Origin of the sequence: Saccharopolyspora erythraea (genome assembly GCF_018141105.1) — a bacterium.
GTDB classification, from domain to species: Bacteria; Actinomycetota; Actinomycetes; order Mycobacteriales; family Pseudonocardiaceae; genus Saccharopolyspora_D; species Saccharopolyspora_D erythraea_A.
This window is the reverse complement of record NZ_CP054839.1, coordinates 4,225,089-4,340,431: the sequence shown is the minus strand read 5'-3', so window position 1 is coordinate 4,340,431 and position 115,343 is coordinate 4,225,089. Positions and strand designations below refer to the sequence as shown.

The window sequence follows — 115,343 nt, the reverse complement described above, 5'->3', positions numbered from 1 at the left end:
GGTCAACCAGATCGCGCTGCTCGCGCTCGGGCTCGGCCTGCTGTGCGTGATCTTCTGGGGCTACCGCATGTGGTGGTTGCGCAGGCCGGCCGCCGGGTTCGGCAGGCTGCCGGCGCGCGGCGCGTGGCGGCTGGTGCCAGGCCGGGTGATGGCGCCGATCATCCTCGTCGCGGCCTTCGTCGCCTACTTCGTGCCCCTGCTCGGCGTCTCCCTGCTGGCGTTCCTGGTCCTGGACGCAGTTCTCGGAGCCGTCGCCCGCCGCCGCACCTCCGACTCGAACGCGGGAGCCTGACATGGTCGAAGCACTGCTGCTGCGCTGGATCCTCACCATTCTGTTCACCGGCACCGCGCTGTGGTCGCTGCGCCGACTGCTCGCCCCGGCGTGCGGAGTGGCCGACCGGATCAGCTCGGCGGCTCACCTGCTGATGAGCGCGCTGATGGTGGCCATGGCGTGGCCGTGGGGCATGGCGATCCCGGCGGCGCCCCAGATCGTGCTGTTCGGACTGGCCGCGCTGTGGTTCGCCTTCCTGGCCGGCAACCGGCGCCGCACCGGCGATCACCACGGCCACGGCTCCCCCGTGCTCGCGCACGTGCACCACGCGCTGATGATGGCGGCGATGGTGTGGATGGTGGCGACCATGCCGCTGCTGATGACGGGCCACTCCCCCGACTCCGGTCACGGCGGGCACCACCACTCGCTAGGCGCGTCAGCGGCGGGGATAGCCGCCGCTGGGCCGGTCCCGGCGGGTCCGCCCGGACCCGTCGTCGCCGTCTCGGTGCTGCTCGGCGCCGCGTTCGTGGTCACCGCGCTGCCCTGGACGGCACGCGCCCTGGACATCGGACGCGGCGCGCTGCGACCAACCGGCGGGGCGGCACCTCGGATCGTGGCGGCCGAGTCGACCTGCCACGCGGCGATGAGCTTCGGCATGGGCGTCATGCTGCTGACCGCGCTGTAGCCGCCCGGACGCGAAAACCGCCGCGCCCGATCCGGAGAATCGGGCGCGGCGGTGTCCAACCCGCCGGCGTCAGGCCGCCTTGAGCACCCCGCCGTCGAGGCCGAGGTTGCCCAGGACCTCCCGGGTCGCCTGGGCGCGGTTCAGGCTGTAGAAGTGCAGCGCCGGGACGCCCTCGGCGATGAGCTTCTCGCACAGCTTGGTCGTGATCTCGATCCCGGCGGCGCGGAAGCCCGAGGGGTCGCCTGCCAGCGGGTCGAGCACCGACGACACCGCGGACGGGATCGTCATGTTGCTCAGCTGCGTCGTCATGCCCAGCACCTTCGGCGTGGTGATCGGCATGATCCCCGGCAGCAGCGGCTGGTCGCAGCCCCGCTGGACCAGCCGGTCGCGCAGCCGCAGGAAGTACTCCGGCTCCAGGAACATCTGCGCCACCGAGAAGTCCGCCCCCGCACGCAGCTTGGCGACCATGTGCCGGGTGTCGGAGTCCAGGTCCGCCGAGCGCGGGTGCATGTGCGGGAACGCCGCGACGCCCACGCAGAAGTCACCACACCCGCGCACCAGCCGGACCAGTTCGTCGGCGTAGGTGATGCCCTCCGGGTGCGGTGCCCACTCGCCCATCGGGTCACCCGGCGGGTCGCCCCGGATCGCCAGCACGTTGCGGATGCCCTCGGCGGCGTAGGAGCCGATGACGTGCCGCAGCTCGGCGATCGAGTGGTTCACCCCGGTCAGGTGCGCCACCGGCACCAGCGTGGTCTCGCTCGCGATCCGGCCGGTAGTGCGCACCGTGCGGTCCCGGCTGGACCCGCCCGCCCCGTAGGTGACCGAGACGTAGGCGGGGTCCAGCGCCTCGAACTCCCGGATCGCCTTCCACAGCAGCCGCTCTTCGTCGTCGCTCTTCGGCGGGAAGAACTCCACCGAGAACACCGTCCTGCCCGGCCGCAGCCGGTCGACGACCCGAGTCATGACTTGGCCTCTCCCCTTCCACACGCGGGCTCCGCAGCATAGTGGTCCCGCACTTGGGGTGGCCCGGCGATGTGGGCGGCCTCGCTCCCGGCTCAGCCGCACCACCGGGCTCAGGCCGGGCTCGGCGCCCAGTGCTCCAGCATCGCGGCGAAGGTCTCGAACGCCGGCTCGTTGTAGCCGTAGGGCGCTTCGAGGTGGACGCTCAGCGGGAAGCCGAGGTCGTGCACGCCGTCGACGACCCGCTTGTAGAGGTCGACGACCGCCTGCTTGCGCTGCTCGAAACCGAGCTCGGCGGTGCGGGCCACGAACTCCTGTTCCTTCGCGACGTGTTCGTTGCCCGGGTCCTGGATGAGCCACTGGATGAGCTTCTTCTTGCTCTCCACGCCGGGAATGAACCCGAACGACAGCAGGATCTCGGGGCGGTGCGGCGTGGTTTCCGCGAATTCGCGCAGAAATTCGACGATGGCGTCGGAATGGAGCAGCTGCGTCATTCCGTAGGTGGCGCCGCGCTCGCATTTGAAACCGAACCGGCCCTGCTCGCCTTCACGGGTCGGAATCAGGATGGACCCGCGGTGGGGAACCACGTCCTGGTACTTGGTGAGCGCGTCCGTCGGGGCCACGCCGGGCCCCTCGCCGTCGCTCATGTTGCGGGGCACGCCGACGAACGCGATGCCGTCCATGTCCGCCTTGCGCAGGTCCTGCAGGCGCTCGCCCAGCTTCTGCTCGTCGTGGAAGGCGGTGACCTGCGTGCACAGGGCGCGCATGTCGTCGAGTTCGGGCTTGATGGCCTGCCAGAAGTCGATGGTGTCCATCTTCTGCCGGAAATCGACCGGCCGGTCCCCGTCCTCCTGGATGATTCCGGGGATCATCACGTGCCGGATCCGGCCCGCCAGCCCGCTCTTGCGGCTGAGCTCGGCGATCTTTCGCCCTTCCGCCACGGCCTTCTGCTCACCGCCGTCGAGGTCGGGCGGAACCAGTTCGAGTGCGATGGTGTTCATCTCGTCCTCAGGTTTTCCTTCTGTCGACTTCGGTCACCGCGGAGAGCGGAAGAATCCACACCGCAAACCTGCCCTGTGCGAGCAGGGACCGATACTCCTGCTGGAAAGTCTGTTCGCGAAACGGCGAATCGAGGAACGCGGGAACCGGCAGTGGTCCCCACTGGAGAATAGGAGGGCACGTTGTGGACCGTCATGTCGTCGGCGGCCCGCTTCGGCCTGGGGCCGCACCATCGCGGAGACTCCTCCTCGTGCCCGGGTGCGGTGGTCACCGCCCGCCGCGCGGGCGGTGACCACCGGTCGGCACCGCGGTGCCTGAGCGACGGCTCAGTAGCGGTAGTGGTCGGGCTTGTACGGGCCCTCGACGTCCACACCGATGTAGGCGGCCTGCTCCTTGGTCAGCTTGGTGAGCTTGACGCCCAGGGCGTCCAGGTGCAGGCGGGCGACCTTCTCGTCCAGGTGCTTGGGCAGCACGTAGACCTGCTTGTCGTACTCGCCCGGCTTGGTCCAGAGCTCGATCTGGGCCAGGGTCTGGTTGGTGAACGAGTTCGACATGACGAAGCTCGGGTGACCGGTGGCGTTGCCCAGGTTCAGCAGCCGGCCCTCGGACAGCACGATGATCGCGTGGCCGTCCTCGAAGGTGAACTCGTGGACCTGCGGCTTGATCTCGACCTTCTTGATGCCGGGGACCTTCTCCAGGCCGGCCATGTCGATCTCGTTGTCGAAGTGACCGACGTTGCCGACGATCGCGTTGTGCTTCATCTTCGCCATGTGCTCGGCGGTGATGATGTTGAAGTTGCCGGTCGTGGTGATGAAGATGTCGGCCGTCTCGACGACGTCCTCGATCGTCGCGACCTCGTAGCCCTCCATCGCCGCCTGCAGCGCGCAGATCGGGTCGATCTCGGTGACGATCACGCGAGCGCCCTGGCCGCGCAGCGACTCCGCCGAACCCTTGCCGACATCACCGAAACCGGCGATGACGGCGGTCTTGCCACCGATGAGCACGTCGGTGCCCCGGTTGATGCCGTCGACCAGGGAGTGGCGGCAGCCGTACTTGTTGTCGAACTTGGACTTGGTGACCGAGTCGTTGACGTTGATCGCCGGGAACAGCAGCTCGCCGGTCTTGGCGAACTCGTAGAGGCGGTGCACACCGGTGGTGGTCTCCTCGGTGACGCCCCGGATCTCCTTGGCGATCTTGCTGAAGCGCTGGTTGTCCTGCGACAGGCTGTCGCGCAGGGTCTTGAGGACGACCTTGTACTCGTCCGGGTCGTCGTCGGTGGCCTGCGGCACCGCGCCGGCGGCCTCGAACTCGACGCCCTTGTGCACCAGCAGCGTGGCGTCACCACCGTCGTCCAGGATCATGTTCGGGGACTGGCCGCCCTCGAACTGGAACAGCTGGTCGGTGCACCACCAGTACTCCTCCAGCGTCTCGCCCTTCCAGGCGAACACCGAGGTGCCCTCGGGCTTCTCCGGAGTGCCGTTCGGGCCGACCACGACGGCCGCCGCGGCGGAGTCGTCGGTGGAGAAGATGTTGCAGGACACCCAGCGCACCTCCGCGCCGAGCTCGAGCAGCGTCTCGATGAGAACCGCGGTCTGCACCGTCATGTGCAGCGAACCGGCGATCCGCGCCCCCTTGAGCGGCTTCGACGCCGCGTACTCGCGACGAGTTGCCATCAGGCCGGGCATCTCGTGCTCGGCCAGGCGGAGCTGGTGGCGGCCCGCCTCCGCCAGCGACAGATCCTTCACCGCGAACTCGATGCCGTTGACCTTCTGCAGCTTCGCGCTCATGTTTTCCTTTCTCGTTTCCCTGCGCACTCTCGTGGAGGTTCGGGTCTTGCCGCGTTCGATCAGGTGTTGAAGTACTTCGCCTCGGGGTGGTGGCACACGACCGCGTCCGTGGACTGCTCCGGATGCAGCTGGAACTCCTCGGACAGCACTACGCCGATCCGCTCGCTCTCGAGCAGCTCGACGATCTTGGCACGGTCCTCGATCTCCGGGCACGCGCCGTAGCCGAAGGAGAACCGGGCACCCCGGTAGCCGAGCTTGAAGAACTCCTGCACGTCGGCCGGGTCCTCGTCGGCCGCCGACCCGCCGCCGGCGAACGCCAGCTCCCGGCGGATCCTGCGGTGCCAGTACTCGGCCAGGGCCTCGGTCATCTGCACGCCCATCCCGTGGATCTCCAGGTAGTCCCGGTAGGAGTTCTTGGCGAACAGCTCGTTGGCGTAGTCGGCGATCGGCTGGCCCATGGTCACCAGCTGCATCGGCAGCACGTCGACCTGACCGGTTTCCTCGGCCTTCTCCCGCGAGCGGAAGAAGTCGGCCAGGCACAGCCTGCGGTCCCGCTGCTGACGCGGGAAGGTGAACCGGGTGCGCTCCGGGGCGTCCGGCTCCTCCTTGTCCAGCACGATCAGCGAGTTGCCCTCGGAGACCACCGGGAAGTAGCCGTAGACGACCGCGGCGTGCTGCAGGATCCCGGCCGTGGCCAGCTCGTCGATCCAGTACCGCAGCCGCGGCCTGCCCTCCGACTCCACCAGCTCCTCGTAGCTGGGCCCCTCGCCCTTCTTGGAGCCGCGCAGGCCCCACTGCCCGAAGAACGTCGCGCGCTCGTCGAGCAGGGCGAGGTAGTCGGCGACGGGGACACCCTTGATGACCTTCGAACCCCAGAACGGCGGGGTCGGCACCAGTGCGTCGGCGTCGACGTCGGAGCGGGTCGACTCGTCGTAGAGGTCGGGGATGTCGCCCTCGGCGGCCTTGCGCTTCTCGGCGATGCGCAGCGACCGCTCGCGGCGGGCCTTGCGCTCGGCCTTCTTGGCCGCCTCGGCCTCGTCCTCCTCCGGGGTCTCCCCGCGCTTGACGGCCATCATCCGGTCCATCAGGTGCAGGCCCTCGAAGGCGTCCTTGGCGTAGCGGACGTCGCCCTGGTAGACCTCGTCCAGGTCGTTCTCCACGAAGGACCTGGTCAGCGCCGCGCCACCGAGCATCACCGGGTACTTCTCGGAGATCCCCCGGGAGTTCATCTCCTGGAGGTTCTCCTTCATGATCACCGTCGACTTGACCAGCAGGCCGGACATGCCGATCGCGTCGACCTTGTGCTCCTCGGCGGCGTCGAGGATGGCGTTGATCGGCTGCTTGATGCCGATGTTGACCACCTCGTAGCCGTTGTTGGAGACGATGATGTCGACCAGGTTCTTGCCGATGTCGTGGACGTCGCCCTTGACCGTGGCCAGCAGCAGCCTGCCCTTGCCGCCGGAGTCGTCCTTCTCCATGTGCGGTTCCAGGTGGGCCACCGCGGCCTTCATCACCTCGGCCGACTGCAGGACGAACGGCAGCTGCATCTGGCCGGAACCGAACAGGTCGCCGACGACCTTCATGCCGCCCAGCAGGTGCTGGTTGATGATCTCCAGCGGGGGCTTCTCCTGCATGGCCGCTTCGAGGTCGGCCTCCAGCCCATTGCGCTCGCCGTCGACGATGCGCTTCTCCAGCCGCTCGAACAACGGCAGCTTGGCCAGCTCCTCGGCCCGCGACGCACGGCTGGACGAGGCGGTCTTGCCCTCGAACAGCTGCATCAGCTTCTGCAGTGGGTCGTAGCCCTCGCTGCGGCGGTCGTAGACCAGGTCCAGCGCGACCTGGCGGGGCTCCTCCTCGATCTTGGTCATCGGCAGGATCTTGGAGGAGTTCACGATCGCCGAGTCCAGCCCGGCCTCCCGGCACTCGTTGAGGAACACCGAGTTGAGCACCTGGCGCGCGGCCGGGTTCAGACCGAAGGAGACGTTGGACAGACCCAGCGTCGTCTGCACGTCGGGGTGGCGCTTCTTGAGCTCCTTGATGGCCTCGATCGTCTCGATGCCGTCCTTGCGGACCTCCTCCTGCCCGGTGGTGATCGGGAAGACCAGGCAGTCGATGATGATCGCGGACTTCTCCAGACCCCAGTTGGTGGTGAGGTCCTCGATCATCCGTTCCGCTACGCGCAGCTTCCAGTCCCTGGTCCGGGCCTGGCCCTCCTCGTCGATGCAGGTGACGACGACGGTCGCGCCGTGCTCGCGGACCATCTCCATGACCCGCTCGAACCGGCCGCCCGGCTCGGTGCCGTCCTCGTAGTTGACCGAGTTGACCGCGCACCGGCCGCCGAGGTGCTCCAGGCCGGCCTGGATGACGTCCGGCTCGGTGGAGTCGACCATGATCGGCAGCGTCGAGGCGGTGGCCAGGCGCGAGGCCAGCTCGCGCATGTCCTTGGTGCCGTCCCGGCCCACGTAGTCCACGCACAGGTCGAGCATGTGCGCGCCCTCGCGGGTCTGGGCCTTGGCGATCTCGACGCAGTCCTCGTAGCGCTCCTCGAGCATCGCCTCGCGGAACGCCTTGGAGCCGTTGGCGTTGGTCCGCTCACCGACGTTGAGGATCGAGGCGTCCTGCTCGAAGGGCACCGCCTGGTACATCGACGAGATCGACGGGATGACCTCGGGGGTGCGCTCGACGGGGGTCAGCGACGCCACCGCCTCCGACACCGCCCGGATGTGCTCGCCGGTGGTGCCGCAGCAGCCGCCGACCAGCCGGGCGCCGAAGTCGTTGACGAAGCCGACCAGGGCCTCGGCCAGCTCGTCGGCCTTGAGCGGGTAGACCGCTCCGTTGGGGCCCAGCTCGGGCAGGCCCGCGTTGGGCATGACCGAGATCGGCACCCGCGCGTGCTGGGACAGCACCCGCAGGTGCTCGCTCATCTCGGCCGGGCCGGTGGCGCAGTTCATCCCGATCATGTCGATGCCCAGCGGCTCCAGCGCGGTCAGCGCCGCGCCGATCTCGGAACCGACCAGCATCGTGCCGGTCTGCTCGACGGTGACCTGCGCGATGATCGGCACGAACCGGCCGGTCTGCTGCATCGCCCGCTTCGCGGCGACGATCGCGGCCTTGGTCTGCAGCAGATCCTGCGAGGTCTCCACCAGGACCACGTCGATGCCGCCTTCGAGCATGCCCAGCACGTTCTCGACGTAGGCATCGCGCAGGTCGGCGTAGGGAGCGTGGCCGAGGGTGGGCAGCTTCGTGCCCGGCCCCATCGAGCCGAGCAGGAACCGCGGCTTGTCCGGCGTGGAGAACTCGTCGGCGACCTCACGCGCCAGCCGGGTTCCCTTCTCGGCCAGGTCCCGGATCCGCTCCGGGATGCCGTACTCGCCGAGGTTGGCGAGGTTGGTGCCGAAGGTGTTGGTCTCGATGGCGTCCGAGCCCGCCTCCAGGAACCCCCGGTACACCGAGGACACGACGTCAGGCCGGGTCTCGTTCAGGATCTCGTTGCAGCCCTCGAGGTTCGCGAAGTCGTCCAGCGACAGGTCGTACTCCTGCAACGCCGTCCCCATGCCGCCGTCGGCGACGAGCACGCGTTCACCGAGGGCCTTCAGGAACCCGCTGGGATCGTTCTTCCGGTCTGCCATGACGCCTCTTCTATCCTCGCCCTCTCTCAGCGAACTCTTCCCTCCGCCGCCGTCAGCCCAGCAGCGACCGCACCTCGGCCGCGGCTTCGTCGCCGTAGGCGCTCGCGAACCGCTCGACGAACGAGCCCTGCTCGACGACGTACTCCTGCGGCCCGTCGGTCTCCAGCGAAACCGTCGCCAGCGTGCAGCCCAGCTGCACCGACCGCTCCAGGCTCAGCTCACCGGCCAGCCCGGCCAGGAAGCCCGCGCGCAGCGCGTCGCCGACGCCGGTCGGGTCGCCCTTGCGGGTCTCCTGCGGCGGCGCGACCTCGATGGTCGGCGCCGACTTGGACTCGATCTTGACACCCTTGGGGCCGAGTGAGGTCAGCCACATGCCGACCCGGTCCAGCACCTCGTCGTGGGTCCAGCCGGTGTTCTGCAGCAGCAGGCTGTGCTCGTACTCGTTGGTGAACAGGTACTCGGCGCCCTCGACCAGCTTACGGATGTCGGCCCCGTCCATCCGGGCCAACTGCTGGCCGGGGTCGGCCAGGAACTTGTAACCGCGCTCGCGGCACTCCTGGGTGTGGTTGACCATCGCCTCGGGGTCGTTGGGCGAGATCACCACGATGTCCAGGCCGTCGAGGCGGTCGGCGATCGGCTTGAGCTCGATCTCGCGGGCCTCGGCCATCGCGCCGGGGTAGAACGATGCGATCTGGTTGAGGTCCTGGTCGGTCGTGCACAGGAACCGCGCCGTGTGCTTGGTCTCCGACACGCGGACCGACTTGGTGTCCACGTTGTGGCGCTCCAGCCACGCCCGGTAGTCCTCGAAGTCCTGGCCCACCGAGGCGACGAGCACCGAGGTGGTGCCCAGCTGACCGAGGCCGAAGGTGATGTTGGCCGCGATGCCGCCGCGGCGAACCTGCAGATCGTCCACCAGGAACGACAGCGAGACCTGCTCCAGCTGGTCGGCGATCAACTGCTCGGCGAACCTGCCGGGGTAGGCCATCAGGTGGTCCGTGGCGATCGAACCGGTCACCGCAATCCGCACTGCAATACTCCTTCACCAGGTTTGGGTGGACACGCCTGTCGCGGTCGTCACATCGATCCGGCGCCGGGCGGGCCGCTGCCGCGCACCCCGCCCGCCGCCGGCCTCCGCCCGCTCGGCCGCCCAGCTTGCACGGGTGGCCGACCGGCTCCGGCGTCCGGTCCCCTCCGCACGCCGGGGTGCTCACCTCGTACTCGCGTACTCGGCGAGCACCCCGGTCGCACGTGCGCGGTGAGGTGCCGCGGCACTCCACAGGAACTACAGACGCCATCGGAGGAACATTTGGCAAGCCGTCCCGCCGGAGTCCCACAGTGCGGGAAGCCGTGCTCCCGCGCGCGGGCACTCCGGCCGGGCGGCCCCGATCAGATGCCGGCTGCGCTCTTGAGCGCCTCGGCGCGGTCGGTGCGCTCCCACGGCAGGTCGACGTCGCTGCGGCCGAAGTGGCCGTAGGCGGCGGTCGGCGCGTAGATCGGACGCAGCAGGTCCAGGTCGCGGATGATCGCGGCCGGGCGCAGGTCGAAGACCTCGTTGATGGCGGCCTGGATCTTGACCGGGTCGACGTTCTCGGTGCCGAAGGTCTCCACGAACAGGCCGACCGGGGCCGCCTTGCCGATGGCGTAGGCGACCTGCACCTCGATGCGGCTGGCCAGACCGGCGGCGACCGCGTTCTTGGCCACCCAGCGGGTCGCGTAGGCCGCCGAGCGGTCCACCTTCGACGGGTCCTTGCCCGAGAACGCGCCACCGCCGTGGCGGGCCATGCCGCCGTAGGTGTCGACGATGATCTTGCGGCCGGTCAGGCCCGCGTCGCCCATCGGACCACCGACCACGAACCGGCCGGTCGGGTTCACCAGCAGCCGCAGGTCGGAGGTGTCCAGGCCGACCCGCTCCAGCTCAGGGCTGATCACGTGCTTCTGGATGTCCTTGCTCAGCGTCGCCTCGAGATCGACGTCCTCGGCGTGCTGGGTGGACAGCACCACGGTGTCGAGCCGGACCGGCTGGTCACCGGCGTACTCGATGGTCACCTGGGTCTTGCCGTCGGCGCGCAGGTACGGCAGCGTGCCGTTCTTGCGCACCTCGGTCAGGCGGCGCGACAGGCGGTGCGCCAGCGTGATCGGCAGCGGGGCGAGCTCGTCGGTGTCGGTGCAGGCGTAGCCGAACATCAGGCCCTGGTCGCCGGCACCCTGCTTGGCGATGTCGTCGATGACGCCCTCGACCCGTGACTCGTGCGCGGTGTCGACGCCCTGGCCGATGTCCGGGGACTGCTGGCCGATCGCGACGTTCACACCGCAGGACGAGCCGTCGAAGCCCTTGACCGAGGAGTCGTAGCCGATCTCCAGGATCTTCTCCCGGACGATCGTGGGGATGTCGGCGTAGGCGTCGGTGGTCACCTCACCGGCCACGTGCACCTGACCGGTGGTCACCAGCGTCTCCACCGCGACCCGGCTGCGCGGGTCCTGCCGCAGCAGTTCGTCCAGGATGGAGTCGCTGATCGCGTCGCACATCTTGTCGGGGTGACCCTCGGTCACCGACTCACTCGTGAACAACCTGCGGTTGATCTCACTCACGGCTGATCCTCACCTCACAGCGGTTTCGTCTTCGATCCTTGCGTACGGACGGTCACTGTCAAGACTGCGCATGGAAGATCCCCCACGCCAGGTTGCCCGCGTTGCCCGCTTCGACCCAGTTGCGCAGGCCGGTCTTCATCCGGTTCCGGTAATCCTCACCGATGCGGTCGGACAGCTCCTGCTCGCGGCTCTCCAGCACCTCCAGCACCCGGCCGTAGTGCACCGGCAGGTACTCGCTGAGGTCCTCGAAGTCCACGCTCTGCAGGCCCAGCCTGGCCAGCTCACGCCGGTAGAAGCCCGGCGAGCCCATCGTGTCCAGGTGCAGCCGGTCCAGGATCGGGCCGAGATCGGAGGTCCGGGCGCCGTCGGCCGCCATCGGGTCGGTGAATACGAACGAACCCCCGCCCTTCAGCACGCGGGTCACCTCTTCAAGGACCCGCTCCCGATCACCGCTGTGCAGGATCGCATCCTGCGACCAGACGATGTCGAAGGCGTTGTCCTCGTACGGGATGTCCTCGAACGAGCCGTCCTTGACCTCGATCAGTTCCTCGAGTCCCTCGGCCCGGTTGAACTCGACGTTGCGGGCGTTCTCCACCTCGCTGAGGTTCAGGCAGGCGACCTTGCAGCCGTAGGTGCGGGCCAGGTGGCGGGCCGCACCGCCGTAGCCTGCGCCGATGTCGAGGATGCGGGTCTCGGGCGTGATCCGGACCTTGGCCGCCATCCGCTCGACGGTCCGGCGCGAGGCGCTGTCGATGTCCTCGTCGGGGCTCTGGTAGAGGCCGACGTGAATGTCGTTGCCGCCCCAGACGTGGAAGTAGAAGTTGTCGGCGTCCTCGGAGTTGTAGTAGTCGCGGGCGGTCGAAACCGCACTCGAATAACCGGCGGAGAGCTGCTCCTCGGTGCGGTAGTTCTTCTCGGCGACGTGGATGAAGAAATCGGGTTCCGATTCCTTGTAGGTTTCCTGGAAGTCGCCGTAGGTGTCGATCCGCTGGAATCCGACCTCGCGCATCAGCCGCCGCATGTAGTTCTTCCGCAGCGGATACATGTTCAGGTAGAACTCGGATTTGTCCGGGAACGTGTACTTGAACCGCGCGAGCCCGTCGTCGATGTAGTCGGGCTCGGCCGAGACGTCGTCACCGGCGTAGTAGTAGGTGTGCTTGCTGGAGAATCCGGTGTCCAGGATCGAGTCGTAGTTGCGCTGATCGATGATCAGCACGCCGTCGTGCTTGAGCATGGCGTAGAACTCAGCCAGCGCCTTGCGGCGGTCGCGCTCGGAGAACAGGTGCGTGAACGAGTTCCCGAGGCAGATGATCGCGTCGTACTCGCCGTGCACATCGCGGTTGAGCCACCGCCAGTCGGCGTGCACCACGCGCAGGATGTGCCCGCCGTAGGTCAGGCCGTTGCTGAATGCCTTGGCCAGCATCTGGGGGCTGCCATCAGCGCTGACCGCCTCGAAGCCCTCCTCGAGCAGCCGCACCGAGTGGAATCCGGTGCCGGTTGCCACGTCGAGCACCGAGCGGACACCGCGGGCCTTGAGCTGGTCGATGAAGAAGGTGCCTTCGCTTTCGTAGCGCTTCTTCCAGTCGATGAGCTCGTCCCACTTGTCGACGAACCCGCCGACGTATTCGTGCGTGTAGTGATCGGATTCGCGCACTTCCAACGGATTGTCGCCGAAAACCTGCTCCTCGCGGGCCACCAGATCCGCGGTGCCGTCGATCGAACCGGTGCCTTCACTTCGGGCGAGGTCGTCCACGCTCTTGGCCATACTTCACTCCCACCGTTCGCGTTGGTCATGCGCCACTGCACCACTCGGGGACGCGCGAATTCCATGCCCCGAGCTCGTCTCGCGGTCGTGCCGGGCCGCCACCGAAAAGCGGCACCGCAACCGGTGCGGGCAGCCGAGAAACGCTCAAGGCCGCGCTCGAACACCAGTCATCAACTCGGTCGGCACCCTTGTCGACCGGCCGACGCGAAATCCGTGCGTCGTGTAACCAAACTAGGCGAAGGAGATCGCAAAGCAAGCGTACGAACGTGTGACACTAATCACCGCAATGCGATGTTAGCGTGATTCCGATAGTCACCCTGGGTGAAAAAATGCGCCGCCACCAGCACGTATTCTCCGCCATTTTGCCGCTGGTAACGATCAGGAAGGTGCACGAGTTCACCCGAGTGTGTATACTACGCGCACGCACCACTTACCACAATAACCGCAAATAGCGCAACCGCGTTCGTCCACACAATGTTCGACCGGGCACCGCGGAGAGATCCGCTTTCTCTTTTCACCGATTCAATCGGAATCAGGATCCGGGATGTTACGGTGACAGGACCTGGCGCGCCAGTGTTTTTCGGCGGATCAAGGGGGCGTACCGTCCTCGCCGGTCATGCGCCCGCAAGCCCGGGTCCGCACGCCGCAGTGCGCCGGCCCGGATCCGATCCGCTGCCGCGGAATCCGCCGAGCCGGCGCCGTCGAGAAATTCGTCTCCCTCACGGCAGTGGTCTACCCGGGGGGCCGCCGGTGAAACGCCGCGGCGCTCCCGCTGATCACCCGAAGCCGGAAAGCCGGTACTCCGAGTCACCGCCGTCCTCACCCGAACGGATCAGTAGTGCTCCCGTTCGCGCGGCCCTCCCTCACTCCTTGAGAGTCGGGAAGTCTTCCTCGCGGTACTCATCCCCGATCGTGGCCCCGTCCTGGCGAACCTCCCGGTCGCGCAGTTCGACGCGCCGGATCTTGCCGGAAATCGTCTTGGGCAGGTCCGCGAACTCCAGCCGCCGGACCCGCTTGTAGGGCGCCAGGTGGGTGCGGGCGAACCGCAGGATCGACAGCGCCGTCTCGGCTGTGGGACGGTGCTGCGCGGTCAGCACCACGTACGCTTTCGGCACCGCGAGCCGGAGCGGGTCCGGCGCGGGCACCACGGCCGCCTCGGCCACGGCTTCGTGCTCCAGCAGCACGCTCTCCAGTTCGAATGGCGAGATCCGGTAGTCCGATGCCTTGAACACGTCGTCGGTGCGGCCGACGTAGGTGACGTAGCCCTCGTCGTCGCGGGTCCCGACGTCGCCCGTGTGGTAGTAGCCACCCCGCATGACCTCGGCGTTGCGCTCGGGATCGTCGGCGTAGCCGGTCATCAGCCCGACCGGCCGCGGATGCAGGGCGAGGCAGATCTCACCCTCCCGGCTCGGCTCACCGGTGACCGGGTCGAGCAGCTCGACGTCGAAGCCCGGCAGCGCCCGGCCCATCGATCCCGGCTTGACCGGCTCGCCCGGGGTGTTGGCCACCTGCACGCTGGTCTCGGTCTGGCCGAAGCCGTCGCGGATGGTCACCGACCACGCCCGCCGCACCTGCTCGATGATCTCGGGGTTCAGCGGCTCGCCCGCCCCCACGACCTTCGCCGGCGGCGTCCGCAACGTGCTCAGGTCCGCCTGGATGAGCATCCGCCACACCGTCGGCGGTGCGCAGAAGCTGGTGACCCCGCAGCGCTGCATCTGCTCCAGCAGCCGGCCGGCGTCGAAGCGCGAGTAGTTGTGGATGAACACCGTCGCTTCGGCGTTCCACGGCGCGAAGACGTTGCTCCAGGCGTGCTTGGCCCAGCCCGGCGAGGAGATGTTGAGGTGCACGTCACCGGGCTCGAGACCGATCCAGTACATCGTGGACAGGTGCCCGACCGGGTAGGAGGTGTGGGTGTGCTCGACCAGCTTCGGCTGCGCGGTCGTCCCGGAGGTGAAGTACAGCAGCATCGGGTCGTCGGCCTTGGTCGGGCCGTCGGGCTCGAACTCCTCCCCGGCTCGCTCGCTGTCCGAATAGGACTCCCACCCCGGTACGGCCTCGCCCACCGCGATGCGGGTGTATTCGCCGGCGACCTCGGCGAACTTCTCCGAGTCGGCGGTGGTGGTCACGACGTGGCGGGCGCGTCCGCGGTCGATGCGGTCGCGCAGGTCGGCCGGGGTCAGCAGCGGAGTGGCCGGGATGACGACCGCACCGAGCTTCATGGCCGCCAGGATCGTCTCCCACAGCTCGACCTGGTTGCCGAGCATGAGCACCAGCCGGTCGCCGCGCGCGACGCCGAGGCCGCGCAGCCAGTTGGCGACCTGGTTCGACCGCCGGGTCATGGCGCTGAAGGACATCCGGGTCTCGCCGCCGTCCTCGTCGACGATCCACAGCGCGGTGCGGTCCTGGCGGCGGCCGATGGCGTCGAACCAGTCCAGCGCCCAGTTGAACCGCTCCGGGCGGGGCCAGCGGAAGTCGCGGCGGGCGGTCTCGTAGTCCTCGCGGTGCGCGAGCAGGAAGTCGCGCGCCTGCCGGAACCCGGCCGCGGGCTCTGATGCGCTCAAGACGTGCCTCCGCACCGAGGTGGACGTGGTGATCGCGACTGTACTTTGCGCGATGCGCGAATGCGACGCGCTGAGCGCAACACTTCGGATCCGATGCCCGCACCCTGATGGGTTGCGCCGAATGTGGGCGATGGCTTTACGTGTGAGCATGCTCACGATAAGTATGGATCGGCTCGCCGAAGCGGGGGCAGGATCGGCAGGAGGGCGCCTCGCGGCGGCATGACGTCCGGTGGAGGGCCATCGCATGCGTCCGTACCCGTCCGCATCCCGTCGGCTGACCGTCATCCTCACCGCAGGGCTCGCGCTCACCGGCTTCGCCGCGCCGGCCGGGGCGGACATCGCGTGGGAGCCGGAGGAGGCCCCGTTGACCACTCCCTGGACCGCCGAGGTCGGACCCGGCAACGCGCTGCCGGAGTACCCGCGGCCGCAGCTGGTCCGCCAGCGCTGGCAGAACCTCAACGGCACCTGGGAGTACGCGGGCGGTTCCGAGCCGCCCGGCACCCCGACCGAGCAGATCCTGGTCCCCTACCCGCCCGAGTCGGCGCTCTCGGGCATCCAGCGCCACGACGACCACATGCTCTACCGGCGCACGTTCACCGTGCCGCCGGAGTGGTCGGGCCAGCGCGTCCTGCTGCACTTCGGCGCCGTCGACCAGCGCGCCGAGGTCAGGGTCAACGGCACCTCGGTGGCCATCCACGAGGGCGGCTACACCTCCTTCAGCGCCGACGTCACCGACGCCCTGGTCCCCGGCGGGGAGCAGGAGCTGGTGGTCGTGGCGCAGGACCGCAACGACGCGGCGCCGTATCCGGTGGGCAAGCAGCGCAACAAGCCGGGCGGCATCCTCTACACCGGCGCATCGGGCATCTGGCAGACCGTGTGGATGGAGCCGGTGCCCGAAGTGCACATCGGCAAGCTGGACGTGACTCCCGACGTCGCGACCGCAACGTTCGCGGTGCGGGCCCGCACCGGCAACTCCGACGCGCAGGTCGAGGTGGTGGTCAGCGAGCCGGGTGGCCAGGAGGTCGCCCGGCAGACCGGGGCGGCCGGCGGCGAGCTGCGCGTGGCGGTGCCCAACGCGCGGCTGTGGTCCCCGGCCGACCCGTTCCTCTACGACCTGCGCGTGCGCCTGCTCGACACCGGCGGTCAGGTCCTCGACGAGGTCACCAGCTACGCGGGCATGCGGTCGGTCGGCCTGGTCGCCGACGAGCAGGGCAGGCCAAGGATCGCGCTCAACGGCCGGATCCTGTTCCAGCACGGACCGCTGGACCAGGGCTACTGGCCGGACGGCATCTACACCGCGCCGACCGACGAGGCGCTGCGCTTCGACATCGAGGCGGCCCAGCGTCTCGGGTTCAACATGATCCGCAAGCACGTCAAGGTCGAGCCCGCCCGCTGGTACTACTGGGCCGACCGCCTCGGAATGCTGGTGTGGCAGGACATGCCGTCGCTGCCGATCGACCTCGCCGACCCGCCCGGCAGCAACCCGCCGCCGAGCGAGGAGGCGAAGGCGCACTTCCGTACCGAGCTCGCGGACATGATCGACCAGTTGCACAGCACCACCTCCATCGTGGCGTGGGTGCCGTTCAACGAGGGCTGGGGCGAGTTCGACACCGCCACGGTCGCCGAACAGGTCGCGCAGGCCGACCCGACCCGGCTCGTCGACGCCAGCAGCGGGGTGAACTGCTGCTACTCGCTGCCCGACAGCGGTGCGGGGCACATCTACGACGACCACACCTACGTCGGCCCCGGCAAGCCCGCGGTGGTCGCGCCGCGCGCGTCGGTCGACGGCGAGTACGGCGGGCTCGGCCTGGTCGAGCAGGGCCACCTCTGGCCGGGGCCGCCGCAGGCCTACGAGATGACCGAGAGCCGCGAACACCTGACCCGCCGCTACTCCGAGGTCAGCACCGCGCTGGCCGACGTGGTGCGCGCGAGCGGGTTGTCGGCGGCCGTCTACACCCAGACCACCGACGTCGAGAACGAGGTCAACGGGTTCTTCACCTACGACCGCCGGGTGCTCAAGCCCGACCTGGCGATCGTGCGCGACCACAACCTCGAGGTGATCGACGCGGGCACGCCCTGACCCGCCGGCAGCGGCCGCCGCATCCGGCGTGGCCGCGGTGGAAATCCGGCTCGGTGCGAGGAGGAACCCATGTCACAGCAGCGCAACTGGACGCGGCGGAGCGCGATCACGGCGGCGGCCGGAGTCGCCGCCGCCACGTCGCTCACCCCGACCGCGCACGCCCGGCCCCCGGCGGGCGGCGGGCAGACCGCGGTCGGGCGGCTCTACGAGATCCGCTCGGGCAGGCACCGGGCGGTGGTCGCCGGGGTCGCCGCGACGCTGCTGTCGTGGCAGGTCGACGGCACCGAGATGCTGCTGACCCACGACCCGTCGTGGCTCGGCGAGGGCTACCAGGGCAAGACGATCCTGCCCTGGCCCAACCGGATCGAGAGCGGCCGCTACACCTTCGGCGGTCAGCAGTTGCAGGTCCCGATCAACGAGCCGTCGCGGCAGGCCGCGCTGCACGGGCTGATGAGCTGGGTCGAGTGGCAGCCGGTGCGCCACCGCAGGGACGGGGTCGTCCTGGAGTACCTGCTGCACCCGCACTACGGCTATCCGTTCACCCTGGCGTTCCAGATCGAGTTCACCGTGGACGGACGCGGGGTGAGCAGCAGGCTTTCGGCCAAGAACGTCGGCGACACCGACGCCCCGTTCGGCACCGCGAACCACAGCTACATCGCCGCGAGTGGACCGGCCATCGACACCATGGGCTTCGAGCTGCCCGCGAGCACCTACTACGTCACCGACGACAACCTGATCCCGACCGGGACCGCACCGGTCGCGGGCACCGAGTACGACTTCCGCTCGGCGCGGCGGATCGGCTCGACCAAGATGGACACCGCTTTCACCGACCTGGCAAGGGAGTCCGGCGGGGACGCGGTGGTCCGGTTCGAGCGGCCGGGCGGGGAGAACGTCGAGCTCTGGGTTGACCGGACCCACGGTTACCTGCAGGTCTACACCGACGACTCGCCGTCGGAGGACCGCCCGGCCCGCGCGGGCATCACCGTCGAGCCGATGACGTGCGCTCCCAACGCCTTCGTCACCGGTGACGGCCTGATCACCCTGCGACCCGGCGAGGTGCACGAGGGCCGCTGGGGCTACCGCATCGGTGGGTGAGGCCGGCTTCCGGCGGCGCCGGAAGCCGTGTCTGACACCAACACCGCGAGGTCATAGGGTGAGGGCGTGGCCGACTACATCCAGATCCCCACGCCCGCGGGCAAGTTCGACGCGCTCACCAGCGGCCCGGAAGGCGGCCGTCCGGTGCTGCTGCTGCACGGCTTCCCGGAGGCCGCCGTCCAGTGGAGCGAGCAGCTCTCCGTGCTCGGCGAGGCCGAGTGCCACGCGGTCGCCCCGGACCAGCGCGGCTACTCCCCCGGCGTGCGCCCCGAGCAGGTCGCCGACTACCGGCTCGAGGAACTGGTCGGTGATGTCCTGGCCATCGCCGACCACCTCGGCTGGCAGCGCTTCGACCTGGTCGGCCACGACTGGGGCGCGGCCGTGTCGTGGGCGACGGCGGCGGCGCACCCGGACCGGGTCCGCACGCTGACCGCGGTGTCGGTCCCCCACCTCGACCCGTTCGCGCAGGCGGTGCGCGAGGACGAGGACCAGCAGCAGCGGTCGGCCTACATGCAGGTGTTCCGCGGTTCCGGCGCCGAACGCGCGCTGCTGGAGGAAAACGCGCGCAAGCTGCGGCAGATCTACGGCCACGTCGTCCCCCAGCACCACATCGACGACTACGTGCAGCGGCTGACCGAGCCGGGCGCGCTGACCGCGGCGCTGAACTGGTATCGGGCCAGCCGCTTCAACGGGCCGATCGGGAAGGTGGCGGTGCCGACGCTCTACGTCTGGAGCACCGAGGACGTCGCGATCGGCTCCACCGCTGCTCTGGCCACCGAGCACCACGTCTGCGGTCCGTACCGGTTCGAGATGCTGGAGGACGTCTCGCACTGGATCCCCGAGCAGGCACCGGAGGAGCTGAACCGCTTCATCCTCGAACACCTGCTGGAGCACCAGGACTGACCGCCGCGGTGCCGGTGCACCGTCAGCCGGCGGCCGGGACGTGGTCGGCGAGGAACCGCACCATGTCGGCCCCGACCACGTCGAACACCGACCCGTCGTGGCCGCCCGGCAGCACCGAGGCCACCGGTGTGTTGGTGTGCTCGGCGACCAGCCGCTCGGCCCCGGGCAGGAACGGGTCGGCGTCGCCGACCCACACCCCGACCGGCACGTCACCGAGCTGGTCCAGGTGCGCCAGTGGGTCGGCCTGCCGCCACTGCTCCTCGGAACCGAAGGCGCCCTTCTCACTCATGTGCTCCCAGGTCACCGGGAGCGCGGGGGCGAGCTCGGCGACCGCCGAGACCGGGTTCCCGGCCGCATGGCGCGCGATCGCGTAGTTCAGCGCGCCGAAGCCGCCGGTGGAGATCCCCGCGACCGCGAACGGCCGCCCCTCGTCGTCGCCGAGCCCCCGCTCACGCAACCACCGCGGGAGCTCATCGGTGAGCATGCTCGACAGGTCACCGTTGGCCGAACCGTCGGTCCAGTAGGGGTTGTAGCCGCCGTCGACCACGACGAACGCGAACGCCGGGACCGCGCCGTCGCGGTACTCGCGTTCCAGCGCGGCCAGGGTGTCGTAAGGGATCGGGGTGGGGTCGATGCCGTCGCGCCCGTGCAGGTAGAGCACCGCCGGAAGGCCCTCGGTGCGCTCCAGGCCCGAGGGGTGGGCGGTGTAGAGCCGGACATCGGTCTGGCGGTGCTCGGAGCGCACCTGCTCGTAGGTGATCGCCGGCATCGGGACCTGCGCGGCCGGCGCCTCCTGCTCCGGTGGTTCGGCCCGCGGCGCCGGGACGCAGCCGGACAACACCAGGGTGAACACCAGCACCAGCACCGCCGACACAGACCGGTACCGCCGCCCGAGGGCCACGCCACGCACCGCCGTCATCCCTCCAGCCTCGAGTCCCCCGGACCCGGCCACGGTACCGAAAGGTAGGACCTTGTCTGCTCGCCCGGTTCCGGAGAGCATGTCTGCGGGCTGTCGACGGGAAGGAGCGGTCGTGAAGGGTGCGGAAGGCCTGCTGGCCACGGCGATCGAGGCGGGCGTGCGGGTGTGCTTCGCCAATCCGGGCACGACCGAGATGCCGCTCGTGGAAGCCTTCGACGCGGTGCCGGGCATCCGCACCGTGCTCGGCCTGTCCGAGGGCGTGGTGACCGGTGCCGCCGACGGCTACACGCGGATGGCCGGGGTGCCCGCCATGACGCTGCTGCACCTGGGCCCGGGTTTCGCCAACGGCATCGCCAACCTGCACAACGCGCGCCGCGCCCGCACCCCGGTGATCAACGTCGTCGGGGAGCACGCCACCTGGCACCAGTCCGCCGACGCACCGCTGGCCAGCGACATCGAGTCGCTCGCGGCGCCGGTCTCGGGCTGGGTCGGACGGACCACGTCCGCGCGGTCGGCGGGGGCCGAGTTCGTCGAGGCGCGCCAGGCGGCCCTCCGGGACCGGCTGCCCGCCACGCTGATCGCCGCGGCCGACCACATGTGGAGCGAGGGCGGCACGACCGCCGACGTCCCGCCTGCTCCCGGTCCGGCCGAGGTCGGGCAGGAGCAGGTCGACTCGGTCGCCAAGGTCCTCGCCTCCGGAGAGCGCCCGGCGCTGCTGCTCGGCGGGAACGCGCTGAGCGCCGACGGGATCCGCACGGCCGCGCGCATCGCCGCGGCGGTCGGCGGCGAGGTCCTCGCGGAGCGTTCGCCCGCCCGCATCGAGCGGGGCCCGGACGTGCCGCCGCTGCGCTCGCTGCCCTACTTCCCCGAGGACGTCCTGGGCAGCCTCGAAGGCTTCTCGCACCTGGTGCTGGTGGGCACACCCGCACCGGTGGCGTTCTTCGGCTACGAAGGCATGCCCAGCGTCCTGGTGCCGGAGGGCACGCAGTTGCACACGCTCGCCGAGCCGGGGCAGGACGCCGCGGCGGCGCTCGACGCCCTCGCCGGCGCCACCGGCGGCACCGATGCGCGACTGCCCGCCTCGCAGCGCCCGGAAGTGCGCGCGCCACAAGGAGATCTGACGTCCTCGGCGATCGCGGCGGCGATCGTGCTCACCCAGCCGCAAGGCGCGATCGTGGTCAACGAAGGCGTCTCCTCGTCCGGGGCGTACCCGGGCCTGGCCGCCGCCGCGCCCCGTCACACCGAGATCACGCTCACCGGCGGCGCGATCGGCATGGGCATCCCGGCCGCCACCGGTGCGGCGGTCGCGTGCCCGGATCGGCACGTGATCGACTTCCAGGCCGACGGCAGCGCCCTCTACACGTTGCAGGGGCTGTGGACCCAGGCCAGGCAGCGGCTGGACGTCACCACCGTGATCTGCTCGAACTCCCGCTACCGCATCCTGGAGGCGGAGCTGAGCCGCGCCGGGGTGGACCGGCCGGGGCCGGCCGCCGCGGGCATGACCGCCCTCGGCGACCCCGCACCCGACTGGACCGCGCTCGCCGCGGGCTTCGGCGTCCCGGCGGTCCGGGCCACCACGGGCGTGCAACTGCTGGACGCCCTGCGCCAGGCGAGCCGCGAGCCCGGCCCACACCTGGTGGAGGCCGTCATCTGACGGCCGTGCGTAGCCTGGTCACCTCCGGTTCCGGTGGCTGGTCGAGCAGAGAGTGCCGCAGTGCGAAGGACGCCGCCTCCAGCCGGGAATGCACCCCCAGCTTGGTCAGGATCGACTGCACGTGGGTCCGCACGGTGGTCGAGGACACCCCCAGCCCCCTCGCCATCGCACGGGTCTGCGCACCTTCGACGAGCAGCTCCAGGCACTGCCGCTCGCGCGCGGTGAGGTGCGAGGCCAGCCGTCGCGCGTCGGTCGTGCCGCGCAGCTTCGGCGCCCGGGACGCCGCCAGCTCGACCACCACCTCGCCGTCGACCACCGCGCGGATCGCGGCGGCCAGCACGGACAGACCGCACATCTTGTTCACGTATCCGGTCGCGCCCCGCCCCAGCGCGTCGCGCATGCCCTGCACGTCGCCGTCGGCGGTGAGCACGAGGACCTTCGTGCGCCCCTCGGTGATCCTCTCGACCACCGTCAGCCCGTCGCCGTCGGCGAAGTGCCGGTCCAGCAGGCACACGTCCGGCTGGTGCGAGCGCACCGCGGCCAGCGTGTCCTCGATGCTGCTCGCCGTGCCCACCACGCGGAAATCGTTTTCCGGAAGCGCGCCCACCAGCGCGTCCACGAATATCGCGTGGTCGTCACCGAGCACCAGATCGACCATCGCATCCCCCTTCCCGTCGGCGTCGCCTCCACGACGGGCCCTGCCGGGCGCCGAAGACGACCACGACCCGCGTGCCGCCCTGCGGCGGCGAGTCGATGCGCAGCCGCGCCCCGCACGCGCCGGCCAGGTCATGGACGATCGCAAGTCCCAGCGAGGCCTTGCCGCTGGGGCCCCGGCCGAAGCCGGGACCGTCGTCGGCGACCTCCACCACGACACCGCCCGACTCGCGCCGGGACACCGCGACCTCGACGGTGCCGTCGGCTCCCGCGGCCCGCACGGCGTTCTCGACCAGGTTGGCCAGCATCCGCCACATCGCGGTGCGGTCGCTGCGCAGCATGCACGGCTCACCCGGCCGCAACCCGACCTCGGCCGGCGCCGACAACCGCGTGACCGACACCAGTTCGGCCACCAGCTCGCGGACGTCGAACACCTCGGAGGCGGCGGGCTGGACCTCGACCAGCTCCGCGAGCCTCGCCAGTTCGCGCTCCATGAGCCGCAGCCGGTGCCGCACGCTGCCGGACAGCGACGCCTCGGCGTCCATCCCCTCCCTCAGGTACGACAACGTCGCCAGCCCCCTGCCCAGGTCGTGCAGCAGTCCCTGGACCTCGGGTGGCTCCGCGCGCCCCCACTTCCACGCAGATTCCCGATGCAAAGCCGCTCCTTCGTCCGGCATCCCGTCATCTGGACTGTCGGGATGACGTTGGGCCGCGTTGCGGGACTCGTGCGCGAGGGGTGTTCCGGCTACTCCACGTGCATGACCCGGTCGGCGGCGGGAGTCCGCGAGCCACCGTATGCGTCCCCCAACGCCTCCGCGAGCGCAGCCGAGTCGTGCCTGCCCGCGATCCCCGCGGCTGCCGCCCGCGTCATTCGCAGCGCCTCGCACGGCTCGTCGAGCAGGCGTGCGACGGCCGCCGCCAGCAGCTCGGGCCGCCCGGGAGGAGCCAGCAGTCCGGTCTCGCCCGGCACCACGACGTCTCCGACGGCGTTCACGGCCGTGGCCGCCACCGGGATCCCGCAGCGCATGGCCTCGACGACGGCCAGCGGCAGTCCCTCGTACCTGCTGGACATGGCGAAGACGTCGAACGCGGGCAGCAGGTCCACCGCGTCGGCCCGGTCACCGGTGAAGACCAGGGGCACCCCTGCCCGCACGGCGAGGTCGCGTGCCTCACCCGCGAGCTCTCCCCCTCCGACCCATACGCCGACCACGCCCCGGGGACGCAAGGCGCGCAGGGCTTCGACGAAGTCGTCCGGAGCCTTCTGGTAAGTCAGCCGCGCCACTGTTCCGACGACGGGCACGTCCGGCGGCAGCCGCAGCGCGCGGCGCGCGTCGTGTCGCGACTGCGGGGTGAGCACCGGACCGGGGGCCACGGCTACGCCGATCGTGCGAACGCGTTCCGGAGGTACGAGCCGCCTCCGCAGTGCCTCGACGGCGACTCCGGTGCCTACGCACAGTGACAGGTCGGTGATGCGGCCGAGCGCTCGTTCGACGGCGACATAGGTAGCCCGGCGTGTCACCCGTTGGAACTCGTGGAAGGGGAAGCCGTGGTAGGTGTGCACGACCCGGGGCACGCCCGTGCGGCGCGCCGCGATCCGGCCGAGCGTGCCCGCCTTCGCGCAGTTGGTGTGCACGACGTCGAACCTCCGCCTCGCCAGGAGCCGGACCAGCCCAGCCAGGGCGAGCACGTCGGCGTGCGGTGCGATCGGCGCGCGCAGCCCCGGAACCAGCACGGTCTCGAGCCCGGCGGCGCCGGCCTCGCGCAGCAGCCGGCCACCGCTGCCCGCCACGATCGTCACCTCGTACTCCGCGGGGTCCAGCGCCCGCGCTCCACGCAGGACCATCTCGCCCGCGCCGCCTTCCAGCCGGGTGACGACCGCGGCGACCCGCAGCCTGCGGCTCACCGCATCGGCCTCGAGCCGTGGGGGCGCATCCCCGCCGAGGTGGCCACGCTGACCGCCTCGAGCTGGCTGTGCACGTGCAGCTTGGCCAGGATGCTGCGGGTGTGGGTGCGCACGGTCTCGGTGGAGATCCGCAGCTCCTCGGCGATCCGGCTGCCGCGCTTGCCGGCCACCATGCCCTGCAGCACGTCGCGTTCGCGGTCGCTGAGGCAGTCCAGCGGCCCGGTCCGCTCGGTGGCCCGGACCGCGTCCTCCCGCAGCTCGCGCAGGACGGTGCCGAGCAGTTCGGGCGGATACCAGCCGTGGCCCGCGCACACCCCGCGCAGGACCGCGGTCAGCTCGTCCACACCGGACTCCTTCGACACCCATGCCTGCACGCCGGCCCGGGCCGCCTCCACCGCCTGCTCGGGATCGTGGCGTCCGGTGAGCACGACGACGTGCACCTGCGGACGTTCCTTCCTGAGCAGGCGGACCAGCTCCCCGCCGCGCGTGCCCACCGGTTCGACGTCGACGGTGATGACGTCCGGCCGCAGCCTGCGCACCATCTCCGGCAACCGGGGGTCCTCCAACTCGCACCGGCCCACCAACCACAGGTCCGGCACCGTCGACAACCGGACGCTCAACGCCTCGGTGAGCATGAGGTGGTCGTCCACCATGAGCAGCCGCACGAAGTTCACCGCCCAACGATCCCGCCCCCGACGCGCCACGTCCTCGTGCGAACGCAGGAGTTCCGTCTCATGTACACGGCCGAGTGACCGTGAATCGTCAGCCGGCCCGCAGGTCCGGCTCCGGCTCCTGCACCTGCTGCGGTTGCGGCGTGGCGTCGACCGGCCTGCGCCCGGGGCTGCTCCACCGCCCCGTAGAACGCGCCAGCCAGGCCTGCGGCAGCGCGTACAGCGAGATCGCCGCGTCCAGCACCCGCATGAACAGGAAGACGGGTGCGTAGAGCAGGAACCGCGGCCGGCGCTGGATCAGCGCCACCAGGCACGTCAGCAGCAGGTCGGGCAGCACGATGCCGAACAGCATCACCGGCAGGCTCAGGTGCGCCGCGACCGCGGCGTGGACCTCGCCGATCACCGGCAGATGCGCCACCGAGCCGAACAGATCCGGGATCACCAGCAGTGCCAGCAGCAGCGGCAGGAGCACGATCATGATGCTGCTGCTCAGCAGCTCCAGGAGCAGCAGCCCCAGCATCGCGGTGAACAGGTTCGCCTTCGGCGGGTGCAGCCGGACGGTCTGCCACAGGCCGAGCGACCACCGCTTGCTCTGGCGCACGTAGTCCTTGAACGTGCCCGGTTCCTGGGTCACCGCGACCGCCGACGGCGTGAATCCCACCTTGCCCAGGCCCTTCTGGTAGACCTCGAAAGTCATGTTGAAGTCCTCGATCACCAGACCCGGCGGGTTCACCTCGATCTCGGGCAGCACCGCGGTCCGGTACAGGCTGGCGAACCCGGGCACGATGTGGGTCGCGTTGACCCGGCGCCAGGTCTGGCCGAACTTCAGCAGGTACTGGGTCATGGTGTAGATGCGCTGGCGGTGGTGGGCCACCAGCCTGCCCACCTGCGAGAGCCTCTTGTCATCGGTGGTGGAGCGCACGCACCCGGCGACCGCGACGACGCCCGGATCGGCGAACAGCGGCAGCGCGGCCTGGAAGTACCCGGGCTCGACGTGGGTGTCGGCGTCGAGCAGCATCACGACCTCGAACCTCTCGACGAGCCGGAAACGCCGGATCGCCTGCTGCAGCGCGCCGGCCTTGCCCACGTTGGTGGCCGTGCTGATCACGTTCACCCCGCAGCGCCGGGCCAGCTCCACCGTGCGGTCCGTCGAGCCATCGGAGATCACGTGCACGTTCTGCCTGGGCACCAGCGAGGTGATCGCGTTCAGGCTGTCGACGATGACCTCCTCCTCGTTGTGCGCCGGGATGAGCACCGCCACGTCGCTCACGTCGAGGTCCACCGGCGCGGGTGCCCTGCTCCTGGACCACCAGCCCCACGTCGAGCTGTCGAGCAGCCGCAGGAGCCCGATCACGCCCCACAGCGTGAAGTTGGTCCCGAAGACCACAATGGCCAGCAACCACCACGGAATCATCCGTTCCTCCCCCGTGATTTCGTCACCGGGAGGCTGGCCCTCAGTTCTGGCCAGGTGCCGGTGTCCTCATAGCCGTACATCCACAGGTAGACGCCGCGGATCCCGGCTCCGCGAGCGGCTTCGAACTTCGCCTTGGAACTGGCGGTGTTCTCGAACCACACCTCGTGCCGCCGTCCCTGCGCGTCGGTGTATGCGAACCAGGGCGACTGGGTGCGGGCGTCGTAGAACGTCGGCACCTTGTGCTCGGTCGCGAGTCTGAAGGCCTGCAGCCACGTCACCGAGGTCCCCTGACCGTCGACCCAGTCGTAGCCGTAGAGCGGGACGCCGAGCACGATGCGCTCCTTGGGCACCACGCTGGTGGCGTAGCTCAGCACGTCCCGGATCCAGCCGACCGGAGCGACCGGACCTGGTCGCGAGGTCCCCCAGTGGAAGTCGTATCCCATCAGCCGGACCTGGTCGGCCACTTGGCCGATCGCGACGTAGTCCTGCGCGACGTTGCGCTCGTCGTAGCCGGCGTCGGAGGTCTTGGCGAACACCGCGACCGACAGCGTCTTGCCTTCCGCGTGCAGTGCCCGCCCCAGGTCCGTGACGAACCGGGTGAACTGCTCGCGGTCGCCCGCGCGCAGGTTCTCGTAGTCGATGTCGATGCCGGCGTAGTTCTCGCGCTTGACCAGCTCGACGATCTCGAACACGTGGCGGCGCATCAGATCCGGGTCGTGCAGCATCCGCGCCACCGGTTCGTAGGACCAGTTCCCCTCGGTGATGTTGGCCAGCGACGGCACGATGGGGATCTGCGCCTCGCGCAGCCGCTGGAGGTGCCCGGCGACCTCGGTGGCCTGCGCGGGCGAGTACTGGATGGTCAGCCTGCCGTCGTCGCCGAGGCCGTACATCCACGGCGACACCTCGTTGACCGCGGTGCGGTTCTGCACCACGGTCGCCGTGCCGTTCCCGAGGTTCCAGAACGGCAGCGACGCCACCACCACGGTTCCCGAGGGCACCACGGGCGCGGGTCTTGGCACCGCCATCACCGCGGCCAGCACCATCGCGCACCCGATCAGCGCCAGGAACCACACCGATCCCGCCCTGCGCCGCAGGGCGGCGACCGGTTGCGCGGCCACCGACTTGCGCCGTGGCCTCGTCGTGTTGTTCGCCATCGGCCCGACCTCATTCCGCCGCGACCGCGGGCACCTGCCGGGATCGCGTCTGCTCGGCGATCACGGCGCGGATGATGTCGTCCAGCGTTCTGGACGGCTCGAAACCGATGAGATCCCGGGCCCGGGAACAGTCCGGCACCCGCCGCTGCATGTCCTCGTAGCCGGGTCCGTACGCCTGCTCGTAGGGCACCCGCACGGTGTCGCTGGACGAGCCGGTCATCTCGATGATGCGCCCGGCCAGCTCGGCGATCGAGACCTGCTCGCCGCTGCCCAGGTTCACCGCGCTCCCGCGCGCCTTGTCCAGCTGCACGAGCTCGACCAGCGCGGGCACCACGTCGTCGACGTGGCAGAAGCAGCGGACCTGCCTGCCGGTGCCGAAGATCGTCAGCGGCCTGCCCTGCAGCGCCTGGTTGACCATCCGGGGGATGACCATGCCGTAGCGCCCGGTCTGGCGCGGTCCGACCGTGTTGAACAGCCGCACGATCACCGCGCGCAGTCCCAGCTCGCGCACGTAGGCGTGGGTCAGGCTCTCGTCGATGGCCTTGGCCTCCGAGTAGGTCCAGCGCGACATCAGCGGCGAGCCGATGACGCGGTCGTCGCCCTCGCTCAGCCCGACCTTCGGGTTCTTGCCGTAGATCTCGCTGGTGGAGGCCAGCAGCAGCCGGGCGTTGTAGCGCAGCGCCGCGTCGAGCACGTTCTCGGTGCCGTGGATGTTGGTGAGCAGGCTGCGGATCGTCCGCTCCTGGATGACGAACGCGCCGACCGCCGCCGCGAGGTGGAAGACGACATCCACTTCGGACGTCAGCTCGTCGACCAGGCCGCGGTCCATGACGCTGCCGTTGACCAGTTCGAACTCGCCCGCGTCGGGCAGGTTGTCGAACCGGCCGGTGCTCAGGTCGTCGAGCCCGACGACGCTGTGCCCCTCGGCGAGCAGTTGCTCGGTCAGGTGCGAACCGATGAACCCGGCCGCGCCGGTGACCAGTGCCTTCATCGCTGGGCCTCCCGCAGTCGTGCGTACAGGTCGTCGATGCGACCGGTCACGGCCTCGATGCCGTACCGGCGGCGGATCTCGGGGACGTCGGCGCGAGCCCTGCGTTCGCCGATCTCGCGCGCGATCTCGGCGCGCATGCGCTCGGGGTCCCCGGGCACCTGGCGGGCGCGGTCGGTGTCGATGCCGTCCATGGCCGGGCAGGTGGTGTAGAGCGCGGGCATGCCGTTGGCCAGCGCCTCGAGCACCGACAGCCCGAAGGTCTCCTGCGCGGAGGAAGCCACGAACAGGTCCAGCGACGACAGCATCGCCGCGACGTCGTGCCGCTCACCCGCGAAGATGACGTGATCCTCGATACCGTGCGCCCGCACCAGGTTCTCCAGCCGCTCGCGGTCGGCGCCGTCACCGACGATCAGCAGCTTGGTGTGCTGGTCCACCAGCGGTGCCATCGCGTCGATGACGAGGTTGAACCGCTTGTTCGGGTCGAGCCTGCCCAGCACCCCGACCACGAAGGCGTCCGGCTCGATGCCCTGCTCGGCACGCACCCGCGCTCTGGCCTCCGGGTCGAAGCGCACCCGGCCGAAGTCCACGCCGTTGGGGATCACGGTGATCTTGCGCGGCCGCACGCCCCAGTTCACCAACCGGGTCGCGACGGTGTCCGACACCGCGATCGTCGCGTCCGAGCACAGGTCGGTGCCCAGGTACAGCGCCCGCACGCCCATCGTCATGCGGCGCCGTTCGAGGTGGGTCTCGCCGATGGAGTGCTCGGTGGTCACCACCACCTTCGTGCCGGCCATCCGGGCCGCCAGGCGCCCGTACACGCAAGCCCGGTAGAGGTGGGTGTGCACCACGTCGTAGCGCTCGTCGCGGATCAGCTCGCGCAGCCTGAGGACCGCGCCGAGCTGGGTGTTGCTGGTCATGCCGAGGTCGCGGACCCGCACCCCGTCGGAGCGGATCATGTCGGCGACGTCTCCCGGGTTGTACAGCGCGACCACGTCGGAGTCGTGCCTGGTGTGCTGGAGTACCGACCGGAGCTGGAGCTCGGCTCCGCCGACCCCGAGTCCCGTGATCACGTGCAGAACCTTCACCGTCGTCCTCCCATGGCTCTTGCGACGATCGCGACCGTGCGGGCCACGACCACCAGGTCCGTCCACAGCGACCAGTACTCGATGTACTGGTTGTCGAAACGCGCGCGGTCCGGGATCGAGGTGTCCCCGTGCAGGCCGTGGACCTGCGCCCATCCCGTCATGCCGCCTGGCATCCGGTGCCGGTCGGCGTAGTGCGGGATCTCCCCGGCGAAGCGCTTGGCGTAGCAGGGCCGCTCGGGCCTGGGGCCCACCAGCGACATCTCCCCGCGCAGCACGTTGACCAGCTGCGGCAGCTCGTCGAGATGCGTCGCGCGCAGCCACCGCCCGAGCGCGGTGCACTGGTCGGCGGCGACCGCCCACTTCTCCCCGGTGTCGACCAGCGTCCGCAGCTTGACCACCCGGACCAGCCGCCCTGTCCTGCTGACCCGCCACTGGCAGAAGAACGTCGTGGCCTTGCCGCAGCCGCGCACGATCCCGGCCAGCACCAGCAGCACCGGCGCGAGCAGCACCAGCAGCACCGTGCCCACGACCAGGTCGAAGGCGCGTTTGGCCACCACCGACAACAGGTTCGGCCTGCGCAGCGGCACCAGCACGACGCCCCAGATCTCGTCGAGGCACGCCCGCGGCACCGCCAGCCCCAGCTCGCCGGGCCTGGGCACCAGGCAGAAGTCCACGCCCGCCGACCGGCACGCGCGCACCGCGTTCACCAGTGCCCCGTCGTCTCCTTCCGGTGCGCAGACCAGCACTCGCGCGATGCGGTACCGCGCGATCACCGCGGCCAGGTCGGTGATGCCGCCGAGAACGGGTAGCCCCCTCACCGCCCGGAAACCGTCCACCGCGACCCGGCCCGCCGGGCGCAACCCGTACTCCGGGTGCCCGGCCAGGAGCGCGGCGATCCGGGCGGCCTCTTCCCCGTTCCCGACGACCAGCGCCGGTTCGACCAGCCTGCCGCGCCGGTGGGCCGCGCGCAGCAGCCCGTACACGGCGCCGCGGGCGGCGACCAGCGCGCTCGTGGTGAGCAGTGCGAGCAGCACGGCCGCTCCCGGAGCGGTCCACGGCAGCAGCACCGCCATCGGCAGCAAAGCCGCCACCGCGATGCGGGGGGCCTGGTCGGACACCCGCAGGCAGATCCGCGGCCGGTGCTGGCCCTGACCGGCGAGCACGGCCAGGACCGCCAACCCGTAGGCGGCCCCGGCCGGCGCCGCGACCTGCGCGAGCACCGCGGTCGCCACCACCGCCACCAGATCGGTGACCGGCAGCGCCGACCCCTTCACCACCCGCGTGAACCGCGCGTCGCACGGGTGCTCGCGGGTGAGCGAGGGCAGCGCGGCGGTGAAGCCGCCGTGCTCGGATCGCAGGCCGGGCGCGCTCATCTACCGACGCCTCCCACCGCCATGCGGCGGGAGCGCAGCGCCGAAAGCCGCCCGCTGACCTGCCGCACCGCGTAGTCGGCCCCGTAGACGAAGCGCATGACCGGTCCGTGCTCCGGGGCCACGACGGCACCGACGAAGAACAGGCCGGGGACCGACGACTGGAAGTCGCGGCCCACGCGCGGTGTGCCGGCGAGCGTGCTCAGCCGCGAACGCAGTTGCGGTCCCAGGAACGACAGCCGCGCCAGGCTGGGCGGGTAGCCGGTCGCACCGATGACGTGGTCGGCCTCGAACTCCCGCCGGCCGTGCCCGTTGGCCCGCACCCCGAGCCGGACGCGGTGCCCGTCCTGGACCGCCCAGTCGATGCCGTGGGACAGCCGGACCGGGAACTTGCCCTCGACGCGTTCACGCAGCCACCAGGCACCCGCGGGCCCCAGCGCGGTGCGCGCCCGGTAGACCCTGGTCTGCTTCGGCAGCCGCCGGAACACCCGCGGGTGCTCGGAGTAGAACCAGGTGGAGAGCCCCGAGCCGAGACCGGCTTCGGGTTCCCGCATGCGCTGCAGCAACGGGCGGTCGGGCAGCAGCGGCCGCCCGTTCCACACCAGTTGGCCGGCACGCACGAGCATCTGCGTGCGCGCCCCGTGCTCGTGCAGCAGCGCCGCCGTCTCCAGAGCCGACTGCCCGGCCCCGACGACGATCACCTCCCGGTCCTGGAACACGCTGAGGTCGGTGTGCTCGGAGCTGTGCGTGCACAGCTCGGTCGGCAGGTCGTCCAGCACCTCGGGCAGGCGGGCGAAGTGCTCGACACCGGCTGCCACCACCACGTTGCGGGCGCGGACCTGCTCACCGTCGGCCAGGGTCAGGTCGAAGTGCTCGTCACGCCTGCGCACGTCGGTGACCAGCCGCTCGTCGATCTCCAGCCCCCTGTCGAGCCGGAACCACTCGCCGTAGGAGACGAAGGTGTCCAGCGACACCGGAACCCCGTAGTCGGCGTAGGTCCGGCCGGTGTCGCGGCAGAAGTTGCGCAGCGAGTGCGTCCCGTCCGGATCGGACAGGTTGGAGGCGAACCCCTGCGACTTCAGGTACATGCCGCGTGGCATCGCCGTGCGCCACAGCCCCATCGGGACGCCGAACTGCCGGTAGGACACCCCGTTGGCGCGCAGGTGCGCGGCCAGCGACAGCCCATACGGCCCGGCGCCGACGATGGCGACGTCGACGAGGTCGTTGTCGTTCATACCTTCTTCTCCTTTCCCGGGCGAAATTGCAGCCGCCGCAAAGGGCGAGTCGCCGCGCGTGCGCCCATCCACAGGCACATCAACGCGAACGGTGTGAGGTCGTCGCGCGCGTACCACGCGGTCTCGTCCACCGCGCGGACCGAGTCGGCCCACGAGCGCAGCCCGAGCCGCCCGTCGCGCCAGTAGCGCAGCGCGGCTATCGGGTCGTAGTTCTCGACCAGGAAGCGCCTGCCGGGAACCGCCGTTCCCGCGGGCGCGGCCTGCCCGGTCAGGTCCAGGTAGGCCGCCAGCGCGACGTCCACGCCCGCGCTGTCCTCGAACAACCGGAACTGGGCGCCGAGACGGGGGTTGAAGTCCAGCAGCTTGTACTGGCCGTCCCTTTCGTCCCAGCGGAAATCCAGGTCCACGATGCCGCGGAAGTCCAGCCGGTGCAGCAGATCGGTCGCGTGCCGGTGCAGCTCGTCGTTCTCGGCCCAGCGGCCGAGGCTGGTCAGCCCGGCGTGGGCCGGGTAGGACCGCTCCTTGGTGCCCACGAACGATGCGGTGCACCGCGCTTCGGCGTCGCAGTAGCCGTGGAAGAACCAGTCGTGCCCGGTGCCGCCCGGCAGGTACTCCTGCAGCATCAGCCGCTGGTCGCCGGGCAGCCTGCACAGCTCGGCGAGCTCGGCCCGGTCGTGCACGATGGTCGTGCTGCGCCGCCCGGCCCCGTTTCGCCACGGCGTCGGGAGCTTGACCACCACCGGGAACCCGAAGCGGTCGGCGAACTCCCCCGCCTCGCCGGGACTTCCCACCATGGTCGCCTGCGCGCACGGCACGCCGAGCGCCTGGCACAGCCGGTACATCGTGTACTTGCCCGCGAGCAGGCGCGGCAGGTCGTGCGGCGGCTGCGGGAAGCTGAACCACTCCCGCAGCGAGTTCCCGTGCTCGGCGAGGAAGATCGCACCGGCGTCGTCGGTCGGGAACAGCACCGCGGTGCGCCCGATCCGCTCGGCGATGCCGCGCAGCCCCCGCAGCACCCCATCGACGTCCTGGCCGTCGGGCCGCCACACCCAGTGGCCCCGCACGTAGCGCGAATGCGCGGCCGGCGCGTACCGGTGCTCCTGCACCGCGTACATCGGCACGCCTGCGCGCCCGAGGCTGCGGATCAGTCCGAGCCCACCGTGGTGCATGACGTTGGGGTCGAGCTTGAAGACCACCGCGGGGGTCGAGGTGTCGAGGCCGCTGAGACGGCCGTGGTGCCTGCCCATCTGGTCGATTCCCCCTCACACGACCCGGCGGTGGGCGGCGGCGTCGAACTGGTAGGTCGCGTCCAGCACCAGCGGGCAACGCGTGGCCCACCCGTAGTCGAGTCCGGGGTGGACGGTGTGCATGAGGACCAGGTCGCAGTCCTGGCCCGCCGGGGCGCTCTGCAACCTCGTCCCGTCCTCCAGCACCACTTCGGGGATCAGCGGGTCGTAGTAGGAGACGTGGACCCCCGCACGGCGCAGGCCGGAGATGATCGGCAACGCGGGCGACTCGCGAAGGTCTCGCACACCGGCCTTGTAGCTGACACCGGCGATCAGCACCCGCGCGCCGCGGGGCGGCACGGCCGCGTCGACCAGCTCCTCCAGGACCCGGCGCACGACCTGGTCCGGCCGGTGCTCGATCGAGCGCATCGCCTGCTCGATCAGCGGCACCCGCACGCCGTGCTCGCGCAGCTGCCACAGCAGGTAGTGCGGATCGCACGGGATGCAGTGCCCGCCCACGCCGGGACCGGGGAAGCTGCCGAGGAACCCGTAGGGCTTGGTCCCGGCGGCGATGGTGACCTCGACGGGATCGAGGTCCAGGTCGCGGCAGACGTCGGCGATCTCGTTGGCCAGCGCCAGGTTCACCGCTCGGAAGATGTTCTCGTAGAGCTTGGTCAGCTCCGCCGACTCGGGCGATCCGACCAGGTACACCGAGTCGGTGGTCCGCCCGATGACGCGCGCCGCCCGCTCCGCGCAGGTCCTGGTGACGCCGCCGACGATGCGCGGGGTCTCCCGCTGGGTGTGGTCGAGGTTGCCCGGGTCGATGCGCTCCGGGCTGAAGGCCACGTGCACGTCGGTGCCCACCCGCAGCCCCCGTTCGCGCAGCGGTTCCACCAGCAGCATCCGCGTGGTGCCGACGAACGTGGTGGAGGTCAGGATGATCGTCTGACCCTTGCGCACGTGGGAGACGACGCTCTCGCACGCCGCCCGCAGCGCCGCGAGGTCGGGTGTGCGGTCCTCGTCGACGGGCGTGGGCACGCACACGATGACCGTGTCGGCCTCGGTGAGCACCGCCGTGTTGTCCGAGACCCGCAGCGAACCCGACTCCAGCACCTCGGCCAGTCCGCGCCGTTGGGCTTCCGGCAGGTCGACCTCGCCGGCCCGGATCTCGCTCAGCCGCCGCGCACTGGTGTCCAGACCGGTGACCCGCGCCCCGCACGCCGCGAGCGAGTAGGCCGTGGGCAGTCCGACGTAACCCAGACCGACTACCGCGACGGGTTCGCCGACGTGGCCGTTGCGCTCGATGAACGGGACCAGCCGTTCGAAGAGCTGGTGCTCCCTGCCGTTGACGGCCAGGGCGAGTGGGCTTGCGGTCACGATCCCTCCCAGTTCGTTGCGCGCGTTCACCTGAATCCGGCTACGAGAACCGTCGCACCCGCGGCTGCCGCGGCCCTCCTCCAACGGGGTTAGCGCGACTACCGAAATGACAGGAGTTCGGTTACCCCCATCTCGTGGCGGACCCGCTTGGCCAGCAGCCTGAGGTGGCCGTCGCTGTCGCCGACGTAGGTGCGCGGGAGCGCGTGCCTGCCGGTCAGCGGCGAAGACCAGATCGCGCACCCGTAGTCGTAGCCGCAGTCGCGCACCGCGTCGCGCACCCGCCGGCTCAGGTCCCCGTAGGGGTAGCAGAAACCGCCGACGTCCTGGCCGGACAGGGCGCGCAGCACCTCGCGGCTGCCCGCCACCTCCTCCACCAGCTCGTCGTCGTCCAGTTCGGACAGACGGCGGTGCAGCATGCCGTGCGAGCCGATCTCCATCCCGGCCAGGACGGCCTGCTCGACCTGCTCGGAGGTCATCAACGGCTTGCGGGGCCCGTCCGGGTCCCAGACGTTGCTGCCGCCGAGCCTGCCGGCGATGACGAACACGGTCGCGGTGAAGCCGTGCCGCCGCAGGGCGGGCACGACGTGGTGCATGAAGTCCTGGTAGCCGTCGTCGAAGGTCAGGCCGACCAGACCGCGCGGGTCGCCGGCCGCCATCAGCTCGCCCATCGACACGCCCCGCAGCCCGCGGCGCTCCAGCCACCGCAGCTGCCGCTCGAACCGGGCGGGGTCCACCGTCACCCGGTAGGGGTCCTGTGCGTACTCGGCGACCGAGTGGTACATCAGCACGTATGGCAGAGCGCGCCCCGATGGGGCCGCGATCTGCTCCTGCAAGGTCCAGGCCATGGCTACGCCGTCCCCCCTCGGCTCCGGGTCACGCCGGAACCGTAGGCATGCGAAGGGGACGGGCGGATCGGGTCGACGGGGTAACCCCGCTACCGCATCGGCACGAGAAGGCGTGCGCGCAGCCGATTCAGGGATGCGGCTTCGGGTCTACGAGGCTCTGGGCTACCCCGTCCGCCGGGCTACCAAGACGCGCCAGTAGTGCCGTTCCCGTTCCGTGGACGAGCTGCCCTGATACTGCCGCCGTAGATGATGATCTTCATCTGTTTTGGGCTGTTTGTCGTCGGCAGTGGCCGATGCGGGCAAGGGCTCGATGACGGCGTCGCCAGTGGGACCAGCGAAGCCGGTGGGCTGCGTCGTGGACAGGCTGGATGGCCAGGCTGGTGAACAGGTGCTGAATCTCGTTGCAGGTCAGCGGGATCAGTTCGTCGGGGGTCGGCCGGTGGGCGTGTCAACTCTTTGCGGAAGAGAGGAAACGGACCGAGGTGACCTCTTGTGTGTGGAGGATGGCATCGAACCACTCTGCGAGCGATCCACCGGAAAGGTGGTGAGCGGCGTTGTCATCGGGATCGTGGTGAGGGCCGATCAGGCGCGTCTTGGTCGGCGTGTCGAGCCAGGTCCGCACAGAGGGTGGGCCATCGGCGTGCAGGTCCAGAAGGTAGGCGTCCAGTCCAGTGCCTCCCAAGACCGCGTCAGCGAACTCCACTGGCGGGGGCGGAACAGGGTAGGGAGCCATGCCGTGGTGGAAGGTCAGGCCGATGGATGCATAACCGGCCCCGAAATGCTCGCGGAGGTAACTGCCCGCGTTCCGGTGCGTCATCGGCGGCGACGAGGGAGAGACGGTCCGCGGATTGCCGTTGGCGGTGTGCGCAAGGCCACCCCAGTAGACGATCTTGTCCGCAGTTTGTTCATGCCACCGGATCGTGCTCTCGGCCAGACTCAGTTCGATGCCGGCGAGGCCATCGAGCAGGGAAGCCGAGCCCTGAGGAGAGTGGACGGCCCCGGCGAACCGAACCGGGTCATCGGGGTGCCGATGGTTGAAGGAGCGCATCCAGCGGATGACGTCGAGGATCTCCTCGGTCTGCCAGAAGGACCGGGCCTCAGCCAACAACACCCGCGGGTCCCCCGTCCCAGTTCTGATGTACTCATCGAGTCCGACTCTTGACGGGTCGTCCCCTTCCAGGGCAAGTGAACGGAATCCCAGTTCCTCGACCAGCAACCGGACGATCCTGTGCGAGAGGGCGGACAGTTCGTGGGCCTGACGGGTCGAGGCACCGAGGGCTACGACCTTGGCATCGCGCACGATGTCGGCCAGTGGCAGGAGATCGGTAATCGGGGCTTCGGGATCGAATACGGGGAGGCGATGGGCGTGATGCCTGATCCACTGGGTCACCGTTTCGGTCATGGCCAGACCTCCTTGATCAGAGTGATCGGTTCCGGGACGCTTCCCTGGTCGCGGCCAACGCCGCACAAGCAGCCTCAGACATGAACCAAGGTTGAGGTCAAGCCAACGCAGCCACCGGCCCTAGGGCCAAGCCGCCAACCGGCACACAACAAGCACGCGACGTGACGACTGTCGCGTGTCCGCTCACCTGATCAGCCAGATCGCCATCTACGGCTGGAGTACCAAGCCCGGAAAGCCAGCGGCTCGATGGGTGACACGGCAGAAAATGATCCCGGAGCCAGAGGACGACTGAGGTTCCGCCACCGGAACCGCCACGTAAAACCACCTCTGGAACCACCTCGCGGGCCCCGGGAACGCATCCCGGGGCCCGCGAGGTCAGCGACTCAGATCGTCCAGGTGTCCCGGCCGGTGAGCAGCCCCTGGAGGTTGGGCGGGTGGTTGTGCGCGGCCTCGGCGACCTGCGCCCGCGCCAGGTCGTCGTAGGTCGCGCGCTGGACCGAGCGGAAGACGCCGGTGACCGTCGGGTCGAGGTCCTGAGCGCCCAGGCGCGACAGCGCGAACGCCTGCGACGGGTCCTCCCGCTCGGCGTCGTGCACCACCACATCGGACTCGTCCACTTCGGACAGCTTGGTGACCCGGAAGTCACCGCCGCCGTCGCGGACCACCGCCAGCCGCTCGTCCTGCGGTCCGAAGACGATCGGCTCACCGTGCTCGAGCGGGATGATCCGGCGCTGCTTCTCCTCGTTGTCCTTGAGGACGTCGAACGCGCCGTCGTTGAAGATCGGGCAGTTCTGGTAGATCTCCACCAGCGCGCTGCCCCGGTGCTCGGCCGCCGCGCGCAGCGTCTCGGTCACGTGCGCGCGGTCGGAGTCGACCGTGCGGGCCACGAAGCTCGCCTCCGCGCCCAGCGCCAGCGAGACCGGGTTGAACGGGTGGTCCAGCGAGCCCGCCGGGGTCGACTTGGTGACCTTGCCGACCTCGCTGGTGGGCGAGTACTGGCCCTTGGTCAGCCCGTAGATCCGGTTGTTGAACAGCAGGATCTTGAGGTTGACGTTGCGCCTCAGCGCGTGGATCAGGTGGTTGCCTCCGATGGAGAGCGCGTCGCCGTCACCGGTGACCACCCACACCGACAGGTCCGGCCGCGCGGTCGCGAGCCCGGTGGCGATCGCGGGCGCCCGGCCGTGGATGGAGTGCATCCCGTAGGTGTTCATGTAGTACGGGAACCGGCTGGAGCAGCCGATGCCCGAGACGAACACGATGTTCTCGCGCTTGAGGCCCAGCGTCGGCATGAAGCTCTGCACCGCGTTGAGGACGATGTAGTCGCCGCAACCGGGGCACCACCGGACCTCCTGGTCCGACTTGTAGTCCTTGGCCGACTGCTTCTCGTCGGAGACCGGCACCCCCGCCAGGCCCCCGAGGGCGGGAAAGCCCAGGTCCGTCGTGGTCACGCGGACACCCCCTGAACGACGTCGGTGAGCACGTTCTGCAGCTCCTCGGCTCGGAACGGAAGCCCCGCGACCTTGGTGTGGCTGATGACGTCCACCAGGTAGCGGGAGCGGAGCAGCATGGCGAGCTGCCCGAGGTTCATCTCCGGCACGATGACCCGGTCGTACCGGCGCAGCACCTCCCCGAGGTTACCCGGCATCGGGTTGAGGTGTCGCAGGTGCGCCTGTGCGATCGGCATGCCCTCGGCGCGCACCCGGCGGCACGCGGCCCCGATCGGGCCGTAGGACGAGCCCCAGCCCAGCGCGAGCACGCGGGCCTCGCCGGAGGGGTCGTCGACCTCGATGTCGGGCACCCGCACGCCGTCGACCTTGGCCTGGCGCAGCCGGACCATCTTGTCGTGGTTGTCCGGGTCGTAGGAGATGTTGCCCGGGCCGTCTGCCTTCTCCAGGCCGCCGATGCGGTGCTCGGCGCCCGGCGTGCCGGGCACGGCCCAGTCCCGCGCCAGCGTCTCGGGGTCGCGGACGTAGGGCCAGAACTCCTGGCCGTCCGGCGAGTTCGGGCCGGTCGCGAAGCGCACGGACAGGTCCGGCAGCTCTGCCACGTCGGGCACCAGCCACGGCTCAGAGCCGTTGGCGATGGCGCCGTCGGACAGCAGCAGCACCGGGGTCCGGTAGGTCAGCGCGATGCGGGCCGCCTCCAGTGCGGCGTCGAAGCAGTCCGCGGGCGAGCGGGGCGCGATGACCGGCACCGGCGACTCGCCGTTGCGGCCGTAGAGCGCCTGCAGCAGGTCCGCCTGCTCGGTCTTGGTCGGCAGGCCGGTCGAGGGACCACCGCGCTGGATGTCGCAGATCAGCAGCGGCAGCTCCATCGTCACCGCCAGCCCGATCGTCTCCGACTTCAGCGCCAGGCCCGGGCCGGAGGTCGTGGTCACGCCCAGCGCGCCGCCGAACGAGGCGCCCAGCGCGGCGCCGACGCCTGCGATCTCGTCCTCGGCCTGGAACGTGGTCACGCCGAAGTTCTTGTGCTTGGCCATCTCGTGCAGCACGTCTGAGGCCGGTGTGATCGGGTAGCTGCCCAGGAACACCGGCAGCTCGCTGCGCTGCCCGGCGGCCACCAGGCCGTAGGCCAGCGCGGTGTTGCCGGTGATCTGGCGGTAGGTGCCCTTGGGCAGGGTCGCGGGCGCGACCTCGTAGGTCACCGCGAAGGCCTCGGTCGTCTCGCCGTAGTTCCAGCCCGCGCGGAAGGCCAGCACGTTGGCCTCGGCGATCTGGGGCTTCTTGGCGAACTTCTCCCGCAGGTAGCGCTCGGTGCCCTCGGTCGGCCGGTGGTACATCCACGACAGCAGTCCCAGGGCGAACATGTTCTTCGCCCGTTCGGCGTCCTTGCGCGAGAGCCCGGTCGGCTCGACCGCGCCCCGGGTCAGCTCGGCCATCGGCACCTTGTGCACGGTGTAGGCCGAGAGCGCCTCGGTCTCCAGCGGGTCGGTCTCGTAGCCGACCTTGGTCAGGTTGCGCTTGTTGAACTCGTCGGTGTTGACGATCAGGATCCCGCCGTGCGGGAGGTCGCCGATGTTGGCCTTCAGCGCCGCCGGGTTCATCGCGACCAGCACGTCCGGGCGGTCGCCCGGCGTGAGGATGTCGTAGTCGGCGAAGTGCAGCTGGAAGCTCGACACGCCCGGCAGCGTGCCGGCGGGAGCGCGGATCTCCGCCGGGTAGTTCGGCAGCGTCGCCAGGTCGTTGCCGTAGGCCGCGGCTTCCGAGGTGAAGCGGTCCCCGGTGAGCTGCATGCCGTCACCGGAGTCCCCGGCGAACCGGATCACCACCCGGTTCATCTTCTGCGTCTGGATGTCCCGCCCCCCGGCCGCGGCGGCATCCGGCCCCGGCTGGTCCGAGGGCCGGTGCCCGTTCGTCGTCACCAATTGACCCGTTCCCTTTCACCGTGCCGGCAACGTCCGCGCACGCGGACGATCCCAAGGGCGACGATACAGCCCTTGGCGGCGTTCCTACCGCGAGTAGGGCGGGCCGATCAAGCTGTGCAGCCGGTCCCCGCCCGCCGCACGTAGCGGACGCGGCACGGACCTTGCGGCCATTTCGTGTGGGCTCCGGGAACGGGTTGCGGATTCGGGTCCAGCAGCTCGAACTCGAATTTCCGGAAGAGGTGAACGAGCGCGATGCTCATCTCCAGGTAGGCGAAATGCACGCCGAGGCAGCGGTGCACCCCGCCACCGAAACCGACCAGGTACCTGGTGTCCTTGGGATTCTCCTCGAAACGTTCCGGGCGGAATCGGTCGGGCTCGGAATAGAGCCCGGCCAGCCGGTGGGTCACCGCGGGCGAGATCATCAGCATCGCGCCCTCGGGAATCGTGTACCCGGCGTATTCGAAGGTCTCGGCAGCGGTTCTGGCCATCGTGAATGCCACCGGATGCAGGCGCTCGGTCTCGTGCAGCGCGTGGCCGAGGTACTTGAGCTTCCCGACGTCGGAGAGAGTCAGTTCGCCGAAGGAGCGCGAACCGAGCACGCGGTGCGTCTCCTCCTCCACCTTGCGCAGCGCTTCGGGATTCCGCAGCAGGTCGATCACCGCCCAGCTGATGTGCCCGGTGGTCGTCTCGTGGCCCGCCCAGCTGAACAACAGGATCAGGTTGATCAGCACCCGGTCCGGCACGACCTCGCCGTCGTCGTAGCGGGCCTCGATGAGCGTCTGCAGGAAATCGCCCGGCTCCACGGGACTCCGGCGCCGCTGCCGGATCAGCTCGCCCATCAGGCGGTGCAGCTCGCGCTTGGCGGACCGGCTGCGGACCAGGTGCGGCAGCGGGAGCCAGCCGGGCATGACCGGATCCATCCCGGCGGAGAACCGGCGGAACTTCTCGAAGAACCCGTTCTCCAGCCGCGCGGAGAACTCCCGGCCGAGAAAGGCGCGCGCCGCGATCCGCATCACCAACGGCCCCATCGTGCCCACCAGGTCGAACTCGCCGGAATTCCCGAGAGCGCGGTCGAGGTCGTACACCTCGTCCACCATGGTGGCCACGTAGTTCTCCAGCTGCCTGCCCTGGAAACGGGGCAGAACCAGGGCGCGCTGCCGCCGGTATTCGTCGTTTCCGGCGAAGAAGTAGAACGCGGGGTCGAACATCCGGACGAAGAACGGATAGGCGGTCCTGATCGACAGCCCGCGGTCGGTCTCGGAGAAGAAGAAACGGTTGTGCTCTGACCCGATGAACATGTGGGCGGTCCGCCCCGGAATGCGGATCGAGAATGCCTCACCGCATTCGGCGTAACTGCGTTCGGCCATCGCGACCGGATTCCTGATGAACTCCCCGGCATGGCCGACCAGCGGCCTTGCACCCGACAGCATCGGCGGAGAATCGTCAGGTGTGATGTCCGTCATAGTCGCGAGAGTAACGGGTGTTTACTGAGCGCCGTATACGCCGACCGAGTGACGTGTGCGCTCCCGCAATGTGAGACGTCGGAGCCGGCCGGAGGCGGTTCGGCGGCCGCGGCGCCGGACCGCCGGGAGCCGTCGGTCGCTGGTGCCGGTGGCCAACGGGCAAGGGCGGCAAGAGCAGCCGTGGCGCTGGGGGTTCCTGTGGTTCCTGAGTCGTTCCTGGTGTCCGGCAGCCGTGCAGGAGGGTCACGGGCTGCCCCAGCCCAGCGGGTCGAGCCGCCGAGCAGGGGCGTGCCGCTACGCCGCCGCGGCGCCAGAGCAGCCGTGGCGGCGGGCAGCCGCGCGGAAACACGCCCGCGGTGCCAGGGCGGCCGGGACCCGGCGCCCCGGCACCGGCCTCAACCGGCCAGGCCCGTCGCCACCTGCCGCAGGATGGCGGCGTTGGACAGGAAGGCCAGGTGGCTCACCCCCGGCACCTCGTTGTTCCGCGCGCCCTCCACCGCGGTGCTGGTGTAGGGCACGATGACACCGTCGGCGGGCGAGAACCACGTCGTGTACTCGACGTCGCCGGGCGTCTCGTCGCCGGAGTTGAGCCGCTCGACGAAGGCCGAGCCCGGCAGCATCTCCCGGCACGACGGGAACGCCTGGCACAGGTTCGCCGTGTGGGTGCCGTGGTTGGCGCCGGCCAGCGACGTCCAGTGGCCGACCTCGTCCACCCCGCCCAGCTCCTTGATGTACCAGCGGCTGACCAGCGCGCCCATCGAGTGGTTGACGATGTCGACCTCGTGTGCGCCGGTCTCGGCGAGCACCCGGTCGACGAACGCGGCGAGCTCGGCCGCGCTGCGCTCGTTGGACTGGTTGGAGTCGTACTCGAACGAGAACAGTTCCGCGTCGCCGTAGCCGGCCTGGCGGAACACGTCCCGCGCGGTGTTCCAGTTCCACGCCGCGCCGCTGTAGCCGTGCACGAACACGACCGGTGTGCTCGCCCGGTCGTCCGCCGACGCCACCGGGCCCGCGGTGGCCAGCGCGAGCGCCGCCAGCACCCCGCCGAGTGTCCTGCGCATTGAGCCTCCTTGCTCGGAATGTGGGACACCCGGGAGTCTCGATCAGTCCGGCACTGCTCCACATCGGCGAAATCGCCGGTTCCGGCGGTCGCTTGTCCGGTGCCGGCCACCACGACAGACTGTTGCGATGCCGCAGGACAACGCCGGGATCGCCGGTGCCTCCCGCCGGCTCGCGTTGCGCGGCAGGGACCGCGAACTGCGGACGCTGGGTGAGTTGTTCGAACGGGCGCGTGCGGGCAGCGGCGGCGCACTGGTGCTGGCCGCGGGCACCGGCCTGGGCAAGACCGCGTTGCTGGACACGGGCCGGCAGGACGCCGCCGGCTTCCACGAGTGCGGCGTCCGGGCCGTCGAGCCGGAGTCGGCAGCACCGCTCGCCGGATTGCGGCGGCTTTTCCCGGACTGCGAGCTCGGGCCGGACCGCGCCCACCGCGCACTGGTCGAACTCTCCGGTGACTCGCCGGTTCTGTGCTGGGTGGACGACGCGCACCACCTCGACCGAGCCTCGTTGGAGGCACTGGCGTTCGCCGCCCGCCGGGCCGAGACCGCACCCCTGGTGCTGCTGTTCACCACCGGACTCGGCCCCGGAGCCGTCACCGTCCCGGACGAGCTGGCCGATCTGCCGCTGCTGCGGCTCGAACCCCTCGGCCCGGCCGACAGCCTGCGCCTGCTCGACGACCACGTCCCGTACGGGCTGCCGGAGGGTCTGGCCGACGAGCTCGTGGTGCTCGCGTCCGGGAACCCGCTCGCCCTCATCGAGCTCGCCGGCGACCTGACACCCGAACAGCTCGGCGGCAGCGAACCCTGCCCGACGGCACCACCGGCGGGCAGCCGGATCAGGTCCGCGGTGGACAGGTCCCTGCGAGGGCTGCCCGCGCAAGCGCGCCTGCTGGCCCTGCTCCCGGCGGTCGACGAGGACCTCGACCTGAGCACGCTCATGCGCGCCGCCGCTCGCGTGGCGCCGAGCGCGCTCGACGAGGCCGAGGCGTCGGGCTTGCTCGTCGTGGACGGCGACCGGGTGCGCGCTCCTGACGAACTGACCCGCAGCTCCCTCAGCGCCGAAGCACCACCGTCGCTGCGCCGGGAGGCCCACCGGCTGCTGAGCGAGGTGCTCGACGCACGACAGCACCGCGCCCGGTGGCTGTGGCACCGCGCCACCTTGACGCCGAGGACGCCGGATGGCCTCGCCGACGAACTCGGCGACGCCGCCGAGGAAGCAGGGCAGGCCGGCGACTTCTCGGTGTCGGCACGGACCTACGAGCGCGCCGCGCGGCTGTCCGGCGACGCCGAGACCAGGGCCCTGCGTCTGGTCATGGCGGGACGCGACTCGTGGCTGGCCGGAAGGCGGGGGCACTCGCGCGCTCTGCTGCGGCGGGCCACGCCGCTGATCCGCTCCCGCAGGCTGCGCGGGATGACCCAGCTGCTGCGGGGCGCGATCGAGCTGGCCGAAGGGGTGCCCGCCATCGCCGACCGGAACCTCACCGGCGCGGCGGATGAACTCGCCGGGACCGATCGCCGGCTCGCGCTCACCGCGCTCATGCTCGCCGGTGAGGCCGACTTCGCCGCCGGGGACTTTCGCGCCTACTACGCCAATGCCCGGCGCGCCGAGGAACTGCGCACGCCCGCCGACGGGCCGCAGGTGCGGCTCATGCTCGACCACTTCGCCGGCCTGGCCGCGACTTTCCGCGGTGAGCACGGGACCGCGGTTCCCTCCCTGCGGCGTGTGGTGCGGCTGGCCGAGGCGGTGGACGACACCGCGTCGAGCGTCTGGGCGAGCCAGGCGGCGTTCGTGCTGGGCGACGCGGAGGGCTCGCTGCGGATGGCGACCAGGGCGCTGACCTCGTCACGGGAGCAGCCGGTCGCGCTGCTGGCTTCGTGGGCGGGCGTGTACCAGTCCTTGTCCGCGCTGCTGCTCGACCGGTACGCCGCGGCGGAGGCCAGCGCGCTGGAGGGGCTGCGGACCGCCCGCGCGCTCGGTCAGCGCAACTTCGCGATCAGCCATCTCAGCATCCTCACGCTCGTCGCGGCCCTGCAGGGCGACCGGCACACCGCCCGGATGCGGCTCGATGCGACCTCCGAGGAGATCGCCGTGCGCGGCCTGGGGCGCACCGGTGCGCTGAGCTCGTGGGCCATCGCCTGCGCCGAGCTCGCCCACGGCAGGCACACCGACGCCCTCGCCAGGTTCAGCTCCATGGCGCCGGGTTCCGGCCGCGGCAACGTCGCGATGCGCGCCATGGCTGCTCCGCACTACGTCGAGGCCGCCGCCCGCTGCGGGCGCCGCGAGACGGCCGACCGGACGTTGCGGATGTTCGACGCCTGGGCGCACAGCGCGGGCAGCCTGCCCCGCATCGCGCTCTCCCACCGCTGCCACGCCCTGCTGGCGGAACACGACACCGACGCCGACTGGCACTTCAGGGAGGCCGTCAGGCTGCACCGGGACGCCGGCACGGTGCTGGAGCTGGCCAAGACCGAACTGCTCTACGCGCAGTGGCTGCGCGGCAGGCGCAAGCCCCGTGCCGCCAGGGACCACCTCGCCGAGGCGTTGCGGATCTTCGAGCAGTACCGCGTCCCGCACTGGGTCGAGCACACCAGCGCGCAGTTGCGGTCGGTCGGCGCACCGGTGCGGGCCGCCGCGAGCACGGGCCTGGAGGCGCTCACCCCGAAGCAGGCCGAGATCGCCCGGCTCGTCGCCGAGGGCGCCACGAACCGGGAGATCGCCGCCCGCCTGTTCATCAGCCGGCGCACCGTCGACCACCACCTGCGCAACATCTTCGCCACACTCGGCATAAGGTCGCGGGTGCAGCTCAGCAGGCTGCTGCCCTGACCGTTCGGGCCGGCCACGGCGGACGGGCGATGCATTTCCTTTGTGCCGTTTTTTGAGTTCTTTTACTTTTCCGGCCACATGCCCGAAAATCGCGCCGAAACGTTACTGAGAGGTGACTGCCCGGCCGGGATCGCGGTTCTACCCTGGAAGAATGTATGTGGTATTGCTGCATCACACCGTGCCGGCAGAAGACATCAACCTCATACTCCCCGACCACTTCGAATGGATAAACCGGCATTACCGGGCAGGCGACTTCCTCATCGAGGGCCGCTGCGCGCCGGGGGCCGACTCCGTCATCATCGCCGCGGGCATGAAGCGGGGCAGGCTGGACGCCATCCTGGCCACCGATCCCTTCGTGCTGCGCCACATGGTCAAGCCCGAGGTGATCGAGTTCAGGGCGCTGCACACGGTGCCCGAGCTCGTCCGCTACGCCGACCGGCTCGACAGCGGGGTCAGCGGCGGATAACCGCTTCGCGTTCCGGCGCGCCGGGACCGCCGGAAAAGGCGTTCCCGGCAACGCCAAGCCAAAAGCGGCACTCCGCCCAGACGGCCGGATCCGGACCATTCGGGGCGGTTCGGCCGACAACATCCGCGCGTTTGCAAAAAGGGTCGCGCGGCCGATTTCGGGCATCCATTTCCCCGATTCCGGATCGAGCGCGTTCAGCATTCGCGCGCAATACCGCGGCCCGGTGGCGGCGCCGGACGGCGGTATTGCGCGCCGACCGTCTGCGCCAGCATGCTGACCGGGCTCCCGGAAGGAGACCGTCATGCCCGCCGCGCCGTCGCCTCGTCCGCACTCGCACCCTTCGTGCAGTACCGGCCGGAGCGGGTGCCGGTGGACGAAGGGCTGCGGCGCGGCCAGGCCCTGCACGACCTGCTCGCCCAGCGGCGCAGCGTCCGCTTCTTCAGCTCCGACCCGGTTCCCGCCGAGGCGATCGATCTCGCGGTGCGCACCGCCAACACCGCGCCCAGCGGCGCGCACCAGCAGCCGTGGACGTTCGTGGCGGTGCGGGGCCCGGAGACCAGGCACCGCATCCGCCTCGCCGCCGAAGCCGAGGAACGCGCCTTCTACGGCCGCGACGACCTCCCGGAGTGGCACGGCGCGCTGGCGCGCCTGGAGACCGGTGCCGACAAGGAGTACCTCGGCGTCGTGCCGTGGATCGTGGTGGTGTTCGCGCAGAAGTACTCCACCGACCCGACCGGCCGCAGGCGAAAGCACTACTACGTCAACGAAAGCGTCGGCATCGCCTGCGGGATGTTCATCAGCTCCCTGCACGCGATGGGCCTGGCCACGCTGCCCCACACGCCCAACCCGATGGGCTTCCTCAACGACATCCTCGGCCGTCCCGGCAGCGAACGCCCGTACATCCTGTTCCCGGTCGGCTACCCCGCCGCCGACTGCGAGGTGCCCGACCTGGCGCGCAAGCCACTGGAGCAGGCGCTGGTGCACCACCCGTGACGGGCTTCGCCGTCCCACGCGGCCGGTATCCTCGAACACTGGTCAGGACGGCGGAGAGGGTGGCGCGGTGCCAGTCACGGACGAGGCGATCGAGAAGATCAAATCCATGATCGTCACCGGTGAGCTCGGCCCCGGGGACAAGCTGCCCAAGGAGGCCGACCTCGCCGAACGGCTCGGCCTGTCCCGCAACTCGCTGCGGGAGGCGGTGAAGGCGCTGTCGCTGATCCACGTGCTCGACGTGCGCCAGGGCGACGGCACCTACGTCACGACCCTGGAGCCGAACCTGCTGCTGGACGCCCTGGCGTTCATGGTGGACTTCCACCAGGACGACAGCGTGCTGGAGTTCTTCGAGGTCCGCCGCATCCTCGAACCCGCCGCGACCGCGATGGCGGCCACCGCGATGAGCGACGAGGACATCGCGGGACTGCGCGCCGTGCTGGACGAGCTGGGCGACGACCCCTCGGTGGAGGTGCTGGTCGCCAACGACATGGAGTTCCACCGGCGGATCGCGGCGGGCTCCGGCAACACCGTGCTGTGCTCGCTGATCGAGGGACTCTCGGGGTCGACCGCGCGGGCGCGCATCTGGCGGGGGCTCACCCAGGAGGGCGCGGTTAGCCGCACCCGCGAGCAGCACGCCGCGATCTGCGACGCGATCGAGTCGCGCCAGCCCGACGTCGCGCGCGCGTGGGCAACGGTGCACGTGGCGGGGGTCGAGGAGTGGCTCCGCAGTGCGCTGGGTGTGCCGCAGTCCTCGAGCTGACCAGGCGAATCGTCAGGCAAAGCATCGCGAGGCCAACGAGCAGCCGTGCGGCCGGTTCAGGTGACGGGCGCGGGGATGTCCGGACGCAGCAGTCCGGCGGCCACCAGGTCGGCCCACAGCTGCCGCGGCACCGGCCGGGAGTGGAGCTCGGCGTTGCGCACCACCTCGTCGGCCGACCGGGCCCCCAGCACGACGCTCGCCACCGCGGGGTGGCCGGCCGCGAACGCGATGGCGGCCTGCGGGAGGCTGACGCCGTGTGCGCGGCAGACCTCGCGCATGCGCTCGGCCTTCGCCCGCAGCTCCCGCGACGCGGGCCGGTAGTCGTACATCGCGTCCGCTTCCGGGGCGTCGGTGGCGAGCAGCCCGCCGTTGAAGACGCCGGCCGCGAGCACCGAGACACCGCGCCGCAGGCATGCCGGCAGCATCGTGTCCGATGCGGACTGCTCGAGCAGCGTGTAGCGCCCCGCGAGCATCACGGCGTCGATGTCGGTCTCGGTGACGAAGCGCTCCAGCATCCGCCACTGGTTCATGCCCGCGCCGATCGCACCGACCACGCCCTGGTCCCGCCACTCGTGCAGCGCCGGGTACGCCTCGCCTACGGCCTGTTCCCAGTGGTCGTCGGGATCGTGCAGCAGGACCACGTCGACCCGGTCCACGCCGAGCCTGCGCAGGCTCTCCTCCAGCGAGCGGCGCACGCCGTCGGCGCTGAAGTCCCACTGGCGGACGTGGTCGGCCGGGACGTCGAAACCCGCGGCGTGGTCGCGCAGCCCGCCGTCGTCCGGCCGCGGGACGAGCAACCGCCCGACCTTGGTCGACAGCACGCAGGAGTCCCTGGGCCGGTCCGCCAGCGCCCGGCCCAGCCTGCGTTCGGCCAGGCCGAGCCCGTAGTGCGGCGCGGTGTCGAAGTAGCGGACACCGGCCTCCCACGCCGCGTCGACGGCCGCGAGCGCGGTCTCCTCGGCGACCTCGCGGTAGAGGTTGCCGATCACCGCGCCGCCGAAGCCGAGCCCGCTCACCCGCACCCGCGACCGTCCGAGACGCACCTGCTTCACGACGGGAGCTCCCAGACCAGCGACAGGCCGGTGTCGTCGCCGGAGTAGTCGTCCTCCACCGCAAGCAGCTCGGCCATCCGCGCCTGCCACTCGACGTTGGCCGGGTGGTCGCGAAGCGCGCGGCGCATGGCCTGGTAGTCCTCGACCTCCACGACGTGGAAGAGGTCCAGGCCGTCGCGCCAGATCCGCCAGGTGCGGACCCCGGCCTCCCGCAGAGCCGCGTCCAGCTCCGGCGGGATGACGGCGTGGACCCGCTCGTAGTCGGCTTCCCTGCCGGGATTCAGCCTGGTGTGCAAGGCGATCCGCTGCATCTGCCCTCCCGTGCTCACCTGCGGAGCCTGAGCCCGTGCATCCCGCCGTCGACGGCCAGGACGGTGCCCGTGGTCGCCCCGGCCGACGGGCTCGCCAGGTAGGCCACCGCAGCGGCGACCTCCTCCGCCGACACCAGCCTGCCGGTCGGCTGCCGCTTCTCCAACGCCGAAAGCTCCGCCTCGGGGTCTGCGGCGGCGGCGAGCAACCGGCGCACCCACGGGGTATCCACGGTGCCCGGGTTCACGCAGTTGACCCGGATGCCCTCGGCGACGTGGTCGGCGGCCATCGCCAGCGTCAGCGACTGCACCGCGCCCTTGCTCGCGCTGTAGAGCGCACGCTGCGGCAGTCCCGCGGTCGCGGCGATGGAGCAGGTGTTGACGATCGCGGCCGCCGGGGACCGCCGCAGGTACGGCAGGCAGGCCCGGGTGGTGCGCACCAGTCCGAGCACGTTGACGTCGAAGACCCCCCGCCACTCGTCGTAGGAGTTGGTCTCGACGGTGCCCTGCGCCCCGATCCCGGCGTTGTTGACCAGGACGTCGATCCGCCCAATCTGCCGCGCGGCGGCCGCGACCGCGGTGTTCACAGACTCTTCGTCGGTGACGTCCGCGCGCACGCCCGCACCGGGAGCCTCCGACGGGTCAAGGTCCAGGCACGCCACGGCCGCACCGCGCTCCACGAGCATCCGGGCAACGGCAAGGCCGATCCCCGATCCGCCACCGGTCACGACCGCGCCGAGTCCGTCGAAGTCCTTCACACCGCGCTCCCGTTCTCGCTCGTGGCCCACACCGGTCCGTCCGGGTAGGCGTGGTCGGCCAGCGTCCGCGGCAGCATGGCGGCCCCGAAACCCGGCGCGGTGGGCGCGACGTAGTGGCCGTCGCGGACCACGACCGGGTCGGCGAAGTGCTCGTGCAGGTGGTCGACGTACTCGATCACCCTGTTCTCCTTCGAACCCGACACCGCCACGTAGTCGAACATCGACAGGTGCTGCACCAGCTCGCACAGCCCGACGCCGCCGGCGTGCGGGCACACCGGTACCTCGAACTTGGCCGCAAGCAGCAGGATCGCGACGTTCTCGTTGACCCCGGCCACCCGGGCGGCGTCCAGTTGCAGGTAGGACAGCGATCCGGCCTGCAGCATCTGCTTGAACACCACGCGGTTCTGCACGTGCTCACCGGTGGCGACCCGCACCGGGGCGATCGCCCTCGCGATGGTCGCGTGGCCCAGGACGTCGTCCGGGCTGGTCGGTTCCTCGACCCACCACGGGTCGAACTCGGCCAGCGCGCGCACCCAGTCGATCGCGGTACCGACGTCCCAGCGCTGGTTGGCGTCGACGGCGATCCGGACGCCGGGTCCGACAGCCTCGCGGGCGACGCGCAGCCTGCGGACGTCGTCGTCGAGATCGCCGCCCACCTTCAGCTTGATCTGGCCGAAGCCGTCGGCGACCGCCTGCTCGCACAGCCTGCGCAGCTTGTCGTCGTCGTAGCCGAGCCAGCCGGGCGATGTCGTGTAGGCCGGGTAGCCGTTGGCGCGCAGCTCGGCCTCCCGGTGCGCCCGGCCCGGCTCGGTGCGGCGCAGGATCTCCAGCGCCTCACCCGGCGTCAGCGCGTCGGTGAGGTAGCGGAAGTCGACCAGCTCGACGATCTGCTCCGGAGTCAGGTCCGCGAGCAGCTTCCACACCGGCTTGCCCTCGCGCTTGGCCCGCAGGTCCCACAGCGCGTTGACCACCGCCGAGACCGCCATGTGCATGACGCCCTTCTCCGGGCCGAGCCAGCGCAGCTGGGAGTCGTGCACCATCCGCTTCCACACCCCGCCGAGGTCTGCCAGCGCCTCGTCGAGCGCGAGCCCGGCGACGTAGGGCTCCAGCGCGCGGATCGCCGCGGTCTGCACGTCGTTGCCGCGGCCGATGGTGAAGGCGAACCCGTGGCCCTCCAGCCCGGCGTCGGTGCCGATCACCACGTAGGCGGCCGAGTAGTCGGGGTCGGCGTTCATGGCGTCGGAGCCGTCGAGGTCCCGCGAGGTCGGGAAGCGCACGTCGTGGGTCCGCAGGCTCGTGATCCTCCCGCCCATCAGGCCTGCCCCACCTTCTGGCGCTGGCTGCCGAGCCCGTCGATCTCCAGCTCCACGACGTCTCCCGCCCGCAGGTACGGCTTGGGTTCGGGCATCCCCATCGCGACACCGGCCGGGGTGCCGGTGTTGATCACGTCGCCGGGCTCCAGCACCATGAACCCGCTGAGGTAGCGCACGATCCCGGCCACGCCGAAGATCATGTTCGCGGTGTCGCCGTCCTGCCGGGTGTCCCCGTTGACCCGCAACCGCAGACCCAGCCGCTGCGGGTCGGCGATCTCGTCGGCGGTGACCAGCCAGGGCCCCATGGGGTTGAACGTCTCGCAGGACTTGCCCTTGTCCCACTGGCCGCCGCGTTCGAGCTGGAACTCCCGCTCCGAGACGTCGTTGGAGATCGCATAGCCCGCCACGCACGTCATCGCGGCCTCGTCGTCGGCGAGGTAGCGCGCCGTGCGGCCGATCACGACCGCGAGCTCGACCTCCCAGTCGGTCTTGACGCTGCCGCGCGGCAGCAGGACCTCGTCGTCGGGCCCCACGACGGTGTTGGGCGCCTTCATGAACAGCACCGGCTCGGCCGGTTCCGGGGCGCCGGTCTCAGCGGCGTGGTCGGAGTAGTTCAGCCCGATGCACACGATCTTGCCCGGCCGCGCCACCGGCGGCCCGACCCGGGTCGAGGGGTCGAGCTCGGGCAAGGCGCCCAGGTCGGTTCCTCGGACCCGCTCGACACCGCCACCAGACAGGAACTCGCCGTCGATATCGCCGGTTATCCCGGACAGGTCCCGTACCCGGCCTTCGGCATCCAGCACGGCCGGCCGCTCGGCTCCGGCCGACCCCACGCGCAGCAGTCTCACACGACTCTCCAAACTCCATCCGTGTTCCGCCGAGCGTCCGGCGGAAGCCGTCAACTGGTCAGCGCACCCGGCGCCTCCCAGGTTCGCCAGTGATCTCCAGCACCGACGGAACGCCAGGGAGGAGGCGGCGTTGAGCAGGTACTGGGGGACCCGCACAGCGCGGCGGCGCTCGGCGCGAGCGCGCACCCGACAGAGCCGAGCACGCACGACGCCCCGCACACGATCCGCAGGTGGCGCCGGTCGAAGCGCCGCGCCGCGATGGTCGCGCCGACGATCGCGGCAGCGCGCCGAACAGCAGCATGCTCGTGAACAGCCCCTGCCCGCCCGCACCCAGCCCGAAGTCGCCGGCCGGTGGCTCGGACATCGGACACGGGGTCTCCTCACGGCAGCCGGACGGACCTGCGCTCGCACGGCCGAGAGAGGTCCGGCGGAGCGGCCGCGAGGCGGCTCCTGTGCCGTGCGTCACCGGACACAGAGGCTATACATCCTATGTTTCACCACGCAAGGCCTTAGGCGATGCGTGTAGTGCTCGTACAATCCGGACAGGATCGAGGAATAGATAGGATCTTTCAGCGACGGCGTCCGCGTGGGCGCAGGGCGACGCCGGGCAGCGCCGGGGCGGGCAGCGGCGGCCCGTCGTACCCGCGCACCGCTCCGAAGCGGCTCCGGGGACCGGCCGCCTCCCGATCCGCCTCCCAGTCCAGCCGCGCCCGCGCGATCTCGTCGTGGTCGCGGCCGACGAAGTTCCACCACATCACGATCTGCTCCTCGAACGGCGTTCCGCCGAGCAGCAGCGCGGTTGACGGTCCGCCGAAGGAGATGTCCCGTCGTCCCCGGCCGAGGTAGAGCATGGTGCCGGTGGCCACCGGGCTTCCGTCGACGGTGAGCCCGTCGCGCAGCGCGAGGACCGCGTGCTCGAAGTCCGGTTCGAGCGGCAGCCGGAAGTCGTCCGCGCCGACGACGACCTCGGCGCCGAGCAGGGGGGTGTAGGTCTTCGCAGGCGAGACCTCGCCGTCCAGCCGTCCCATGAGGACGGTGGCAGTGCCGCCCGCGGCGCTCAGCACGGGCAGGTCCACGTGCTGCTCGAAGTGCGCGCCGACCGCGCGCTGGTCTCCGGGCAGCGCGACCCACAGCTGCACGCCGTGCAGCACCGGCGAGTGCTCGGCGGGCGACTCCTCCGAGTGCGAGATGCCGCTGCCAGCGGTCATCAGGTTCAGCTCGCCTGGCCGCACCAGAGCGCGGCTGCCGAGGCTGTCGCGGTGCAGGACCTCGCCTGCGAGCAGCCAGCTCACCGTCTGCAGTCCGATGTGCGGGTGCGGGGGCACCTGCATGCCCGCCTGGCCCGCGATGTCGACGGGGCCGTAGAAGTCCGCGAAGCACCAGGCTCCCACCATGCGCCGGCTCCGGTTGGGCAACGTGCGGCCCACGAGCATGGCGCGGGGTCCGCCGAGCGGGACTTCGCGCGGTTCGAGCAGTTCGACGTCGGGTTCGGCCGCGGTGGCGACCCCGCCGCACACGGTTTCGGCGGGATCCGGCTCCACGTTGCTCACCGCACCAACGCTACGCGGGCACCGGTGCGAGGCATACTGCGCGAGGCGACGACGTTGGAGGGAAAGTGGCAGAAACCGTCGACAATCCCGGCGACTCCCGGTTCGAGATCCGCAGCGACGGCGAGAGGGCCGGTTTCGTCGATTACCGGCTGCGCGGCGGCACGATCTCCTTGCTGCACACCGAGATCGACGACCGCTTCGAAGGCCAGGGGCTCGGCAGCCTGCTCGTCCGGTCGGTGCTGGACAACGCACGCGAACGCGGGCTCGAGGTACTCCCCTACTGCCCGTTCGTACGTTCCTGGATCGCCCGCCACCCGGATTACCTCGAGCTGGTTCCAGAGGGCCGGAGCGCCGAATTCGACCTTTAAGGCCGCCTCGCGGTCTGCCAGGACGGGCCCGGCAGACCGCGAGGCGAGCTGTCAGGCGGGCGTGATCCGGCCGACGACCTCGCCGAAGCCGATGGTGGTCCCGTCAGCACCCGGTGCGGTGGCGCTGATGCTGATCTCGTCACCGTCCTCCAGGAAGGACCGGGTACCGCCACCGGGCAGCTCGATCGGCTCCCGGCCGCCCCAGCTCAGCTCGATCAGCGAACCACGCTGCCCGGGTTCGGGGCCGCTGACGGTGCCCGACGCGTAGAAGTCGCCGGTGCGCAGCGACGCGCCGTTGACCGTCATGTGCGCGAGCTGCTGCGCCGCGGTCCAGTACATGGACGCGAACGGCGGCCGGGAGACCAGGTGGCCGTTGAGCCGGACCTCCATCGCCAGGTCCAGCCCCCAGTCCTGGTCGCCGTCGCGCAGGTACGGCAACGGCTCCGGTGCGCGTGCCGGCGGCGCCACCCTGGCGTCCTCCAGCGCCTCCAGCGGCACGATCCACGGCGAGACCGACGTGGCGAACGACTTGCCCAGGAACGGCCCGAGCGGCACGTACTCCCACGCCTGGATGTCGCGGGCCGACCAGTCGTTTACCAGGCACACGCCGAACACGTGCTCGGCGAAGTCGGCCACACCGACCGACGTGCCCAGCTCCGAGCCGGTGCCGACGACGAATCCGACCTCGGCCTCGATGTCGAGCCGCTGCGACGGTCCGAAGCTCGGCGCGTCGGCCTGCGGGGGCTTGCGCTGACCGCTGGGTCGCACGACCGGGGTGCCCGACACCACGACGGTGCCCGCGCGGCCGTGGTAGCCGATCGGCAGGTGCTTCCAGTTCGGGGTCAGCGGGTCGGAGTCCGGGCGGAACATCCGGCCGATGTTGGCGGCGTGGTGCTCCGAGGAGTAGAAGTCGACGTAGTCGGCGACCTCGAACGGCAGCAGGAGCCGCACGTCCTCGGCTCGGTGCAGCGCGGGCTCGACCTCGGGCCGGTTGGCCTCCACGGTGAGCAGTTCGACGACCCGGGCCCGCACCTCGTGCCAGCGCTCACGCCCCTGGGCCATGAAGGCGTTGAGGCTCGGCCGCGCGAACACCTCGTCGCCGAGGGCGGCCGCCAGGTCGAGAACGTGCTCGCCGATCGCGACGCCGACCCGCGCGGCGCCGTCGCCGGACGGCTCGAACACCCCGTACGGCAGGTTCTGCACCGGGAAGTGCGAGCCCTCCGGTACCGGGACCCAACTCTGCAACGTCAATGTCCGTCCTTTCCTGTCGTCGGAAGCAGTTCGCCCGCCTCCCGGACCGGTGTGCTGGTGCTGCACGAGCCGTAGCTGAGCATCGTGCGGCGGGTCCGGTGCGCGGCCTGCTCGTCGAGCGCGGCGATCCGACCGGCGAGCTCGGCGGGATCGTCGATCTCCAGCGCGGCCCGCACGTCGTGCTCGGCGCCGCCGGCCGTGGCCACCGCGCTGGCCAGCAGCAGGTTGAGGTAGCCGTGGTGCGTGAAGCCGGTGCCCGCGTCGCGGTGGCGAACGGCGTGGTGCAGTCCGGCGGTGGCCTTGAACGGAACACCCGCCGCGACGCACGCCGCGATGAACCTCGCGACCTCGTGCGGCGTGGGGAAAAGCTCCGCCCGCACACCACCGCAACGCAGCTTCGCACCGATCACCCGGCCGCCACCCGCCGTGTGCACCGCGTCGAGTGCCTGGCCGACATCGGCGGCCGAGGGCGGTTCCAGGAACACCGGTACCCCGTCAGGCACCACGTCGAGCAGGTCGCCCGCGGAGGCGACCTTGGCCATCGGGACCTCGAGCAGCGCCAGCGACGCCCTCGGATCCCCGCCGAGCTCGGCGCACGTCTCGGCCAGTCCGGACACGCCCCGGTCGGCGATCAGCCCGACCTCGACGTGGTCGGAGCCGGTCAGGTGCTCGCGCAGCTCGCCGATCCGGCTCGCGGGGCACAGGAACCGGTGGGTGAGCATCGGTTCCGCCGAGGCCAGGTCGGCGCGGTGGCGGACAACCGCCGCGTCCATCTCCAGCGCCGTGGGCGGGAACAGCCCCGCGTCGTCGACCAGGTCTCTCAGCAGCGGTGCGGTCACGCCGGCCCCCTCCCCGACCAGGTCCAGGCGTAGCGCTGGTCGTCGGCGGCCAGTCCGCCCTCGCCCAGCTCCAGCGGCCGGAAGGTGTCGACCATGACGGCCAGCTCGTCGAAGAACTCGACGCCGATGCTGCGTTCGTAGGCCCCGGGCTGCGGGCCGTGGGAGTGGCCGCCGGGGTGCACCGACACCGAACCCTGGCCGATGCCCGAGCCCTTGCGCGCCTCGTAGTCGCCGCCGCAGTAGAACATGATCTCGTCGCTGTCCACGTTGGAGTGGTAGTACGGGACCGGGATCGACAGCGGGTGGTAGTCCACCTTGCGGGGCACGAAGTTGCACACCACGAAGTTGTTGCCCTCGAAGACCTGGTGCACCGGCGGCGGCTGGTGCACGCGCCCGGTGATCGGCTCGAAGTCGGAGATGTTGAAGGTGTGGGGGTACAGGCAGCCGTCCCAGCCGACGACGTCGAACGGGTGCTCCGGGTACACGTAACGGGTTCCGACGACGGAACCGCCGCTGCCCCGGTGCTTGACCAGGACCTCGACGTCGGTCCCTTCGGCCAGCAGCGGCTCGGCGGGCCCGTGCAGGTCCCGCTCGCAGTACGGCGCGTGCTCCAGCAGCTGACCGAACTTCGACAGGTAGCGCCGGGCCGGGGTGATGTGGCTGTTGGCCTCGATGCAGTAGGTGCGCAGCGGCTCCCCGCCCTGCGGGACCCACCGGTGGGTGGTGGCGCGCGGCAGCAGCACGTAGTCGCCCTGCTTCGCCGTCAGCGCGCCGAAAACGGTCTCCACGACCGCCTCACCGGACTCGACGTAGACGCACTCGTCGCCGACGGCGTTGCGGTACAGCGGCGAGGACTCCCCCGCGGCCGCGTACGAGATGCGGACGTCGGCGTTGCCCAGGACCAGCCGCCTGCCGGTCACCACGTCGGCGGCCTTCCACGACTGGCCCGGGAACAGCTCGTGCAGCTTCAGGTGCCGCGGCTTCAGCGGGTGGTTGGGCCGGGTCGACAGGTCGGGCAGCTCCCACTCGGACGCGTCGACGATGGCCGACGGGATCGCCCGGTGGTACAGCAGCGACGAGTCCGCCGAGAAACCCTCCTCGCCCATCAGCTCCTCGAAGTAGAGACCACCGTCGGGAGTGCGGTGCTGGGTGTGCCGCTTCGGCGGCACATCGCCAACGCAGCGGTAGTAAGCCATCTCGCGTTCCTTCCTCGGTTGCGGAGTTCCACCAGGGGCAGATCAGGTGCGCTGCCCGGACGTCTGGACCGGCGCGCCGACGTCGCTCAGCCGCCGGTGCCCGGTCTCGCCCGCCCGCAGGAAGGCGATCACGGTGCACAGCTCGGCCACCGCGAGGAACACGCCGACGGGCAGCGTCGAACCGAAGCGCTTCATCAGGCCCACCCCGATGATGGGCGCGAGCGACCCGCCGAGCACGGTGGCGAGCTGGTAGCCCAGCGAGGCGCCGGTGTAGCGCACCGCGCTCGGGAACAGCTCGGTGAAGAAGGCGACCTGCGCGCCCGTCATCAGCCCGTGCAGGGTCAGCCCCACCACCACGACCAGCGTGATGGTGGCCGGCCTGCCGCCGTCGACCATCGGCAGCCCGGCGAAGCCCCAGACCGCGATGAGCACCGCGAGCCCGATGTTGAGCCCTCGGCGGCCGAAGCGGTCGGAGAGCGCGCCGCCCGCGAGCATCGCGGCCACCTGGAACACCGAGCCGACGGCGACCGCCGTCAGGCCCACGCCCTTGGGCAGGTGCAGCTGCTCGGCCAGGTAGGAGAGCAGGAAGATGCTGAAGACGTAGTAGGTCGTCTTCTCCCCGACGTTGGCCATGGTCGCGAGCACGACCTCGCGCCGGTGGTGGCGCAGCACGACACCGATCGGGGCCTTGCCCTGCTCGGCCGCACCGGACGCGCGCAGCTCGGCGAACAGCGGCGACTCCTGCACCGCGCGCCGCAGCCACAGCCCGACCAGGACCAGCACGGCCGAGACCACGAACGGCAGCCGCCAGCCCCACTCGACGAACGCCTGGTCGGTGACGGCCAGTCCCAGCAGCGCGAGCACACCCGTGGCCAGCAGGTTTCCCAGCGGACCGCCGGTCTGCGGCCAGCTCGCCCAGAAACCGCGGCGGCGGGCGTCGGCGTGCTCGGTCACCAGCAGGATCGCCCCGCCCCACTCCCCGCCCAGTGCCACGCCCTGCACCAGCCGCAGGAGCGTGAGCAGCACCGGCGCGGCCACGCCGATCGTCTCGTAGGAGGGCACGAGGCCGATGGCCACCGTCGCGCCGCCCATCAGCGTCAGGCTCAGCGCCAGCGTCCTGCGGCGCCCGAGCCGGTCGCCGAGGTGTCCGAAGAGGACCCCGCCGACAGGGCGCGCGAGGAAGCCGACCGCGTAGGTGACCAGTGCCAGCAGCACTCCGGTGACCGGGTCTCCTGCCGGGAAGAAGACCTTGTTGAACACCAGCGCGGCGGCCGAGCCGTAGAGGAAGAAGTCGTAGAACTCGATCGTCGTGCCCGCCAGGCTCGCGGCGACGATCTTGCCGAACTCGCGGCGGGGAGCCCGGGCGGGCTCGGCTGGTGCGGTCACGTGGCGGCTCCTGGCGTCGTCGTGGTGCGGCAGGTCAGCACGCGTCGCGCGCTTCGGCGATGAGTCCGGTGAGCTGGTCCGCGTCGAGGTGGTCGAGCGCGGTCAGCAGCACCAGGCGCACGAGGAACGCCTCGCGGTCCTCGACGGCGTCGAGCGCCTCGCTGACCGACCGCCAGACGAACTCGGCGTTCATCGGTGACCTCCCGTGACGATGAGATCGGCGACTTCCCCTGGCCCGCTGAAGTCCGGGAGCCGGCCGAGCAGCAGGCCGTCCGGGCGGATCGCGAAGACCTCCCCGGGGCGCGCTCCGAACTCCGCCGCGAGCGCGCCGTCGGCGTCGTCGAGCGCGCCGACCGCCGGATGCTCCCGTCCCGCTCCGGTGGCCAGCCCTCGCACGCCGACGCCTGTGCGCCCGGCCAGCGCGGACACCGCTTCGCCAAGCTCGGCAGTCGCGACACCGAAGCCGAGCAACGCGAAATCCCTTCCCCGCAACGAGTTCAGGCTCGACGTGCCCGTCGACGTGCGCACGACGCGGTCGGGAACCGGGTCGCCCGGTCGCAGACCTGGCGCGTCGCAGGGCAGCGTCAGCGGCGAGGTCCGGCTGTGGGTCGCGCTCGACTGGCGCGGGTTCACCAGCTCGCGCAACGCGGGGCGGCGGGTGGCCAGGGCCAGCACGGCGTCGCGGGTCAGCTCGTAGCCCCGGGTTCCCGGGGTCATGAACAGCGTGCTCTTCTCCGCCTCGGTCACGTTCTGGCACCACGCGTCGCGCCGCTCGGTCGCGTAGACGTCGAGAAGCGCGGGTGCGGCCTCGCCGTCGACCACCGCGGCGAGCATCCAGGCCAGGACGTCGGCGTCCTCCAGCCCGGAGTTCAGGCCGCGGACCCCGAAGATCGGGACCAGGTGCGCGGCGTCCCCGGCGAACAACACCCGTCCGTGCCGGTAGGAGCCCAGCGACAGCGCGTGCGCGCGGTAGAGGCTGGTCCACTCCAGCGTCCAGGGCCGGTCGTTGCCCAGCCAGTCCAGGTGCCGCGCGATCCGTTCGCGGACGCGCTGCTCATCGGCCTCCAGCTCGGGGTCTGCGCCGGGTTGCAGCTGGTAGTCGACGCGCCAGATGTCGTCGGGCTGGCGGTGCAGGATGATCGTCGAGCCCGGGTTGCTCGGCGGGTCGAACCAGACCCGGCGCTCGGTGGGCAGCGCGGCGGGCCAGTGGATGTCGGCGATGACGTAGCGGCCCTCGTAGCTGGTGCCGTCGAGCCGCAGGCCCAGCGCCTCGCGCACGGCGCTGCGGGCCCCGTCGGCGGCCACCACCCAGTCGGCGCGCACCCGGGCCGGGCCCTGCGGGGTTCCCACCTCGAGCACGGCGTGGTCGTCGTGGCGTGTGCAGTCGAGCACCCGGCACCTCCAGTGCACCTCGCAACCGTCGGTCGCCTCGATCGCGTCGACCAGCACCTGTTCGGCGACCGACTGCGAGATGTTGACCATCGGCGGGTGCACGTCGCCTGCCCCGCTCGGCATGTCGAAGGACAGGACCTCGGTGTCGCGGTAGTAGCTGCGGCCCGAGGTCCACGGCAGGGACAGCTCGGCGAACCGATCCCCCACGCCGAGCCGTTCCAGAACCTCCAGCGAATGGCGGGACAGGCAGATCGCCCTGCTGCCGGCGCAGACCGAGTCCCCGGCCTCCAGCACGGTCACCCGCACGCCTCGCCGGGCCAGGCCGAGGGCGAGCGCGAGCCCCACCGGACCGGCGCCGACGACCACGACCGAGTCGGCCTCCGGGGGCGGGGTGAACGCGTAGCGGCGCGGGGTGAAGTACACAACCATCTCCCGATGTGTTGCAATTATCGAGCACTGCTGTTACAAAGATTGCACCAACTATCTTTCCGGGGTTTCGGCTGTGTCAAGACCTCGGAGCCGAACCGGAGTGCACGTGTCTGCTGAGCGGAAACCGGACGGGTCCCAGACCCTCGAACGCGGACTGCGGGTCCTGCGGATGCTGGCCGAGTCACCCGGCGGGCTCGGCGCCAGCGAGGTAGCGGCCCGGCTCGACGTGCACCGCTCGGTCGCCTACCGACTTTTGATGGCCCTGACCAGGCAGAACTTCGTCTCCAGGGACGAGGAGGGGCGCTACCGGGTCGGCCTGGACTTCTTCACCCTCGCCGAACGGGTGCGACCGCGGCTGCTGGACGTGGCGACGCCGGTGCTGCGTGAGCTGACCGCCGAGCTGAACGCCACCGCGTGCCTGGTGGTGCCGGAGAACGGGTCGGCGGTGGCCGTCGCGGTCATCGAGCCGCCGGGTTCGGGACCGCGCTTCTCCTACGGCATCGGCAACCGGGACCCGCTCGAGCGCGGCGCGGCGGGCATCGCCCTGCTCGCGGCGGGCAGCCCCCGCGACGGCGAGCAGGAACGCGTCGCGACGACGCGTCGCGACGGGCACGTCGTCACGCACGAGGAGGTCGTGCCGGGGTCCACGGGCATCGCTGCGCCGATCCACCCCGCACCGGGCGGAAGCCCCGCGGCCATCAACATCATCACGCACCGCAGAGACCTCGCCGACCGGGCGATCCCGGTCGTCGTGTCAGCGGCCCGGCGCATCAGCGAGGCGTTGGGCGGAGAGCCCACCACGGCGGGCTGAGGTCCCGCACGGCGGGACAAGTGCGAACTGTCAGCGCGAAAACGGCTGGACCGAACACGCATACTTCGGGTGTGGAACTCGACGAACGTCTTGTCGACGCGGCGATCGACCAGATGCGCCGCCGGTGGCCGGTCTCCGAGCACGCCGTGGCCGCGGCGGTCTACCTCGACGACGGCCGGATCCTGACCAGTGTCGCCCTCGACAACCTCAACGCGTCCGCCACGCTGTGCGCGGAGACCGGAGCGATCTGCCAGGCGTACACGCTCGGCAGACGGGTGACGTCCTCGGTGTGCGTTGCCGGAAGTCCCGGGAGTGACGGTGTCGCCGTCCTCGCGCCGTGCGGGATCTGCCAGGAACGGCTCGCCCTGTGGGGGCCGGAGGTCCAGGTCGGTGTCGTCGATCCGACCAGTTCCCGCGGGTGGGCAGCGCGGAAGCTGGTCGAGCTCAACCCGTTCTACTGGGGTGAGGCTTACGCCGACGGAGGCGGGTGGCCGTCCGCGGCCGTTCACGCCTCGTGACGTCCCACCGGGCTCGGGGGCAACCGAGGGAGTCGAACCCTGCGCGGCTTGTGAAGGCGGCGCCCATGACCGGCCCATACCCTTCGGCGGGCGGCGGTTGCCCTTGACTGCAACGCCGCGCGCGGGGTGAACATTCCCCGTACCGGCGCGCGGTCAGCCCACCGACCAGAACACCGCCCGCCCGACCTGCGCGTCAGACCCTCCCGTTCGCGTCCTCGCGTCCCGCGGTGGCCCGCGGCGGCAGACCGGTCTCGGCGTTCAACCGCGCGCCGCCCTCTCCGCGCGTCACCACGCCTTCCGCGCGAGGAAGGCGTCAACCGATGCTCGCCTGCGCCGACAGCTCCGAGTAGGCGAGACCGGCGGACACGAACAAGCCGTCGACTCGCGTGAGGTCGAAACGCGCGTTGAGCACGTCGGTCGAAACCGGCCGCACTTCGAAGCCCATCTCGCGCAGCGCGGCGAGTTCGTCGGGCGAGACGGCGGCGGCGATCACCGGTTTGCGCATCACCGGTCCACCGCCGGTGACCGGTTTGGCAAGCAGGCCCTGACGTCCACTGAGGACGCTCGGTGCCATCAGGGCTTGCGCGCCACGCCTCCGTACATGGCGATGTCGGCCTCGACCACCTCGGTGTCCGGCCGCCAGCGGTTGATGAGCTGCACGCCCGGTTCGACCAGCTCCATCCCCTGGAAGAACTCCTCGACCTTCCGCTTGCTGCGCAGCTGCAGGTCGATGCCCTCCTCCCGCGACAACCGCGCCACCTCGTGCATCTCGGGCGCGGTGTCGGCGGTCGAGGTCGAAAGCGCCAGGTAGCTCCCGGACGGCAATGCCTGCACCAGCCGGTCGACCAGCGGGAAGGCGTCCTCGTCGGCGATCAGGTGCACCATCGCGATCACCGTCAGCGCGATCGGTTCGGACAGGTCCAGCGTGTCGGTGAACGCCGGCGCGGTCAGGATCGTCTCGGGCCTGCGCATGTCGGCCTCGACGTAGGCGGTGCGGCCCTGCGGGGTGCTGGTAAGCAGCGCCCGCGCGTGGGTCAGCACGATCGGGTCGTTGTCGACGTAGACGATCCGCGCGTCCGGCGCGGTCCGCTGCACCAACTCGTGCAGGTTCGGCGAGATGGGGATGCCGGTGCCGATGTCGAGGAACTGCCGGATGCCGGCCTCCCCGGCCAGGAACGTCGCGACGCGGTGCATGAACGCCCGGTTGGCCAGCATCGAGTCCTTCACACCAGGCCAGGCCCGGAGCAGCTTGTGCGCGGCCACGCGGTCGGCGGTGTAGTTGTCCTTGCCGCCCAGGATGTAGTCGTAGAGCCGCGCCGAGTGCGCTTGCTCGGTGTGCAGGATGGCGATCGGCAAGAAGTCGTCACTGCTCGGCCCGCCGTCTGCGTCCGCCACGCTGCCTCCCCAGTACTCCTGTTTTCGCTCCCCCGCCGCCGATGCTAGGGCATCTCGCGACTCAGCGTGATCATGTCGGGTGCGACGGTAGTTCGTCCAGGATCAGCACCGTGTGGGAGGAAACCACGTCGGGGATGGTCTGCAACCGGTTGAGCACCAGCTCCCGCAGGCACTGAGCGTCACGCGTTCGGACCAGCAGCACGAGGTCGTTCTCGCCGGAGACCAGCGCGCCGTGGGCCACCTCGGGGATCTCCAGCACGCGGCGGCGCACCGACTTCCAGGAGTGCTGGCTGACCTTGAGGTAGACGTAGGCCGAGACCCCGTAGCCGTAGCGCTCCGGGTTGATCACCGCGCTGTAGCCGGTGATCACGCCGTCGCGGTGCAGCCGCTCCACGCGCGTGTAGACGTTGGCGCGGGAGATGTGCAGGCGCTCGGCCAGGGCGCGCATGGACACCCGGCCGTCGCGGCGCAGCTCCTCGACGATGCGCCGGTCCAGGTCGTCGAGCTCTGCGGAACGTCCAGCCCGGGCCCCCGGATCGGCCTGCTCTGAAGACACCTGGCACACCATAGCCGCACATACCTGCCATGTGTCCAGAAAAGCGGCGATGATCTGGAAGAACGGCGCGACCGGCTGAACAATCCCTCTCACATCCGGCGGTTCGCGCACTGGAGGACCCCATGACCACCGCTAGGCAACGGAGCCTGCTGCCCTCGGACACCCCGCTCACCCTGCTGGGCACCGACGGCGAACCCACCACCGCCGAGGAGCTGCCCGCCGACGAGGTGCTGCTCGAACTGCACCGGAGGATGGTCGTGGGCAGGCGCTTCGACACCCAGGCGACCGCGCTGACCAAGCAGGGCAGGCTCGCGGTGTACCCGTCCTCACGCGGCCAGGAGGCGTGCCAGGTCGGCGCGGTGCTGGCGCTGGAGGAGCAGGACTGGCTGTTTCCCACCTACCGCGACTCGGTCGCGCTGGTGTCCCGGGGCGTCGACCCGGTGGAGACCCTCACCCTGCTGCAGGGCGGCTGGCACCTGGGCTACGACCCCTACGAGCACCGGGTCGGGCCGCAGTGCACGCCGCTCGCGACCAACACCCTGCACGCCGTGGGCATGGCCCGCGCCGCCCAGCTCAAGGGCGAGGACTCGGTCGCGCTGGTGCTGCTCGGAGACGGCGCGACCAGCGAGGGCGACACCCACGAGGCGCTGAACTTCGCGGGCGTGTGGCAGGCGCCGGTGGTCTTCCTGGTGCAGAACAACGGCTACGCGATCAGCGTCCCGATGAGCAAGCAGAACGCGGCGCCGTCGCTTGCGCACAAGGGCATCGGCTACGGGGTCGCGTCCGAGCTGATCGACGGCAACGACCCGGCCGCGGTCCACACGACCGTGCGGGAGGCCGTCGCCGCCGCCCGGGCCGGGGCGGGACCGACCCTGATCGAGGCGCTGACCTACCGGGTCGAGGCGCACACCAACGCCGACGACGCCAACCGCTACCGCGACGCCGACGAGGTCGCCGCCTGGCTCGGCAAGGACCCGGTCGACCGGCTGGAGCGCCACCTCACCTCCCGCGGGCTGCTCGACGACGCCCGGCGGGCGGCCGTCGCCGAGGAGGCCGAGGCGTTCGCCGCCTCGGTGCGCAACCGGGTGAACGTCGACGTCGAACCGGACCCCGCCGAGTTGTTCACCCACGTCTACGCCGAGCCGACGGCCGCGCTGCGCGAGCAGGCCGGGCTGCTGGCCGAGGAGATCGCCGGAGCGAAGTCATGACCACCGACGAACGGATGTCCATGGCCGCGGCGCTCAACCGCGCGCTGGCCGACGCGCTGGAGGCCGACGACCGCGTGCTGGTCTTCGGCGAGGACGTCGGGCCGCTGGGCGGCGTCTTCCGCGTCACCGACGGGCTGGCGGCCCGCTTCGGCGAGCGGCGGGTGTTCGACACCCCGCTGGCCGAGTCCGGGATCGTCGGCACCGCGATCGGGATGGCGATGAACGGACTGCGCCCGGTGGTGGAGATGCAGTTCGACGCGTTCGCCTACCCCGCGTTCGAACAGATCACCAGCCACCTGGCCAAGTTGCGCAACCGCACCCGCGGGCGCGTCGAGCTGCCGGTGGTCATCCGCATCCCCTACGGCGGCGGCATCGGGGGCGTGGAGCACCACTGCGACTCCTCCGAGGTCTACTACACCCACACCCCCGGCCTGCGCGTCGTGTCGCCCGGCACGCCGGAGGACGCCTACGGACTGCTGCGCGCGGCGATCGACTCGCCGGATCCCGTGGTGTTCCTGGAACCCAAGCGCCGGTACTGGGCGAAGGACGCGGTGTCGCTCGCTCCCGCCGACTCGCTCGACCGCGCGGTCATCCGCCGTCCGGGCCGGGACGTCACGCTCATCGCCTACGGCCCGATGGTGGCCACGGCGCTGGAGACCGCCGAGGCGGCCACCGACGAGGGCTGGGACGTCGAGGTCGTCGACCTGCGCAGCCTCTCGCCCTTCGACGACGCCACCGTGGCCGGGTCGGTGCGCCGCACCGGCCGCGCCGTCGTCGTGCACGAGGCGTCCGGGTTCTGCGGGTACGGCGCCGAGGTCGCCGCGCGCATCACCGAGCGCTGCTTCCACCACCTGCACGCGCCGGTCCTGCGGGTCACCGGCTTCGACATCCCCTACCCGCCGCCCAAGCTCGAGGAGCACCACCTGCCCGGCGTCGACCGGATCCTGGACGCCATCGCGCGGTTGCAGTGGGACGACGAGGTCGTGCCCGCCCGCCCGGCCGGGGAGGTCCAGCATGCGTGAGTTCGCCCTGCCCGACCTCGGCGAGGGCCTGACCGAGGCCGAGATCGTGAACTGGCTGGTCGCCGAGGGCGACCAGGTCCGGGTGGACCAGCCCGTGGTGGAGGTCGAGACCGCCAAGGCCGTCGTGGAGGTGCCGTGCCCGTACGCGGGCGTGGTGGGCAGGCTCCACGGTTCGGCGGGCGAGACCCTGACCGTCGGATCGCCGCTGCTGACCGTCGAGGAATCGGGCGCCGGTTTCACCGAGCCCGGTGTGGTCGTGCCGGACCCCGCACCCGCGGAGGAGGACAGCGGCAACGTCCTCATCGGGTACGGGACCTCCGCCGCCCCGACACGGCGCAACCGGCGACGGCGACGGCCGGTGTCCGGTCACCAGTCCGGTGGCCCCGCTGCCGCGCCCGTTGCGGCGCCGGCCGAACCGGGGCGCGGTGCACGCTCGATCGCGGTCATCTCGCCCCTGGTCCGCCAGCTCGCCCGGGACAACGGCATCGACCTGACACGCGTCAGCGGCAGCGGCCCGCAGGGGGTGATCCGGCGCTGCGACGTGGACGAGGCGATCGCCGCACAGCGGGCACAGGAGGAAACCACCGGCACCACGTGGAAAACGCGCGCGGCGCACCAGGACCACCCTGCCACGACGCGGGAAACCCATGCCGCGTCGGAGGAGTCTCCTGTCGCCGCGGAGGATTCCACCCGCGTCCCGCTGCGCGGGATGCGCCGCGCGGTGGCCGACAAGCTCACGCGGTCCCGCCGCGAGATCCCCGAGGCGACGGTCTGGGTCGACGTCGACGCCACCGGGCTCCTGGAGGCCCGTGCCGCGCTCAACGCCCGCAGCCCCGAGCGACCGGTCAGCGTGCTCGCGCTGGTCTCCCGCTTCGCCGTGCTCGGGCTGCGGAGGTTCCCCGAGCTGAACTCCAGGGTCGAGCAGGACGAAATCGTGCTGCTGAACCGGATCCACCTGGGTTTCGCCGCGCAGACCGACCGCGGACTGGTGGTGCCGGTGGTCCGCGACGCGCAGTCGATGAGCACCCGCGAGCTCTCCGACGCGATGCGCGCGCACACCATCGCCGGACGCGAGGGCTCGCTGGCTCCGTCCGACCTCACCGGCGGCACGTTCACGGTGAACAACTACGGCGTGTTCGGTGTGGACGGTTCGGCGGCGATCATCAACCATCCCGAGGCGGCGATCCTGGGAGTCGGCCGCATCATCGACCGCCCGTGGGCCGTGGACGGCAGGCTCGCCGTGCGCAAGGTGTGCGAGCTGACGCTGGCGTTCGACCACCGCGTCTGCGACGGCGGCACGGCAGGCGGGTTCCTGCGGTTCGTGGCCGACTGCGTGGAGTCCCCGATCACCGCGCTCGGCGAGTTGTAGGGCCTCCTCGCCGCGGGCGGGTCAGATGTCGAGCGCGATCGGCCCGCCCGCGGACTCGATCATCGCCGCCATCACGGGCCCGATCTCGAGCGGGCGGCCGTGGACCTCGGCGTGCGCGACGCGCAGGTTGGCTGCGTGGCGCTCCTGGTCGTGCCAGTCCGGCCAGCGCAGGCGCCCTTCCCGCTCCAGGGCGGCGAAGTCGGGCTGCTCGGTCGCGGTCACGGAGTCGAGCAGCCAGCGCAGGTACTCCGACACCGCGGCGATCGCCTCCGCGGGCGAGGTGATCGGGCCGTGGCCGGGCACGAGGTGCCGTGCCTCGAAGTCCTCCAGCGCGCGCAGGGCCTCCAGCCACCCCGAGATCCGCCCGTGGACGGCCAGCGGCGTGACCCCGGAGAAGACCAGGTCGCCCGAGAACAGCACGCCGTCTCCGGGCACCCAGACGACGAGGTCGCCGCCGGTGTGCGCGGTGGTGGGCACCGGGACGACCTCCGCGGTGCGCCCGCCTGCGTCGAACGTGGTGCGCTCGCTGACGATCTCGACGTCCCGCGGCGGCTGGATGTCACCCCAGCCGGAGTAGACGAACGCGGACGGGAACGTGTGCGGTCCGGAGGAGACCATGCGGTCCGTCTCGGGGGAAACCAGGACCGCGCCGCCGGACTCGGCGACCAGCCGCGCCCCGTTGGCGTGGTCACCGTGCCCGTGGGTCAGCACGACCGACACGGGCTTGCCCGGCGCGGCCCGCTCGACCGCGTCCAGGAGCCACCTGCTGCGGCGCTCCGTGGCGCAGGTGTCGACCAGCAGGACGCGGTCGTCCCCGGCGAACCACCCGGCGTTGTTGCGGAACCACCCGCCCGGTGGTTGCAGGTACGCGGTGGTGTGCGCGCTCAGTGGTGTCACGACGGTTTCCGCCGACATGTGCCGATCCTCCAGTCCGCCGACGACGGGCCAATCGTAACGAGACCGGTTTCGCAACCGGCGAACCCTCCACCTTGCTACGACCGGTGGAGAGGTTCGCCGGTCGGACACGCCAAGTTCGCGCGTAGCTTTCGCGGATCGGTCCGCCGGCGAGTTCGAGGATCTCACCCGCCGCGACCGCGAGGGCGCCGGGCTCGGCGGTCTCGCACAACCGTGCGCCCGACTGGGCTCAGGGAGGTCACGGCCTCACCGCCCCGTGACCCTGCGCCGGCTCAGCAGGCGGCTCCGCCGCCACCGTCGCCGCCGCCACCGAACCCACCGCCGGTGTCGCAGCCACCGCCCCAGCTCGACCCGGCGTCGGCTCCGTAGAAACCACCGGCGACGTGGCCGCCACGCCGCCGGACCGTTCCGCTTTGTCCGTTCTGGCGCCTATTGGCCGCGATCGCCCGCACGAGGATCAACGTGGCGACCACGAGGATTCCGAGAACTGTTACTACACCAGGCATAATGTTCCCCCGGTTCCTCCGCTCGACCCGGCGGCTCGCGCCACCGTGCTGTGTATGAGGATGCGCACAACGAAAGAACGATCTTGATATCGACCCTTTCGGAGGCGACACTCACCCCGATTGGCAAGATAGTGCTTTCGGGTGACGCTTGGGGGCCACTTGGAAGGAACGAAGGAAGGACTCCGGTGAACGCGCAAACCGCACAGGTCGACGACCTTCGACTCCTGGCCGTGCCCAGCGCGGTGAACTGCACTGATCTGTTCGTGCGCTTCGCCCTCGCCGAGTGGTCGCTGCGGCCGCTGGTGCCGGAGGCCGTGGAGGTGGCGAACCAGATCGTGACCGCCGCCGTGGACGTCGCCGACCCGAACAGTCCCGGTTTCATCACGATCCGGTTGCGACTTACCGGCGAATGTCTGGTGATCGAGGTCGAGGACGACCCGCTGGGCGAGGCGCCCCAGCTGGCCTACCAGCGCAGCGGCGTCGAGTACCTGCGCGACGGTCGTCGCATGGTGTGGTGCCAGCTCGGCCTGCCCACCGGCGTGAAGGCCAACGAGGTTCCGCTGCCGCGCCGTGAGAAGAAGCGCTCGTACGTCAGCGAGGACGAGACCGCCGAGGTCGACCCCGAGGTCATCTCGCGGCTGCTGACCGGGCTCAACCGGTCCACCGAGCAGTAGTCCCGGTCGCCGCCGGCGTTGGTACGCCCCGGCAGCGACCGGTAAGGGACACAGCTGGCGGCCGACGTCCTCAGCGGTCGAGTAGTTCGCGCACCACCGGCAGGGCGCGCTGCCGGTCCTCAGCGACCAGGCCGATGCGGGTCCGCCTGTCCAGCACGTCGGACTCGTCGAGCGCGCCTTCGTGGCGCAGCGCGAACCGCAGCTCGGCACGGGTGTGCGCGATGCCGTCGCCGACGGGTTCCAGCATCGAGGGGTCGCCGCAGGCTTCGGCGAGCACTGCCGCCGCCTCGGTCCCGTAGCGCCGCACGAGGCGCTGCGGAGCACGCACCGCCCCGAGTTCGGCCGGGGTGCCCGCGCCCGCCAGCGGTACCCGCCGGGTGCGGCAGGGAGCCGCGGCGCGCCCGCTGCGTTCGAGCGCGGCGTCGAGGGCGTCCTGCGCCATCCGCCGGTAGGTCGTGAGCTTGCCACCGACGATCGTGACCAGTCCGTCCCGCGCGATGACCACCGCGTGCTTGCGGGAGATGTCGGCGGTCCGGCCGGTGCCCGCGTCCAGCAGCGGACGCAGCCCCGAATAGGTGCCGAGAACGTCCTTGCGGGACAACGGTTCGCGCAACGCGGAGCCGACCGTGTCGAGCAGGAAGTCGACCTCGGCCGACGAGGCTTCCGGAACGTCGGGGATGTCGCCGCCGGTGTCCTCATCGGTCAGTCCGATGTAGACCTTGCCCTCCGGGGACGGCAGGACGAGCACGAAGCGGTTGCGCTCACCGGGCACCGGGACCGTGAGACCGGCGTCGAGCCCGCCCAGAACCTCCCGTGACACCACCAGGTGCGTTCCCCGGCTGGGCCGCAGCGTGATGTCCGGGGCGATCCGGCCGGCCCACACCCCTGCGGCGTTGATGACGATGCGGGCGTCGACCTGGTGTGCGGCGCCCGTGAGCGTGTCTCGCAGCACCGCTCCCCCGCCGGTCACCTCCTCTGCGGCGCACCGGGTGAGGATCCGCGCACCGTGCGCGGCCGCGGTGCGCGCGAGGCCGACGACCAGCCGGGCGTCGTCCTGGAGCTGGCCGTCCCAGGACAGCAGTCCGCCGCGCAGCCCCTCGGTGCGCACGGCAGGCGCGTAGCGCTGGACCTCGGCTCGGGCGATGCGCCGGGAGGCGGGCAACGCGTGCCGGGAGGTTCCGGCCGCGGCCCTCAGCAGGTCTCCGGCGGCCAGCCCGGCGCGCACGACCGCGGCATCGCCCCTGCTCACCCCGGGTAGCAGCGGCACGATCTGCGGCATCGGACGGACCAGGTGCGGCGCGGTGCTGCCCAGCAGGATGCCGCGCTCCACCGCGCTCTCGTGCGCGATCGCGACGTTTCCCGAAGCCAGGTAGCGGAGTCCGCCGTGGACCAGCTTGGAGCTCCACCGGCTGGTGCCGAAGGCAAGGTCGTGCTTCTCGGCCAGCACCACCGAAAGTCCCCGCGACGCCGCGTCCAGGGCCACCCCGGCTCCGGTGACCCCGCCGCCGACGACCAGGACGTCGACCGGTGTGCGGCGCTCCAGCTCGTCGAGCTCGCGGGCCCTGCGTTCGGCGTTCAGCGACGCGCCGGCCGCGTTCGTCCCGCTCACGGCCGCAGGTACCGGTCGAGCATGTCGCGCAGCTGCTCGTCGAGCGCGGGGAGCTCGAGCTCGCCGGCCACCACCGGACCGGTCAGCACGAACGACCACGCCGTGAGCAGCAGCGCCCTGGCCTGCATGGTGACGTCGCCGGGGCGGACCGAACCGTCCTGCTGCCCTTCCCGCAACGCCAGCTCCATCATGGCCAGCTGCTGATCGGTGCTGGCCCCTCGCCGTTGCAGCAGGTACGGCAGCAGGAAGTCGGGGTCCAGCTCGATGATCCTGCGCAGCATGGGGTTGGCCCGGATCGTGCCCGCGATGTGCACGATGCCGTCGACGAGCCCCTGCCTGGCCGACGTGCGCGGCGCCTCGAACGCCGCGGTGCCCAGCGCGCCCCATTCGCGGGTCATCAGCGTGCCGACGACCGAGCGGACGTTCGGCCAGCGCCGGTAGAGGGTCGCCCGGGAGACCTCGGCGCGGCGGGCGATGTCGGCCATCGTCATCCGCCGCAACCCGATGGCCAGCAGCAACTCGTACGCGGCGTCGAGGATGCGGTGTTCGGGAATCGCGTTGGCCGACCGGAACTCGCCGGAGGCGGCAAGATCGGATCGAGCGTTGCGATGCTGCGACATCATGTGTAAATGTGTATCACGTTTTCGCCCGGCACCGACATCGCGAGGCTGCGTTGACCGAGTCAGATCTCCCCGTCGTGGAAATGCACCCCTACCTGTGGGGCGACCCCGAGCGCGCGGTCGCGCTGCCCGACGCGGCCGGCGCCGCGCTCGCCCACCTCGGCGCGAGCCCGTCGCCCGAGCCGGTGCGACCGGCCGACAGCCGCCTGCCCGAGGTGGTGCTGAACGAGCAGGCCCGCGCGGCGATCGAGTCGGCGGTCGGCGCCGAGCACGTCAGCCTCGACCCCGGTGTCCGCGTCGGGCACACGCGCGGCTGGTCGACACCGGACCTGCTGCGTCTTCGGTCCGGGGACGCCTCCGACGCCCCCGACGCTGTGGTCTTCCCGGGCACGCACGAGGAGGTCCTGGCGGTTCTGCGGACCTGCGCCGAGCACCGCGTCGCCGTCGTGCCCTACAGCGGCGGGACCTCGGTCGTCGGCGGCCTCAACCCGGCTCGCACCGGCTACGCCGGGGTGGTCGCGCTGGACCTGCGGCGGATGGACGCCCTGCTCGCGCTCGACCCGGTGTCGCGCACCGCGACCCTGCAGGCCGGTGCGCGCGGCCCGCGCGCCGAGCGGCTGCTCGGCGAGCACGGCTTCACCCTCGGCCACTTCCCGCAGTCCTACGAGGGCGCGAGCATCGGCGGCTACGCCGCCGCCCGCTCGGCCGGGCAGTCCTCCGCCGGCTACGGCCGGTTCGACGAGATGGTGGTGGGCGTCGTGCTCGCCACGCCACGCGGCACCGTCGAGCTCGGCAGCGCGCCGAAGTCGGCCGCCGGACCGGACCTGCGGCAGCTCGTGCTGGGCTCGGAAGGCGCGCTCGGCGTGATCACGTCGGTGACCGTGCGGGCGCGCCCCGTGCCGCGCGAGCGGGTCTACGAGGGGTGGCGCTTCGACTCCTTCGACACCGGGACCGCCGCGCTGCGGCAGCTGGCCCAGAACGGCCCCTCGCCCACCGTGCTGCGGCTGTCGGACGAGGCCGAGACCGCGGTCAACCTGACCGACCCGAACGGCGAGCTGGGTGGCGGTTCCGGCGGTTGCCAGGCGATCGTCGGTTTCGAGGGCGCCGACGTCTCCGCCGACCGGGAGGCGGTGGCCCGGGTGCTGCGCGAGGCCGGGGGCGAGCCGCTGGGCACCGGCCCCGGAGAGGCGTGGCGCGAGGGCCGCTACCGCGCGCCCTACCTGCGCGATCCGCTGCTGGCGGCCGGTGCGCTCGTGGAGACGCTGGAGACCGCGACGTTCTGGTCCGGGCTTCCCGCGTTGCGCAACGCCGTCACCGAAGCACTGACCTCGGCCCTGTCGGCGCAGGGGAGCTCCGCGCTGGTGCTCTGCCACATCTCGCACGTCTACGAGACCGGCGCGTCGCTGTACTTCACGGTGGTCTGCGCGCAGGCCGAGGACCCCGTCTCGCAGTGGCGCGAGGCGAAACAGGCGGCGAACCAGGCGATCCGTGCCGCCGGAGCCACGATCAGCCACCACCACGGCGTGGGCACCGACCACCGCGAGACCTACGCCGAGGAGATCGGGCCGCTGGCGGTCGAGGCGCTGCGCGCGGTCAAGAGCACCTTCGATCCGGCCGGGATCCTCAACCCCGGCGTCCTGATCTCCTGACGTGCGCGCCTACACCGCGCTCATCAACCCCATCTCCGGCGGTGGGCGCGCCGCCGAGCGGTGGGAGCCGATCGCCCGGCTGCTGCGCGAGGCCGGGGCCGCGGTGACCGTGTGCCCGACCCGGAGCCGGGAGCACGCCGTGGCACTGGCGTCCTCGGCCGCGCGCCGCGGCGAGATCGTCGTTGCGGTCGGCGGGGACGGCCTGGTGCGCGACGCGGCGTGCGGCGTCGTCGCCGGCAGCGGCACGCTCGGCATCGTGCCCGCCGGACGCGGCAACGACCTCGCCCGCACCCTCGACCTGCCGGAGGGCGACCGCGAGCTCGCCCGGCTGCTGCTGGAGGCGACCACCCGGGCGATCGACGTCCTGGAGGTCGGCGGGGTGGTGGTGCCGGGCAACGTCTACGCGGGCATCGACTCGATGGCCACCGCCGTCATCAACCGCAACCGGTGGCTCCCCGGCGCTCTGCTCTACCGGCTGGCGCCGATCCGGGCGGTGCTCACCTGGCGTCCGGCGACGTATGCGATCACCGCCGACGGGCGCAAGCGCGAGCTCCGCGGTCAGACCGTGGTGGTCGGCAACTCCGGCTCGTACGGGCACGGCCTGCGGATCGTGCCGACCGCCCGGCTCGACGACGGGCTGCTGGACGTCCTGGTGGTCCGGGAGGGACCGCTGCACCGGATCGTGTCCTTCATGCGCGCGGCGAAGACCGGCGCCCACCTCGATCTGCCGGAGGTGGAGGTCAGCACCGCCCGGGAGGTGGCGCTCGCCGCCGACCGGCCGATCCCGCTCTGCGCCGACGGCGACGAGATCGGCACGCTACCAGCCACGATCCGGGTGCTTCCGGCCGCGTTGCGCGTGCTCGCACCCGGGACACCACGACAATCCTCTTAGGACATTCCACAGTAGTCCACGTCTGCATCGCGAACGGACGGCACGGCGTCGGCCTCCCCGCTACGCGAACCACTCCAGAAGCATTCCCTAGCCTGTGGGCAACGCCCGGTTGTTGCTGCCCGCCGCCAGCCACCGGTGCCCGCCCGAATCCTCGGTGCCGTAGTCGATCCCGACGTGGTCGGCGCCGTCGAAGCGGTAGCCGACGCCCCGGATCGTGGTGATGAAGTCCAGTTCCGGACCGCACTTGCCGCGCAGCCTGCGGACGTGCACGTCCACGGTCCTGGTGCTCAGCGCCGACTCGATGCCCCAGACCAGCCGCAGCAGCGAACCGCGCCGGTGCACCCGGCCGGGGTTCTCGGCCAGGAAGAGCAGCAGGTCGAACTCCAGTCGGGTGAGGGTGAGCGGCTCGCCGTCGCGCAGCACGACTCGTGACGGCACCAGAATCCGCAGCCTCGGGCCGTCTGCCGACCGGACGAGCCCACCCGCGGTGCCGGCCTCCGGGACACCGGCGTCCTCCCAGTGGATGCGCACGTTCGGGTTGGCGGGTTTCTCCGCCAGCGCGCGCAGCTCACGGGTGACGTAGGCGCCCACCTCGTCGATGGCGTGGCGCTGCACCACCACGCGGGCGACCACTTCCAGCACCGCGGTGTCCGGCGGGTGCGCGCGGGCGGGGTCGGCACCCCACGGGTCGTCCGGGGAATCGACGCTCATGACACGGTTCTCCGATCTGTCTGCCGCGCCGCGACCGGCACGGCGCACCGGTTCTCGTGGAACTTCCGAAGAGGCCGGGGTTCGGCCGATGACGTCCTGCGGATCGCCTGCGGCGTCAGCGGACAACTGTCCGAAATGGACGCGCGACCGCCGTGGAATGCCGGTCGGACGGTGGAGGTGGCGGGAGCGTCAACAAGCGGAGGAGGCGACCCGCAACAGGTCCACGTGTGCACGGCGCACGAGCCTCGCTCCCGAAGTCATGAACCCGATGTAACCAGCGCGACACGGAACCGTCAAAGCGGCCCACCAAGTGGGACCCGTCGACAGGCCCGCGTTGACCGGTCACCGGACCGGTGCTCTACTGCCGCCATGGCCTCCGGAGCGCTACTCACCCGCCGGCGCCATGTGGACCACGTCCGCGTGGCCGGCGGCCGCTGTCGGTCCTGACCTGGCCGCTCCCGCACCGCGCCGGCCGAGCGGCAGACGCCCCGCTGTGTTTCCAGCACGACCTCCCCGAGCACCCGGTTCGCCGGGCGCCGGCCGGAGGGATCGCCAGTGGAGAAGCCGAACCGCCATGTCCTCTGCCGTCATCGTCTCCAGCAGCCCGGCCGCAGGCTCCCGACTCGAGGCCGTCACCGGTACGCTCCATCGTTGCCTCCTGACGTCCGGGCACCCGGCGGAAGTGCTCAACCTGCGCGACCTCCCGCAGTCCGCGCTGCTCACCGCGTCGTGCGACCACCCGGCAATCCGGCGGAGCCGGCGGCTGGTGAGCACCGCGGACGTGCTCGCGTTCGTGGTTCCCTGCTACCAGCCCGGCGGCAGTCCCGTGTTGCGCGAATGGCTCGGGCTCCTGCCCGACCACGCGTTCTCCCGTGCGACCGTTCAGCTCGTCGGCGTCGGCGCGGTGCGCGGACACGCCGTCGGCCTGGAGCACATCCGGACCAGGATGCTCGTCGAGCAGTCCGCGCGCGACGCGCTCCCGGTCTGCTTCCTCTACGACCACTGGATCGACGGCCGCGAGGAGTTGGCGTCCAGTGCGGCCGAAAGCCTCGCGTCGAGCGTCCGCGCACTCGGCGACGTCCTGGCGCAGCCCACGTCACTCGCCGCCCCCGCGTGAAACACGCTCATACCACTGTGGACGAAGGTCCGTTCATCACGTGGGACGGTGTTTCCGCGGCGTTGACACGTTGTGGGGCCCTTGCAAGCATGCTCGGCATGGGTGCCCGGAACACGCTCGTCCGGCGCAGGCACGTCGACCTGCTCCGCCAGGCCAGCGCCCTCTGTCCGCTCCGCTGAGCAACCCCTGATCGCGCTGCCGCATCGGCAGCAGTCTCATTTTTCGCCGTGTCAAAACGGCTTTTCGCCTGGGCATACCCGTATCTGTCCACGGAAGCACCAGTTCCCGGAGGTTCATCGTGTCCATCACCGCCGCACCCGCCGAGGTGCCCACTCGCGACGACCGGCAGCCCGCGTCCGCGACCGCACCGCCGACACCGCGCCGAAGAAGGCCGAGGCTGCGACGATGGCTCAGCCCCGTCGCACTGGTCGTAATGTGGCAGATCGCCAGCGGCACCGGCCTGCTGCCGCCGGACAAGCTCGCCGCCCCGGACGTCATCCTGCGTTCGGCGTGGGAGCTGGCGGTCACCGGCGAGCTCGGCCCCAACCTGCTGGTGTCGCTGAGCCGCGTGGCCTCCGGGCTGGTCATCGGGATCGCGGTGGGTGTCGCGGCGGGCCTGCTGGCCGGTCTCTCCCGCTGGGGCGACGACCTGCTCGACCCGCCGGTGCAGATGCTGCGCACACTGCCCCACCTCGGGCTCGTACCGCTGTTCATCCTGTGGTTCGGCATCGGCGAGACGCCCAAGATCGCCCTGGTCGCGCTCGGCGTGACCTTCCCGCTGTACCTCAACGTCCACGGCGCCATCCGGGGTGTGGACCCCAAGCTGCTGGAGGCGACCTCCGTGCTTGGCTTCAACCACGCGCAGCGCATCCGCCACGTCGTGCTGCCCGCGACGCTGCCCAGCCTGCTGATCGGACTGCGCCAGGGACTCGGCGTGGCGTGGCTGTCGCTGATCATCGGCGAGCAGGTCAACGCCGACGCCGGCATCGGGTACATGATCAACAACGCCAGGGAGTTCCTGCGCACCGACATCATCGTCGTGGGCCTGGTCATCTACGCCGCGCTGGGTCTGCTGACCGACGCGCTGGTGCGCCTGCTGGAAAGGAGGACCCTGCGGTGGCGGGTCAACACGAAGGCGGCGTGAGCCGCGCGGTCTCGGTGCGCGGCCTGGTCAAGAGCTTCGACGGACGCAGGGTGCTCGACGGCCTCGACCTGGACTTCGCGCCCGGTGAGTTCGTCGCTCTGCTCGGCCGGAGCGGATCGGGCAAGTCGACGCTGCTACGAATCCTGGCCGGGCTCGACCGCGACGTCGAGGGCGAGCTCGACGTCCCGGAGGCGGTGTCGGTGGCCTTCCAGGAGCCGCGGCTGCTGCCGTGGCGCTCGGTCGCCGAGAACGTGTTCCTCGGGCTGCGGGCCGCCGACCGCCGCGAGATCGCGCGTCGTGCCCTGCGCGAGGTGGGTCTCGGTGACCGGGAGGACGCCTGGCCACTGACGCTCTCCGGCGGCGAAGCCCAGCGGGTCTCGCTGGCCCGTGCCCTGGTCCGGGAACCGGACCTGCTGCTGCTGGACGAACCCTTCGGCGCACTCGACGCGCTCACGAGGCTTTCGATGCACGAGCTGGTCGAGCGGCTGTGGCGCGACCACGGTCCGTCGGTGCTGCTGGTGACCCACGACATCGACGAGGCGCTGGCGCTGGCCGACCGCGTCCTCGTGCTCGCCGACGGACGGATCACCGCCGAGCACGTTCCGCCCAGGAACCGGCCACGGGCGCAGAGCGACCTGGCAGCGCTGCGCGGCAACATCATGCGAGATCTGGGAGTGGTGGAACATGGTGCGGCGTAGGGGATTGCGCGGGCTGGTCCGGACGGCCGCGCTGCTCGGCGTGCTCGTCGTGGGTTCCGCCTGCGGCAGCGCGACGACCGCGCCCGCGAAGGCACCGGTGCCGCCACCGGTCAGCGCGGACGCGCTGTCCAAGGTCGTGCTGAAGGTGGGCGACCAGAAGGGCGGCTCGCGGTCGCAGCTCGCGGCCGCCGGACTCCTCGATGACGTCCCCTACCGGATCGAGTGGTCGACTTTCACGTCCGGACCGCCATTGCTGGAGGCGGTGTCGGCAGGGGCGGTCGACGTCGGCAGCGTCGGGAACACCCCGCCGCTGTTCGCCGCGGCCGCCAACGCCCGGCTCTCGCTGGTCTCGGCCAGCAAGGCCGACCCGGCCGGCGATGCCATCCTCGTTCCGCCGGACTCGCCGCTGCGCGCCGTCACCGAGCTGCGCGGCAAGACCATCGGTGTGGCCAAGGGGAGCTCGGCGCACGGCCAGATCCTCTACACGCTGGCCCGCGCCGGGCTCGGGCTCGGCGACGTGCGGTTGTCGTTCCTGCAACCGTCGGAGGCGTACTCGGCGTTCACGCAGAAGCAGATCGACGCGTGGGCGGTGTGGGACCCCTACACGGCGCAGGCGGAGATCGAGGCCGGCGCACGGGTTCTCGCCACCGGTGAGGGCACCGCGAACGGCTACGGGTTCCAGGCCGCGAGCATCGGGGCGCTGGGCGACGCGGGCAAGAACGCCGCGATCGCCGACTTCGTCACCCGGCTGGCGCGGGCGCAGGTCCACAACGACGCCCATCCCGAGGACCGCGCCCGCACGTGGACGGCGGAGACGGGGCTGCCGATCGACGTGACCAGGCGCGCCGCCGACCGCAAGAACCAGCTCCCCGTCCCGATGGACCAGGCGCTGGTGGACTCCGAGCAGCGGCTGGCCGACGCCCTCGCCGACGCCCGGGTGCTGCCGGGGCGCATCCGTTTCGAGGATTTCGTGGACCGGCGCTTCGACGCCCAAGTCGTGGCGGTCCGGTAGCGGCGGCTCGCAGGACGTCGCGGCTCGGCCTTCGCCGGTGCACGAAGGCCGAGCCGCGTTCCCGCGCGTGAGTCAGGCGCACGCCCGGTGCGTCTGCTCCACTTCGGCCAAGGAGCGCAGGATTTCGCGTGCCACGGCGTCGTTCTTCCGGAAGCCCGGCGAGTTCGTGTGCGGACGCGCGAAGGCCGCCATCGCCCGGCCGCTGGTGTAGGTGCCGAGCGCGTAGCGGCGGGGATGCGCCCGGCCCTCGCGGTTCAGCACCCTCGCCGACTCCTGAGTCACCAGCAGTCGTCCTGTCACGTGCCGGAAATCGCCCTCCACCAGCGTTTCCTCCACCGCCGCCCCTCGTTCGAGCAGGCCACGGAGCAACGCGTTGCGGCTGCGCCGCATGGTCGGCGCGGGAAGCTTCGCCTCGACCAGCGCGCGGGCGCGCACCACGTCGCCGGTGCTCGCACCGCCCGCCTCGAACTCCCCGTCGACTGCCCGCACCCACATGCCGGCCCCGACGAACGACACCACCCCCGCTCGCGACAGGGCGAGCAGCTGCCGCAGGCGCGGGCCGGGCGGCCCGCTGGCGAAGTAGTTGAAGAAGCCGTAGAACCAGCCGTCGAGCTGCCGCACGTGCGAGCGCGCTCCGAGCTTGTCGAAGACGGCCGGAAGCTGACCGTAGACCGAGAGCAGCGCCAGGAAGACGCCGAGGTCCGCGCTGTGGCGCGGATCGTCACTGCGAGCCAGGTCGGCGGTGATGTGCTCCCGCACGGCCGCCTGCAACTCCTCCCGGCCGCTGAAGGACCGGCCCGCCAGCGGCCGATCGAGCGCCGGCACGTCGAGCCGGTCCTCCGGCTTGGGCACCGCGTCGGTCACCAGCGCCGCGAGTTCCGGGGACCCCGGCGGGAGCCGCGCGTAGCGCTCGGAGAACTCCTCCCAGCTCGTGGTTGCGCGGTCGGGGTGCGCGGTGAACAGCTCGTGATAGTGGCCCCAGCCGAGCTCCTTCTCGATCAGCGGCCACACGTCGCGACCGAAGTCCGCACCGCGCGGCAGCCGGTCGATCTGCTCGGGCCCGAAGAACCGCGGATAGCGGGGACGCGGCCCCTGCAGGCCGTAGCCGATCTTCGAGCGGTAGGGCACGCCCCGGCGGGAACCGACGTGGATCCTCGGTTCCTGCCCCGACGGCAGGTAGGTCAGCGTGCCGTCCCGCGACCGCCGGTACCGCCCGCCGCGACCTTCGGTGAGCAGCACCATGAGGTCCACGAACGCCAGCCCGAAACCCCGCATGATCACGTCCTCCCCCGGCGGCAACCGGTCGAGGTCGGCATCGGCGGAGTACTCGGGAGCGAGGTAGAACAGGCCGTGGCCGCGGGCGAAGTCGCGAAGCCGCGCGTGTTCGCCGCCGGGTTCGGCGTCCGTGTGCCCCATCGCCAGCACGACGATGTCGGCGACCAGGTCCGCGCCCTCGGCCAGCCGCACCCGCTGTCGCCCGCCGGGCAGGTCTTCCAGGTCCACCACGTCGTCCTCGTGCACCCGCACCGACACGTTGGCCGGCAGCGACGAGACCACGCGGTCGAAGAACCAGGACAGGTAGGCGCTCTGCACCTGACGGCCCGCGAAGGTCCGCCCGGTCATGGCTCGGACCTGTCCGGCGATCCGCTCCGGCAGATCGTCCAGCGGTCCCGGCGATCCCGCCACCTCCAGCTCGACGGCCTCGCGGGCCCACTCGCTCAACGACGGACCGCCGCGGACCGGGCCCTCGCACCGCACCGAGGAATCCAGGAACATCGTGACGTCCTCGGCCATCGAGTTCATCCACAGCAGCTCCGACTGGTCGGCCCGCCACAGCCGCCCGGCGCCCGGCGGATGCGGGTCCACCAGGTGCACGGTCAGCTCCCCGGTCGTGAACAGCTCCGGGGCGCCTGCACCGATGCGCTCCAGCAGGCCCGCACCGCGCGGGCCCGCCCCGACGATCACCAGGCGGGCGCTCACAGCACCCGGTCCAGGAACTCGCGGGTCCGCCGCTCGCGCGGGGCGCCCAGCACCGAGGCAGGCGAGCCCCTCTCGACCACCCGGCCCGCGTCCATGAACACCACCGAGTCGGCGGCTTCCCGCGCGAAACCCATCTCGTGGGTCACCACCAGCATCGTCAGGCCGCCGGCGGCCAGCTCCTCCATCACCGACAGCACCTCCCCCACCAGCTCCGGGTCCAGCGCGCTGGTCGGCTCGTCGAACAGCAGCACCTTCGGCCGCATCGCCAGCGCGCGTGCGATCGCGACGCGCTGCTGCTGGCCGCCCGAGAGCTGCCTCGGGTAGGAGTCCGCGCGGTCGGGCAGCCCCACGAGCCGCAACACGTCGCGAGCGCGCTCGACCGCGTCCTTCCTGGACAGACCGCGCACCCCGATCGGAGCCTCGACCAGGTTCTCCAGCACGGTCATGTGGGCGAACAGGTTGAAGTCCTGGAAGACCATGCCGATCTCGGCGCGCTGCCGGGCTATCGCCCGGTCCGGCAGTTCGTGGAGCCTGCCGCCGGATTCGCGGTAACCGACCAGCGCCCCGTCGACCTCGACGGTGCCTGCGTCGATCTTCTCCAGGTGGTTCACGCACCGCAGCAGGGTGCTCTTGCCGGAACCGGACGGACCGATCACGCAGGTGACCTCCCCCTCGGCCACCTCCAGCGAAACCCCGCGCAGCACCGGTGTCGCGCCGAAGCTCTTGTGCAGGTCGCGCACGCGCACCATCGCCGAAGTCCCCATCAGGCGGTTCCTCCCTGCCTCGCGGCGCGTGCGGCGAGATCCCGCCACGCGGAGCGCAGTCGCCGCACCGGCGTCGGTGGCAGACGGCGTTCGGCGCCGCGCGCGTAGTGCCGCTCGACGTAGTACTGGCCGGTGGTGAGCACCGTCGTGACGACGAGGTACCAGATGCACGCCACCAGCAGCAGCGGGATGACCAGGTAGTTGCGGTTGTAGATGATCTGCACCGAGTAGAGCAGGTCGTGCACCGCGATGACGCTGACGATCGAGGTGCCCTTGAGCGTGCCGACCAGCAGGTTGCCCGACGGCGGGATGATGGCCCGCATGGCCTGCGGGAGCACGATCCGGCGCAGCACGCGCGACTTGCGCATTCCCAGCGCCTGCGCGGCCTCGGTCTGCCCCACGTCGACCGAGAGGATGCCGCCGCGCACGATCTCGGCTGCGTAGGCGGCCTCGTGCAGCACCAGGCCGATGATCGCGGTGGTCGTCCCGCCGATCAGGTTGACGGTGGAGACGGTGAACGGCGCCACGCCCAGAACCGGGTACAGCGCGCCGATGTTGAACCAGAACAGCAACTGCACCAGTAGCGGGATCGATCGGAACAGCCACACGTAGCCCCAGCTCAACCCTGCCAGCACCGGGTTGCCCGACAGCCGCATCACGGCCAGCGCGGTGCCCAGCAGGAAGCCGAGGACCATCGTCACGGCCGTGAGCCACAGGGTCATCAGCAGCCCGTGCAGCACGGCGGGCGTGGTGAAGTACGCGCAGACGACCTGCCACTGGAAGTTCGGGTTCGTCAGCACCGACCGGACCAGCAGCGCCAGGAGCACCAGCACGACGGCGGCGGCCACCCACCGCGCGCGGTGGCGCAGCGGTACGACTTTCGGCGGTGCGGTCACGACGTCGGGAACACCGACATCGTCGACCGCCCGCAGATGGGAACGGGTCATGGTTTCCTACTCGCGGGAAGGGAAAGGGACGGACGGCACCCGCCGCCGTCGACCACGTCCCTCAACGCGGTCGAGCCACCACCGGCCTCGTGATCGACGATAACCCCGCGCACCGCCCGGTCAAGCCGCCGCACGTGGGCCGTCCCAAGGGGTGGCCGCCGTTGACCGCCCCGGCCGCGCGCGGAATCCTCGAACCGTGACGTACCAGCCCCGCTTGGTGACGCGGCCCCACATCGACCTGGGGCTCGTGTGGTCGGCTTCCTGTAGTCGCTGACCGCACCGCTGGCCCCGGCCATCCCTCAGACGCCCGGCGCTGCGCGCCGAGCGCCGGCCGGCCGACGCCCGTTCTGCTCCCTCCCGCCGCACCACCGCATCCTGCCCAGCGGACGCCGTCCGCGACAGGCGACGTCATGCCTGTTTGAGTTCCTGGGAATCGGCGCCACCAAAGATTTCCACCGAAGGCGAGCACCACGACCGGGCACTGTGGACTTCGAGGCGTCATGTCTGCGCCCCTCCGTCACCGCTTCCTGAGCCGTTCCACCGCACAATCGAGGAAGAAACTCCGATGAGGACCTGGCACCGACCAGCAACACTCACCGCCGCGCTCGGCCTGACCGCACTGCTGGCAGGCGCCTGCGGCACGGCGCCGGCGACCGCGCCGGGCCTGGACGTCCACACCGACGTTGTCTCGGCGATCCAGAAGGACGAATCGATCGCGGCGCTGCTGCCCGAGGAGACCCGGCGCAGCGGCGTGATCCGCTTCGGCTCGTCGATCGGCGGCTCGCCGCCGGGGGCGTTCCACGCCGAGGACGACGGCACCGCCGTCGGCCAGGACATCGACATCGCCGATGCCGTCGCAGGGGTCCTGGGCGTGCGGGTCGAACGCGAGGCCGCGGCGTTCGAGGCGGTCCTGCCCGCGCTCGGCAGCGGCAAGTACGAGGTCGGCACCGGCAACTTCGGGGTCACCGAGGAACGCAAGAAGACCATCGACTTCGTCACCTACATCAACGACGGCCAGGGGTTCGCCGTCCGCCGGGACAGCGACCTGCCGCCGGTCACCGACGTGACCCAGCTGTGCGGCCGAACGGTCGGCACGTCGGCGGGAACCACGTTCGAGGCCACGCTCAACGCGCAGCGCGACCGCTGCGCCCGAAGCGGCCGGCCCGAGTACCAGGTGCAGGTGTTCTCTGAGCAGAGCGCGCTGTACTCGGCGCTCAACCAGGGCAAGGTCGACGTGCTGATGAGCACCATCAACGGTCTGCGCTACGGCGTCGCCCAGCAGCCGAACCTGAAGTTCCTCAACGAGTTCCGCCGCCTCGACGTCGGGTTCGCGGTGCGTAAGGCTTCACCGCTGGCCCCTGCGTTGCAGGCGGCGGTGAACAAGCTGATCCAGGACGGCTCCTACAAGCGCATCCTGGACAAGTGGGGCACCGCCTCGTCGGCGATCCCGGAGTCCCGAACCAGTCCACCCGAGATCACGTGAAACGGAGCAGCGGCCGGGGCGAGCGCCCCGGCCGCTGCTCCGATGGTCCGCGGAGTTCAGGCCGAGCGGCCCAGCACGGTCTCGTGCGGCACGCCGTCCAGCGCCTTGCGGAACTGCGCGAGCACGTCCTCCAGCGGCGCCGCGCTGTCGGCGTGCAGGGACAGTTCCTCGTCGAGGCCGAGGATGTGCTTGTCGAGCAGGAAGAAGCTCTGCACGACGTGGCGGGGCCCCAGCGACTGCACCACCGGGCGCAGTCCGTAGTCCAGCGCCAGCACGTGCGCGACGCTGCCGCCGGTGGCCAGCGGCAGCACCGCCTTGCCCGCGAAACCGAACTGCGGCAGCAGGTCCAGGAACACCTTCAGCAGACCCGAGTAGGCCGCCTTGTAGGTCGGTGTGGCCAGGATGATCCCGTCCGCCCGCTCGACCTGCGCCACCGCGGCGGCCACGTCGGGGTCGGCGGCGTCGGCCGACAGCAGCGGCCGGGGCGGGAGCCGGCGCAGGCGCAGGTGTTCGGCGGCGATGCCCCCGCCCGCCAGGCGGCGCGCGAGGTGGTCGCCGACCCGTTCGGTCTTGGACGTCGCGGAAGGGCTCCCCGAGATGATCAGGACGTTGGACACGCGTGCTCCTCTGATTCGCTGAAGTTCGCCGCGGTCCCGCGGACGACCGCGCGATGTCAGCGCACCGGCGAACGCGCGTGGTCGTCGCGGGGACCGCGCCGCCACGTCGCGCGGCGGCCGGGTTCAGGTCAGTCGCGACACGCCTGGCTCGACACGCGGAGCTGGTCCACGTACCTGCGCCTGGTGCAAAGAGCGGAAGTCATCACGCTCCCATCGTCACCAGCGCGGGGAAACGGTGTCAACACGACCGAGGGGCGTCCCACGAGCCGGACGGCACCCGCGGCGTTCGTCCTAACAGGATCATCCGATGTCGTCGTCGGCGACTGACCGCACGGCCACCGTCTTGGTCCGCGTGTAGGCGAGCAGCCCCTCGAAGCCCTTCTCCCGGCCGAATCCGGAGTTCTTGACCCCGCCGAAGGGCAGCTCCACGCCGCCGCCCGCGCCATAGGTGTTGACGAAGACCTGCCCCGCGTCCAGTTCGCGGGAGATCCAGTGCGCCCGGCCGACGTTGCGGGTCCACACCGCGGCAACCAGGCCGAAGTCGGTGCCGTTGGCGATGCGCACCGCCTCGTCGAGGTCGTCGAACGGGGTCACGGCCAGCACCGGACCGAAGATCTCCTCCCGGGCGAGCAGCGAGTCCGGGGCCACGTCGTCGACCAGCGTCGGCTCGAAGAAGTACCCGTCGTCCAGGCCGGGACCCTCCGCCGCCCGGCCGCCGGTGACCAGCCTGCCGTCCCCCGCGCCGTCGCCGACCAGCCCCGCCACGCGCTCCCGCTGGGCGGCCGAGATCAGCGGCCCGAGGTCCGGGTCCTCCAGCGCCGGGCCCAGCCGCAACGCCCGGAAGCGCTCGGCGATCCCGTCGACCACACGCCGGTGCACGTCGCGGTGCACCAGCAGCCGCGAGCCCGCCGAACACGTCTGCCCGCCGTTCTGCACGATCGAGTTGACGATGGTGGGCAGCGCCAGCTCCAGGTCGGCGTCGTCGAAGACGATGTTGGGGCTCTTGCCGCCGAGCTCCATGGTCGTCGGCACCAGGTTGCGGCCCGCCGCGGCCGCCACCAGCCGCCCCACCTCGACCGAGCCGGTGAACGCCAGGTGGTCGACCGGGGCCGCGGCCAGCGCCGCGCCGGCCTCCTCGCCGAGACCGGTCACCACGTTGAAGCAGCCGGCGGGCACTCCGGCCTCCAACGCGATCTCGGCAAGCCGGACGGCTCCGAGCGACGCCTCCTCCGCGGGCTTGATCACGCAGCAGTTCCCGGCGGCCAGCGACGCCGCGGCCGAGCGCGCGGTGATCTGCAGCGGGTAGTTCCAGGGCACGATGTGCCCGGTGACACCGTGCGGTTCGCGGTGCACGAACACCTGGTTGTCGCCGACCTGCGGAACGATCTCGCCGTGCAGGGCCTCCACGACCGAACCGTAGAACTCGAAGTACCTGGCCGCGGCGGCGACGTCGGCCCGGCCCTGGCGCAGCGGCTTGCCGGTCTCGGTGCTCTCCTGGACCGCCAGATCCTCGGCCTCCGCCCGGATTCGGTCGGCCACGGCACGCAAAAGCGAGCCCCGCTCCGACGCCGGCCTGCGGCGCCACTGCCGCCGGAACGTCTCCCGGGCGGTCGCGACCGCGGTGGCGACCTCGGCCGCACCACACCTCGCCAGCCTCGCGACGACCGCACCGCGCGACGGGTCCACGTCGTCGATCCAGCCCTGCCCCGCCAGGCGGTCGGCGCCGATCAGAGCGCTCACCTCGGCCGGACGGGCGGGGGACGGCAGCAGCTCGGTCACGTGGGCACTCCTCACACCAGAAACGTCCCCTGCACGATGTCATCCTGCGGGCCGCGGTTCCAGGGGAGAGCCGATCTTGATCGCCGGACGCGAGGTAGTTCTGTTTGACAAGCCGCCGAGCCGCTTGCGGTGTGGGACGCCAGGCGCCCCACTACGCAAGCCACGTCTGAAACACGTACTAACTCGGTCGGTCTCCCTCTGGCTTGGTCAGGTCGGGCGCGAACTGCGCGAGCGACACCTCGGTCGCGGCGGTGATCTCCTCGGCGGTGGCGGTGCCCGACGAGTCGACAACCGCTGCCCACTCGTGCACGGACCCCCGCGAGAACTCCTGCGTCTCCAGGGAGTTCGCGGCCGCGACCGGGTCCTCGACGACGTGGCCCGCGAGGAACAGCCCCAGGCCCATGACCGCTCCGTCCCAGCCGGGCCCGACGTACAGGGAGCCGGCACCGCTGCCCGCGAGCTCGATGGGCACGGTGTGCGCGAGCTCCAGCACGGTGGCGTCCCCGTCGGCGGCCAGCCGCAACTCGACGATGCTGGTCGCGGAGCCGAAGGTGACCCTGAGCCGGTTGGGCGCCTCGCAGACCAGGATCTCGCCCCCGGCGTTGCCCTCGAGCTGGAACGACCCGCCGGGCCGCAGGTCGCCGCTGACCGGGAGGAACCAGCGCCGCAAGCGCTCCGGGTCCGTCACGGCGTCCCAGACGTCCTCGACCGGCGCCTCGTACTGGCGCCGGACCAGGACTTCGACGACCTCCCCGCTGGTGGTCGACAGCCTGCCGACCTCGCGGTGGATCGCCTTGAGCTGACTGGCGATATCGATCATGCTCGCGGATCTCCCTGCACGCCGGACGCGGACGGGGAGCAGCATCACAGCAAGCACTTATATAAGTCAAGAGTGATGTTGTTATGCCCGGCGGGCGGGCATCCGCCGACAGTCGCTCGGCGGCACTCAGGCCATGTCATTGATCTTCCACAGCCGCTCAGCCGCCGGGCTCCCGGTGGTGGGCGACCACGTCGTGCGCGGCCGACTGCGCGGGGTGGGCGTGCACCAGCACCGCACCCATGCGCGGCAGGGCGTGCAGGAGCCGGTGCTCGGCCTCGTGGGCGATGCGGTGCGCCTGCGCGAGGCTCAGATCCGGGTCCACGTCCAGCTCGGTCTCGGCGTGCAGGCTGTGGCCGACCCAGCGCATCCGCAGCCGGCCGACACCGCGCACCCCCGGGGTGCCGGCCAGCGCCTCCTCCGCGCGCCGGACGTCGGCGGGGTCGACCGCGTCGAGCATGCGGCCCAGGACCTCCTTGGCCGCTCCCCGCAGCACCGACAGAATCGCCACGGTGATGAGCAGTCCGACGACCGGGTCTACCCACCACCAGCCCAGCGCCGCGCCACCGGCCGAGAGCAGCACCGCGAGGCTGGTGAACCCGTCGGTGCGGGCGTGCAGGCCGTCGGCGACGAGCGCGGCCGATCCGATCTGCCTGCCGACCCGGATGCGGTAACGGGCGACCAGCTCGTTGCCCGCGAAACCGAGAACACCGGCGGCGGCGATCCAGCCGACGTGGTCCACCGGCTGCGGCTCGACGAGCCGCCGGACCGCCTCCCAGCCGGCCAGCACGGCCGAGACGGCGATCACCAGCAGGACGAGCAGTCCGGCGAGGTCTTCGGCTCGCCCGAGACCGTAGGTGAAGCGCCTGGTGGCGGGCCGCCGCGCGAGCAGGAAGGCGATCGCCAGCGGCACCGCCGTCATGGCGTCGGCGAAGTTGTGCAGGGTGTCGCCGAGCAGCGCGACCGATCCGGTGAAGGCGACCAGCACCGCCTGTCCGGTCGCGGTGAGCACCAGAACCCCGCAGGACAGCCACAACGCCCGCATCCCCTTGCGACTGGCCCGCATCGCCCCGTCGACCATCTCCGACGAGTCGTGCCCGTGCGGGGTCGCGGCGTGCCGCAGCCTCGCCAGCCAGCCGTGGCCGTGGCCGTGGCCGTGGCCGTGGCGATGACCGTGTCCGCGTCCGTGTTCGTCACCCACTGCACGACCTCCTCGGGCTCGGCACAACGCTACGTCCGGGAACCCGTGCGCGACAACGGCGCAACTACCACCGACGTGCAACAACGACTCAGTCCGATGTGGACGCGATCGGGGCGTGCCCGGCACTTCGCGACTCCAGCGAACGCGGCTCGGACAGCGATCGCGCGAACACCCACGCCAGCACCGGGAACGCGATCAGCACGCCGAGGGCCACCTGCAACGACGCGTGCTCCGCGATGGCGCCGACGGCCGGGGCCGCCACCCCGCCCACGCTGACCGCCAGCCCCAGCGTCACACCGCCCGCCGTGCCGACCCGGTTGGGCAGGTAGTCCTGCCCCAGCGTCACGTGCAGCGAGAAGGGGACGTAGAGCAGGATCGCCGAGGCCGCTACGAAGAAGTACACGGCATGCCCGGGAACGAGCACCACCCCGGCGACCGCGGGAACGGACGCGGCGTAGGCGATCCGCAGCGTGCGGACCCGGCCCCACACCTGGACGAGCCTGCCACCGAGCAGAGTCCCCAGCGCTCCCCCCGCGAACAACACGAACAACGCCACCGCGCCAGCGGTCTCACCGCCGGCCACTCGCTGCTGCACCCAGAGCCCCACGAACGCGCTGAGTCCGATGTAGACGATGGAGCGCAACACAACGATCGCGGTCAGCCGCGCGAAGGCCGGCCAGTCGTCCCTGCCGCTGCGGACCGCCGGCCCGGCCGCGGCCACCGGACGAGCCAGCGAGCGCAGGACTGCCGTGGTCAGCGCCGCGCCCAGCAGCGCCGGGACGAGCAGCCAGGGGGTCGCGCCCAGGCCGCCCGCCGACAGCAGCGGCGCCACGATGGCCGGCGCGAGCGCGAACCCGATGTTGCCGCCCACCGAGAACCAGCTCATGGCCAGGTGGTCGCCACGGGACACCGAACGCACCAACCTCGCCGACTCCGGATGGTAGGCCGCCACGCCGAGCCCGGAGAGCGCGATCGCGAGCCACGTCAGCGGGTAGGACCCGGCGGGTCCGGCCAGCGCGACGCCCAGGCCCGCCGTGGTCATCGCCACCGGGATCAGCCAGCTCAGCCGGTGGCGGTCGGTGAGCGCTCCGAACAGCGGCTGCACCACCGACGACAGCAGCGTCGCGGCCATCACGATCCCGGACACCGCGACGTATCCGTAATCCCGTTCCAGCACCAGGAACGGCACCACGGCGGGCACCGCTCCCTGGTAGAGGTCAACGCAGGCGTGGCCCGCGGCCATCAGCCGCACAGCCCTCTTGTCGTTTTCGAGCACCCCGCGATCCTCGGACCGCGCGGCGCTGTCCCGCTTCCGATAAACTGCCAGGTTGTGTCGCAAGACCGCCACGAGCCCGCGCACGGCAGGCGGGTGCGCCACGCACCGGAGGCGCCCACCGCGCTCAGATACCTGCCCGCGGGCTCGGGCGTGGACGCGCACCGGCACGACGACCACCAGATCGTCTACGCCGGACGCGGTGTGCTGGCGGTGACGACCGAGGCCGGCAGCTGGATCGCACCCGCGACCCGGGCGGTGTGGGTGCCCGCGGGCACGGTGCACGAGCACCGCGCCTACGGTGAAACGGACCTGCACACGGTGGGCCTGCCGACGACCGACAACCCGTTGCGCCTGAGCAGCCCCGCGGTCATCGCGGTCGGCCCGCTGCTGCGGGAGCTGATCCTGGCCTACACCGCGGGCGAGCACCACGACGACGGCGAGCGTTCGCGGATGCGCGCCGTGCTGCTCGACCAGCTCCGGCACGCTCCGCGGCAGCCGATCCGCCTCCCCGCCGCCCGGGACCCGCGGCTGGCGGCGGTCTGCGCGATCCTCGACGACGATCCCGCCGACCCGCGCACCCTCTCCGCGCTGGGAGCCCAGGTCGGGGCGAGCGACCGCACGCTGAGCCGGCTCTTCCGCGCCGAGATGGGCATGACGTTCCCGCAGTGGCGGACGCAGCTGCGCCTGCACCACGCGCTGCGGATGCTCGCCGAGGGCAGCGCGGTCACCGAGGTCGCGCGCCGCAGCGGGTGGGCCACGACCAGTGCCTTCATCGACGTGTTCCGCCGCGCCTTCGGCCACACTCCCGGTTCCCGGCTAACGCTGCGCTGACCCCGCGCTCAGCGCGCCACCCTGCGTGCGGCGGCACCCGCTCCGAGCAGCAGGACGAGTGCGGCCAGGCCCCATCGGCGCTTTTCGGCGGTGTCGTGCGCCTGCTCCTCCGGCTCCTCCTCGCGCTCGGGCCTGAGCGGCCTGTCCGGCGCGGTCGGCGGGTCCGCCGGAGGCGGTTCCGGAGGTGGCGGGGGCGGAGCCGGCGGCGGGTCCGCGGCCGGGGGAACACCGGGAACTGGCGCGGGTACCGGCGGCGGAGGAGGTGCAGGTGGCGGGGGCGGAATCGGCGGCGGAGGTGCAGGTTCCGGCGGCGGTGGCGGAGGCGGCGGCGGGTCGGCCGCCAGACAGCCCGCCGCGTCGGAACTCGCCATGGGCGGCCCCGACTCCAGCAGCCGCGCGGAGCCGTCCCGCTCCACGCGGTACAGCCGGCTTCGCCCGCGCACCGCGTTCGCCGTGACGTACAACGCGTTTCCGGGACCGAAAACCGCCGAGCCGAACTCTCGGGCCGACGCGATCCGGACTTCGGCTACCACGTCCGCGCTGCCGTCTGAGGGATCGATGGCGACCACGAGCGGCCGGCCCACGAGACCCGAGGTGACGCCGTGCAGCAGGCCGGTGGCGGGATCGACGTCGAAGTCGTCCACCCACGACAAGGGGTGCAGCGGGACCGCTCGCACGACTCGCAGGTATGCCGGGCTTTCCGGATCGATGTCCACTGTGTACAGGATGGCGTGGTCGCGGATGTACCAGCGTTTTCCCGAGACCGCTCCGGCACTGGGGGCGACGAAGCGGTGCGGGCCCCGCAACGGCCCCAAGTCGGCGGTGCGGCCGGCGGGGTCGATGGTCACCACGTGACCGCCGTCGGGGTAGGCGCCATCGCGATCCCGGGCCGCCACGCCGTAAACCAGCCCCTGCACGGCGGAGTAGCCGATCGCGTTGACCCGATGGCCGAGCAGGCGCACGCCGTTGCGCGCGCCCGATGGCAGCTCCACCGCCGAGAGCGTCGACATCGCCACCGGCGTTTCGCTGTGCACGCGCAGCATCGTGCACCGGTCAGCGGTACCCGCCACCGGCACCAGCGGCGCGGAGGTCAGCGCGACCACCGCCACCACGACCGCCACCCGGGCTGCGGTTCGGATAACCATCGGTTCAGCCGAGCCTGGCCAGCGCCCACCGGAAGGCGTCCGGCTCGATCCACGACCCACCGCCGAAGGGGTTCTGCAGCTGGTAGATGGCGAACAGCAGCAGCGTCAGCACCCCGGCCAGCGTGGACACGACGATGATGTGGGTGAACATCCTGGTGCCGCCGAAGAGGTTCGGCAGCAGCACACAGATGATGCTGCCCGCGATCAGCACGAACCACACCACCGCCACGACCCCGCTGTCGAACGCGGTGTTGAGCCGCTCCTGACGCTGCTCGTAGAGCTGGTCGAGCCGGGTGGTCGCCTCGGACTTGCGGCCCTCCTGCCAGTCCCCGTCCGCCTCGGCGCGCAGAACCGCGTCGCGCAGCAGGTCGAGCTGCGCCCACCCGGGTCCGGTGACGTCGGCCCCGGTTCGCATCTGCGGCCACTCCTGCCCCACGACGATGTCGGCGTACTGCTTGCCCAGCGCCCGCACCTCCGACCCGGCAGTGCCGGGCAGCGAGTCCACCGCCCAGGAGACCGCCACCAGGCTCTCGGCCTCCTCGTAGGTTCCGTCGCGCGCCGAGCCGACGGTGTCGAACAGAGTGATCAGCACGAACGCGACCACCACCGCATGCAGGCCGCTGACGATGGTGAAGACCTGGCCGGCGGCGTCGTTGTTGCCCGGCCGTCCCTCGTCCTGGCCGAACCGGCGGACCAGGTACGCCACGACGGCGGCCGCCAGCACCGCCCCGGCGACGCAGAGCGAACCGCTCAGGTAGACGCTCACCGGCCGCCTCCCGGTCCGGCGGCGGCCTCCCCGCCTGCCACGGACGGCCTGCCGCGCTCGGCGACCAGCAGATCACCGACCTCGCAGTCCAGCGCCGCGCACATCGCGTCGAGGTCGCCGAGTTTGAGGCTGCTCGGAGTTCCCGACCACAGGTTGGACATCTTTCCGGCCGAAATCACCAATCCGGCCTCGGCGAACTTGCGCTGGAGTTCACCGGCCTTCCATATACCACGATGTGCCGCCACCAACCGCAGATTCCACTTCACGACAGCAGTCCTCCCCCAACCCCGGCCACCACCGGTGACGATGTTCGACTTCGACGACGGCGTATCACGAATCCCGAACGGGAGTCGGTGCGCTGTTGCAGTGCCTACCAGGAACCGGACCCTACATCCAACGAGAACGACGCGTTGATCCCCGAAACGTGGAATGCGAAACGACGGCACATGCCCCGACTGGAGCAGCGCGCACCGCGTTCGTCCACGTACGGTCCCGCGCAATTGGTACATCCGAGTCCGGAGACACAGCAAACGGCTTTTACCCGACTATCCCGATAATAAATCGGAACAAGCGCACGCAAGCGGCGTTCGGGTGACAGTGGGAGCGATCTTCGACACTCAATTCCGACCAGCACATGACGCACTTTCGGGTGACTGTACGAGTCCGAACGGCGGTGCTAGCGTCGCCGTCGTCAACAAAGATCGCCGAGCACCGGCACGATCAGCCCAGCACGGTCGGCTCAATTCGCATAAACCCGACGCACCACAAACCCGGCGCGCGGATCCCGATAATCCCGCGAACAATTCCCTTTCCGCACTCGCGCACTGTTGTCACCACCAAGATTGGCGGTATTCACTGTGACTGCAACGGATCCGCTCACGTCAGGTTCGGACGTGGAAAACGGGCGTTCCCAGCTGAGCCTGGGCACGGCCGCGGCGCGGAACCTGGCCACCACGACCAAGTCCGCGCCGCAGATGCAGGGCATCACCTCGCGCTGGCTCCTGCGCATGCTGCCCTGGGTGCACACCCCCGGCGGGACCTACCGGGTCAACCGCCGGCTGAGCTACGTCATCGGCGACGGCAGGGTCACCTTCACCAACACCGGCGCCGAGATCCGGGTCATCCCCAACGAGCTGTGCGAGCTGCCGCTGCTGCGCGGCTTCGACGACGAGGACGCGCTCACCGCGCTGGCCGACCGGTTCCGCCAGGAGGAGTTCGCGCCCGGTGACGTGATCGCCGAGGCGGGCCGGCGGGCGGACACCGTCTACCTGCTGGCGCACGGGAAGGTCAACAAGATCGGCAGGGGCGAGTACGGCGACCAGACCGTGCTCGACGTGCTGGCCGACGGCGAGTACTTCGGCGCCCAGGTGCTGGGTGACGGCGACTCCGACTGGGAGTACACCATCAAGGCCGTCACGCCGTGCACCGTGCTGAGCCTGCACCGCGACTCCCTGCAGGAGCTCAACGGCCACTCGGAGTCGCTGCGCGAGCACATCCAGCAGGCTCTGGCCGGCCCGAGCCGCCCGCACAACGACGCCGGCGAGGCCGCCATCGAGATCGCCTCCGGCCACAGCGGCGAGCCGCAGATCAGCGGCACCTACGTCGACTACGAGCTCAAGCCCAGGGAGTACGAGCTCAGCGTCGCCCAGACCGTGCTGCGGGTGCACAGCCGGGTCGCCGACCTTTACAACCACCCGATGAACCAGGTCGAGGAACAGCTGCGGCTGACCATCGAGGCCCTGCGCGAACGCCAGGAGAACGAGCTGGTCAACAACCGCGAGTTCGGCCTGCTGCACAACGCCGACCTCAAGCAGCGCATCCACACCCGTACCGGCCCGCCCACCCCCGACGACATGGACGAGCTGCTGGCCCTGGTGTGGAAGAACCCCGGCTTCTTCCTGGCCCACCCGCGCGCGATCGCAGCGTTCGGGCGCGAGTGCAGCAAGCGCGGCGTCTACCCGCAGACGGTCGACATGGGCGGCCACCAGGTACCCGCCTGGCGCGGGGTGCCCATCCTGCCGTGCAACAAGATCGGGGTCAGCGACACCCGCACCAGCTCCATCGTGCTCATGCGCACCGGCGAGCAGGACCAGGGCGTCATCGGCCTGCACCAGACCGGACTGCCCGACGAGTACCGGCCCGGCCTCTCCGTGCGGTTCATGGGCATCGACGACAAGGCGCTCATCTCCTACCTCGTCAGCGCCTACTACTCGGCGGCCATCCTCGTCCCGGACGCGGTGGGCGTGCTCGAACACGTCGAGATCGGCCGGGAAGACTGAGGACATCGGTGATGCCGGCCCCCCAGCAGCGGCAGCCGTACCGGCTGCCCGAGTTCTACCTGCCCCGGCCCGCGCGGCTGAACCCGAACCTCGACGCCGCCCGGGTCCGGTCCCGGCGGTGGGCCGAGGAGATGGGCATGCTCGGCTCCCTGGCGGAGCCGGCGGGTGAGCAGGTCTGGACGGGGGAGGACTTCGACCGGCACGACTACGCGTTGCTGTGCGCCTACGCGCACCCGGACGCGAGTGCTCCCGCGCTGGAGCTGGTCACCGGCTGGTACGTCTGGGCTTTCTTCTTCGACGACCACTTCCTGGTCCGCTACAAGCAGACCGGGGATCTCGACGGAGCGCGGGCCCACCTGCTGGGGCTGGCCGAGCTCATGCCCGTGGGGCCCGCGGACGCCGCCCCCGCCGCGACCGGTCCGGTCGAGCGGGGCCTGGCGGACCTGTGGGCCCGCACGGCACCGGAAATGCCGGCGCGGTGGCTGGTCCGGTTCGCCGCGAGCACCCGGGAGCTCCTGGAGAACCGCCTCCGGGAGCTGACCGGCACCGGACGCTTCGCGGTGCCCAACCCGGTCGACCACATCGCGATGCGCCGCGAGGCAGGCGGCGCGTCGTGGTCGGCCACGCTCGTGGAGTACGCCGTCGGTTCCGAGCTTCCCGACGTGGTGGCGGGCAGCAGGCCGATGCGCGTGCTGCGCGACAGCTTCTGCGACAGCGTGCACCTGCGCAACGACATCTTCTCCTACCAACGCGAAACCAGTGAGGAGGGCGAGCTCTGCAACGGTGTGCTGGTCGTGGAGCGGTCCTTCGACGCCGACCCGCAGGAGGCCGCCGACACCGTCAACGACCTGCTGACCTCGCGGCTGCACCAGTTCGAGAGCGTCACGCTCACCGAGCTGCCCGCGATGTTCGAGGAGCACGGGCTGAGCCCGGTGGAGCGCGCCGACGTGCTGGACTACGTCAAAGGGCTGCAGGACTGGCAGTCCGGCGCTCACGAGTGGCACCTGCGCTCCGGCCGGTACGCCGTCCCCGGCGGAGCGGAGCCGCGGGAGCCACGGCGTTTCCTCAGTGGACCGCACGGACTGGGCAGGTCGTCGTCGCACCTCGGTTCGCTGCTGCGGACCGCGCGGCCGGGGCTGCCGATACCGCACGGCCAGCTCAGGTACGCCCGGATCGCGGTGCCGCCGATGAGCTCGACGCACCCCGTGCGGACCAACCCGGAAGCCGACACCGTTCGCGCCCATGCCAAGGAGTGGGCGCGCCGGATGGGCATGCTCGACGGTTCCGGCGTGTGCTTCGACGCGGCCGACTTCGGCCTGTTCTCCGCGATGGCGCACCCGGACTCGACTGGTCCGGAACTCGAGCTGGTCAACGACTGGCACGTCTGGGGGTGGTTCTTCGACGACTTCTTCACCGAGGTGTTCAAGCGCAGCAGGAACCTGGCCGGGGCGGAGGCGTTCCTGGCTCGGCTGCCCGGATTCATGCCGGCCGACACCAGACGAACGCCGGCAACGGCCAACCCGGTGGAACGCGGCCTCGCCGACCTGTGGGCGCGCAGCACGCCCGTGCTGGCCACACAGCTGCGACGCCGTTTCCCGGGGCATGTGCGGGAGTTCGTCAACAGCTGGCTGTGGGAGCTGGACAACCTGATCCAGAACCGCGTCAGCGACCCGGTGGACTACCTGCGGATGCGGCGCCGGACCGGCGGGGCGGCCTTCCGCGGCGCACTGGCCCGGCACACCCTCGGTACCGGACTGGCTCCCGGGGTGTTCGACACGCCGGAGATGCGCGCGCTCCACGAGAGCTGGGCGGACGTCGGCCCGCTGCGCAACGACCTGTTCTCCTACCACAAGGAGGTCGGCCGGGAAGCCGAGGTCACCAACGGAGTCCTGTCCGTGCAACGGTTCTTCGACTGCGGCCTGCAGCAGGCGGCCGGCGTCGTCGCCGACCTCGCCGAGGTGCGGCTGCGCCGGTTCACCGCCGTCGCCGAGCAGGAGGTGCCCGCGCTGTCCGAGCGGTTGGAGCCGGGCCGGGCACCGCGCGAGGAGCTCGACCGCTACGTCGCGGGCCTGCACGACTGGCTCTCGGGCGAGCTCGCGTGGTCGCGGGTGACCGGCCGGTACCAGGAGCCGGCGGTGAGCGAGGTCGGCGCGACCACGCCGCCCACCCCGCTCGGCATCACCGGTGCGGCCGGTTGACGACCCGTACCTGACCTCCACTCGTCCACCCGCAACAGATAGGTGGTTGTGCTTTGACTGTCACTGAGCCGGAAACCGCGGTCGACGGCGACGCCTCGCTGAGCCTTGGCACCGCCGCGGCGCGCAAACTGGCCACCACGACCAAGACCGCGCCGCAGATGCAGGCCATCTCGCCACGATGGCTGCTGCGCATGCTGCCCTGGGTGCAGGTAACCGCGGGGACCTATCGGGTCAACCGGCGGCTCACCTTCGCGCTGGGCGACGGGCGGGTCGAGTTCACCAGCACCGGGACCGAGGTCCGCGTGATCCCGCAGAAGCTGCGGGAGCTGCCGCTGCTGCGCGGCTTCGATGACGACTCGGCGCTGGGCGTGCTCGCCGACCGCTTCGTCCAGCGCGAGTACGAGGCTGGCGATGTGGTCGTGGCCGCGGGTTCGCCTGCCGACCAGCTCCACCTGCTCGCCCACGGCAAGGTGGCCAAGATCGGCAGGACCGAGTACGGCGACGACTCCACGCTCGGCGTGCTGGCCGACGGCGACCACTTCGGGGCGGAGGTCCTCGGCGGCCGGACTGGCTCCTGGGCCCACAGCGTCAAGGCGCTCACCCGCTGCACCGTGCTGACCATCGACGAAGCCGCGATCAGCGAGCTGACCGAACAGTTCCAGGACCTGCGTGCCCACATCGAGCACATCCGCGACGGCACGCCGCGACCGCGCAACAAGCACGGCGAGGCCGCCATCGACATCGCCGCCGGCCACCGCGGGGAGCCGGCGCTGCCCGGCACGTTCGTCGACTACGAGCTGGAACCGCGGGAGTACGAGCTGGGTGTCGCCCAGACGGTCCTGCGGGTGCACAGCCGGGTCGCCGACCTCTACAGCAAGCCGATGAACCAGGTCGAGCAGCAGTTGCGGCTGACGGTCGAGGCGCTGCGGGAGCGGCAGGAGAACGAGCTGGTCAACAACCCCGACTTCGGCCTGCTGCACAACGCCGACCTCAAGCAGCGCATCCACACCCGCAGCGGCCCGCCCACCCCCGAGGACATGGACGAGCTGCTGTCCAGGCGGCGCAAGACGGAGTTCTTCCTCGCCCACCCGCGTGCGATCGCGGCCTTCGGCCGCCAGTGCAGCAAGCGCGGCCTGTCCCCGCAGAGCCGCACCGTCGAAGGGACCTCCGCGATCACCTGGCGCGGGGTTCCCGTCCTGCCCTGCGACAAGATCCCGATCTCCGAGTACGGCACCACCTCGATCCTCGCGATGCGCACCGGCGAGGAGAGCCAGGGCGTGGTCGGCCTGCACCAGGCCGGGATCCCCGACGAGTACGAGCCGAGCCTCAACGTGCGGTTCATGGGCATCGACGAGCAGGCGATCATCCGCTACCTCGTCAGCGTCTACTTCTCGGCAGCCGTGCTGGTCCCCGACGCGCTCGGCGTGCTGGAGCACGTCGAGATCACCCGCTGACGAGAGGTGGCAGGCCATGGCCATCGTGGAAACCCCCCATGCCAGGTCCGCCCGCGAGACCCTGGCCTGGAGCCGGGAGCTGGTGGATCCGGGGCTGCGCGCGGCGGTGAACACCCTCGCCCCCGCGATGCGGCTCGTCGCCGGCTACCACTTCGGCTGGTGCGACGAGCACGGCACGCCGACGCGGACGCAGGGCGGCAAGGCGATCCGGCCCGCCCTGGTGGTGCTCGCGGCCGAGGCCGTCGGCGGCTCGCCCGCGACGGCGCTGCCCGCCGCCGTGGCCGTCGAGCTGGTGCACAACTTCTCGCTGCTGCACGACGACGTCATGGACGGCGACCTGACCCGCAGGCACCGCGCGACGGCGTGGCGCGTCTTCGGCAACGGCCCGGCGATCCTGGCCGGTGACGCGCTGCTCACGCTGGCGTCCGACGTGCTGGCCGCCAGCGGGCACCCGGCGGCGAAGGCAGGCGTGCGGATGCTCAACACCGCGGTGCTGGACCTGGTCAACGGCCAGGTCGCCGACCTCGCCTTCGAGAAGCGCGACGACGTCGGCGTCGCCGAATGCCAGGCCATGGTGGCGGGCAAGACCGGCGCACTGCTCGGCTGCGCGTGCGCGGTGGGCGCGGACTTCGGCGGCGGCAGCGCCGAGCAGGTCGAGCACCTGCGGCGGTTCGGCGAGCGCCTGGGACTGGCCTTCCAGCACGTCGACGACCTGCTCGGGATCTGGGGCGACCCGGAGACGACCGGCAAACCGGTGCATTCGGACCTGCGGACCCGCAAGAAGTCGCTGCCGGTGGTGGCCGCACTCACCTCCGGCACCGCCGCGGGCGAGCAACTGGCCGAGCTCTACCACCGGCCGGAGCCGCTCTCCGACGCCGACCTCGCCCGCGCGGCGGAGCTGGTGGACCGCGCGGGCGGCCGGGACTGGAGCCGGCGGCAGGCCGACGAGCTGCTCCAGGCGGCGCTGGGCGCGCTGTGCGAGGCGGCACCCGAGAACCGGCCCGCCGCCGAGCTCGGCGCGCTGGCCCGGCTCGCCTCGCACCGGGAGAGCTGAGCCGGCCGAACCGTCCGTCGAGGACGACCGAACGTGCGCCGACCGGGGCACTCCCCCTTCCCTGCCCCGGTCGGCGCACACCCTCTCGCCCGGACATCGCTCTCCGGCAAGCGAATCGACGTCATCCAGGCGCAGCGACGAACCGTCAGCAGTCCACTGAGGACCAACCGGGTCAGCCGCAGCAGGCGGCCAGACCGGCGCGCAGGAGATCGAATCCCCGGCCGGCCTCCCGGACCGCGTCCGGGTGCCGCTCGTCCGCGCCGCGCCCCTCCGCGAGCAGGCGATGGTTCTCCAAGGCGAGCAGGCGCAGGACGGTGGTGATCTGCCCTGCGGCGAGCAGGCACGTCAGATCGTCGGCGCCGGTCGCCGTGCGCAGCTCGTCGGCGAGCGCCCGCGTGGAGCGGTCGGCGAACTGCGACAGGCGCGCGACCAGGGCGGGTGTGCCGTAGACCAGACCGCTGAAAGCCAGCACCTCCCGGGCGTCGCAGAGTCCGGTGATCGGGTCGCGCTCACGCAGCCCCGCCAGGAAGTGCTGGTGCAGCGCGTCCAGGGGTGAAAGCTCCGCGCGTTCGCGCACCACCCGCGCGGACTCGTCGACGTGGTCGGCGAAGCGGTGCAGGACCAGGTCCTCCTTGGTCGGGAAGTAGTTGAACAGCGTCGGCTTGGACACCTCGGCGGCCGCCGCGACCTCGGCCACCGACACGGCGTCGAACCCGCGCTCGACGAACAGCCGGATAGCTGCGTCCGAGATCGCCTGGCGCGTGCGCTGCTTCTTGCGTTCCCGTAGACCCGGCTCGCTCATGACCGTCATGCTAGCCCAGCGCAAGACTCGGTCAATCAGTTATCCAATACTAATTTTTAACTTGGTTAATCTTCATGTCATGCTCTCTCCGACCGGTGCGGCAGAGCACCGCCGGAGACGAGAGGGATGACATGACGAGGACGACGGCCTCCACCGCGGAGACCGGACACCGGCGCTGGTGGGGCTTCGCCCTGGCCAGTGCCGCTCAGCTCATGGTGCTGCTGGACACCACGATCGTGAACATCGCGCTGCCGTGGGCACAGCGCGATCTCGGGCTCTCCGACGCCGACCGGCAGTGGGTGGTGACCGCCTACATGCTGGCCTTCGGTTCGCTGCTGCTGCTCGGCGGCCGGATCTCCGACGCGCTCGGACTGCGGCCGAGCCTGGTCGTCGGCGTGCTCGGCTTCGGCGCCGCGTCGGCGGCGGGCGGGGCCGCGGTCGACGCCGGGATGCTGATCACCGCCCGCGCCGCGCAGGGCGCTTTCGCCGCGTTGCTCGCGCCGTCGACCATGGCAATGCTCACGGCGCTGTTCACCACCCCGCGGGAACGCGCCAGGGCGCTCGGGCGGTTCAGCGCGGTCGTGGGAGCCGGCGGCGCGCTCGGTCTCGTGGCGGGTGGGCTGCTCACCGGTTACCTGGACTGGCGCTGGTGCCTGTACGTCAACGTGCCGGTCGCCGTCCTCGTGGCCGCCCTGGCTCCGGTGTTGCTGCCGAACCCCGCCGGGCACAGCGGCGTGCAGCTCGACCTCATCAGCGCGGCACTCACGACCACCGGAATGGCCGCGCTGGTCTGGGGAATCGACGAGGCGAGCACTCAGGGATGGGGTTCGCCGGTGGTCGCCGGTCTGCTCACCACCGCGCTCGCCCTGCTCACCGGTTTCGGAGTGCGCCAGGCACGGTCACGCGATCCGCTGCTGCCGCCGCACATCGTGACCGACCGGCGTCGCACCGGCGCCTTCTGCGCCGTCGCGCTGACCATGGCCGCGATGTTCGGCACCATGCTCGTACTGACCTACCAGTTGCAGGGCGTGATGGGCTACTCGCCGCTTCGGACCGGCCTGGCGATGCTGCCCGGCTCGGCGCTGGCGATGCTCGTCTCGTCGCAGGTGTCCGGGCGGCTGCTTCCGAGGCTCGGCGCCCGGCCGCTGGTGGTGCCGGGCATGCTGCTCACCGCGTCCGGACTGGGATGGCTGACCCTGCTGACTCCGGACAGCACGTACCTTTCGGGCGTCCTGCCCGCGCAGTTGCTCTTCGGGGTCGGCACCGGGCTGGTCATGACACCGAGCATCGGCACTGCGCTGTCCGGCGTCGATCCGCGGGACGCCGGCGTCACCTCCGCCCTGGTGAGCACGGCCCAGCAGATCGGCGGCACGACCGGTATCGCGCTGATGAACACCGCCGCAGCAGCGGCCTCGGTGGCGTACTCGGGCGCGTCCCCGGTCGCCGCGCAGGTGCACGGCCACGCCGTCGCGGCGATGTGGGCGGTCGGCTTCGTGCTGGCCGGGGCGGTGGTGGCCGGGCCGCTGCTGGGCGGCAGGCCGCGGTCCTGACCCGGCGACGTTATCCTTGCCGCTGCAACGGATCGTTCTGGGAGGTGTGCGGTGGTGCGGCTGCGCGACTGGCCGGTCAACGTGATCCCCAGGAACAGCGGGGACGTCGCGGCGGCAGTGGAGCTGCTCTGCGGCCGCGTGCAGTGGAACGACGCCCACCGCGGAGCCCTGGAGCGCCTGCTCGAACCGTGGTTCGCCGAGGGCTGGCACGTGCAGGCGCTGCTGCACGCGCTGGACCAGCGCCCCGACGGCTCCGCGCAGAACCGGCGGGGCAAGGACGAGACGGCCGACGAGTTCGTCCGCAACCGCCTGCGGTACTGGTACGACGAGTCCCCGCAGGCCGAGACCGCGCACTCCAAGCTGCCCCCGCCGAAGCCGGGCCTGGAGTTCGGCCGCTACCTCGCGCTCGCCCAGGAACGGCAACGGCGGGAGGCACCGCGGCGAGCCGCGCGCCTGACGGAGCGGGGTGAGCGGGCCCGGGCGCGGGCGCGGGGCATCGCGCGTACCCGGGTCGACCCCGTCCAGCGGGGCCGCGAACAGGCCGAGCGGATGCGCGCGGCGATGGACAGCCTGCTGCCGCCCGGGGGCACCGCCCCGGAACCGCGGCCCAGCGGCTCGCCGCCGCACAGGCTCCGCGACTCCACTCGCGAGATCGCCGACTTCGCCGCGCGCAGGTCGCTGATCCGCAGCGACCCCCGGGTCCGCCGCTGCGTGCAGGAGATCGCCGACAGCGGCGGCAAACCGACCCGGGAGCAGATCCAGGTGCTGCGCGGGGCGGTCCTGCAGGCGAGGCAGAGCGCGCGGCTGGCGTCCCTGGACGCTTCCGCTCCCGGGCCCGACCTCACCCCGGACGCCCAGCGCATCCTGGACTTCCTGGAGAACGTGATCGACACCGCGAGCCCGGTCGACGCCACGCTCGCCGCCCTGGAGCAATGAGCCCGAGGATCAGCGAGCAGTGAGCCCGAGGATCAGCCGAGGGTCGCGCCGAAAAGCATCCCGAGCAGGTAGGTGACCGCTGCGGCCGCCGTCCCGATCGCGAGCTGCCGGATCGCCCGCGAGAGCGGAGGCGCGCCGGAGAGCACCCCGGCCGTGGCACCGGTCAGCATCAGCGCGCACCCGACCAGCACGATCGCGACCACGATCGCCGCCGGCCCCTGCAACCCCAGCAGGAAGGGCAGCACCGGAACGGCCGCGCCGGAGGCGAAGAAGCAGAAGCTCGACACGGCCGCGTGCACACCGGTACCGACGACCTCGTGGCCGTCCTCCTCCTGGTCCGGATGGGAGACCGGCTCGGGATAGCCGGTCCGCAGCACGGAGTCGGCGCGGCGCTGGGCCTCCTCGGCCGGCATGCCCCTGGCCCGGTAGACCAGCGCGAGCTCGTTGGCGTCGACGTCGAGGTGCGCCACCGCGGAGCGGGCCGCCCGGTCCGGCCGGGAGGCGGCGAGCAGTTCCCGCTGCGAGCGCACCGAGATGTACTCCCCGGCCCCCATCGACAACGCCCCGGACAGCAGCCCCGCCAGTCCGGTGAGCAGCACCGTGGTGGTGCCGACTCCGCCACCGGTCACCCCGAGGACCAGGGCCAGGTTGCTCACCAGGCCGTCGTTGGCGCCGAACACCGCCGCGCGGAAGGACCCCGACACGCGTGCCCTGCCGCGTGCGGCGAGCCCGCGCACGACCTCGGCGTGGATCCGCTCGTCGGCGGCCATCGCGCGGGTGGCGTCGGCGTCGATGTCGTAGACCGACCGGCTCTCCGCGCGCTGGGCAAGCGCCAGCACGAACACCGAGCCGAACCGGCGCGCGAGCAGGACCAGGATCCGCATCCGGAAGTCGCCGCGGCGCTCCGGGCCGACCTCGTCGCCGAGCAGGTTCTTCCAGTGCTCGGCGTGGCGTTCCTCGGCCTCGGCCAGGCCGAGCAGGATCTCCCGCTCCTCGCCGTCCCGGCGGGCGGCGAGCTCGCGGTAGACCTTCGCCTCCTCGCGCTCGTCGGCCAGCCGGCGCCGCCACCGGCGGATCGCCCGCCGGTCCGGGGGTGCGGACGCGGGGTCTTTCTCGCTCATCCGCTCAGACTCTCAAGTGGCGATGGTGTCCACCACTCGTGTCCGTCGCGTGGGTGGTACCGCACCTCTCGCCGGGATTGTCCAATGTGGACAACAAGCACACCGGTTCACTTCTTTCCGGTGTCCACGCGATAGACCCCGACTCCGGGCGGGACGCCCTTGGCGTGGAAGGAGTCCCTGCGGCACAACACGAATCCCGCGTTGTCCAGCCGGTCCAGAGTCGAGCTGGAGATCAGCACCTCGCCGGCGCCCGCCGCACCGGCCACCCGGGCCGCGATGTTGACGTCGCGTCCGAAGTAGTCCTGTCCAAGCTCGAGCGGCCGTCCCACGTGCACACCGGCGCGCAGGCGCAGCCGGTGTCCCCGCACGGCCAGCCGCTCGACGGCGTCCCTGGCCGCGAGACCGGCCTCGACCGCGTCCTGCGCGCGCGGGAACACCGCCATGAGTCCGTCGCCGAGCCGCTTGACCAGCCGTCCGCGCCGTTGGACGAGCGGCTCGATCGCCGCACCGACCTCCCGCAGCATCTCCACCGCGATGTCGTCGCCGACCTCCAGCGTCCAGGTGGAGAACCCGGCGAGGTCGGTGAACAGGACAGCGAGCTCCTGGTCCCCGTCAGCGGCGGCCTCGCCCTCCGCGTGGGCCTGCCACACCTGCAACGCACCGAACCCGAGCTCGCGCAGCACGCTCGGCTGCCGCGCCGCCAGGACCGCCAGCCGCCGCCCAAGCACTCCGGCCACCTCGCCACCGCCGATCGACAACGGGTCGCCGTAGCGGGCGTCGCCCGGAAGCCGGGTGCGCAGCCACTCGGCCAGCGCGAGCAGCCACGGATCACCGTCGATCCGGCGGGCCACGGCCCGCACCCGTCCGGCCGACCGCGGGCGGCGGGCCTCCTTCTCGCGCTCCGCGGCCGACGTCTTCCGCCTCGGGCGGCGCATCGGCCCGGGACCGCGCGACATCGACACCTCCTGCGGTCTGTTTCACAAGCGGCGCCCGCCGCTTGACCCACCCTCGCAACCGGCACCGCGCGCTGAAACACTCCCTAACGCACGAGCCTGCCGGCGACGGTGGCCACCAGGCGCTGGTAGGACGCGCCGAGCAGCCGGGGCAGCGCGTCGATCACGTAGGCGTCGGAGCCGACGAGGATGCGGGGCCTGCGCCGGCTGATCCCGTCGAGGATGATCCGCGCGGCGCGCTCAGGAGTCGTCCGCGCGATCCTGTCGAACGACCGGGCGACTTCCTCGCGCTCACCTGCGCCGACCCCGCCCGCGCTCCTGGCGATGCCGGACTTCACCCCGCCCGGATGGATGCACGAGACGTGCACCGGCGCTCGCTCGGCCAGCATCTCCTGTCGCAGGGCCTCGGTGAACCCGCGCACCGCGAACTTCGAGGCGTTGTAGGCGCTCTGCGTCGGCACGCCGATGAAGCCGAAGACGCTGGAGACGTTGGCCAGGTGACCGCGGCCCGAGGCGATCAGGTGCGGCAGGAACGCCTGGCTGCCGTGCACCACGCCCCAGAAGTTGACGTCCATGACGTGCCTCAGCTGCTCGGCGCTCATCGTCCGTACCGGAGCCTTCAGAGCGACGCCGGCGTTGTTGACCACCAGGTGCACGCGGCCGAACTCCTCGGCGACCCGCGCGGCGTGCCCGTACACCGCATCCCGGTCGGACACGTCCAGCGCGTAGGGGCGGGCGGTCGCGCCCAACCGTCCGCAGCGATCAGCGGTCTCCCGCGCCGCGTGCTCGTCGACGTCGGAGACCGCGACCTCGGCACCGGAGCGCGCCAGCCGCAGCGCGACCGCGCGGCCGATGCCCGATCCGGCTCCGGTGACCACCGCGACCCTGCCTGTCCAGGTTTCCCGCCTCACCAACGCCGCAAGCCCCCTCACGCTGTTCGACAGCCAGATAGGTGGTACTGCATGTACCTGATACTTTGCCGTTATCGTAGCCGCGTGATGGCCCGAGTCAAGAGCGCCGGCCCACCGGTGGACGGCAGGTCGACCCGGTGGGCGCAACACCGGGAACGCAGGCGCGCGGAGTTCGTGGACGCCGCGATGCGCGCCGTCGAGCAGCACGGCCCGGACGTGCTCACCGAGCAGATCGCGGCAGCGGCCGGGGTACCGCGCCCCAAGCTCTACCGGTACTTCGACGGCAAGGCCGACCTGCACCGGGCCGTGGCGGAGCGGGCCGTCGAGCTCTTCGACGCCGAGCTGGAGCCGCTGTGGCACGCGGGCCTGCCACCCGTCGAGCTCGTGCGCGGCGTCGTCGGGCGGTCGCTGGACTGGATCGGCGAGCACGCCAACCTCTACCGGTACCTGCAACGCGACGTCGGCTCGACCGGTGTCTACGCCAAGGGGCGCAGCGCACTGCGCTCCCAGGTGATCAACGTCGTCACCGCCTACCGCGACGCCATCGGCGCCCCCGCGTACCGCACCGACGCGCTCGCGGTGGGCCTGGTCGGACTCGTCGAGGCGACCGTCGACCAGTGGCTGGCCGACCCCTCCGGCCTCAGCGGGGACGAGCTGACCGAGGAGCTGGTGCGGTGGATCTGGGCCATCCTGAGCGACCTCGCCCAGCGCCACGGCGTGCGGATCGACCCTGAGCAGGTCGTGATCGCCGGAAGCCAGTGAGCGGGCCCGCCTGGACCCGGACCGCTTCCAGCGCGGCTCGCTGGTTGTCCACCGACCGGCTGCACGACTACGAGCGGACCATTACTCCGCCTTGTAGCGGCGCGCGAAGGCCGGGCTGTCGCCGAAGAGCTGTTTGACCCGCTCCGGGCTGGGCGTGACGAACACGCCACTGGCCTCGACGAGGACGACGTCGGGTTCCTCGGCGGTGGCGATCGTGGCGCGCGACCCGCCGCGGGCGTCGTCGGGGTCCACCCATCCGGTCAGGCGCAGCGGGGTCTGCAACGGCACCGGACGCCGGTACCGCAACGACAGCTTCACCGTCATCCCGGGCTTTCCGCTGGCGGCGTAGACGTGTCCGAGCAACTGGTCGAGCAGCATCGCGCTGACCCCGCCGTGGGTGTAGCGCGGCGGCCCCTCGTAGGCCAGCCCGAGTGTGCACGTACCGACGACCGTGCCGTCCTCGGCGACCTCCACCGACATCGGCGGCGAGAGCGGATTTCCCTTGCCCACCACCGGGTTGTACATCCGCCGGCCCGCACCGTCCACACCGGGCATCTCGTCCCTGGTGCGGGCGGCGGCCTCCAGCGGCGTGATGAGCTCGCGCGCCCGCTCGGCCACCTGGCGCAGCGTCTCGGCGTCGACCTCGGTGGACACGGCGGCCTCGTTCAGCTCCCGCAGCACCGCGCCCAGCTCCCGCACGGCACGACGCCGTTCCCGCATCGCCAGGTCGTCGGCGGCCTCGACGCTCACTCGCCCTTCCAAACCGGACGGCGCTTCTCGGCGAAGGCCCGAGCGCCCTCCTGCGCGTCGGCGGAGGCGAAGACCGGCTCGGTGATCTCCAGTTGCGCGGCGAACGCCTCCTGGTCGGTCCAGCCGACCGCGCCGGAGACGATCCGCTTGGTTGCGCGCACGGCCAGCGGGCCGTTGGCCGCGATCCGCGCCGCCAGCTCACGCGCTCCCGCGAGGGCCTGTCCCGGTTCGGTGAGCACGTTGACCAGACCGTGCGCGTGCGCGACCTCGGCCGTCAGCGGATCGCCGGTCAGCGCGACCTCCATGGCGAGCTGGTAGGGCAGCGCCCGGGGCAGCCGCAGCAGGCCGCCTGCCGCGGCGACCAGTCCGCGCTTGACCTCCGGCAGCCCGAACCTGGCGTCCCTGGCGGCAACGACCAGGTCCGCGCTCAGCGCCAGTTCGCAGCCACCGGCCAGCGCCCAGCCCTCGACCGCCGCGATGAGCGGCTTGGACGGCGGGCTCTGGGTGAGGCCGCCGAAGCCGCGCCCTGGGATGGAGGGGCGTTCGCCGCGTGCGAAGGCTTTGAGGTCCATCCCGGCACTGAAGGTGCCCTCGGCACCGGTGAGGATCGCGAGCACGACGTCGGAGCGTTCCTCGATCTCGTCGACCGCCGCGGCCAGGCCCTCGGCGACCGAGAGGTCGACGGCGTTGCGGGCGTGCGGCCGGTTGATCGTGATCACGGCGATGCCGTCGCCGTACTCGGTCAGGACGCTCTCACCCACGCTGTCTCCTCTGCGGTTCTGGCCGACGGGGCCCAGTCTGACGTGCTCGCCGAAAACAGTCCAGCTCGACTGTCAATGCCCGGGGAACCATCTCGGCACCTCCTCGGAGCTGCGGCGCAGCCGCCCGCCCGACTCCAGCAGCACCAGGTGCGCCAGCGACTCGCGGACGGCCAGGCGCAGCAGGAACTCCGGCATCGTCTCGAACGGCCGCGACCACGTCAGCCTGGTAGTGACCTCCCAGCAGGTGCTGCCGGGAGCCTCCAGCACCGCCTTCTCGATCTCGGCGAGCCGCTCGTCGTGGTGCGCCAGCAGGGCGTCGGTCCGCTCGCGCAGTCCGCGGAAGCGGTACTCGTGCGCGGGCAGCACCTCGCCGGCGTCGATCTCTCTCACCGAGCGCAGGGACCGCAGGTAAGTGCCCAGTGGGTCGACGAGCTGGCGCGGCTGGACCGAGATGTTCGGGCTGATCCTGGGCAGCACGTGGTCGCCGGAGAGCAGCACGCCGAACCCGCGCTCGTGGAAGCAGAGGTGCCCCGGCGTGTGGCCGGGCGTCCACACCGCCCGCAGGTCCCACCCGGGCAGGTCGACCACGTCGTGGTCCTCGATCAGGCGGTCCGGCCCGGTGTGGCGGAAGCTCTGGATCCCGGGTGAGCCGAGCGAGTAGCCGTGCACGACCGGGCCGGGCGCTCCGGTCGCCGCGAGCTGCGCGCGGCCCTGCGTGACGACCGACTCCAGGCTCGCGTCGTCGTGGCCGACCAGCGCGGCGTCGGCGGGATGCATGCCGATCCAGGCCCCGGAGTTCTCCCGCACCCGGCCCGCCAGCCCGAAGTGGTCCGGGTGGATGTGGGTGACCAGGACCGCGCGCACGTCGGCGACCTCGTAGCCGGCGGTGCCGAGCCCGGCCACCAGTGCCTGCCACGCGTCCTCGCAGTCCCACCCGGCGTCCACAATGGCCACTCCGCCGGGCAGCTCCAGCGCGTAGACGAGCACGTAGCGCAGCGGGCTGCCGGGGATGGGCACCGGGATGGACCACAGCCCGTCGCGAACGCGCTCGACGGGCGGCATCACCCCCGCGACCCACGCCTCCCGCTGCCGGACGCCGGTCACTTCCACGATTCGCCAATCCCTTCTGCCACCCTCGACCTCCCAATCCACCAGCTCCGGCAGCCGTTGGCAAAGATCGGCTGCCGCACGCACCGATAGCCGCCGCCTATACGCCGATCGTCCGTCCGGAATGCGGTTACCCTGCTCGGCGTGGACCTGCGGCTGGTGGAGTACTTCGTGGCCGTGATCGACCACGGCAGCGTGACCAGGGCCGCGCGCGAGCTGTACATCGCCCAGCCGTCGCTGTCGCAGGCCATCCGCAGCCTGGAGCGCCGCCTCGGCGTGGAGCTGTTCCACCGCACCGGGCGCAAGCTGGTGCTCACCCCCGACGGCGAGTCCTTCGTGGAACCGGCCCGCCGCATCCTGCGCGACGTCGAGCGCGCGCGGGCCGCCGTCGACGAGGTCCGCACCACCGTGGCGGGCAGCCTGGACATCGCGGCGCTGGCCACGCTCGCGGTGGACCCGCTGCCTGAGCTGGCCGGCGAGTTCGGCCGCCGCCACCCCGGTGTACTGCTCAACGTCATCGACCCCGGTGGGTCGGCGGCGGTGGTCGCGGAGGTGCGGCGGGGACGTGCCGAGCTGGGCCTGACCGATCTGTCCGTCCGGGCCGAGACGCTGCGCTCGCTGCCGTTGCGGACCCAGGAGATCGTGCTGGCCCTGCCGCCCGCGATGGCCGAGCGGCTGCCCGACCCGGTCCCGCTGTCGGCGATGGCCGACATCCCCCTGGTCATGGAGTTCGGCGACACCACCACCCGCGCCCTGGTGGACGACGCCGTCCGTTTCGTGGCGGTGGAATGCGCGCACCGCCAGGCCATCTGGGAGCTGGTCTCCCACGGTGCCGGGGCGACCTTCCTGCCCCGCGAACTGGCCGAACGCGAACTGGACGGCGTGGTGCTGCGTTCCACGGCGCCCAGGCTGGAACGCAGCGTCGGCGTACTTTTCCGGCCCGGCCCGCTGTCCCCGGCGGCCGAGGCGTTCCTCGCGGTCATCCGCGACGAGCCAGTTCCAGGAACGCCCGGCCTGCGGGCGAGAGCAGAGCGGGGTCGTACACCAGGCCGTAAGCGCGGTTGAGCGGCGGGTCCACCGCCCGCACCACCGCGCCGCGCTCGGCGGCGCGTTCGGCGACCGAGCGCTGCAGCATCGTCGCCCCGACACCGGCCAGCACGAACGGCACCAGAGCCTCGCGGTGCTGCACGACCGCCGAGGCGCGCGTCCGGCGTCCCGCCGCGCTGAGCGCCCGCTCGATGTGGGTGCGCTGCGAGGCGCCCCTGGGCACCGCGACCAGCGGGACGTCCGGGAGTTCGGCCAGCGGCAACGGGTCCTGCTCCGGTGCGTCGACGCCCGGCGGGAACACCAGCCAGTACTCGCGGCTGCCCAGCTCGCAGACCTCCAGCCCACCGCTGGACACCGGCAGGTGGCAGATCACCAGCTCGCAGTGCCCCTCCCTGATCAGCGCCGCGCACGCGTCCTCGTCGCTGAAGTCGCCGAGCCGCACCGAAACGTTGGGGTAGCGCTGCCGGTAGGCGCCGACCAGGTGGGCGACCGGGTCGACGGCCAGCGCGGGCGCGGCGTGGACGTCGAGCCGTCCGCGCGGCAGGCCGTCGGCGTCGACCAGCGCACCTTCCGCGGCGACCACGTCGCGCAGGATCTGCCTGGCCGGGCCGACGAAGGCAGCTCCCGCCGAGGTCAGCACCATGCCCCGGCCCGCGCGGTGGAACAGCTGCGCGCCGAGCTCCCGTTCGAGCGTGCGGATCGCCTGCGACACGCTGGGCTGGGCGAGCTGCAACGCGACGGCGGCGGCGTTGATCCCTCCGTGGTCCACGACCGCCAGGAAGTACTCGACCTGGTGCAGCTCCACGCCGGAACTGTAGTCGGCACCGTGAGCGCGGGCGCTGTGCCTTCGACCACTGTCACAGCAGCTCGACGATGGTCGCGTTGGCCATGCCGCCGCCCTCGCACATGGTCTGCAGGCCGTAGCGGATGCCGTTGTCCCGCATGTGGTGCACGAGCCGGGTCAGCAGGATCGCGCCGGATCCGCCGAGGGGGTGGCCGACCGCGATCGCCCCGCCCAGCGGGTTCAGCCGCTCCGGACGCGCACCGGTCTCGGCCAGCCACGCCAGCGGCACCGGCGCGAACGCCTCGTTCACCTCGAACGCGCCGATGTCGTCGATGCCCAGCCCGGCCTTGCGCAGCGCCCTTGCGGTCGCCGGCCACGGCGCGGCCAGCATCATCACCGGGTCGTCCCCGGCGAGCACGGCGGTGTGCACCCGCGCCACGGGCAGCAGCCCGCGAACGCGGGCGTGCTCGCTGGTCGTGATCAGCAACGCGGCTGCGCCGTCGGAGATCTGCGAGGCGTTGCCCGCGGTGATCACGCCGTCCTCGCGGAAGGCAGCAGGCAGGGCGGCGAGCTTGCTCATCGTCCCGCCGCGCCGCACGCCCTCGTCGGCGTCGAGCAGACCGGGCAGCGGGGCGAGCTGGCCGTCCAGGGCGCCGGAGTCGATCGCCGCCGCGGCCTTCTCGTGCGAGGCGAGGGAATACTCGTCGAGCCGCTGCCTCGACAGCCCCCACTTCGCGGCGATCATCTCCGCGCCGATCCCCTGGTTGAAGCCGTCGACGCCGAAGCGTTCCAGGACGCTCGGCGGTACCGGTCGCCCGTCCTGGCGCGCCGTGCCCATCGGCACCCGGCTCATCGACTCGACCCCGCCCGCCACCGCGACGTCGTAGTGACCGGCGATCACCCCGGCCGCCGCCGCGTGCACCGCCTGCTGGCTCGATCCGCACTGCCGGTCGACGGTGGTGGCGGGCACCGACACCGGCCAGCCCGCCGCGAACACGGCGGTGCGGGCGATGTTGGCCGCCTGCTCCCCCGCCTGGCTCACGCAGCCCCAGACCACGTCGTCGACCTCGGCCGGGTCGAATCCGGTCCGCTCGGCCAGGGCGCGCAGCACGTGGGCGGAGAGCTCGGCCGGATGGACTCCGGCCAGCGCGCCGCGGCGCCTGCCCACCGGAGTGCGAACCGCGTCGACTATGACGGCGTCCCGCATGCGCCTCTCCTGTCCTGCCGAGACCGGACCGCGACGGCCCTGTCCCGAATGAAGCACTCCCGGTCCCGCCGGGGCAAAGACCCGGTGCGCAACGCTGGGATAGGCGACATCAATGCGCCGTACGCGTGACACCGCGCTCCCGCGTTGAGCCGCCCGGAAGCGGACGGCTCAGCAGCAGCACCGCCCGGGGACGTATCCCTCGCGGTGCCACCAGAACCGCTGCTGCCCGAGGTGCTGCGGAACCTCGGCGGCGTAGGTGTGCACCGGGGCCGCCGAAGAACCCGCGGCGGCGGGCGCGGTCGCCGCTGGCCCGTTCGACAGCAGGCTCTCGACGGTGTGCAGCGCACCCCCGAGCATGACCTGGCGGACGTTCGCGGCGTTGGCGATGTCGGCGAGCGGATCGCCTCGCACGAAGGTCAGGTCCGCCAGCTTGCCAGGCTCGACCGTGCCCAGGTGCTCGCTCGCGCCAAGCACCCGCGCACCCTCCACCGTCGCGCTGCGCAACGCCTCATATGTGGTGATCCCGTCACGCACCAGGTACTGGGCGTTGAGGTGGTAGTACACGCCGTGCGGCACCAGCGGGCTGTCGGTGCCCAGCGCGACGTGCCCACCGCCGTCGAGGATCCGGCGTACCGTCCGCACCTGCCGGGTCGTGAAGGCCAGCGCCGCCTCCGGCCGGTCGGCCACCGCCTCCTGCACCTCCTCGCGGAACTGCTCGTACATCTCCGGTGGCAGCAGGGTGCGCAGGCGCGGGTCGTCCAGAGCCCAGCCCGCGTGGTGGTACAGCGCGGGGCGCATGCTCACCGAGCCGAGGCCGGAGAGCCCGAGCGTCGGGGTGAAGGTCATGCCCGAGCGCACCAGCGGCTCCACCACGTCGTCGTAGGCGTGACCGAGGTGGGTCTCCTTCTGGCGGCGCAGGTAGCGGCTGGTGCCGCCGTGGTGCTCCACGGCGTCGGCGCCCAGGTTCACCGGTCCGAACAGGTAGTGCGAGGTGACCGGTACGCCGAGCCGGTGGGCTTCCTCGATCGCGGCCTGCTGCAACGAGTACGGCAGCCGGACGTAGGTCTTGACCAGGTCGTGCTCCAGCTCGCTGACCCGCTCCAGCTCCCTGGCCAGTTCCTCGGGCGTGGTGACCGGACGGTTGCTGTCGTAGTAGACGCGCGAGCCGTCGATGATCTCCCCCGCGGTGAACAACCTCGGCCCGACCCGCTTGCCCGACGCCTGCGCCTCCTTGGCCTCCACCGCGAGGTAATGACCGGAACCGGGCGAACGCACAGACGTCACGCCGAAGGCGAGCCACAGCTTGGGGATGCTGTTGTTCTCCCACGGCATGTGCTCGTGCGTGGCGATCATCCCCGGCATGACGGTCAGGTCGCGGGCGTCGACGCCGTCAGGACCGAGTGCGCCACGGCTCGGCACCACCTCGGCGATGCGGTTCCCGCGCACCACGATGTCGACGTCGCGCCGCAGCCGCGGGCCGGTCCCGTCCCAGAGCGCGCCCGCGCGGATCACCCTGCGCTCCGACGGGGCAGCGGGTCGCCAGGTGAGCCGCGTCCGCACCGGCCGAGCCATCCGCGGACCGACGCTCACCCGCCGCAGTTTCCCGTTGGACAGGTAGAGCAGGGTGCGCGAATCTCCGCTCCAGCTCGGCGAGGCCGCTGTTTCGTCGCCAAGCGGGCGGGCGTCACCGGCCGGCCGCCCGCGATCGTCCACACCGGACACCCATAGCACACCGCCGACGACGAAGGCCATGCCGGCGCCATCGGGCGAGTAGACCGGACCGGAGTCGATGCGGTTGGACAGCGACCGGTCCGGCACGGCATGGGTGTAGTGCATCTCGCCGGTGGCCGGCTCGACGGTCAGCACCAGGTTCTCGCCCTCCCGGAAGCGGGCGGTGGCCGGCACGAACCCGGCCAGGCACACGCGGGTGCCGTCGGCGGAGAAGCTCGGCCTGCCTGGCGCGTTCAGCGGGCCGACGACCTTGCGAACCGCACCGCTTGCGACCTCCACGGTGTGCACCGAGCGGCCGGACAGGAACGCGACCGTGGACCCGTCCGGGCTGAACACCGGTCCGGTCTCGTCGCCTTCCAGATCCGTGAGCCGCCTGTCCTGGCCGGTCTCCAGGTCGTGCAGCCAGAGGTTGAGCGTGCCCGCCCGGTCGCTCGCGTAGACCAGCGTCCGGCCGTCCGGCGACCACGCCGGACCGGTGTTGTAGCCGCCGTCGGACACCACGGCCTCGGGCTCCTCGCCGTCGCGCAGCACCCAGATGTCGCCAAGCGCCTGGAAGGCGACCCGCGTTCCGTCGGGCGACAACGCCGGTCCGACGATGCCCTTGACCGCGCGGTCGGCGGTGGAGTCGAAGTCCCTGCGCGTCGGCGGCGGAGAGACCTCGCGCACGGAGACCTCGGCGGTGAACGGGATGTCGCTGCGGGCGCCCCCGAGAACGCGGCGCCGGATGCGGCCGTCGGCGGTGTAGACGAGTTCGTCGGCCGACAACCACCTCGCGGAGAACGGGAACACGTCCTCGCCCTCGTCGGAGACGACCTTCCCGTCGACGACCAGCGCGGTGCCGGACGGGGTCCGGTGCACGTAGCCGAGCCTGCCGTCCGGAGAGAAGGTCGGGCCGGCGATGTCGCCGTCGGAGACGGTGACGAGGGTGCGGCGGTTGCCCTGCGCGTCGACGAGGTCGATCGCCTGCGGGGTGTCGTCGTTCGACGACGTGAAGGCGATGGCCGAGCCGTCCGGGGTCCACACCGGCTGGGCCTCCTGCGCCGCACCACTGGTCCAGGGGGT

The 115,343-nt window shown here is 71.3% G+C and carries 102 protein-coding genes (2 of these 102 cut by a window edge); 34 read left to right on the top strand and 68 right to left on the bottom strand.

Features of this window, described 5'->3' with window-relative positions:
* Both HUO13_RS19455 and HUO13_RS19450 read left to right on the top strand, forming a co-directional pair.
* Positions 1-292, top strand: partial view of a PepSY-associated TM helix domain-containing protein gene (locus HUO13_RS19455; RefSeq protein WP_211896557.1) — the final stretch only. It extends 1,103 nt beyond the left edge of the window; the window shows 292 of its 1,395 coding nt (coding positions 1,104-1,395); its start codon lies beyond the left edge, outside the window; it ends in the stop codon at positions 290-292.
* 1 nt (position 293) lies between these two features.
* Positions 294-956, top strand: coding sequence for a DUF5134 domain-containing protein (locus tag HUO13_RS19450; RefSeq protein WP_211896556.1), 663 nt, complete (start codon positions 294-296; stop codon positions 954-956).
* Between the two features lie 69 nt (positions 957-1,025).
* On the opposite strand, the gene HUO13_RS19445 is transcribed toward HUO13_RS19450, so the two are convergent.
* The 8 genes from HUO13_RS19445 to HUO13_RS19410 all read right to left on the bottom strand — a co-directional run bounded on the left by HUO13_RS19445 (position 1,026) and on the right by HUO13_RS19410 (position 15,246).
* The gene (locus tag HUO13_RS19445) at positions 1,026-1,919 is read right to left on the bottom strand and encodes a methylenetetrahydrofolate reductase (protein WP_211896555.1); all 894 of its coding nucleotides are present in this window, start codon (positions 1,917-1,919) and stop codon (positions 1,026-1,028) included.
* 110 nt (positions 1,920-2,029) lie between these two features.
* Positions 2,030-2,917, bottom strand: coding sequence for a mycobacterial-type methylenetetrahydrofolate reductase (locus tag HUO13_RS19440; protein WP_211896554.1), 888 nt, complete (start codon positions 2,915-2,917; stop codon positions 2,030-2,032).
* A 324-nt stretch (positions 2,918-3,241) separates the two neighbouring features.
* On the bottom strand, positions 3,242-4,702 hold the full coding sequence (gene ahcY / locus HUO13_RS19435; RefSeq protein WP_211896553.1) for an adenosylhomocysteinase: 1,461 nt from the start codon (positions 4,700-4,702) through the stop codon (positions 3,242-3,244).
* Between the two features lie 59 nt (positions 4,703-4,761).
* Complete coding sequence (gene metH / locus HUO13_RS19430) at positions 4,762-8,331, bottom strand: methionine synthase (RefSeq protein ID WP_211896552.1); 3,570 nt, start codon at positions 8,329-8,331, stop codon at positions 4,762-4,764.
* Positions 8,332-8,383: 52 nt separating this feature from the next.
* Positions 8,384-9,358 carry a carbohydrate kinase family protein gene (locus HUO13_RS19425; RefSeq protein ID WP_211896551.1) on the bottom strand — a complete coding sequence of 325 codons (975 nt, stop codon included), beginning with the start codon at positions 9,356-9,358 and terminating at the stop codon, positions 8,384-8,386.
* 359 nt (positions 9,359-9,717) lie between these two features.
* On the bottom strand, positions 9,718-10,920 hold the full coding sequence (metK, locus tag HUO13_RS19420) for a methionine adenosyltransferase (RefSeq protein WP_282973798.1): 1,203 nt from the start codon (positions 10,918-10,920) through the stop codon (positions 9,718-9,720).
* A gap of 58 nt (positions 10,921-10,978) precedes the next feature.
* Entirely contained in the window at positions 10,979-12,685 is a 1,707-nt protein-coding gene (locus HUO13_RS19415) for a class I SAM-dependent methyltransferase (RefSeq protein WP_211896550.1), read from the bottom strand.
* Positions 12,686-13,548: 863 nt separating this feature from the next.
* On the bottom strand, positions 13,549-15,246 hold the full coding sequence (locus HUO13_RS19410) for an AMP-binding protein (protein ID WP_249123869.1): 1,698 nt from the start codon (positions 15,244-15,246) through the stop codon (positions 13,549-13,551).
* A 244-nt stretch (positions 15,247-15,490) separates the two neighbouring features.
* Here HUO13_RS19410 and HUO13_RS19405 point away from each other — a divergent pair, with 244 nt between their 5' ends.
* The 3 genes from HUO13_RS19405 (at position 15,491) to HUO13_RS19395 (ending at position 19,324) form a co-directional block, all read left to right on the top strand.
* Positions 15,491-17,326 (top strand): glycoside hydrolase family 2 protein, encoded by a 1,836-nt coding sequence (locus tag HUO13_RS19405; protein ID WP_211896549.1) that lies wholly within the window; start codon positions 15,491-15,493, stop codon positions 17,324-17,326.
* 69 nt (positions 17,327-17,395) lie between these two features.
* Complete coding sequence (locus HUO13_RS19400; protein ID WP_211896548.1) at positions 17,396-18,421, top strand: aldose 1-epimerase family protein; 1,026 nt, start codon at positions 17,396-17,398, stop codon at positions 18,419-18,421.
* A gap of 66 nt (positions 18,422-18,487) precedes the next feature.
* On the top strand, positions 18,488-19,324 hold the full coding sequence (locus tag HUO13_RS19395) for an alpha/beta fold hydrolase (protein WP_211896547.1): 837 nt from the start codon (positions 18,488-18,490) through the stop codon (positions 19,322-19,324).
* 22 nt (positions 19,325-19,346) lie between these two features.
* Here the strand turns inward: HUO13_RS19395 and HUO13_RS19390 are convergent, their stop codons facing one another.
* On the bottom strand, positions 19,347-20,243 hold the full coding sequence (locus HUO13_RS19390) for an alpha/beta hydrolase (protein WP_249123868.1): 897 nt from the start codon (positions 20,241-20,243) through the stop codon (positions 19,347-19,349).
* A 112-nt stretch (positions 20,244-20,355) separates the two neighbouring features.
* Here HUO13_RS19390 and HUO13_RS19385 point away from each other — a divergent pair, with 112 nt between their 5' ends.
* Positions 20,356-21,897, top strand: a complete 1,542-nt coding sequence (locus HUO13_RS19385) for an acetolactate synthase large subunit (RefSeq protein WP_211896546.1) — start codon at positions 20,356-20,358, stop codon at positions 21,895-21,897.
* Here HUO13_RS19385 and HUO13_RS19380 read toward each other — a convergent pair.
* The 18 genes from HUO13_RS19380 to HUO13_RS19295 form a co-directional block, all read right to left on the bottom strand.
* Positions 21,890-22,555, bottom strand: a complete 666-nt coding sequence (locus tag HUO13_RS19380) for a response regulator (protein ID WP_211896545.1) — start codon at positions 22,553-22,555, stop codon at positions 21,890-21,892. The two genes, HUO13_RS19385 and HUO13_RS19380, sit on opposite strands and share 8 nt — an antisense overlap.
* Positions 22,533-23,207: a sensor histidine kinase gene (locus tag HUO13_RS19375; protein ID WP_211896544.1), complete on the bottom strand. Its 675-nt coding sequence runs from the start codon at positions 23,205-23,207 to the stop codon at positions 22,533-22,535. The genes HUO13_RS19380 and HUO13_RS19375 overlap by 23 nt, the downstream gene beginning before the upstream one ends.
* Before the next feature lie 89 nt (positions 23,208-23,296).
* Positions 23,297-24,454, bottom strand: coding sequence for a glycosyltransferase (locus HUO13_RS19370; RefSeq protein ID WP_211896543.1), 1,158 nt, complete (start codon positions 24,452-24,454; stop codon positions 23,297-23,299).
* On the bottom strand, positions 24,451-25,128 hold the full coding sequence (locus HUO13_RS19365; protein WP_211896542.1) for a LuxR C-terminal-related transcriptional regulator: 678 nt from the start codon (positions 25,126-25,128) through the stop codon (positions 24,451-24,453). The genes HUO13_RS19370 and HUO13_RS19365 overlap by 4 nt, the downstream gene beginning before the upstream one ends.
* Before the next feature lie 88 nt (positions 25,129-25,216).
* Positions 25,217-26,539 carry a glycosyltransferase family 2 protein gene (locus tag HUO13_RS19360; RefSeq protein WP_211896541.1) on the bottom strand — a complete coding sequence of 441 codons (1,323 nt, stop codon included), beginning with the start codon at positions 26,537-26,539 and terminating at the stop codon, positions 25,217-25,219.
* Positions 26,536-27,693, bottom strand: coding sequence for a glycosyl hydrolase family 18 protein (locus HUO13_RS19355; protein ID WP_211896540.1), 1,158 nt, complete (start codon positions 27,691-27,693; stop codon positions 26,536-26,538). The genes HUO13_RS19360 and HUO13_RS19355 overlap by 4 nt, the downstream gene beginning before the upstream one ends.
* 10 nt (positions 27,694-27,703) lie before the next feature.
* Complete coding sequence (locus HUO13_RS19350) at positions 27,704-28,684, bottom strand: NAD-dependent epimerase/dehydratase family protein (protein ID WP_211896539.1); 981 nt, start codon at positions 28,682-28,684, stop codon at positions 27,704-27,706.
* Positions 28,681-29,769, bottom strand: a complete 1,089-nt coding sequence (locus tag HUO13_RS19345; RefSeq protein WP_211896538.1) for a glycosyltransferase — start codon at positions 29,767-29,769, stop codon at positions 28,681-28,683. The genes HUO13_RS19350 and HUO13_RS19345 overlap by 4 nt, the downstream gene beginning before the upstream one ends.
* Positions 29,766-31,142, bottom strand: coding sequence for a sugar transferase (locus HUO13_RS19340; RefSeq protein WP_211896537.1), 1,377 nt, complete (start codon positions 31,140-31,142; stop codon positions 29,766-29,768). The genes HUO13_RS19345 and HUO13_RS19340 overlap by 4 nt, the downstream gene beginning before the upstream one ends.
* Positions 31,139-32,374, bottom strand: a complete 1,236-nt coding sequence (locus HUO13_RS19335; RefSeq protein ID WP_211896536.1) for an NAD(P)-binding domain-containing protein — start codon at positions 32,372-32,374, stop codon at positions 31,139-31,141. The genes HUO13_RS19340 and HUO13_RS19335 overlap by 4 nt, the downstream gene beginning before the upstream one ends.
* Positions 32,371-33,621 (bottom strand): carboxylate--amine ligase, encoded by a 1,251-nt coding sequence (locus HUO13_RS19330; RefSeq protein ID WP_211896535.1) that lies wholly within the window; start codon positions 33,619-33,621, stop codon positions 32,371-32,373. Before HUO13_RS19330 ends, HUO13_RS19335 begins: the two co-directional genes overlap by 4 nt.
* Before the next feature lie 15 nt (positions 33,622-33,636).
* Positions 33,637-34,977: a nucleotide sugar dehydrogenase gene (locus tag HUO13_RS19325; RefSeq protein ID WP_211896534.1), complete on the bottom strand. Its 1,341-nt coding sequence runs from the start codon at positions 34,975-34,977 to the stop codon at positions 33,637-33,639.
* 98 nt (positions 34,978-35,075) lie between these two features.
* Positions 35,076-35,822 carry a polysaccharide deacetylase family protein gene (locus HUO13_RS19320; protein ID WP_211896533.1) on the bottom strand — a complete coding sequence of 249 codons (747 nt, stop codon included), beginning with the start codon at positions 35,820-35,822 and terminating at the stop codon, positions 35,076-35,078.
* A 448-nt stretch (positions 35,823-36,270) separates the two neighbouring features.
* Entirely contained in the window at positions 36,271-37,224 is a 954-nt protein-coding gene (locus HUO13_RS19315) for an erythromycin esterase family protein (RefSeq protein ID WP_211896532.1), read from the bottom strand.
* Between the two features lie 383 nt (positions 37,225-37,607).
* Positions 37,608-38,672, bottom strand: a complete 1,065-nt coding sequence (locus HUO13_RS19310; RefSeq protein WP_211896531.1) for a 2-oxoacid:ferredoxin oxidoreductase subunit beta — start codon at positions 38,670-38,672, stop codon at positions 37,608-37,610.
* On the bottom strand, positions 38,669-40,588 hold the full coding sequence (locus HUO13_RS19305; protein WP_211896530.1) for a 2-oxoacid:acceptor oxidoreductase subunit alpha: 1,920 nt from the start codon (positions 40,586-40,588) through the stop codon (positions 38,669-38,671). The genes HUO13_RS19310 and HUO13_RS19305 overlap by 4 nt, the downstream gene beginning before the upstream one ends.
* A 107-nt stretch (positions 40,589-40,695) precedes the next feature.
* The gene (locus tag HUO13_RS19300; protein WP_249123867.1) at positions 40,696-42,051 is read right to left on the bottom strand and encodes a cytochrome P450; all 1,356 of its coding nucleotides are present in this window, start codon (positions 42,049-42,051) and stop codon (positions 40,696-40,698) included.
* 395 nt (positions 42,052-42,446) lie between these two features.
* Positions 42,447-43,112 (bottom strand): esterase/lipase family protein, encoded by a 666-nt coding sequence (locus tag HUO13_RS19295; RefSeq protein WP_211896529.1) that lies wholly within the window; start codon positions 43,110-43,112, stop codon positions 42,447-42,449.
* A 127-nt stretch (positions 43,113-43,239) separates the two neighbouring features.
* Here HUO13_RS19295 and HUO13_RS19290 point away from each other — a divergent pair, with 127 nt between their 5' ends.
* The 4 genes from HUO13_RS19290 to HUO13_RS19275 all read left to right on the top strand — a co-directional run bounded on the left by HUO13_RS19290 (position 43,240) and on the right by HUO13_RS19275 (position 48,152).
* Complete coding sequence (locus HUO13_RS19290) at positions 43,240-45,933, top strand: LuxR C-terminal-related transcriptional regulator (protein ID WP_211896528.1); 2,694 nt, start codon at positions 43,240-43,242, stop codon at positions 45,931-45,933.
* Between the two features lie 151 nt (positions 45,934-46,084).
* Positions 46,085-46,399 (top strand): YciI family protein, encoded by a 315-nt coding sequence (locus HUO13_RS19285; RefSeq protein ID WP_211896527.1) that lies wholly within the window; start codon positions 46,085-46,087, stop codon positions 46,397-46,399.
* 270 nt (positions 46,400-46,669) lie between these two features.
* On the top strand, positions 46,670-47,392 hold the full coding sequence (locus HUO13_RS19280; RefSeq protein ID WP_211896526.1) for a nitroreductase family protein: 723 nt from the start codon (positions 46,670-46,672) through the stop codon (positions 47,390-47,392).
* 67 nt (positions 47,393-47,459) lie between these two features.
* Positions 47,460-48,152, top strand: coding sequence for a FadR/GntR family transcriptional regulator (locus HUO13_RS19275; RefSeq protein WP_211896525.1), 693 nt, complete (start codon positions 47,460-47,462; stop codon positions 48,150-48,152).
* Between the two features lie 56 nt (positions 48,153-48,208).
* On the opposite strand, the gene HUO13_RS19270 is transcribed toward HUO13_RS19275, so the two are convergent.
* From HUO13_RS19270 to HUO13_RS19245, 6 genes are all read right to left on the bottom strand, one after another.
* Entirely contained in the window at positions 48,209-49,204 is a 996-nt protein-coding gene (locus HUO13_RS19270) for an aldo/keto reductase (RefSeq protein WP_211896524.1), read from the bottom strand.
* Positions 49,201-49,515, bottom strand: coding sequence for an L-rhamnose mutarotase (locus HUO13_RS19265; protein ID WP_211902994.1), 315 nt, complete (start codon positions 49,513-49,515; stop codon positions 49,201-49,203). Before HUO13_RS19265 ends, HUO13_RS19270 begins: the two co-directional genes overlap by 4 nt.
* A 14-nt stretch (positions 49,516-49,529) precedes the next feature.
* A complete protein-coding gene (locus HUO13_RS19260) occupies positions 49,530-50,270 on the bottom strand; it encodes an SDR family NAD(P)-dependent oxidoreductase (RefSeq protein WP_211896523.1) in 741 nt (246 codons plus the stop codon).
* Complete coding sequence (locus HUO13_RS19255) at positions 50,267-51,583, bottom strand: L-fuconate dehydratase (RefSeq protein ID WP_211896522.1); 1,317 nt, start codon at positions 51,581-51,583, stop codon at positions 50,267-50,269. Before HUO13_RS19255 ends, HUO13_RS19260 begins: the two co-directional genes overlap by 4 nt.
* Positions 51,583-52,431 carry a fumarylacetoacetate hydrolase family protein gene (locus HUO13_RS19250; protein WP_211896521.1) on the bottom strand — a complete coding sequence of 283 codons (849 nt, stop codon included), beginning with the start codon at positions 52,429-52,431 and terminating at the stop codon, positions 51,583-51,585. Before HUO13_RS19250 ends, HUO13_RS19255 begins: the two co-directional genes overlap by 1 nt.
* Positions 52,432-53,000: 569 nt before the next feature.
* Positions 53,001-53,981: a pirin family protein gene (locus HUO13_RS19245; RefSeq protein ID WP_211896520.1), complete on the bottom strand. Its 981-nt coding sequence runs from the start codon at positions 53,979-53,981 to the stop codon at positions 53,001-53,003.
* A gap of 65 nt (positions 53,982-54,046) precedes the next feature.
* Here HUO13_RS19245 and HUO13_RS19240 point away from each other — a divergent pair, with 65 nt between their 5' ends.
* Positions 54,047-54,349 carry a GNAT family N-acetyltransferase gene (locus HUO13_RS19240; protein ID WP_211896519.1) on the top strand — a complete coding sequence of 101 codons (303 nt, stop codon included), beginning with the start codon at positions 54,047-54,049 and terminating at the stop codon, positions 54,347-54,349.
* A gap of 51 nt (positions 54,350-54,400) precedes the next feature.
* Here the strand turns inward: HUO13_RS19240 and fahA are convergent, their stop codons facing one another.
* Genes fahA through HUO13_RS19210 form a run of 6 tightly spaced genes read right to left on the bottom strand, consistent with a single transcriptional unit; the run spans position 54,401 to position 60,842 of the window.
* Positions 54,401-55,600 carry a fumarylacetoacetase gene (gene fahA / locus HUO13_RS19235; RefSeq protein ID WP_211896518.1) on the bottom strand — a complete coding sequence of 400 codons (1,200 nt, stop codon included), beginning with the start codon at positions 55,598-55,600 and terminating at the stop codon, positions 54,401-54,403.
* Entirely contained in the window at positions 55,597-56,439 is an 843-nt protein-coding gene (locus tag HUO13_RS19230; RefSeq protein ID WP_211896517.1) for a hypothetical protein, read from the bottom strand. The genes fahA and HUO13_RS19230 overlap by 4 nt, the downstream gene beginning before the upstream one ends.
* Positions 56,436-57,635, bottom strand: a complete 1,200-nt coding sequence (locus HUO13_RS19225) for a homogentisate 1,2-dioxygenase (protein ID WP_211896516.1) — start codon at positions 57,633-57,635, stop codon at positions 56,436-56,438. Before HUO13_RS19225 ends, HUO13_RS19230 begins: the two co-directional genes overlap by 4 nt.
* A gap of 42 nt (positions 57,636-57,677) precedes the next feature.
* Entirely contained in the window at positions 57,678-59,021 is a 1,344-nt protein-coding gene (locus tag HUO13_RS19220) for an MFS transporter (protein WP_211896515.1), read from the bottom strand.
* A gap of 34 nt (positions 59,022-59,055) precedes the next feature.
* Positions 59,056-59,214, bottom strand: a complete 159-nt coding sequence (locus HUO13_RS19215; RefSeq protein WP_211896514.1) for a hypothetical protein — start codon at positions 59,212-59,214, stop codon at positions 59,056-59,058.
* Positions 59,211-60,842 (bottom strand): FAD-dependent oxidoreductase, encoded by a 1,632-nt coding sequence (locus HUO13_RS19210; RefSeq protein WP_249123866.1) that lies wholly within the window; start codon positions 60,840-60,842, stop codon positions 59,211-59,213. The genes HUO13_RS19215 and HUO13_RS19210 overlap by 4 nt, the downstream gene beginning before the upstream one ends.
* A gap of 106 nt (positions 60,843-60,948) precedes the next feature.
* Here HUO13_RS19210 and HUO13_RS19205 point away from each other — a divergent pair, with 106 nt between their 5' ends.
* Both HUO13_RS19205 and HUO13_RS19200 read left to right on the top strand, forming a co-directional pair.
* Positions 60,949-61,653 carry an IclR family transcriptional regulator gene (locus HUO13_RS19205; RefSeq protein ID WP_249123865.1) on the top strand — a complete coding sequence of 235 codons (705 nt, stop codon included), beginning with the start codon at positions 60,949-60,951 and terminating at the stop codon, positions 61,651-61,653.
* 71 nt (positions 61,654-61,724) lie between these two features.
* Positions 61,725-62,171 carry a cytidine deaminase gene (locus HUO13_RS19200; protein ID WP_211896512.1) on the top strand — a complete coding sequence of 149 codons (447 nt, stop codon included), beginning with the start codon at positions 61,725-61,727 and terminating at the stop codon, positions 62,169-62,171.
* Between the two features lie 313 nt (positions 62,172-62,484).
* Here HUO13_RS19200 and HUO13_RS19195 read toward each other — a convergent pair whose 3' ends face one another.
* The 3 genes from HUO13_RS19195 to HUO13_RS19185 all read right to left on the bottom strand — a co-directional run bounded on the left by HUO13_RS19195 (position 62,485) and on the right by HUO13_RS19185 (position 64,134).
* Positions 62,485-62,745: a hypothetical protein gene (locus HUO13_RS19195; RefSeq protein WP_211896511.1), complete on the bottom strand. Its 261-nt coding sequence runs from the start codon at positions 62,743-62,745 to the stop codon at positions 62,485-62,487.
* Positions 62,745-63,566 carry an SAM-dependent methyltransferase gene (locus tag HUO13_RS19190; RefSeq protein WP_211896510.1) on the bottom strand — a complete coding sequence of 274 codons (822 nt, stop codon included), beginning with the start codon at positions 63,564-63,566 and terminating at the stop codon, positions 62,745-62,747. The genes HUO13_RS19195 and HUO13_RS19190 overlap by 1 nt, the downstream gene beginning before the upstream one ends.
* A gap of 70 nt (positions 63,567-63,636) precedes the next feature.
* Complete coding sequence (locus HUO13_RS19185; RefSeq protein ID WP_211896509.1) at positions 63,637-64,134, bottom strand: Lrp/AsnC family transcriptional regulator; 498 nt, start codon at positions 64,132-64,134, stop codon at positions 63,637-63,639.
* A gap of 110 nt (positions 64,135-64,244) precedes the next feature.
* Here HUO13_RS19185 and pdhA point away from each other — a divergent pair, with 110 nt between their 5' ends.
* From pdhA to HUO13_RS19170, 3 genes are read left to right on the top strand one after another with little or no spacing between them, the layout of a single operon-like run.
* Complete coding sequence (pdhA, locus tag HUO13_RS19180) at positions 64,245-65,330, top strand: pyruvate dehydrogenase (acetyl-transferring) E1 component subunit alpha (protein WP_211896508.1); 1,086 nt, start codon at positions 64,245-64,247, stop codon at positions 65,328-65,330.
* Positions 65,327-66,352: an alpha-ketoacid dehydrogenase subunit beta gene (locus tag HUO13_RS19175; protein ID WP_211896507.1), complete on the top strand. Its 1,026-nt coding sequence runs from the start codon at positions 65,327-65,329 to the stop codon at positions 66,350-66,352. Before pdhA ends, HUO13_RS19175 begins: the two co-directional genes overlap by 4 nt.
* Positions 66,345-67,721, top strand: coding sequence for a dihydrolipoamide acetyltransferase family protein (locus HUO13_RS19170; RefSeq protein ID WP_211896506.1), 1,377 nt, complete (start codon positions 66,345-66,347; stop codon positions 67,719-67,721). Before HUO13_RS19175 ends, HUO13_RS19170 begins: the two co-directional genes overlap by 8 nt.
* Before the next feature lie 21 nt (positions 67,722-67,742).
* Here the strand turns inward: HUO13_RS19170 and HUO13_RS19165 are convergent, their stop codons facing one another.
* Together HUO13_RS19165 and HUO13_RS19160 are read right to left on the bottom strand one after the other, a co-directional pair.
* Entirely contained in the window at positions 67,743-68,636 is an 894-nt protein-coding gene (locus HUO13_RS19165) for an MBL fold metallo-hydrolase (protein ID WP_211896505.1), read from the bottom strand.
* 272 nt (positions 68,637-68,908) lie between these two features.
* Complete coding sequence (locus tag HUO13_RS19160; protein ID WP_211903417.1) at positions 68,909-69,109, bottom strand: hypothetical protein; 201 nt, start codon at positions 69,107-69,109, stop codon at positions 68,909-68,911.
* Positions 69,110-69,327: 218 nt separating this feature from the next.
* Between HUO13_RS19160 and HUO13_RS19155 the strand changes: the two genes are divergently transcribed.
* Complete coding sequence (locus HUO13_RS19155; protein ID WP_211896504.1) at positions 69,328-69,816, top strand: ATP-binding protein; 489 nt, start codon at positions 69,328-69,330, stop codon at positions 69,814-69,816.
* A gap of 70 nt (positions 69,817-69,886) precedes the next feature.
* On the opposite strand, the gene HUO13_RS19150 is transcribed toward HUO13_RS19155, so the two are convergent.
* Both HUO13_RS19150 and HUO13_RS19145 read right to left on the bottom strand, forming a co-directional pair.
* The gene (locus HUO13_RS19150; RefSeq protein WP_211896503.1) at positions 69,887-71,425 is read right to left on the bottom strand and encodes a glycerol-3-phosphate dehydrogenase/oxidase; all 1,539 of its coding nucleotides are present in this window, start codon (positions 71,423-71,425) and stop codon (positions 69,887-69,889) included.
* Positions 71,422-72,048 (bottom strand): TetR/AcrR family transcriptional regulator, encoded by a 627-nt coding sequence (locus HUO13_RS19145; protein WP_211896502.1) that lies wholly within the window; start codon positions 72,046-72,048, stop codon positions 71,422-71,424. Before HUO13_RS19145 ends, HUO13_RS19150 begins: the two co-directional genes overlap by 4 nt.
* 80 nt (positions 72,049-72,128) lie before the next feature.
* Between HUO13_RS19145 and HUO13_RS19140 the strand changes: the two genes are divergently transcribed.
* Entirely contained in the window at positions 72,129-73,694 is a 1,566-nt protein-coding gene (locus tag HUO13_RS19140; RefSeq protein WP_432757861.1) for an FAD-binding oxidoreductase, read from the top strand.
* 1 nt (position 73,695) lies between these two features.
* Positions 73,696-74,586, top strand: a complete 891-nt coding sequence (locus HUO13_RS19135; RefSeq protein ID WP_211896501.1) for a diacylglycerol/lipid kinase family protein — start codon at positions 73,696-73,698, stop codon at positions 74,584-74,586.
* Between the two features lie 87 nt (positions 74,587-74,673).
* Here HUO13_RS19135 and HUO13_RS19130 read toward each other — a convergent pair whose 3' ends face one another.
* Positions 74,674-75,297, bottom strand: coding sequence for a winged helix-turn-helix domain-containing protein (locus HUO13_RS19130; RefSeq protein WP_211896500.1), 624 nt, complete (start codon positions 75,295-75,297; stop codon positions 74,674-74,676).
* Between the two features lie 574 nt (positions 75,298-75,871).
* Between HUO13_RS19130 and HUO13_RS19125 the strand changes: the two genes are divergently transcribed.
* The 5 genes from HUO13_RS19125 (at position 75,872) to HUO13_RS19110 (ending at position 79,268) form a co-directional block, all read left to right on the top strand.
* Positions 75,872-76,414 carry an NADPH-dependent FMN reductase gene (locus tag HUO13_RS19125; RefSeq protein WP_211896499.1) on the top strand — a complete coding sequence of 181 codons (543 nt, stop codon included), beginning with the start codon at positions 75,872-75,874 and terminating at the stop codon, positions 76,412-76,414.
* Positions 76,415-76,503: 89 nt separating this feature from the next.
* Positions 76,504-76,593: a putative leader peptide gene (locus HUO13_RS38375; protein WP_432757757.1), complete on the top strand. Its 90-nt coding sequence runs from the start codon at positions 76,504-76,506 to the stop codon at positions 76,591-76,593.
* A 254-nt stretch (positions 76,594-76,847) separates the two neighbouring features.
* Positions 76,848-77,558, top strand: a complete 711-nt coding sequence (locus HUO13_RS19120; RefSeq protein WP_211896498.1) for an ABC transporter permease — start codon at positions 76,848-76,850, stop codon at positions 77,556-77,558.
* Positions 77,531-78,256 carry an ABC transporter ATP-binding protein gene (locus tag HUO13_RS19115; protein WP_432757756.1) on the top strand — a complete coding sequence of 242 codons (726 nt, stop codon included), beginning with the start codon at positions 77,531-77,533 and terminating at the stop codon, positions 78,254-78,256. The genes HUO13_RS19120 and HUO13_RS19115 overlap by 28 nt, the downstream gene beginning before the upstream one ends.
* The gene (locus HUO13_RS19110; protein WP_211896497.1) at positions 78,243-79,268 is read left to right on the top strand and encodes an ABC transporter substrate-binding protein; all 1,026 of its coding nucleotides are present in this window, start codon (positions 78,243-78,245) and stop codon (positions 79,266-79,268) included. The genes HUO13_RS19115 and HUO13_RS19110 overlap by 14 nt, the downstream gene beginning before the upstream one ends.
* 72 nt (positions 79,269-79,340) lie before the next feature.
* Here HUO13_RS19110 and HUO13_RS19105 read toward each other — a convergent pair whose 3' ends face one another.
* From HUO13_RS19105 to HUO13_RS19095, 3 genes are read right to left on the bottom strand one after another with little or no spacing between them, the layout of a single operon-like run.
* Positions 79,341-81,248, bottom strand: coding sequence for an FAD/NAD(P)-binding protein (locus HUO13_RS19105; protein ID WP_211896496.1), 1,908 nt, complete (start codon positions 81,246-81,248; stop codon positions 79,341-79,343).
* Positions 81,245-82,012 carry an amino acid ABC transporter ATP-binding protein gene (locus HUO13_RS19100; RefSeq protein ID WP_282973752.1) on the bottom strand — a complete coding sequence of 256 codons (768 nt, stop codon included), beginning with the start codon at positions 82,010-82,012 and terminating at the stop codon, positions 81,245-81,247. The genes HUO13_RS19105 and HUO13_RS19100 overlap by 4 nt, the downstream gene beginning before the upstream one ends.
* Complete coding sequence (locus HUO13_RS19095) at positions 82,012-82,959, bottom strand: amino acid ABC transporter permease (RefSeq protein WP_211896495.1); 948 nt, start codon at positions 82,957-82,959, stop codon at positions 82,012-82,014. Before HUO13_RS19095 ends, HUO13_RS19100 begins: the two co-directional genes overlap by 1 nt.
* A gap of 565 nt (positions 82,960-83,524) precedes the next feature.
* On the opposite strand from HUO13_RS19095, the gene HUO13_RS19090 reads away from it, so the two are divergent.
* Complete coding sequence (locus HUO13_RS19090) at positions 83,525-84,442, top strand: ABC transporter substrate-binding protein (RefSeq protein ID WP_211896494.1); 918 nt, start codon at positions 83,525-83,527, stop codon at positions 84,440-84,442.
* Between the two features lie 56 nt (positions 84,443-84,498).
* On the opposite strand, the gene ssuE is transcribed toward HUO13_RS19090, so the two are convergent.
* From ssuE to HUO13_RS19065, 5 genes are all read right to left on the bottom strand, one after another.
* Entirely contained in the window at positions 84,499-85,059 is a 561-nt protein-coding gene (gene ssuE / locus HUO13_RS19085; protein ID WP_211896493.1) for an NADPH-dependent FMN reductase, read from the bottom strand.
* A gap of 300 nt (positions 85,060-85,359) precedes the next feature.
* Positions 85,360-86,838, bottom strand: a complete 1,479-nt coding sequence (locus HUO13_RS19080) for an aldehyde dehydrogenase family protein (protein WP_249123864.1) — start codon at positions 86,836-86,838, stop codon at positions 85,360-85,362.
* A 178-nt stretch (positions 86,839-87,016) separates the two neighbouring features.
* Positions 87,017-87,658: an SRPBCC family protein gene (locus HUO13_RS19075; RefSeq protein ID WP_211896492.1), complete on the bottom strand. Its 642-nt coding sequence runs from the start codon at positions 87,656-87,658 to the stop codon at positions 87,017-87,019.
* 157 nt (positions 87,659-87,815) lie between these two features.
* Positions 87,816-88,856 carry a cation diffusion facilitator family transporter gene (locus tag HUO13_RS19070; RefSeq protein ID WP_211896491.1) on the bottom strand — a complete coding sequence of 347 codons (1,041 nt, stop codon included), beginning with the start codon at positions 88,854-88,856 and terminating at the stop codon, positions 87,816-87,818.
* Between the two features lie 88 nt (positions 88,857-88,944).
* A complete protein-coding gene (locus HUO13_RS19065) occupies positions 88,945-90,132 on the bottom strand; it encodes an MFS transporter (protein WP_249123863.1) in 1,188 nt (395 codons plus the stop codon).
* Between the two features lie 54 nt (positions 90,133-90,186).
* Here HUO13_RS19065 and HUO13_RS19060 point away from each other — a divergent pair, with 54 nt between their 5' ends.
* Complete coding sequence (locus tag HUO13_RS19060) at positions 90,187-90,963, top strand: AraC family transcriptional regulator (RefSeq protein ID WP_211896490.1); 777 nt, start codon at positions 90,187-90,189, stop codon at positions 90,961-90,963.
* 8 nt (positions 90,964-90,971) lie between these two features.
* Here HUO13_RS19060 and HUO13_RS19055 read toward each other — a convergent pair whose 3' ends face one another.
* Genes HUO13_RS19055 through HUO13_RS19045 form a run of 3 tightly spaced genes read right to left on the bottom strand, consistent with a single transcriptional unit; the run spans position 90,972 to position 93,119 of the window.
* Positions 90,972-92,108, bottom strand: a complete 1,137-nt coding sequence (locus HUO13_RS19055) for a DUF6923 family protein (RefSeq protein ID WP_211896489.1) — start codon at positions 92,106-92,108, stop codon at positions 90,972-90,974.
* A 4-nt stretch (positions 92,109-92,112) separates the two neighbouring features.
* Positions 92,113-92,874 (bottom strand): DUF4239 domain-containing protein, encoded by a 762-nt coding sequence (locus HUO13_RS19050; RefSeq protein ID WP_211896488.1) that lies wholly within the window; start codon positions 92,872-92,874, stop codon positions 92,113-92,115.
* The gene (locus HUO13_RS19045) at positions 92,871-93,119 is read right to left on the bottom strand and encodes a helix-turn-helix domain-containing protein (protein WP_249123862.1); all 249 of its coding nucleotides are present in this window, start codon (positions 93,117-93,119) and stop codon (positions 92,871-92,873) included. The genes HUO13_RS19050 and HUO13_RS19045 overlap by 4 nt, the downstream gene beginning before the upstream one ends.
* Before the next feature lie 612 nt (positions 93,120-93,731).
* Between HUO13_RS19045 and HUO13_RS19040 the strand changes: the two genes are divergently transcribed.
* From HUO13_RS19040 to HUO13_RS19025, 4 genes are read left to right on the top strand one after another with little or no spacing between them, the layout of a single operon-like run.
* Complete coding sequence (locus HUO13_RS19040; RefSeq protein WP_432757755.1) at positions 93,732-95,153, top strand: family 2B encapsulin nanocompartment shell protein; 1,422 nt, start codon at positions 93,732-93,734, stop codon at positions 95,151-95,153.
* An 11-nt stretch (positions 95,154-95,164) separates the two neighbouring features.
* On the top strand, positions 95,165-97,351 hold the full coding sequence (locus HUO13_RS19035) for a terpene synthase family protein (RefSeq protein ID WP_211896485.1): 2,187 nt from the start codon (positions 95,165-95,167) through the stop codon (positions 97,349-97,351).
* A 53-nt stretch (positions 97,352-97,404) separates the two neighbouring features.
* On the top strand, positions 97,405-98,805 hold the full coding sequence (locus tag HUO13_RS19030; RefSeq protein WP_211896484.1) for a family 2B encapsulin nanocompartment shell protein: 1,401 nt from the start codon (positions 97,405-97,407) through the stop codon (positions 98,803-98,805).
* A gap of 16 nt (positions 98,806-98,821) precedes the next feature.
* Positions 98,822-99,859: a family 2 encapsulin nanocompartment cargo protein polyprenyl transferase gene (locus HUO13_RS19025; protein WP_211896483.1), complete on the top strand. Its 1,038-nt coding sequence runs from the start codon at positions 98,822-98,824 to the stop codon at positions 99,857-99,859.
* Positions 99,860-100,031: 172 nt separating this feature from the next.
* Here the strand turns inward: HUO13_RS19025 and HUO13_RS19020 are convergent, their stop codons facing one another.
* Positions 100,032-100,670, bottom strand: coding sequence for a TetR/AcrR family transcriptional regulator (locus HUO13_RS19020; RefSeq protein ID WP_211896482.1), 639 nt, complete (start codon positions 100,668-100,670; stop codon positions 100,032-100,034).
* Between the two features lie 122 nt (positions 100,671-100,792).
* Here HUO13_RS19020 and HUO13_RS19015 point away from each other — a divergent pair, with 122 nt between their 5' ends.
* Entirely contained in the window at positions 100,793-102,211 is a 1,419-nt protein-coding gene (locus tag HUO13_RS19015) for an MFS transporter (protein ID WP_211896481.1), read from the top strand.
* A 54-nt stretch (positions 102,212-102,265) separates the two neighbouring features.
* Entirely contained in the window at positions 102,266-103,147 is an 882-nt protein-coding gene (locus HUO13_RS19010) for a hypothetical protein (RefSeq protein WP_249123861.1), read from the top strand.
* 32 nt (positions 103,148-103,179) lie between these two features.
* Here the strand turns inward: HUO13_RS19010 and HUO13_RS19005 are convergent, their stop codons facing one another.
* The 3 genes from HUO13_RS19005 to HUO13_RS18995 all read right to left on the bottom strand — a co-directional run bounded on the left by HUO13_RS19005 (position 103,180) and on the right by HUO13_RS18995 (position 106,135).
* Positions 103,180-104,268, bottom strand: a complete 1,089-nt coding sequence (locus tag HUO13_RS19005) for a VIT1/CCC1 transporter family protein (RefSeq protein ID WP_211896479.1) — start codon at positions 104,266-104,268, stop codon at positions 103,180-103,182.
* A 107-nt stretch (positions 104,269-104,375) separates the two neighbouring features.
* Positions 104,376-105,224 carry an adenylate/guanylate cyclase domain-containing protein gene (locus HUO13_RS19000; RefSeq protein ID WP_249123860.1) on the bottom strand — a complete coding sequence of 283 codons (849 nt, stop codon included), beginning with the start codon at positions 105,222-105,224 and terminating at the stop codon, positions 104,376-104,378.
* Positions 105,225-105,307: 83 nt separating this feature from the next.
* Positions 105,308-106,135 (bottom strand): SDR family NAD(P)-dependent oxidoreductase, encoded by an 828-nt coding sequence (locus HUO13_RS18995; RefSeq protein ID WP_211896478.1) that lies wholly within the window; start codon positions 106,133-106,135, stop codon positions 105,308-105,310.
* Between the two features lie 84 nt (positions 106,136-106,219).
* On the opposite strand from HUO13_RS18995, the gene HUO13_RS18990 reads away from it, so the two are divergent.
* A complete protein-coding gene (locus HUO13_RS18990; RefSeq protein WP_211902986.1) occupies positions 106,220-106,894 on the top strand; it encodes a TetR/AcrR family transcriptional regulator in 675 nt (224 codons plus the stop codon).
* 81 nt (positions 106,895-106,975) lie between these two features.
* Here the strand turns inward: HUO13_RS18990 and HUO13_RS18985 are convergent, their stop codons facing one another.
* From HUO13_RS18985 to HUO13_RS18975, 3 genes are all read right to left on the bottom strand, one after another.
* Complete coding sequence (locus HUO13_RS18985) at positions 106,976-107,644, bottom strand: PaaI family thioesterase (protein WP_211896477.1); 669 nt, start codon at positions 107,642-107,644, stop codon at positions 106,976-106,978.
* Positions 107,641-108,405, bottom strand: a complete 765-nt coding sequence (locus HUO13_RS18980) for a crotonase/enoyl-CoA hydratase family protein (protein ID WP_211896476.1) — start codon at positions 108,403-108,405, stop codon at positions 107,641-107,643. Before HUO13_RS18980 ends, HUO13_RS18985 begins: the two co-directional genes overlap by 4 nt.
* A 72-nt stretch (positions 108,406-108,477) precedes the next feature.
* Positions 108,478-109,515, bottom strand: a complete 1,038-nt coding sequence (locus HUO13_RS18975; protein ID WP_211896475.1) for an MBL fold metallo-hydrolase — start codon at positions 109,513-109,515, stop codon at positions 108,478-108,480.
* Between the two features lie 141 nt (positions 109,516-109,656).
* Here HUO13_RS18975 and HUO13_RS18970 point away from each other — a divergent pair, with 141 nt between their 5' ends.
* On the top strand, positions 109,657-110,577 hold the full coding sequence (locus tag HUO13_RS18970) for a LysR family transcriptional regulator (RefSeq protein WP_249123859.1): 921 nt from the start codon (positions 109,657-109,659) through the stop codon (positions 110,575-110,577).
* Here HUO13_RS18970 and HUO13_RS18965 read toward each other — a convergent pair.
* The 3 genes from HUO13_RS18965 to HUO13_RS18955 form a co-directional block, all read right to left on the bottom strand.
* Complete coding sequence (locus tag HUO13_RS18965) at positions 110,492-111,364, bottom strand: LysR family transcriptional regulator (protein WP_211896474.1); 873 nt, start codon at positions 111,362-111,364, stop codon at positions 110,492-110,494. The genes HUO13_RS18970 and HUO13_RS18965 overlap by 86 nt on opposite strands.
* Positions 111,365-111,416: 52 nt before the next feature.
* Positions 111,417-112,550 (bottom strand): thiolase family protein, encoded by a 1,134-nt coding sequence (locus tag HUO13_RS18960; protein ID WP_211896473.1) that lies wholly within the window; start codon positions 112,548-112,550, stop codon positions 111,417-111,419.
* Positions 112,551-112,718: 168 nt separating this feature from the next.
* Positions 112,719-115,343 carry the 3' portion of an amidohydrolase family protein gene (locus tag HUO13_RS18955; protein WP_249123858.1) on the bottom strand. 513 nt of this gene lie beyond the right edge of the window, so 2,625 of the gene's 3,138 nt are visible here — the last part of the coding sequence; the start codon falls outside the window, past its right edge; the stop codon is at positions 112,719-112,721.

Bases quoted from the DNA above. Each gene is read 5' to 3' on its own strand.
- HUO13_RS19450 (WP_211896556.1), top strand. From the start codon at position 294: ATGGTCGAAGCACTGCTGCTGCGCTGGATCCTCACCATTCTGTTCACC.
- HUO13_RS19445 (WP_211896555.1), bottom strand. From the start codon at position 1,919: ATGACTCGGGTCGTCGACCGGCTGCGGCCGGGCAGGACGGTGTTCTCG.
- HUO13_RS19440 (WP_211896554.1), bottom strand. From the start codon at position 2,917: ATGAACACCATCGCACTCGAACTGGTTCCGCCCGACCTCGACGGCGGT.
- ahcY (WP_211896553.1), bottom strand. From the start codon at position 4,702: ATGAGCGCGAAGCTGCAGAAGGTCAACGGCATCGAGTTCGCGGTGAAG.
- metH (WP_211896552.1), bottom strand. From the start codon at position 8,331: ATGGCAGACCGGAAGAACGATCCCAGCGGGTTCCTGAAGGCCCTCGGT.
- HUO13_RS19415 (WP_211896550.1), bottom strand. From the start codon at position 12,685: ATGGCCAAGAGCGTGGACGACCTCGCCCGAAGTGAAGGCACCGGTTCG.
- HUO13_RS19405 (WP_211896549.1), top strand. From the start codon at position 15,491: ATGCGTCCGTACCCGTCCGCATCCCGTCGGCTGACCGTCATCCTCACC.
- HUO13_RS19400 (WP_211896548.1), top strand. From the start codon at position 17,396: ATGTCACAGCAGCGCAACTGGACGCGGCGGAGCGCGATCACGGCGGCG.
- HUO13_RS19390 (WP_249123868.1), bottom strand. From the start codon at position 20,243: ATGACGGCGGTGCGTGGCGTGGCCCTCGGGCGGCGGTACCGGTCTGTG.
- HUO13_RS19380 (WP_211896545.1), bottom strand. From the start codon at position 22,555: ATGGTCGATCTGGTGCTCGGTGACGACCACGCGATATTCGTGGACGCG.
- HUO13_RS19360 (WP_211896541.1), bottom strand. From the start codon at position 26,539: ATGATTCCGTGGTGGTTGCTGGCCATTGTGGTCTTCGGGACCAACTTC.
- HUO13_RS19355 (WP_211896540.1), bottom strand. From the start codon at position 27,693: ATGGCGAACAACACGACGAGGCCACGGCGCAAGTCGGTGGCCGCGCAA.
- HUO13_RS19350 (WP_211896539.1), bottom strand. From the start codon at position 28,684: ATGAAGGCACTGGTCACCGGCGCGGCCGGGTTCATCGGTTCGCACCTG.
- HUO13_RS19340 (WP_211896537.1), bottom strand. From the start codon at position 31,142: ATGAGCGCGCCCGGCCTGCGATCCGAGCACGGCGGCTTCACCGCCGCG.
- HUO13_RS19335 (WP_211896536.1), bottom strand. From the start codon at position 32,374: ATGAACGACAACGACCTCGTCGACGTCGCCATCGTCGGCGCCGGGCCG.
- HUO13_RS19330 (WP_211896535.1), bottom strand. From the start codon at position 33,621: ATGGGCAGGCACCACGGCCGTCTCAGCGGCCTCGACACCTCGACCCCC.
- HUO13_RS19320 (WP_211896533.1), bottom strand. From the start codon at position 35,822: ATGGCCTGGACCTTGCAGGAGCAGATCGCGGCCCCATCGGGGCGCGCT.
- HUO13_RS19315 (WP_211896532.1), bottom strand. From the start codon at position 37,224: ATGACCGAAACGGTGACCCAGTGGATCAGGCATCACGCCCATCGCCTC.
- HUO13_RS19300 (WP_249123867.1), bottom strand. From the start codon at position 42,051: ATGACGGACATCACACCTGACGATTCTCCGCCGATGCTGTCGGGTGCA.
- HUO13_RS19295 (WP_211896529.1), bottom strand. From the start codon at position 43,112: ATGCGCAGGACACTCGGCGGGGTGCTGGCGGCGCTCGCGCTGGCCACC.
- HUO13_RS19290 (WP_211896528.1), top strand. From the start codon at position 43,240: ATGCCGCAGGACAACGCCGGGATCGCCGGTGCCTCCCGCCGGCTCGCG.
- HUO13_RS19285 (WP_211896527.1), top strand. From the start codon at position 46,085: ATGTATGTGGTATTGCTGCATCACACCGTGCCGGCAGAAGACATCAAC.
- HUO13_RS19280 (WP_211896526.1), top strand. From the start codon at position 46,670: ATGCTGACCGGGCTCCCGGAAGGAGACCGTCATGCCCGCCGCGCCGTC.
- HUO13_RS19265 (WP_211902994.1), bottom strand. From the start codon at position 49,515: ATGCAGCGGATCGCCTTGCACACCAGGCTGAATCCCGGCAGGGAAGCC.
- HUO13_RS19255 (WP_211896522.1), bottom strand. From the start codon at position 51,583: ATGGGCGGGAGGATCACGAGCCTGCGGACCCACGACGTGCGCTTCCCG.
- HUO13_RS19225 (WP_211896516.1), bottom strand. From the start codon at position 57,635: ATGGCTTACTACCGCTGCGTTGGCGATGTGCCGCCGAAGCGGCACACC.
- HUO13_RS19215 (WP_211896514.1), bottom strand. From the start codon at position 59,214: ATGAACGCCGAGTTCGTCTGGCGGTCGGTCAGCGAGGCGCTCGACGCC.
- HUO13_RS19210 (WP_249123866.1), bottom strand. From the start codon at position 60,842: ATGGTTGTGTACTTCACCCCGCGCCGCTACGCGTTCACCCCGCCCCCG.
- HUO13_RS19195 (WP_211896511.1), bottom strand. From the start codon at position 62,745: ATGGCACCGAGCGTCCTCAGTGGACGTCAGGGCCTGCTTGCCAAACCG.
- HUO13_RS19185 (WP_211896509.1), bottom strand. From the start codon at position 64,134: ATGGTGTGCCAGGTGTCTTCAGAGCAGGCCGATCCGGGGGCCCGGGCT.
- pdhA (WP_211896508.1), top strand. From the start codon at position 64,245: ATGACCACCGCTAGGCAACGGAGCCTGCTGCCCTCGGACACCCCGCTC.
- HUO13_RS19175 (WP_211896507.1), top strand. From the start codon at position 65,327: ATGACCACCGACGAACGGATGTCCATGGCCGCGGCGCTCAACCGCGCG.
- HUO13_RS19170 (WP_211896506.1), top strand. From the start codon at position 66,345: ATGCGTGAGTTCGCCCTGCCCGACCTCGGCGAGGGCCTGACCGAGGCC.
- HUO13_RS19165 (WP_211896505.1), bottom strand. From the start codon at position 68,636: ATGTCGGCGGAAACCGTCGTGACACCACTGAGCGCGCACACCACCGCG.
- HUO13_RS19145 (WP_211896502.1), bottom strand. From the start codon at position 72,048: ATGATGTCGCAGCATCGCAACGCTCGATCCGATCTTGCCGCCTCCGGC.
- HUO13_RS19140 (WP_432757861.1), top strand. From the start codon at position 72,129: ATGCACCCCTACCTGTGGGGCGACCCCGAGCGCGCGGTCGCGCTGCCC.
- HUO13_RS19130 (WP_211896500.1), bottom strand. From the start codon at position 75,297: ATGAGCGTCGATTCCCCGGACGACCCGTGGGGTGCCGACCCCGCCCGC.
- HUO13_RS19125 (WP_211896499.1), top strand. From the start codon at position 75,872: ATGTCCTCTGCCGTCATCGTCTCCAGCAGCCCGGCCGCAGGCTCCCGA.
- HUO13_RS38375 (WP_432757757.1), top strand. From the start codon at position 76,504: ATGCTCGGCATGGGTGCCCGGAACACGCTCGTCCGGCGCAGGCACGTC.
- HUO13_RS19120 (WP_211896498.1), top strand. From the start codon at position 76,848: ATGTGGCAGATCGCCAGCGGCACCGGCCTGCTGCCGCCGGACAAGCTC.
- HUO13_RS19110 (WP_211896497.1), top strand. From the start codon at position 78,243: ATGGTGCGGCGTAGGGGATTGCGCGGGCTGGTCCGGACGGCCGCGCTG.
- HUO13_RS19100 (WP_282973752.1), bottom strand. From the start codon at position 82,012: ATGGGGACTTCGGCGATGGTGCGCGTGCGCGACCTGCACAAGAGCTTC.
- HUO13_RS19095 (WP_211896495.1), bottom strand. From the start codon at position 82,959: ATGACCCGTTCCCATCTGCGGGCGGTCGACGATGTCGGTGTTCCCGAC.
- HUO13_RS19090 (WP_211896494.1), top strand. From the start codon at position 83,525: ATGAGGACCTGGCACCGACCAGCAACACTCACCGCCGCGCTCGGCCTG.
- HUO13_RS19075 (WP_211896492.1), bottom strand. From the start codon at position 87,658: ATGATCGATATCGCCAGTCAGCTCAAGGCGATCCACCGCGAGGTCGGC.
- HUO13_RS19055 (WP_211896489.1), bottom strand. From the start codon at position 92,108: ATGGTTATCCGAACCGCAGCCCGGGTGGCGGTCGTGGTGGCGGTGGTC.
- HUO13_RS19035 (WP_211896485.1), top strand. From the start codon at position 95,165: ATGCCGGCCCCCCAGCAGCGGCAGCCGTACCGGCTGCCCGAGTTCTAC.
- HUO13_RS19025 (WP_211896483.1), top strand. From the start codon at position 98,822: ATGGCCATCGTGGAAACCCCCCATGCCAGGTCCGCCCGCGAGACCCTG.
- HUO13_RS19020 (WP_211896482.1), bottom strand. From the start codon at position 100,670: ATGACGGTCATGAGCGAGCCGGGTCTACGGGAACGCAAGAAGCAGCGC.
- HUO13_RS19015 (WP_211896481.1), top strand. From the start codon at position 100,793: ATGACGAGGACGACGGCCTCCACCGCGGAGACCGGACACCGGCGCTGG.
- HUO13_RS19005 (WP_211896479.1), bottom strand. From the start codon at position 104,268: ATGAGCGAGAAAGACCCCGCGTCCGCACCCCCGGACCGGCGGGCGATC.
- HUO13_RS19000 (WP_249123860.1), bottom strand. From the start codon at position 105,224: ATGTCGCGCGGTCCCGGGCCGATGCGCCGCCCGAGGCGGAAGACGTCG.
- HUO13_RS18990 (WP_211902986.1), top strand. From the start codon at position 106,220: ATGGCCCGAGTCAAGAGCGCCGGCCCACCGGTGGACGGCAGGTCGACC.
- HUO13_RS18960 (WP_211896473.1), bottom strand. From the start codon at position 112,550: ATGCGGGACGCCGTCATAGTCGACGCGGTTCGCACTCCGGTGGGCAGG.